Origin of the sequence: Morganella sp. TYF_1, from assembly GCF_043105645.1 — a bacterium.
GTDB classification, from domain to species: Bacteria; Pseudomonadota; Gammaproteobacteria; order Enterobacterales; family Enterobacteriaceae; genus Morganella; species Morganella morganii_B.
Genome location: NZ_JBICLU010000017.1, coordinates 57,672 through 173,014 on the forward strand (window position 1 = coordinate 57,672; position 115,343 = coordinate 173,014).

The 115,343-nt window shown below is 51.4% G+C and carries 99 protein-coding genes and 5 pseudogenes (2 of these 104 cut by a window edge); 51 read left to right on the forward strand and 53 right to left on the reverse strand.

Annotated features, from left to right (window positions below):
* Positions 1-868, forward strand: the 3' portion of a protein-coding gene (trpS, locus tag ACF8OF_RS08485; protein ID WP_392496330.1) for a tryptophan--tRNA ligase. It extends 161 nt beyond the left edge of the window; only the last 868 of its 1,029 coding nucleotides appear in the window; the start codon falls outside the window, past its left edge; the stop codon is at positions 866-868.
* A gap of 55 nt (positions 869-923) precedes the next feature.
* Here the strand turns inward: trpS and ACF8OF_RS08490 are convergent, their stop codons facing one another.
* A complete protein-coding gene (locus ACF8OF_RS08490; RefSeq protein ID WP_392496331.1) occupies positions 924-1,769 on the reverse strand; it encodes a 4Fe-4S binding protein in 846 nt (281 codons plus the stop codon).
* A 350-nt stretch (positions 1,770-2,119) separates the two neighbouring features.
* Here ACF8OF_RS08490 and dmsA point away from each other — a divergent pair, with 350 nt between their 5' ends.
* The 4 genes from dmsA to dmsD are packed head-to-tail and all read left to right on the forward strand — an operon-like array spanning position 2,120 to position 6,709.
* Entirely contained in the window at positions 2,120-4,573 is a 2,454-nt protein-coding gene (gene dmsA, locus ACF8OF_RS08495) for a dimethylsulfoxide reductase subunit A (RefSeq protein ID WP_279797049.1), read from the forward strand.
* Between the two features lie 11 nt (positions 4,574-4,584).
* Positions 4,585-5,202, forward strand: coding sequence for a DMSO/selenate family reductase complex B subunit (locus tag ACF8OF_RS08500; protein ID WP_262882739.1), 618 nt, complete (start codon positions 4,585-4,587; stop codon positions 5,200-5,202).
* A 1-nt stretch (position 5,203) separates the two neighbouring features.
* Positions 5,204-6,064 (forward strand): DmsC/YnfH family molybdoenzyme membrane anchor subunit, encoded by an 861-nt coding sequence (locus tag ACF8OF_RS08505; RefSeq protein ID WP_025151600.1) that lies wholly within the window; start codon positions 5,204-5,206, stop codon positions 6,062-6,064.
* Between the two features lie 33 nt (positions 6,065-6,097).
* Positions 6,098-6,709, forward strand: a complete 612-nt coding sequence (gene dmsD / locus ACF8OF_RS08510; protein WP_392496332.1) for a Tat proofreading chaperone DmsD — start codon at positions 6,098-6,100, stop codon at positions 6,707-6,709.
* A 67-nt stretch (positions 6,710-6,776) separates the two neighbouring features.
* On the opposite strand, the gene ACF8OF_RS08515 is transcribed toward dmsD, so the two are convergent.
* The 3 genes from ACF8OF_RS08515 to sodA all read right to left on the reverse strand — a co-directional run bounded on the left by ACF8OF_RS08515 (position 6,777) and on the right by sodA (position 8,587).
* Entirely contained in the window at positions 6,777-7,067 is a 291-nt protein-coding gene (locus ACF8OF_RS08515) for a hypothetical protein (RefSeq protein WP_072872377.1), read from the reverse strand.
* Positions 7,068-7,194: 127 nt separating this feature from the next.
* Positions 7,195-7,878, reverse strand: a complete 684-nt coding sequence (yiiM, locus tag ACF8OF_RS08520; protein WP_262882736.1) for a 6-hydroxyaminopurine reductase — start codon at positions 7,876-7,878, stop codon at positions 7,195-7,197.
* Between the two features lie 88 nt (positions 7,879-7,966).
* Positions 7,967-8,587 (reverse strand): superoxide dismutase [Mn], encoded by a 621-nt coding sequence (gene sodA / locus ACF8OF_RS08525; protein ID WP_004237912.1) that lies wholly within the window; start codon positions 8,585-8,587, stop codon positions 7,967-7,969.
* A 369-nt stretch (positions 8,588-8,956) separates the two neighbouring features.
* On the opposite strand from sodA, the gene acs reads away from it, so the two are divergent.
* The 4 genes from acs to ACF8OF_RS08545 all read left to right on the forward strand — a co-directional run bounded on the left by acs (position 8,957) and on the right by ACF8OF_RS08545 (position 13,650).
* Positions 8,957-10,912, forward strand: a complete 1,956-nt coding sequence (acs, locus tag ACF8OF_RS08530) for an acetate--CoA ligase (protein WP_392496334.1) — start codon at positions 8,957-8,959, stop codon at positions 10,910-10,912.
* 73 nt (positions 10,913-10,985) lie between these two features.
* On the forward strand, positions 10,986-11,297 hold the full coding sequence (locus tag ACF8OF_RS08535; RefSeq protein ID WP_004237915.1) for a DUF485 domain-containing protein: 312 nt from the start codon (positions 10,986-10,988) through the stop codon (positions 11,295-11,297).
* Positions 11,294-12,949, forward strand: a complete 1,656-nt coding sequence (locus ACF8OF_RS08540) for a cation acetate symporter (RefSeq protein ID WP_262882734.1) — start codon at positions 11,294-11,296, stop codon at positions 12,947-12,949. The genes ACF8OF_RS08535 and ACF8OF_RS08540 overlap by 4 nt, the downstream gene beginning before the upstream one ends.
* A 122-nt stretch (positions 12,950-13,071) precedes the next feature.
* Positions 13,072-13,650, forward strand: a complete 579-nt coding sequence (locus tag ACF8OF_RS08545) for a hypothetical protein (protein WP_392496336.1) — start codon at positions 13,072-13,074, stop codon at positions 13,648-13,650.
* Between the two features lie 40 nt (positions 13,651-13,690).
* On the opposite strand, the gene ACF8OF_RS08550 is transcribed toward ACF8OF_RS08545, so the two are convergent.
* The 9 genes from ACF8OF_RS08550 to ACF8OF_RS08590 form a co-directional block, all read right to left on the reverse strand.
* A complete protein-coding gene (locus tag ACF8OF_RS08550) occupies positions 13,691-14,743 on the reverse strand; it encodes a fimbrial protein (protein WP_392496337.1) in 1,053 nt (350 codons plus the stop codon).
* A gap of 11 nt (positions 14,744-14,754) precedes the next feature.
* Entirely contained in the window at positions 14,755-17,277 is a 2,523-nt protein-coding gene (locus ACF8OF_RS08555; protein ID WP_392496338.1) for a fimbria/pilus outer membrane usher protein, read from the reverse strand.
* Positions 17,278-17,292: 15 nt separating this feature from the next.
* Positions 17,293-17,976 carry a molecular chaperone gene (locus tag ACF8OF_RS08560; protein WP_392496339.1) on the reverse strand — a complete coding sequence of 228 codons (684 nt, stop codon included), beginning with the start codon at positions 17,974-17,976 and terminating at the stop codon, positions 17,293-17,295.
* Between the two features lie 61 nt (positions 17,977-18,037).
* Positions 18,038-18,556: a fimbrial protein gene (locus tag ACF8OF_RS08565; protein WP_262860881.1), complete on the reverse strand. Its 519-nt coding sequence runs from the start codon at positions 18,554-18,556 to the stop codon at positions 18,038-18,040.
* Between the two features lie 753 nt (positions 18,557-19,309).
* The gene (locus ACF8OF_RS08570) at positions 19,310-20,329 is read right to left on the reverse strand and encodes a D-cysteine desulfhydrase (RefSeq protein ID WP_392496341.1); all 1,020 of its coding nucleotides are present in this window, start codon (positions 20,327-20,329) and stop codon (positions 19,310-19,312) included.
* A gap of 30 nt (positions 20,330-20,359) precedes the next feature.
* Positions 20,360-21,805, reverse strand: a complete 1,446-nt coding sequence (locus tag ACF8OF_RS08575; protein WP_262860879.1) for a Na+/H+ antiporter NhaC family protein — start codon at positions 21,803-21,805, stop codon at positions 20,360-20,362.
* Positions 21,806-21,842: 37 nt separating this feature from the next.
* Complete coding sequence (locus tag ACF8OF_RS08580; protein WP_392496343.1) at positions 21,843-22,988, reverse strand: trans-sulfuration enzyme family protein; 1,146 nt, start codon at positions 22,986-22,988, stop codon at positions 21,843-21,845.
* 295 nt (positions 22,989-23,283) lie between these two features.
* On the reverse strand, positions 23,284-24,048 hold the full coding sequence (locus ACF8OF_RS08585) for an FCD domain-containing protein (RefSeq protein WP_392496344.1): 765 nt from the start codon (positions 24,046-24,048) through the stop codon (positions 23,284-23,286).
* Between the two features lie 174 nt (positions 24,049-24,222).
* A complete protein-coding gene (locus ACF8OF_RS08590) occupies positions 24,223-25,521 on the reverse strand; it encodes an MFS transporter (protein ID WP_262860877.1) in 1,299 nt (432 codons plus the stop codon).
* 339 nt (positions 25,522-25,860) lie between these two features.
* Between ACF8OF_RS08590 and uxuA the strand changes: the two genes are divergently transcribed.
* The 12 genes from uxuA (at position 25,861) to ACF8OF_RS08650 (ending at position 40,061) form a co-directional block, all read left to right on the forward strand.
* Positions 25,861-27,045, forward strand: coding sequence for a mannonate dehydratase (uxuA, locus tag ACF8OF_RS08595; RefSeq protein WP_349467536.1), 1,185 nt, complete (start codon positions 25,861-25,863; stop codon positions 27,043-27,045).
* A 67-nt stretch (positions 27,046-27,112) separates the two neighbouring features.
* On the forward strand, positions 27,113-28,579 hold the full coding sequence (locus tag ACF8OF_RS08600; protein ID WP_262864152.1) for a fructuronate reductase: 1,467 nt from the start codon (positions 27,113-27,115) through the stop codon (positions 28,577-28,579).
* 13 nt (positions 28,580-28,592) lie between these two features.
* Positions 28,593-30,014 (forward strand): glucuronate isomerase, encoded by a 1,422-nt coding sequence (uxaC, locus tag ACF8OF_RS08605; protein ID WP_392496347.1) that lies wholly within the window; start codon positions 28,593-28,595, stop codon positions 30,012-30,014.
* A complete protein-coding gene (locus tag ACF8OF_RS08610) occupies positions 30,014-30,976 on the forward strand; it encodes a sugar kinase (RefSeq protein ID WP_392496348.1) in 963 nt (320 codons plus the stop codon). The genes uxaC and ACF8OF_RS08610 overlap by 1 nt, the downstream gene beginning before the upstream one ends.
* A gap of 20 nt (positions 30,977-30,996) precedes the next feature.
* The gene (locus tag ACF8OF_RS08615; RefSeq protein WP_004237933.1) at positions 30,997-31,632 is read left to right on the forward strand and encodes a bifunctional 4-hydroxy-2-oxoglutarate aldolase/2-dehydro-3-deoxy-phosphogluconate aldolase; all 636 of its coding nucleotides are present in this window, start codon (positions 30,997-30,999) and stop codon (positions 31,630-31,632) included.
* A gap of 196 nt (positions 31,633-31,828) precedes the next feature.
* On the forward strand, positions 31,829-33,649 hold the full coding sequence (gene atoS / locus ACF8OF_RS08620) for a two-component system sensor histidine kinase AtoS (RefSeq protein WP_392496414.1): 1,821 nt from the start codon (positions 31,829-31,831) through the stop codon (positions 33,647-33,649).
* On the forward strand, positions 33,636-35,021 hold the full coding sequence (gene atoC, locus ACF8OF_RS08625) for an acetoacetate metabolism transcriptional regulator AtoC (RefSeq protein WP_392496350.1): 1,386 nt from the start codon (positions 33,636-33,638) through the stop codon (positions 35,019-35,021). Before atoS ends, atoC begins: the two co-directional genes overlap by 14 nt.
* Before the next feature lie 295 nt (positions 35,022-35,316).
* Positions 35,317-35,967, forward strand: coding sequence for an acetate CoA-transferase subunit alpha (atoD, locus tag ACF8OF_RS08630; protein WP_262860871.1), 651 nt, complete (start codon positions 35,317-35,319; stop codon positions 35,965-35,967).
* Positions 35,968-35,977: 10 nt separating this feature from the next.
* The gene (locus ACF8OF_RS08635) at positions 35,978-36,643 is read left to right on the forward strand and encodes a 3-oxoacid CoA-transferase subunit B (RefSeq protein WP_262860870.1); all 666 of its coding nucleotides are present in this window, start codon (positions 35,978-35,980) and stop codon (positions 36,641-36,643) included.
* Positions 36,640-37,962 carry a TIGR00366 family protein gene (locus ACF8OF_RS08640; RefSeq protein WP_046895044.1) on the forward strand — a complete coding sequence of 441 codons (1,323 nt, stop codon included), beginning with the start codon at positions 36,640-36,642 and terminating at the stop codon, positions 37,960-37,962. Before ACF8OF_RS08635 ends, ACF8OF_RS08640 begins: the two co-directional genes overlap by 4 nt.
* Before the next feature lie 27 nt (positions 37,963-37,989).
* Positions 37,990-39,171 (forward strand): acetyl-CoA C-acetyltransferase, encoded by a 1,182-nt coding sequence (locus ACF8OF_RS08645; RefSeq protein ID WP_392496351.1) that lies wholly within the window; start codon positions 37,990-37,992, stop codon positions 39,169-39,171.
* Between the two features lie 557 nt (positions 39,172-39,728).
* A complete protein-coding gene (locus tag ACF8OF_RS08650; protein WP_262861549.1) occupies positions 39,729-40,061 on the forward strand; it encodes a helix-turn-helix domain-containing protein in 333 nt (110 codons plus the stop codon).
* 353 nt (positions 40,062-40,414) lie between these two features.
* Here ACF8OF_RS08650 and ACF8OF_RS08655 read toward each other — a convergent pair whose 3' ends face one another.
* Positions 40,415-41,698 carry an amino acid permease gene (locus ACF8OF_RS08655; RefSeq protein ID WP_262861548.1) on the reverse strand — a complete coding sequence of 428 codons (1,284 nt, stop codon included), beginning with the start codon at positions 41,696-41,698 and terminating at the stop codon, positions 40,415-40,417.
* A gap of 242 nt (positions 41,699-41,940) precedes the next feature.
* Positions 41,941-43,137 carry a methionine gamma-lyase gene (megL, locus tag ACF8OF_RS08660; RefSeq protein ID WP_262883709.1) on the reverse strand — a complete coding sequence of 399 codons (1,197 nt, stop codon included), beginning with the start codon at positions 43,135-43,137 and terminating at the stop codon, positions 41,941-41,943.
* A gap of 704 nt (positions 43,138-43,841) precedes the next feature.
* Here megL and ACF8OF_RS08665 point away from each other — a divergent pair.
* The gene (locus tag ACF8OF_RS08665; RefSeq protein WP_262861547.1) at positions 43,842-45,488 is read left to right on the forward strand and encodes a sigma-54-dependent Fis family transcriptional regulator; all 1,647 of its coding nucleotides are present in this window, start codon (positions 43,842-43,844) and stop codon (positions 45,486-45,488) included.
* On the opposite strand, the gene phrB is transcribed toward ACF8OF_RS08665, so the two are convergent.
* Together phrB and proP are read right to left on the reverse strand one after the other, a co-directional pair.
* Positions 45,485-46,924 carry a deoxyribodipyrimidine photo-lyase gene (phrB, locus tag ACF8OF_RS08670; RefSeq protein WP_392496354.1) on the reverse strand — a complete coding sequence of 480 codons (1,440 nt, stop codon included), beginning with the start codon at positions 46,922-46,924 and terminating at the stop codon, positions 45,485-45,487. The two genes, ACF8OF_RS08665 and phrB, sit on opposite strands and share 4 nt — an antisense overlap.
* Before the next feature lie 64 nt (positions 46,925-46,988).
* The gene (gene proP / locus ACF8OF_RS08675; RefSeq protein WP_262883706.1) at positions 46,989-48,491 is read right to left on the reverse strand and encodes a glycine betaine/L-proline transporter ProP; all 1,503 of its coding nucleotides are present in this window, start codon (positions 48,489-48,491) and stop codon (positions 46,989-46,991) included.
* Positions 48,492-49,720: 1,229 nt separating this feature from the next.
* Between proP and ACF8OF_RS08680 the strand changes: the two genes are divergently transcribed.
* Together ACF8OF_RS08680 and ACF8OF_RS08685 are read left to right on the forward strand one after the other, a co-directional pair.
* Entirely contained in the window at positions 49,721-50,032 is a 312-nt protein-coding gene (locus ACF8OF_RS08680; RefSeq protein WP_262861544.1) for a helix-turn-helix domain-containing protein, read from the forward strand.
* Positions 50,033-50,242: 210 nt separating this feature from the next.
* Positions 50,243-51,220, forward strand: coding sequence for a LysR substrate-binding domain-containing protein (locus ACF8OF_RS08685; protein ID WP_025151566.1), 978 nt, complete (start codon positions 50,243-50,245; stop codon positions 51,218-51,220).
* Positions 51,221-51,296: 76 nt separating this feature from the next.
* Here ACF8OF_RS08685 and ACF8OF_RS08690 read toward each other — a convergent pair whose 3' ends face one another.
* Complete coding sequence (locus ACF8OF_RS08690; RefSeq protein ID WP_262861543.1) at positions 51,297-52,475, reverse strand: M20 family metallopeptidase; 1,179 nt, start codon at positions 52,473-52,475, stop codon at positions 51,297-51,299.
* A gap of 676 nt (positions 52,476-53,151) precedes the next feature.
* Between ACF8OF_RS08690 and poxB the strand changes: the two genes are divergently transcribed.
* The gene (gene poxB, locus ACF8OF_RS08695) at positions 53,152-54,873 is read left to right on the forward strand and encodes a ubiquinone-dependent pyruvate dehydrogenase (RefSeq protein ID WP_392496357.1); all 1,722 of its coding nucleotides are present in this window, start codon (positions 53,152-53,154) and stop codon (positions 54,871-54,873) included.
* A 43-nt stretch (positions 54,874-54,916) separates the two neighbouring features.
* Here poxB and ACF8OF_RS08700 read toward each other — a convergent pair whose 3' ends face one another.
* Positions 54,917-55,828, reverse strand: a complete 912-nt coding sequence (locus ACF8OF_RS08700; protein ID WP_392496359.1) for a DNA-3-methyladenine glycosylase family protein — start codon at positions 55,826-55,828, stop codon at positions 54,917-54,919.
* Between the two features lie 298 nt (positions 55,829-56,126).
* Here ACF8OF_RS08700 and ACF8OF_RS08705 point away from each other — a divergent pair, with 298 nt between their 5' ends.
* Positions 56,127-57,605: a DUF4026 domain-containing protein gene (locus ACF8OF_RS08705; protein WP_392496360.1), complete on the forward strand. Its 1,479-nt coding sequence runs from the start codon at positions 56,127-56,129 to the stop codon at positions 57,603-57,605.
* Between the two features lie 191 nt (positions 57,606-57,796).
* On the opposite strand, the pseudogene ACF8OF_RS08710 reads toward ACF8OF_RS08705, so the two are convergent.
* A pseudogene (locus tag ACF8OF_RS08710) lies at positions 57,797-57,976 on the reverse strand (hypothetical protein); the annotation flags it as partial.
* On the opposite strand from ACF8OF_RS08710, the gene ACF8OF_RS08715 reads away from it, so the two are divergent.
* Positions 57,975-58,217 carry a SymE family type I addiction module toxin gene (locus ACF8OF_RS08715; RefSeq protein WP_392496415.1) on the forward strand — a complete coding sequence of 81 codons (243 nt, stop codon included), beginning with the start codon at positions 57,975-57,977 and terminating at the stop codon, positions 58,215-58,217. The pseudogene ACF8OF_RS08710 and the gene ACF8OF_RS08715 sit on opposite strands and share 2 nt — an antisense overlap.
* 51 nt (positions 58,218-58,268) lie before the next feature.
* Here the strand turns inward: ACF8OF_RS08715 and ACF8OF_RS08720 are convergent, their stop codons facing one another.
* The 3 genes and pseudogenes from ACF8OF_RS08720 to ACF8OF_RS08730 all read right to left on the reverse strand — a co-directional run.
* The gene (locus tag ACF8OF_RS08720) at positions 58,269-58,730 is read right to left on the reverse strand and encodes an SMI1/KNR4 family protein (protein ID WP_392496361.1); all 462 of its coding nucleotides are present in this window, start codon (positions 58,728-58,730) and stop codon (positions 58,269-58,271) included.
* Between the two features lie 14 nt (positions 58,731-58,744).
* Positions 58,745-58,834 (reverse strand): annotated as a pseudogene (locus tag ACF8OF_RS08725) (HNH endonuclease); the annotation flags it as partial.
* 282 nt (positions 58,835-59,116) lie between these two features.
* Positions 59,117-59,215, reverse strand: a pseudogene (locus ACF8OF_RS08730) (RHS repeat-associated core domain-containing protein); the annotation flags it as partial.
* Positions 59,216-59,276: 61 nt separating this feature from the next.
* Here ACF8OF_RS08730 and ACF8OF_RS08735 point away from each other — a divergent pair.
* Entirely contained in the window at positions 59,277-59,483 is a 207-nt protein-coding gene (locus tag ACF8OF_RS08735; protein WP_392496362.1) for a SymE family type I addiction module toxin, read from the forward strand.
* Between the two features lie 176 nt (positions 59,484-59,659).
* On the opposite strand, the gene ACF8OF_RS08740 is transcribed toward ACF8OF_RS08735, so the two are convergent.
* Together ACF8OF_RS08740 and ACF8OF_RS08745 are read right to left on the reverse strand one after the other, a co-directional pair.
* Complete coding sequence (locus ACF8OF_RS08740) at positions 59,660-60,028, reverse strand: hypothetical protein (RefSeq protein WP_392496363.1); 369 nt, start codon at positions 60,026-60,028, stop codon at positions 59,660-59,662.
* Positions 60,028-60,477 (reverse strand): annotated as a pseudogene (locus tag ACF8OF_RS08745) (type IV secretion protein Rhs); the annotation flags it as partial. The gene ACF8OF_RS08740 and the pseudogene ACF8OF_RS08745, both read right to left, overlap by 1 nt.
* A gap of 15 nt (positions 60,478-60,492) precedes the next feature.
* Here ACF8OF_RS08745 and ACF8OF_RS08750 point away from each other — a divergent pair.
* The gene (locus ACF8OF_RS08750) at positions 60,493-60,825 is read left to right on the forward strand and encodes a SymE family type I addiction module toxin (RefSeq protein WP_392505294.1); all 333 of its coding nucleotides are present in this window, start codon (positions 60,493-60,495) and stop codon (positions 60,823-60,825) included.
* Between the two features lie 72 nt (positions 60,826-60,897).
* On the opposite strand, the gene ACF8OF_RS08755 is transcribed toward ACF8OF_RS08750, so the two are convergent.
* From ACF8OF_RS08755 to glpE, 11 genes and pseudogenes are all read right to left on the reverse strand, one after another.
* Positions 60,898-61,233 carry a hypothetical protein gene (locus ACF8OF_RS08755; RefSeq protein WP_262863091.1) on the reverse strand — a complete coding sequence of 112 codons (336 nt, stop codon included), beginning with the start codon at positions 61,231-61,233 and terminating at the stop codon, positions 60,898-60,900.
* A gap of 30 nt (positions 61,234-61,263) precedes the next feature.
* A pseudogene (locus tag ACF8OF_RS08760) lies at positions 61,264-61,842 on the reverse strand (RHS repeat-associated core domain-containing protein); the annotation flags it as partial.
* Positions 61,843-62,030: 188 nt separating this feature from the next.
* On the reverse strand, positions 62,031-62,570 hold the full coding sequence (locus tag ACF8OF_RS08765; RefSeq protein ID WP_392496365.1) for a hypothetical protein: 540 nt from the start codon (positions 62,568-62,570) through the stop codon (positions 62,031-62,033).
* Between the two features lies 1 nt (position 62,571).
* Positions 62,572-67,278 carry an RHS repeat-associated core domain-containing protein gene (locus ACF8OF_RS08770; protein WP_392496367.1) on the reverse strand — a complete coding sequence of 1,569 codons (4,707 nt, stop codon included), beginning with the start codon at positions 67,276-67,278 and terminating at the stop codon, positions 62,572-62,574.
* 30 nt (positions 67,279-67,308) lie between these two features.
* Positions 67,309-67,731: a DcrB-related protein gene (locus ACF8OF_RS08775; protein ID WP_274371025.1), complete on the reverse strand. Its 423-nt coding sequence runs from the start codon at positions 67,729-67,731 to the stop codon at positions 67,309-67,311.
* Positions 67,732-67,740: 9 nt separating this feature from the next.
* Positions 67,741-69,918 (reverse strand): type VI secretion system Vgr family protein, encoded by a 2,178-nt coding sequence (locus ACF8OF_RS08780; RefSeq protein ID WP_392496369.1) that lies wholly within the window; start codon positions 69,916-69,918, stop codon positions 67,741-67,743.
* A 108-nt stretch (positions 69,919-70,026) separates the two neighbouring features.
* On the reverse strand, positions 70,027-70,545 hold the full coding sequence (locus ACF8OF_RS08785) for an Hcp family type VI secretion system effector (protein WP_262859621.1): 519 nt from the start codon (positions 70,543-70,545) through the stop codon (positions 70,027-70,029).
* A 757-nt stretch (positions 70,546-71,302) separates the two neighbouring features.
* Positions 71,303-72,790: a glycerol-3-phosphate dehydrogenase gene (gene glpD / locus ACF8OF_RS08790; protein WP_392496371.1), complete on the reverse strand. Its 1,488-nt coding sequence runs from the start codon at positions 72,788-72,790 to the stop codon at positions 71,303-71,305.
* A gap of 213 nt (positions 72,791-73,003) precedes the next feature.
* Complete coding sequence (locus tag ACF8OF_RS08795; protein WP_274371029.1) at positions 73,004-73,762, reverse strand: DeoR/GlpR family transcriptional regulator; 759 nt, start codon at positions 73,760-73,762, stop codon at positions 73,004-73,006.
* 84 nt (positions 73,763-73,846) lie between these two features.
* On the reverse strand, positions 73,847-74,680 hold the full coding sequence (gene glpG / locus ACF8OF_RS08800) for a rhomboid family intramembrane serine protease GlpG (protein ID WP_262859619.1): 834 nt from the start codon (positions 74,678-74,680) through the stop codon (positions 73,847-73,849).
* A gap of 14 nt (positions 74,681-74,694) precedes the next feature.
* Entirely contained in the window at positions 74,695-75,021 is a 327-nt protein-coding gene (gene glpE, locus ACF8OF_RS08805) for a thiosulfate sulfurtransferase GlpE (protein WP_004237957.1), read from the reverse strand.
* A gap of 1 nt (position 75,022) precedes the next feature.
* On the opposite strand from glpE, the gene ACF8OF_RS08810 reads away from it, so the two are divergent.
* Positions 75,023-75,163 carry a hypothetical protein gene (locus ACF8OF_RS08810; protein ID WP_392496373.1) on the forward strand — a complete coding sequence of 47 codons (141 nt, stop codon included), beginning with the start codon at positions 75,023-75,025 and terminating at the stop codon, positions 75,161-75,163.
* Here the strand turns inward: ACF8OF_RS08810 and nfuA are convergent.
* Together nfuA and ACF8OF_RS08820 are read right to left on the reverse strand one after the other, a co-directional pair.
* The gene (gene nfuA, locus ACF8OF_RS08815) at positions 75,157-75,735 is read right to left on the reverse strand and encodes a Fe-S biogenesis protein NfuA (protein WP_004237958.1); all 579 of its coding nucleotides are present in this window, start codon (positions 75,733-75,735) and stop codon (positions 75,157-75,159) included. The two genes, ACF8OF_RS08810 and nfuA, sit on opposite strands and share 7 nt — an antisense overlap.
* A 61-nt stretch (positions 75,736-75,796) precedes the next feature.
* Positions 75,797-76,480 carry a DNA utilization protein GntX gene (locus tag ACF8OF_RS08820; protein WP_392496374.1) on the reverse strand — a complete coding sequence of 228 codons (684 nt, stop codon included), beginning with the start codon at positions 76,478-76,480 and terminating at the stop codon, positions 75,797-75,799.
* Between the two features lie 36 nt (positions 76,481-76,516).
* On the opposite strand from ACF8OF_RS08820, the gene bioH reads away from it, so the two are divergent.
* Positions 76,517-77,290 carry a pimeloyl-ACP methyl ester esterase BioH gene (gene bioH / locus ACF8OF_RS08825; protein ID WP_392496375.1) on the forward strand — a complete coding sequence of 258 codons (774 nt, stop codon included), beginning with the start codon at positions 76,517-76,519 and terminating at the stop codon, positions 77,288-77,290.
* Between the two features lie 66 nt (positions 77,291-77,356).
* Here the strand turns inward: bioH and ACF8OF_RS08830 are convergent, their stop codons facing one another.
* The 5 genes from ACF8OF_RS08830 to ACF8OF_RS08850 form a co-directional block, all read right to left on the reverse strand.
* Entirely contained in the window at positions 77,357-77,485 is a 129-nt protein-coding gene (locus ACF8OF_RS08830) for a hypothetical protein (protein WP_262875648.1), read from the reverse strand.
* Positions 77,486-77,559: 74 nt separating this feature from the next.
* The gene (locus ACF8OF_RS08835) at positions 77,560-77,793 is read right to left on the reverse strand and encodes a FeoC-like transcriptional regulator (RefSeq protein ID WP_262859613.1); all 234 of its coding nucleotides are present in this window, start codon (positions 77,791-77,793) and stop codon (positions 77,560-77,562) included.
* A 15-nt stretch (positions 77,794-77,808) separates the two neighbouring features.
* A complete protein-coding gene (gene feoB / locus ACF8OF_RS08840) occupies positions 77,809-80,127 on the reverse strand; it encodes a Fe(2+) transporter permease subunit FeoB (protein ID WP_392496376.1) in 2,319 nt (772 codons plus the stop codon).
* A gap of 84 nt (positions 80,128-80,211) precedes the next feature.
* Positions 80,212-80,439 (reverse strand): ferrous iron transporter A, encoded by a 228-nt coding sequence (gene feoA / locus ACF8OF_RS08845; protein WP_392496377.1) that lies wholly within the window; start codon positions 80,437-80,439, stop codon positions 80,212-80,214.
* A 325-nt stretch (positions 80,440-80,764) separates the two neighbouring features.
* Positions 80,765-83,095 carry a Tex family protein gene (locus tag ACF8OF_RS08850; protein WP_392496378.1) on the reverse strand — a complete coding sequence of 777 codons (2,331 nt, stop codon included), beginning with the start codon at positions 83,093-83,095 and terminating at the stop codon, positions 80,765-80,767.
* 185 nt (positions 83,096-83,280) lie between these two features.
* Between ACF8OF_RS08850 and greB the strand changes: the two genes are divergently transcribed.
* From greB to ACF8OF_RS08895, 9 genes are all read left to right on the forward strand, one after another.
* Positions 83,281-83,766: a transcription elongation factor GreB gene (gene greB, locus ACF8OF_RS08855; RefSeq protein ID WP_262859610.1), complete on the forward strand. Its 486-nt coding sequence runs from the start codon at positions 83,281-83,283 to the stop codon at positions 83,764-83,766.
* A 50-nt stretch (positions 83,767-83,816) separates the two neighbouring features.
* On the forward strand, positions 83,817-84,536 hold the full coding sequence (ompR, locus tag ACF8OF_RS08860) for a two-component system response regulator OmpR (protein ID WP_025151548.1): 720 nt from the start codon (positions 83,817-83,819) through the stop codon (positions 84,534-84,536).
* Entirely contained in the window at positions 84,533-85,867 is a 1,335-nt protein-coding gene (gene envZ, locus ACF8OF_RS08865; protein WP_262859609.1) for a two-component system sensor histidine kinase EnvZ, read from the forward strand. Before ompR ends, envZ begins: the two co-directional genes overlap by 4 nt.
* Before the next feature lie 295 nt (positions 85,868-86,162).
* Positions 86,163-87,203 carry a phosphate ABC transporter substrate-binding protein PstS gene (gene pstS, locus ACF8OF_RS08870; protein WP_349467564.1) on the forward strand — a complete coding sequence of 347 codons (1,041 nt, stop codon included), beginning with the start codon at positions 86,163-86,165 and terminating at the stop codon, positions 87,201-87,203.
* Between the two features lie 80 nt (positions 87,204-87,283).
* Positions 87,284-88,240: a phosphate ABC transporter permease PstC gene (pstC, locus tag ACF8OF_RS08875; RefSeq protein WP_025151545.1), complete on the forward strand. Its 957-nt coding sequence runs from the start codon at positions 87,284-87,286 to the stop codon at positions 88,238-88,240.
* A 1-nt stretch (position 88,241) separates the two neighbouring features.
* Positions 88,242-89,129, forward strand: a complete 888-nt coding sequence (gene pstA / locus ACF8OF_RS08880; RefSeq protein WP_262859607.1) for a phosphate ABC transporter permease PstA — start codon at positions 88,242-88,244, stop codon at positions 89,127-89,129.
* Positions 89,130-89,160: 31 nt separating this feature from the next.
* On the forward strand, positions 89,161-89,937 hold the full coding sequence (gene pstB, locus ACF8OF_RS08885; RefSeq protein WP_004237979.1) for a phosphate ABC transporter ATP-binding protein PstB: 777 nt from the start codon (positions 89,161-89,163) through the stop codon (positions 89,935-89,937).
* A 13-nt stretch (positions 89,938-89,950) separates the two neighbouring features.
* Complete coding sequence (gene phoU, locus ACF8OF_RS08890; RefSeq protein ID WP_025151543.1) at positions 89,951-90,721, forward strand: phosphate signaling complex protein PhoU; 771 nt, start codon at positions 89,951-89,953, stop codon at positions 90,719-90,721.
* A gap of 124 nt (positions 90,722-90,845) precedes the next feature.
* Positions 90,846-91,091, forward strand: a complete 246-nt coding sequence (locus tag ACF8OF_RS08895) for a zinc-ribbon domain-containing protein (RefSeq protein WP_392496381.1) — start codon at positions 90,846-90,848, stop codon at positions 91,089-91,091.
* A 32-nt stretch (positions 91,092-91,123) separates the two neighbouring features.
* On the opposite strand, the gene ACF8OF_RS08900 is transcribed toward ACF8OF_RS08895, so the two are convergent.
* The 5 genes from ACF8OF_RS08900 to ACF8OF_RS08920 are packed head-to-tail and all read right to left on the reverse strand — an operon-like array spanning position 91,124 to position 96,779.
* On the reverse strand, positions 91,124-91,813 hold the full coding sequence (locus ACF8OF_RS08900) for a molecular chaperone (RefSeq protein ID WP_279797147.1): 690 nt from the start codon (positions 91,811-91,813) through the stop codon (positions 91,124-91,126).
* A gap of 16 nt (positions 91,814-91,829) precedes the next feature.
* On the reverse strand, positions 91,830-92,909 hold the full coding sequence (locus ACF8OF_RS08905; protein WP_279797148.1) for a fimbrial protein: 1,080 nt from the start codon (positions 92,907-92,909) through the stop codon (positions 91,830-91,832).
* Between the two features lie 9 nt (positions 92,910-92,918).
* On the reverse strand, positions 92,919-95,429 hold the full coding sequence (locus ACF8OF_RS08910; RefSeq protein WP_392496382.1) for a fimbria/pilus outer membrane usher protein: 2,511 nt from the start codon (positions 95,427-95,429) through the stop codon (positions 92,919-92,921).
* A 14-nt stretch (positions 95,430-95,443) separates the two neighbouring features.
* Entirely contained in the window at positions 95,444-96,136 is a 693-nt protein-coding gene (locus tag ACF8OF_RS08915; protein WP_392496383.1) for a molecular chaperone, read from the reverse strand.
* Positions 96,137-96,191: 55 nt separating this feature from the next.
* Positions 96,192-96,779, reverse strand: a complete 588-nt coding sequence (locus tag ACF8OF_RS08920; RefSeq protein WP_004237987.1) for a fimbrial protein — start codon at positions 96,777-96,779, stop codon at positions 96,192-96,194.
* Positions 96,780-97,408: 629 nt separating this feature from the next.
* Between ACF8OF_RS08920 and ACF8OF_RS08925 the strand changes: the two genes are divergently transcribed.
* The 4 genes from ACF8OF_RS08925 to ACF8OF_RS08940 all read left to right on the forward strand — a co-directional run bounded on the left by ACF8OF_RS08925 (position 97,409) and on the right by ACF8OF_RS08940 (position 101,296).
* Positions 97,409-98,242: an ABC transporter substrate-binding protein gene (locus ACF8OF_RS08925; protein ID WP_392496384.1), complete on the forward strand. Its 834-nt coding sequence runs from the start codon at positions 97,409-97,411 to the stop codon at positions 98,240-98,242.
* A 77-nt stretch (positions 98,243-98,319) separates the two neighbouring features.
* Positions 98,320-99,057, forward strand: coding sequence for an amino acid ABC transporter permease (locus ACF8OF_RS08930; protein ID WP_279797154.1), 738 nt, complete (start codon positions 98,320-98,322; stop codon positions 99,055-99,057).
* Between the two features lies 1 nt (position 99,058).
* Entirely contained in the window at positions 99,059-99,832 is a 774-nt protein-coding gene (locus tag ACF8OF_RS08935) for an amino acid ABC transporter permease (protein ID WP_004237990.1), read from the forward strand.
* A 129-nt stretch (positions 99,833-99,961) separates the two neighbouring features.
* Positions 99,962-101,296: an NCS2 family permease gene (locus ACF8OF_RS08940; RefSeq protein ID WP_025151534.1), complete on the forward strand. Its 1,335-nt coding sequence runs from the start codon at positions 99,962-99,964 to the stop codon at positions 101,294-101,296.
* A 68-nt stretch (positions 101,297-101,364) separates the two neighbouring features.
* Here the strand turns inward: ACF8OF_RS08940 and ACF8OF_RS08945 are convergent, their stop codons facing one another.
* Positions 101,365-102,837 (reverse strand): glycosyltransferase family 39 protein, encoded by a 1,473-nt coding sequence (locus ACF8OF_RS08945; RefSeq protein WP_392496385.1) that lies wholly within the window; start codon positions 102,835-102,837, stop codon positions 101,365-101,367.
* 214 nt (positions 102,838-103,051) lie between these two features.
* Between ACF8OF_RS08945 and yihI the strand changes: the two genes are divergently transcribed.
* The 3 genes from yihI to hemN all read left to right on the forward strand — a co-directional run bounded on the left by yihI (position 103,052) and on the right by hemN (position 105,599).
* Positions 103,052-103,555, forward strand: coding sequence for a Der GTPase-activating protein YihI (gene yihI, locus ACF8OF_RS08950; protein WP_262859598.1), 504 nt, complete (start codon positions 103,052-103,054; stop codon positions 103,553-103,555).
* Between the two features lie 262 nt (positions 103,556-103,817).
* Positions 103,818-104,096, forward strand: a complete 279-nt coding sequence (locus tag ACF8OF_RS08955; RefSeq protein ID WP_025151531.1) for a SemiSWEET family transporter — start codon at positions 103,818-103,820, stop codon at positions 104,094-104,096.
* 132 nt (positions 104,097-104,228) lie between these two features.
* Positions 104,229-105,599, forward strand: coding sequence for an oxygen-independent coproporphyrinogen III oxidase (gene hemN / locus ACF8OF_RS08960; RefSeq protein ID WP_392496386.1), 1,371 nt, complete (start codon positions 104,229-104,231; stop codon positions 105,597-105,599).
* On the opposite strand, the gene glnG is transcribed toward hemN, so the two are convergent.
* The 3 genes from glnG to glnA form a co-directional block, all read right to left on the reverse strand.
* Positions 105,596-107,050, reverse strand: coding sequence for a nitrogen regulation protein NR(I) (gene glnG / locus ACF8OF_RS08965; RefSeq protein WP_392496387.1), 1,455 nt, complete (start codon positions 107,048-107,050; stop codon positions 105,596-105,598). The two genes, hemN and glnG, sit on opposite strands and share 4 nt — an antisense overlap.
* An 18-nt stretch (positions 107,051-107,068) precedes the next feature.
* Positions 107,069-108,118 carry a nitrogen regulation protein NR(II) gene (gene glnL / locus ACF8OF_RS08970; RefSeq protein ID WP_262862830.1) on the reverse strand — a complete coding sequence of 350 codons (1,050 nt, stop codon included), beginning with the start codon at positions 108,116-108,118 and terminating at the stop codon, positions 107,069-107,071.
* Positions 108,119-108,272: 154 nt separating this feature from the next.
* Positions 108,273-109,682, reverse strand: coding sequence for a glutamate--ammonia ligase (glnA, locus tag ACF8OF_RS08975; protein ID WP_279799520.1), 1,410 nt, complete (start codon positions 109,680-109,682; stop codon positions 108,273-108,275).
* A 561-nt stretch (positions 109,683-110,243) separates the two neighbouring features.
* Here glnA and typA point away from each other — a divergent pair.
* From typA to fabY, 4 genes are all read left to right on the forward strand, one after another.
* The gene (typA, locus tag ACF8OF_RS08980; protein ID WP_025151526.1) at positions 110,244-112,064 is read left to right on the forward strand and encodes a ribosome-dependent GTPase TypA; all 1,821 of its coding nucleotides are present in this window, start codon (positions 110,244-110,246) and stop codon (positions 112,062-112,064) included.
* A 221-nt stretch (positions 112,065-112,285) separates the two neighbouring features.
* Positions 112,286-112,903 carry a glucose-1-phosphatase gene (yihX, locus tag ACF8OF_RS08985; RefSeq protein WP_279799517.1) on the forward strand — a complete coding sequence of 206 codons (618 nt, stop codon included), beginning with the start codon at positions 112,286-112,288 and terminating at the stop codon, positions 112,901-112,903.
* Positions 112,904-112,936: 33 nt separating this feature from the next.
* Positions 112,937-113,374 carry a D-aminoacyl-tRNA deacylase gene (gene dtd / locus ACF8OF_RS08990; RefSeq protein ID WP_004236576.1) on the forward strand — a complete coding sequence of 146 codons (438 nt, stop codon included), beginning with the start codon at positions 112,937-112,939 and terminating at the stop codon, positions 113,372-113,374.
* Between the two features lie 50 nt (positions 113,375-113,424).
* Positions 113,425-114,342 carry a fatty acid biosynthesis protein FabY gene (gene fabY / locus ACF8OF_RS08995; RefSeq protein ID WP_392496390.1) on the forward strand — a complete coding sequence of 306 codons (918 nt, stop codon included), beginning with the start codon at positions 113,425-113,427 and terminating at the stop codon, positions 114,340-114,342.
* A gap of 228 nt (positions 114,343-114,570) precedes the next feature.
* On the opposite strand, the gene ACF8OF_RS09000 is transcribed toward fabY, so the two are convergent.
* On the reverse strand, positions 114,571-115,343 hold the end of the coding sequence (locus ACF8OF_RS09000; RefSeq protein WP_392496391.1) for a hypothetical protein. 991 nt of this gene lie beyond the right edge of the window; 773 of the gene's 1,764 nt are visible here — the last part of the coding sequence; its start codon lies beyond the right edge, outside the window; its stop codon occupies positions 114,571-114,573.

Below are 115,343 nucleotides of genomic sequence, written 5' to 3' on the forward strand. Positions count from 1 at the left end.
CACGGTCCGTCAGGATCCGGCGGAGCTGCGCAAACGCACACTGGATACACTGTCGCTCTATATGGCCTGTGGTCTGGAACCGGCAAAAAATACGCTGTTTGTACAGTCCCATGTGCCGCAGCATGCACAGCTGGGCTGGGCGCTGAACTGCTACACCTATTTCGGCGAACTGAGCCGCATGACACAGTTTAAAGATAAATCTGCCCGTCATGCCGAAAACATCAACGCCGGTCTGTTTGACTATCCGGTGCTGATGGCCGCCGATATTCTGCTGTATCAGACTAACCAGGTGCCGGTCGGTATCGACCAGAAACAGCATCTGGAGCTGAGCCGCGATATCGCGCAGCGCTTCAATGCCATTTACGGTGATGTGTTTGTGGTGCCGGATCCGTTTATCCCGGCGGGCGGCTCCCGTGTGATGGCGTTGCAGGATCCGGCGAAAAAAATGTCGAAGTCTGATGACAACCGTAACAACCTGATCGCCCTGCTGGAAGATCCGAAATCAGCAGCGAAGAAAATCAAACGCGCGGTAACAGACTCCGAAGAGCCGCCACGCGTGATTTATGATTTGGAAAACAAACCGGGTGTTTCCAACCTGCTGGATATTCTCTCCGGTGTGACCGGTAAACCGGTTGCTGCGCTGGAAGCGGAATTTGAAGGCCAGATGTACGGTCACCTGAAAGGTGCGGTGGCGGATGCGGTTTCCGGTATGCTGACAGAGTTACAGACCCGTTATCACGAAATCCGTAACAATGATGTGTTACTGAACCGTGTAATGAAAGAAGGTGCTGAGAAAGCCTCTGCCCGCGCACAGGTCACCCTGGATAAAGTACACGACGCCATCGGTTTTGTGCGCCGTCCGCTGTAATCATATGATATACAGATAAAAATAGCGCCTTTTGGCGCTTTTTTTATCTCTGTCGTTACAGCCAGCCTTTTTCCTTCCGTGAACGGCATACCGGACATAATGTTTGTCCCGGCTGCCAGCTCATAAAAGGCAGATGACAACTGCTGCAGTGAGCATCGAAATACGCATAGCGGACCGGCTGACTGTTTTTTTCTGCCCGCGTTATGACATCGATCGCTTTCGGGAAACAGACATCGCGGCAGCTCATACAGCCGCTGCATTTTGTCTTATCCACGGTAAACTGATTATCCGCAATGGTGATCGCCCCTTCCTGACACACTGCCGCGCAGGCGGTACATAAAATACACTTTTCCGTATCCGGCAGCACATCGAACCAGCTGTCATCCGGCCAGAGTTTTTTGCGCTCATTCAGGCCGGTTTTGGCGCGACCGGTATTCAGCCCCGTACTGACGGTTTTCTGCCGGAACAATGCAAAACGTTTTCCGGTATCCACCGGCGGCGGCGGAATAATGGCCAGCTGCCAGATGGGTTCCCCGAGGGCTTTCAGGCGCAGATTGAGCTCTACCAGTACCGGCAGCCAGTTATCAACTTCCGGTTCGGCGATCTGCATCCCGCGGATATGGTATTGCCGGTGCCAGACCAGTAACTCTTCCGCGCTGGCCGGGGTTTCTTTCTTCTCAATCACCAGTTGCCCGTTATTGTTGTAACTGCGCTCACGGACAGGGATGTGTTCAATGGCATCAGACGGGCAGACAAACAGGCAGTTTCCGCACTGAAAACAGCGGTCATTATCAATATTGACGTCGAGATAGCCGAACGTTACCGCATCTGCCGGGCAGCAGGCGGCGCAGTTATCACACTGACTGTTTTTGAGTTTCTTCCTGACACAGTGATCATTCACTGACGGCGGTGTGGTTTTTTCGCCGTTTATCAGGTAGTTGAATGCGCTGCGTCTGATAACGTTAACCCCTTTTCCTGATCATAATATTGAGCTGGTCACTATTTTCCCATGAGCCGATGCCGTCTGCCACTGACGGGATCAATAATCTGCTTTTCATACACTCATTTTTTGATGCAAAACAACCCGGCTGAATCGTAAAACCGTAAAATAACGACAGGTTAATATCCGCAGGTTATTGTATTACAAATAATTTATTGCGAATGGTTACCAGTCGCAATCTGACAATAAGCCGTTATCCGGCAACAACAATAATAATAACGATTACAAAATTAATTAAGCGAGCAATGTATATGACAAAGATGAAAGAAACGGCGTTGTTCACTGCGCCGCTGACGCGGCGCGGGTTTGTCAAAGCCTCCGGTGCGGCTGGCGGACTGGCAGTTGCAGCGGGCGGGTTATCCCTCCCGTTCAGCCATGCGGCGTCTGCCGCTGAAACTACCCCGGCACCTGCGGCGGCTTCTGATGAGAAAGTGGTCTGGAGCGCCTGTACGGTTAACTGCGGCAGCCGCTGTCCGTTACGGATGCATGTGGTTGACGGCGAAATCAGATATGTTGAAACCGACAATACCGGTGATGATGTCTACGAAGACCTGCATCAGGTTCGCGCCTGTCTGCGCGGCCGTTCCATGCGCCGCCGGGTGTACAACCCGGATCGCCTGAAATACCCGATGAAACGTGTGGGTAAACGTGGTGAGAACAAATTCGAGCGCATCACCTGGGAAGAGGCGTTTGATACTATCGCCGGTACCATGAAGCGCCTGATCCGCGATTACGGCAACGAATCTATCTATCTTAACTACGGCACCGGCACCCTCGGCGGCACCATGACCAAATCCTGGCCGCCGGGAGCAACACTGATTGCCCGTCTGATGAACTGCTGCGGCGGTTATCTGAATCATTACGGTGACTACAGTACCGCACAGATTGCAGCCGGTCTGAATTACACCTACGGCGGCTGGGCGGACGGTAACAGCCCGTCAGATATTGAAAACAGCAAGCTGGTGGTGCTGTTCGGCAACAACCCGGGCGAAACCCGCATGAGCGGCGGCGGCGTGACCTATTATGTTGAGCAGGCACGCGAGAAATCAAATGCCCGTATGATTATCATCGATCCGCGTTATACCGATACCGGGGCAGGGCGTGAGGATGAATGGATCCCGATCCGTCCGGGAACAGATGCCGCACTGGTCAGCGCGCTGGCGTATGTGATGATCAACGAAGACCTGGTGGATAAGCCGTTCCTCGACAAATATTGCGTCGGTTATGACGAAACCACCCTGCCTGCCGGCGCCCCGGCCAACGGTCACTATAAAGCGTATATTTTAGGTGAGGGGCCGGACGGTGTGGCGAAAACCCCGGAATGGGCAGCCAAAATTACCGGTATTCCTGCCGCGCGGATTGTGAAACTGGCGCGGGAAATCGGTACTGCCAAACCGGCGTATATCACCCAGGGTTGGGGCCCGCAGCGCCGCTCAAACGGCGAAACCGCATCCCGTGCCATTGCCATGCTCTCAATTCTGACCGGAAACGTGGGGATTAACGGCGGTAACACCGGTGCGCGTGAAGGCTCTTACGCAATCCCGTTTGTCCGCATGCCGACCCTGACCAACCCGGTGCAAACCAGTATCTCCATGTTTATGTGGACCGATGCCATTCTGCGCGGCGAAGAGATGACCGCCACCCGTGATGGTGTGCGTGGTAAAGATAAGCTGGATGTGCCGATCAAAATGGTCTGGAACTATGCCGGTAACTGCCTGGTGAACCAGCATTCCGAAATTAACCGCACTCATGACATCCTTCAGGATGAGAGCAAGTGCGAAATGATTGTGGTGATCGATAACCACCTGACCTCCTCCGCCAAATATGCGGATATCCTGCTGCCGGACTGCACCGCTTCCGAACAGATGGATTTCTGCATGGATGCCTCTGCGGGCAACATGGGGTACGTGATTTTTGCCGATCAGGCAATCGAACCGCGCTTTGAAAGCCGCAATATTTATGACATGACCAGCGAAATCGCCAAACGGATGGGTGTCGGTGATCAGTTTACCGAAGGCCGTACCCAGGAAGAGTGGCTGCGTCACCTGTATGAACAGTCCCGCGCCGCGCTGCCGGAACTGCCGGAGTTTGATGAATTCCGCAAACAGGGTATTTTCAAAAAACGTGACCCGCAGGGACACCATGTGGCGTACCGCGATTTCCGCAACGACCCGCAGGCAAACCCGCTGACCACGCCGTCAGGTAAAATCGAGATCTATTCCGCACAGCTGGCGGAACTCCGTGACACCTGGGAACTGAATGAAGGGGATGAAATCCATCCGCTGCCGGTGTATTCCGCAGGCTTTGAGCATGCCGGTGACCCGCTTCAGGAAAAATACCCGTTACAGATGACCGGTTTCCACTACAAATCCCGGACTCACTCCACTTACGGCAACGTTGATGTGCTGAAAGCCGCCTGTCCGCAGGAACTGTGGATTAACCCTGTTGATGCCGCGAAACGCGGGATTGCGCACGGTGATAACGTGAAGGTCTTCAACGACCGCGGGGAAGTGCGCGTCAATGTGAAAGTCACACCGCGTATTCTGCCGGGCGTTGTCGGTCTGGGTGAAGGTGCATGGTACAGCCCGGACGGCGATCGTATCGATCACGCTGGCAGCATTAACGTGTTAACCACTCAGCGCCCGTCGCCGCTGGCGAAAGGGAATCCGTCCCATTCCAACCTGGTTGAAGTCGTTAAGGCCTGAGGAAGCGATTTATGTCAACGCAATATGGTTTCTACATTGATTCAAGTCGCTGCACCGGCTGCAAAACCTGCGAGCTGGCCTGTAAAGACTTTAAAAACTTATCTCCGGACGTGAATTTCCGCCGTATTTATGAATATGCGGGCGGCGACTGGACAGAGCAGGATGGTGTGTATCAGCAGAATGTGTTTGCTTACTACCTCTCCATCTCCTGTAACCACTGTGATGACCCGGCCTGTGCCAAAGTCTGCCCGAGTGGTGCAATGCACAAGCGGGAAGACGGTTTTGTGGTGGTGAATGAAGAAGTGTGTATCGGCTGCCGCTACTGTCATATGGCGTGCCCGTACGGCGCACCGCAGTTTGATGAGGTCAAAGGCCATATGACCAAATGTGACGGTTGCTATGAGCGCGTCGCGGAAGGCAAAAAGCCGATCTGTGTTGAATCCTGTCCGCTGCGGGCACTGGATTTGGGGCCGATTGAGGAGCTGCGGGCCAAATATGGCACACTGGCGGAGATCGCGCCGCTGCCGTCTGCGGAATACACACACCCGAATATCGTTTTAAAACTGAATGCCAACAGCCGTCCTGTCGGGGATACCACAGGCCATCTGGCGAACCCGGAGGAGGTATAACATGGGATCGGGAATTCATGAATGGCCGCTGATGTTTTTTACCACCATCGGGCAGAGTGTGGCAGGGGCATTTATTGTCATGGCGGCAGTCCTGCTGTCCGGAAAACTGTCACCGGAAATGAACCGTAAAGTGCATTACAGCATGTTCGGCCTGTGGGTACTGATGGGGGTGGGTTTCCTGCTCTCTATGATGCACATGGGTACACCGCTGCGTGCGTTTAACGCTTTTAACCGTCTCGGCAGTTCGTCGCTCAGTAATGAAATTGCGGCCGGTTCGGTCTTCTTCGCTGCCGGTGGTTTTTACTGGCTGCTGGCGGTGCTGAACAAAATGCCGGCGGCGCTTGGTAAGCTCTGGCTGCTGGTGGTCATGGTGCTGGCGGTGGTCTTTATTTACGCTATCCCGCAGGTTTACCAGATTGCCACGGTACCGACCTGGTATACCCCGTACACGACAGTTCACTTTGTGCTGACAGCCCTGCTGGGCGGGCCGGTGCTGGCTGCTCTGCTGCTGCGGATTGCCGGGTTTGACCTGCGCTGCATCAGCTGGCTGCCGCTGGTCAGTATCGTTGCGCTGGTGGCGAGTGCGGTCGCAGTGACGTCTCAGGCGTTTGATCTGGCCTTTATCCGCAGTTCCGTACAGAGCGCTTCCGCGCTGGTACCGGAGTTCGGTCTGTATATGGGCTGGCGTCTGGTTCTGCTGGTGCTGGGTCTGACCTGCTGGATCCTGCCGCTGGTGAAACGGGCGAATCCGCCGGTGATTATGATGCTGATCGGTTTTGTCCTGGTGCTGTCCGGGGAGATCATCGGCCGCGGTATTTTCTACGGGCTGCATATGACAGTGGGTATGGCCTATCTGTCCTGATACGCGGGTATTTTATGGCGGGGATCCTGAGTGATGAGTGAGCAAGCTGTCAGTGATGTTGCTTTAACGGCCCGTATTCTCGGGGCGGCATTTTACTATCCGCCGTCAGAGATCGTGCAGATAACAGAACTGCTCTCTTCCGGGGAGTGGGTGGCGGAATGGCCGTACGGCGATGATGCACAAAAGCAGACTGCCGCGCAGAAGCTGAATCTGATGGTCGCCGGTGAGGAAACCTTAGCGCAGGCTTATCAGCGGCTGTTTATCGGGCCGCAGGCGCTGCCCGCGTCACCGTGGGGTTCTGTCTGGCTGGATAAAGAGCAGGTGCTGTTCGGAGATTCCACGGTTGCCCTGCGTGAGTGGATGCGTGTGCATGAGGTGGATATTGCGCTGTCGCAGAATGAGCCGGAAGATCACATCGGTCTGTTACTGATGATGGCGGCCTGGACGGCGGAAAATCGTCCGGATGCCCTGAATTCACTGCTGGCGGAACACCTTCTGCCGTGGGCCCGCTTCTATCTGGCGCGGATGCAGGAAAAATGCGGCAGTCCGTTCTATGAAGGGTTATCTGCCCTGACGGCTCTGACACTCAGGGGCTGGCAGGATGCACTGCCGGTGATCCCGGCAGAGAAAACGATTTTCGCCTGAGGCATCACACTATCAGATCAAAAAGCCCTTCCGGTGCAGACCGGAAGGGCTTTTTTTACGGCGGATGTTACTGACCGAGGTCAAATTCATTAATTTTTGCGAGCATGTCCGGGTCATTGCGGTACTTTTCGCGCAAGACTTTTTGCTGCTCTTTGGCCGGAGGACAGGTTTCATCCAGTGCTTTTTTGATATCTTTTTTCTGATCTGCCGGCAGGGACACATCCCATTCACCGGCAAAATGGATACAGTTTTCGGCATTATCCGTAAAGATTTCCAGTTCATCCGCACTGTTCTGATCTGCTGCAGCGGCAGGCAGTGAAAGCGCTGCCAGGCTCAGCAGCATTATCAGGTATTTCATCCGTGTCTCCTGTTTAGAAGGTCGTCTGTGTGTATTGCCGCGTCAGCAGCGGTCATCGTGAAACGGGTATGATAATCACACATTCCGGAACCGGTTTAAAGCAGGGAGAACCCGGGATTACATATTCTTACACGGCGGCGGAACCGAATAACCGGCGGTTAAAATCCTCGATTTTTCCGGTTATCAGGCGGCGCTGCATGGTCAGTGTCCAGCTGGCGGAAAGCCCGGATGCCTGTAATAAATAACGGTATTCGGTTTCATCAAACGGCAGATGAAACGCGATGGCGGCGGCTTCCCTGACAGACACCGCGCTGGTGCGGGTCAGCAGTTTCAGCGGCTGATCACTGCTGACATCGCCTTTCCCGACGACACGATACAGCCAGCCGGTACGGCCGCAGTCCTGCATCACCTGTGCAAAATCAGACACATCCGTCAGCGGATTCAGTTTGTAACACGGTGAGCGCGGCTGGGTGACCTGAATCACGGCGCTGCCCCACTGGTAAATATCCCCGATGAATACGGTGTCTTCTGTCATACCGAGGGTGGATATATTTTCCCCGAAGAACGGCGCGACAAAGCGATCCTCAATCTCCGGATACATCATTTTCCAGTAGTCGTAGTGTTCGCGGGGATAGTGACACAACGCACGGTCAGGGCCGCCGTGAAAGGCTTTTTCCGCCTGTTCATCACCGGCGAGTCCGGTGGCACTGAGGGCAATCACGCCGTCGGTCTGACGCTTTTCAATCGCACTGCGCCCGCAGCGGACGGTATCCCTGACGGGACCGGTGAAAACTAAAGGTATGTATGCCATGCCGCCTCCGTATTGAGTGAGACGGATATCATAATCGAAAGCGGGGAAGAAGAATATGTGCGGACAGCGCCCGCACATAGTTCAGGGCTTATTTTGCAGAAGCGAAACGCGCTGCTGCCTCATCCCAGTTCACCACAGACCAGAATGCTTTGATGTAATCCGGACGGCGGTTCTGGAACTTCAGGTAATAGGCGTGTTCCCACACATCCAGGCCGATGATCGGATAGCCGGAGGTGCCGGAAATCGCTTCACCCATCAGCGGGCTGTCCTGGTTGGCGGTGGAGACCACAGCCAGTTTGCCGTCTTTCAGTACCAGCCACGCCCAGCCGGAACCGAAACGGGTTGCGGCGGCTTTTTCAAACTCAGCCTGAAACGCCTCAACGCTGCCGAAATCGCGCTCAATCGCCGCTTTCAGGTCGCCCTGTAATGTGGTGCCGGTTTTCAGGCCTTTCCAGAACATGCTGTGGTTGGAATGACCACCGGCGTTGTTACGGATAAAGGTACGTTTGTCCGCCGGGAATTTATCGAGCTGTGCGATCAGATCGTCGATATCCAGATTTGCCATCTCAGGGAAGGCTTCCAGCGCGGTGTTGGTGTTATTTACATACGTCTGATGATGTTTGGTATGGTGAATTTCCATTGTCATTTTATCGAAATGCGGTTCTAACGCATCATAAGCGTACGGTAATGCAGGTAATACATAGCTCATAATTATAACTCCAGTAATTGACCGAACCGCTCACACCGGGTGTGAACAGGAGAAACATTATAATGAAACAGATGATAATGAAAATGATTATCAGATCTGTGCGATCTGTGCGGATTCTTTTTATTTGTTAGTTTACTGTCTTATTTTGGTTAAATATTTTAGCTGGTGTTTATCGGGTGATGTTATGCACTGTTTTTTATGTAAAAGGTGATGTTTTGTGTTGCCATGGCTTTTTGCATCAAATGATAACGCTGTGAATACCCCCTTTTTCAATCCGTGATCTTTAGCGCAAAAAAGAAACAAAGGCGGAAAGGTAACTTTATTTAACGTGATTTTGACATAGCATTAACAATTGAAAGGAGATGCATCATGACAAAAATAACGAAATATCCTGTACCCGAAGCAATTGCAGAAAACGCGCTAATCAATCATCAGCAGTATCTGGACGAGTATCAGCGGTCTGTTGAAGATCCCGACAGCTACTGGCGTGAGAAAGGCCAGATTGTAGACTGGATAAAGCCCTATACGCGGGTGAAAAACACCTCCTTTGATCCGGGCCATATCAGTATTAAATGGTTTGAGGACGGCACACTGAACCTCAGTGCCAACTGTCTTGACCGGCATCTGGCGGAGCGTGGTGATAAACCGGCGGTGATCTGGGAAGGTGACAGCCCGGATGAGTCCCGCACACTCACTTACCGTGAACTGCATCATGATGTCTGCCAGTTTGCCAATGTCCTGAAACAGCAGGGGATCCGCAAAGGAGATGTGGTTGCGATTTATATGCCGATGGTACCGGAAGCGATGGTTGCCATGCTGGCCTGTGCCCGTATCGGTGCGGTACATTCGGTGATTTTTGCCGGGTTCTCGCCGGAGGCGGTCTCCGGCCGTGTCATTGATTCCGGGGCAAAAATGGTGATCACCGCAGATGAAGGTCTGCGCGCCGGGCGTACTATCCCGCTGAAGAAAAATGTGGATGACGGCCTGAAAAACCCGGGCGTGACCACAGTCAGCAGTGTGATTGTTTTCCGCCGTACCGGCAATCCGGTGGAGTGGCAGGAAGGGCGTGATATCTGGTGGCATGATGCTGTCAGCAGTGTCAGCGCTGACTGCCCGCCGGAAGAAATGAATGCGGAAGATCCGCTGTTTATCCTCTATACCTCCGGATCGACCGGTAAACCGAAAGGGGTGCTGCACACGACCGGCGGTTATCTGGTTTATGCCACGCTGACATTTAAATATATCTTTGATTATCATGGTGATGAGGTGTTCTGGTGTACAGCGGATGTCGGCTGGGTAACCGGACACACCTACCTGGTTTACGGCCCGCTCTCCAACGGGGCTGTCACGCTGATGTTTGAAGGCGTACCGAACCATCCGAAGGTCAACCGGATGTGTCAGATTGTCGATAAACATCAGGTCAATATCCTGTATACCGCGCCGACCGCTATCCGCGCCCTGATGGCGGAAGGTCTCAGTGCGATTGAGGGCACCTCCCGCAAATCACTGCGTATTATGGGGTCGGTCGGCGAGCCGATTAACCCGGAAGCCTGGGAGTGGTATTACAAAACCATCGGTGACAGCCGCTGCCCGATTGTTGATACCTGGTGGCAGACCGAAACCGGTGCCTGCATGATCGGCGCAATGCCGGGGGCGATTGAACTGAAACCGGGGTCCGCGACCGTGCCGTTCTTTGGTGTTCAGCCAGCGCTGGTGGATAACCAGGGCGAAATCCTGGACGGTGAAACCGAGGGGAATCTGGTGATCCTCGATTCCTGGCCGGGTCAGGCCCGCACCCTGTTCGGTGATCATGAACGCTTTGAACAGACGTATTTTTCCGCCTTTAAAGGTATGTATTTTGCCGGGGACGGTACCCGCCGTGATGAAGACGGCTACTACTGGATCACCGGCCGGGTGGATGATGTGCTGAATATCTCCGGGCACCGCCTCGGCACTGCCGAAGTGGAATCCGCGCTGGTTTCACACCCGAAAATTGCCGAAGCGGCAGTGGTCGGGATCCCGCACAGTATCAAAGGGCAGGCTATTTATGCCTATGTCACACTCAATCACGGCGAGGAGCCGACTCCGGAACTGTATGCGGAAGTGAGGAACTGGGTCCGTAAAGAAATCGGCCCGATTGCCACTCCGGATATTCTTCACTGGACCGATTCTCTGCCGAAAACGCGATCCGGTAAAATTATGCGCCGTATCCTCCGTAAAATCGCCACCGGTGATACCGGTAATCTGGGTGATGTATCAACATTAGCTGACCCGGGTGTGGTCGAAAAACTGCTCGAAGAAAAGCAGGCCATCAACATGAACTAGCACGCTAACCTCAGTCAGTGCCGTGTTATGCGGCACTGACACTCCGGATAACAAAAACAGAGGAGTATCCTCAATGAGCGCATCCATTTATCAACAGGTGGAGAATGACCCTCGCTTTCAGGAACTGGTCAGAAAGCGCAGCCGGTTCTCATGGACATTGTCCGCGATTACACTTGTGCTGTATGTCAGCTTTATTATTCTGATTGCCTTTGACCCGCAATGGCTGGGCACACCACTCGGCGAAGGTCTGACGATTACCCGCGGGATCCCTGTCGGGGTCGGACTGATTGTCAGTGCGTTTGTCCTGACCGGTATTTATACCATCCGTGCCAACGGGGAATTTGATCGTCTGACCGCCGAAATCATCAGCGGGGTGAAACAATGAAAACGCGCCTTTCTGCTCTTCTGTTATCCCTGCTGTGTCCGCTGTTCAGCCACGCCGATGCCATCAGCGGGCCGGTGGAGCGCCAGCCGGTAAACTATCAGGCCATTATTATGTTCCTGATTTTTGTCGGCCTGACACTGTACATCACTTACTGGGCGGCAAAACGGACACGTTCCCGCGCGGAATACTACACCGCAGGGGGGAAAATTACCGGGTTTCAGAACGGGCTGGCGATCGCCGGTGACTTTATGTCCGCCGCATCCTTCCTCGGGATCTCCGCGCTGGTTTACACCTCCGGTTATGACGGCCTGATTTACTCTATCGGCTTCCTGATCGGCTGGCCGGTGATCCTGTTCCTGATTGCGGAGCGTCTGCGCAATCTCGGGCGCTACACCTTTGCGGATGTGGTCTCTTACCGTCTGAAAGCCAGGCCGATTCGTGTGCTGTCTGCCAGTGGCTCGCTGGTGGTGGTGGCGCTGTATCTGATAGCCCAGATGGTGGGAGCCGGTAAACTGATTGAGCTGTTATTCGGACTCAACTATATCGTGGCGGTTGTGCTGGTCGGCATCCTGATGGTGTTTTATGTCCTGTTCGGCGGCATGCTGGCAACGACCTGGGTGCAGATTATCAAGGCGGTTCTGTTACTTGCCGGTGCCAGCTTTATGGCACTGATGGTGATGAAAGCCGTGGATTTCAACTTTAACACCCTGTTTAAAGACGCGGTTGCGGTACATAAAAACGGGTTGGCGATTATGAGCCCGGGCGGGCTGGTATCGGATCCGATTTCTGCATTATCGCTGGGGCTGGCGCTGATGTTCGGTACTGCCGGGTTGCCGCATATTATCATGCGTTTTTTCACGGTCAGTGATGCCAAAGAGGCGCGTAAGAGTGTGTTCTATGCCACCGGATTCATTGGCTATTTCTATATCCTGACTTTTATTATCGGCTTCGGTGCCATTCTGCTGGTCAGCCCGAACCCGGTATTTAAAGATGCGGCCGGGGCACTGATCGGCGGCACCAACATGGCGGCGGTGCATCTGGCGGATGCGGTCGGCGGTAATCTGTTCCTCGGCTTTATTTCTGCTGTGGCATTCGCGACTATTCTGGCGGTTGTTGCCGGGCTGACCCTGGCGGGCGCTTCTGCGGTTTCCCACGACCTGTACGCCTGTGCTATCAAAGACGGCAAAGCCAACGAGCGGGATGAATTAAAAGTCTCCAAAATCACCGTAATTATTCTCGGGATTGTTGCCATCGGGCTGGGGGTTCTGTTTGAAAAACAAAACATTGCTTTTATGGTGGGGCTGGCTTTCTCTATCGCGGCGAGCTGTAACTTCCCGATCATTTTGCTCTCCATGTACTGGAAACGCCTGACCACACGGGGCGCACTGGCCGGGGGCTGGCTGGGATTGTTAACCGCCGTGATCCTGATGATCCTGGGGCCGACTATCTGGGTCAGTATTCTCGGGCATGAAAAAGCGATTTATCCGTATGAATATCCGGCGCTTTTCTCGATGTTTGCCGCCTTTATTGCGGCCTGGCTGGTGTCTGTGACGGATAACTCCGCACAGGGTCAGGAAGAACGCAGCCGCTTTGAGGCGCAGTTTATCCGCTCTCAGATTGGGCTGGGAATTGAAGAGGGCAAATCTCACTGACAGATGTCACAGCGCGGTCTCCGTTCCGGAGGCCGCGTTTTTCTTTCTCTCCGCCACTTGTTTTATCAGGTTGTTAATGGTTTACTGCAGCCCGATCGTTTATGTTACTCAAAAGTTAATTTATGCGTCTTTTTTCTTCTGTTTTACTGATTGTACCGGTTGCTCTGGCACCGGCGGTGTTAGCCGGCGGGCCGGGGGCGGAGTACAATGTAAAAATTACGGTGATGGGGACATTACTGCTGCTGGCAAATGTGTATCTCTTCCGCTATACCGCAGGCAAAGTTGTTGTCGCCCTGCTGACAGTTTTATGGGGGCTGAACTTATCCGCATCTGCTTTTTTCTGCCACGGAGCGGGGGCTGAGTACCGGACAATGCTTCCTGATCTGCTTCATCAGAAAGGCGCGTTATCAGCGGGTGATTCCCCGGCTGAAAACAGTGGTATCGTACTGTTTTTTATCGTGGTTTCCGGGGGATATTTTACGGTGGTTCACCTGCTGAGCCGCGCACTGCCGCGCCGTGCTGTCCGGAATGCCGGTATCTCGCTGTTATTACTGTCGTTTATTCTGCCTGTTGAATATTACGCGATGGAAAAAAACAAAACACCGGGGCTGACGGTGTATGACCATTATCTGCTGGGTACGCCATTTTATCATCTTGCTGCTGTACCGATGGCATGGCGGGGATGCACCGGCATCAGCTGAGTGCCGGCAGCCGCCCGGAGCAACCCGGACGGCTCTGACATCAGTTAAACTGTAAAACAAACTGAGCGGTGGCTTCTGCTTTGCCCGCTGATACATCATTTCCGTAGCGGTAATAGTGTGCTTTCAGCGGGACTGTCGTGGTGCCTTCATTCAGATCGGCCAGTTTGACAAACTCCTGACTGATCAGCGGTGTTTCATCGCTGAGAGGAGACGTGACCACAAAGCCGATACCGAATGAATTATTATTTCTGCCTTCATTATCCACCCTGACCACCGACGGTTTCCCGTTGTAATCGGCTGTATTATCAGAGAGTAATTTGATTTTTGCTGAGACATCGCCGGTACAGGTCAGTGTCAGATTATCTTCTGCGCTGTATTCCGCGTCAGGAAATCCTTTTTCACGGAATGCAGAAACCGGCGCACGGGGCAGACGAAATTCCAGATTGGTACTCTCTGCATTGCAGGAAACCGGTGCCTGCTGGAGTGTTCCTCTCAGCAGATAGGAATAGGTGTACCGGGTTGTTCCGCCGTTCTTATCAAACGGCGAGAGCAGGATGGCACCGATAGTCATATCATGCAGTGACAGTGTCGGAGGATTATCAACCGCCGCATAGATTTCAATTTTCAGTTTCAGCGGTTCCAGCCGGCCCTCAGGGACAGTAATACGGGCGCCGGGCTGGGTACGGAGTACGGTGCCTGTACTGGTATCAGTCAGCACATAAACATAGCTGGGTCTTTGCACACCGGAAGGGGAAACGTGATAGGCGGGATTGCCGTCAATATCGCCGTAGTATTTTGCGATAATACCGCTGCCTTCGCCATAGGTGGCATAGCCATAGACCTCGGAATCCGGGCTGCAGTTGGCAATATGTGTTCCGTAACCCGGCCCGTTAAAAAGAAATTCTCCGACTTTGTCATTCTTCTTAACCGTTCCGCTCAGGGAAAGATCAACCCGGGCCGTCATCGGCATATGTGCATTGGAGCCGCCGGGGGTGCATTCCTGTGCAGCCTGCGCCGGAAATACACTCAGATACCCGGCAGCCAGTAAGGCGGATACAGCCGCCATTTTTCTTATTTTTTTTGACATTATCATGATGTTATTTCTCATTGTGAGCCTGTGCGGCAGTCTGCATCTGCAATATAGAGTCCGTTTACTGGTACAGTGTGTGCGGTATCATAATGAAGACTGCATGTGTGTGCGGCACCATCCTGTTTCCAGTTAATCCGGATTTCACCTGCCGGTTGTTCGGTCAGAAAATAGAGGTTGTTAAATCCGGAGACTAACTGTGTTTCCGCACCGGTCATGACCGCCTCTGCACCCAGCGGAATTTCCCGGTCGTCTGCTGTTTTCAGGCGCAGCAGCAGCTTATAGCCTTTTTTGGTATTAAAATCGGCCAGAATTAATGCCCCTTTGGTCGGGATCATATTGCCGGAAATATTATTTTCGATTTCCACATCATCCGGCAGTGTCCGGGTATCAATACTGATATTGTTTTTCCGGTACGGTGTCATGCCGGATACCAGTGCCAGACCGGCATGATTGGTCTTTATTGCCCGGCCGTTGATCACACCGACACCGGCGGCATCTTTGGTCAGAACAAGGGCATTGGTTTCCTGTAAGTCCGGTGCCGCGAGCATGCCGTACTGTGTGGCGACCAGTGCGCCGCTGATGCCGTAACTCAGGTTTTTATTATCCTGACTGTAAGAGTAACCGGCATTCATCACCGCATACGATGACTGATATGAGGAGCTGATACCGCCGGAATAGCCGGAACCCTGATTGGTATACCCCTGATAAACATCCCAGCTGCCCTGACTATGTTCACCGAAATTACCGTTCAGGCGGGCGGTCTGCTGGGTTTGGTGATTGTTGTCAGTTGACAGGTTGTAAGCCGCGCGTACCGGATAATCACCGAAGCTCAGAGGTACGGACAGGTTAATGCTCAGGCTCTGATTGTTTTTTGTCTGTTCCTGAAACTGATTACCCTGTGAATAGGTGTAATACACACCGTAACTGATACCGCTGAAATCACTGTTAAAACCGGCGTTATAGGAGCGGCTGGTCTGCCCGTTACCGTACTGATAAATCACTGACGTCAGGTTGAGTGTGGCACGGTCAGAAAATACCGGCTGGTTCAGTGTCAGTGTGTACTCATTTTTTAATTTCAGTTGCGGATCCGGCTGATATTCCTTACGGGCGGCGGCATCCTCAAACCGGTAGAAACCGGTATCAAAGTGACGATAACCTGCCAGCGTCAGGCTGGTATTGGTGGATTCAATCCGTTTGGCGTAATTGATACGAAATGCATTACCGCTGATGGTTTTTTCATCATTCAGCCGGGTGCGGGCATGCAGGATATCCGTGGTGACAGCACCTGCGGTTCCCATATTCAGCGCGGTCCCGAGTCCGGCAGAATGATAGTCAGCAGCAATAAATGTTCCGCCGTACAGAGTGATGTAATCGGTCGCGCCATAAAAGGCTTCAGCCTGGCTGAGGAATTTCCCGTCACCGTCATTACTGCTGTCGTATTGCCCGGCAGAAACGGCATAACGGAAACCGCCTTTGCGCTCAAGGTTGGCGATTGTCGAGAAAGGCACAATAAACTGGTTTTCCGCCCCGTCAGTTTCTTTGACGGTGACATAGAGGTTACCGCCGTTACTCATCGGGTAATATTGTGTAATGGAAAACGGGCCTGCCGGTACCGTCTGGCGGAAAATGGTTTCGCCATTCTGGACAATGGACACTACCGCTTCTGAATTTGCCATACCGCTGATGACCGGCACATAGCTGCGGTTGTCGGCAGGCTCCATAATGCGATCGGTTTTCAGATTAACGCCGCGGATTTTCACGCCGTCAAACAATTGTGATGAGGTATACAGATTACCGGCCGCAATCTCACTTTTTATCGGATTAATATTGCGTGAGATTGTATTACTGATGGTATTCCATTTATCACCGCCGCTTTGGTTATGTGTCCAGACGGTATAATTTTTATAGCGCCAGGCGCCGATATTCACCCGGGTCCGGATATTTCCGTAATAACTGTCCTGCGTGTTGCCACGATTACGCTGATTAAATGCGGAAAAATTGTAATTCACAAACGCGGCCGGAATGCCGTTATCCCAGTTTTTTTCTTCCAGGCTGCGGATTTTGTCCTGATTAAGCTGAGACTGCGGCACTGTCAGGGAGTAAATCTGGTTGTTTAAGTCCAGATCGCCGCTGATAAAATCCATTCCGCTGAGATTAACGCATCCGTCCTGTGTGGTCTGAACAGCAGTGTTATCCGGAAAAATAATGCCGAACGCATGCCACTGTGCTTCAGTAAAACAGGGCTGCAGGGTTTCTTTATCCTCTTTGCCGGTCATCAGCACAAACGGAACAGCCATCCGGGTAATTTTTACTTTATTGATAAACAGGGTGACATCGTAGTTTCCTTCCGCCACATCGTTGTCACGGAATACACTCAGCTCTTCATTTGTCACCGTTTGTCCGCTGCCGGCAATATTCAGCAGGCCGGGCGGATAATAGTCAGCGGCTGTCACATGACGGGGAAGTACCGCCGCGCATACCGGGATCATCAGAAGCGGCAGCAGATGTGTGCGGATTTCAGCGCGGTTATTTTTCATGATATTGACCGTCACTTATTGGAGTAAAAATTGTTTTTCGATGCTTTTTCCGTAGTCGTTGATATACATTACCGAAACAGGCGCGTTCCGGACTGCCGGTGACGGCAGTGCAACCGCGGTATCAGAAAACGGGGCAAAATAACCCTGTGTGAACGGCACATCACGCTGGTTAATGCTGATACCGGAAATATTGATGTAATACGGTGTCGGGTTTTTCACCGTGACAGTCCGGCCACCGGCTTTCCAGGCCAGTTTTTCTGCCGCAGGATCGAGGTTTTTACCCGGCAGAGAGTCAGGACGATATATCACTTTGATTTTATTGGTCATGGAATAACGAAGAACGTTTTCCTGGTCTTCACTACTGGGAGCGACAAATTTCACATTCAGCCAGTAAAGTGTTTCTCTGTCTGCCGGCATTCCGGTGACTTTTGTGACCTGCAAGGTGTTTTTTTGTTCAGCCCGGAGCTTCAGTAAAGGTGGCGTGGTGACAAAGTCAGGGCTGACATTGCCGTTTGCATCTTCAATCCAGGATTGCAGTAAATAATTCCGGTTCTTATCAGTATTAAAAGCAACAACACCTTCGCTTTTATTTTTTTCGTTATAAACCAGCCGTGTTGTTTCCAGACCAAATCCGGCATAGCTGTTAACGGTGAATAAAAAAAACAGAGAAGCAGAGAGAATATTTTTTTTAGCGAACATAGTATCTCCGGAAAATAACCGAAAAAAGGGTGCGCAGATTAAATAATCTGCGCAATGAATATTAGTTATATGTCAGGGTGTAGTTTAATGTTGCATTTGCCTGACCAGCTTCAACATCATCAGCCATGCTGATATATTTTGCGACATAGCTGGCTTCCCAGCTGGCGCTGTTTTCAACGTGATATTCTTTTTCAAATGAACCATCGATATCAATACCGTCACCACTATGGTCACCATCACGGTCATAGATAATAATACCGATATTTTTTGCGGTACTGTCATCTCCCGGATTATCCAGTTCTAAAATATCACTTTCGCCATTTTTTGGTTTTCCGTTAAGTTTTAATGTCACATTCCCCTGATCCGGGCAATCGATTAAGGAAATATCGATTTTACCGTAGATACCTTCACCGCCTGCGGTATCATATTTTTTACCGAAGGCACTTGTCGGGTAACGGCCCATCTGGACATGTGCATCCGGTGAATTATCACCATTCAGGTCGATAGTACAGGTTGAGTTGTAAATAAACCCGGAGAATGTAATGGTGCCATCCTGTGTTTCTTCTGCAGATGCACTCATTACTGAACCAGCTAATAAGAGTGATAATAATGCCTTGCCCGTTAATACATTTTTCATTTAAAAACCTTGTGTAAATTAATACTATTCAATATATTGAATATGCGAAATATCCGTTATTTCCGGATGGGATATTATTCGGTTATAAAACAGAATGAGAATAATTCTGTCTTTGTTTCCGAAGCGTGATGCTATGGCGTAATTCCGGGTATGTATATGTTCATTATTAAGTATGATTGACGAAATAGATAAATAATACAATTTTCATCTGAATGATGTTCCCCGGTGACTAATCCATAATCCAGTTAATAATAAAAAGTGAATCGTTATCCACGGAAATAATTATATCCGTAATATTTCGCTGGGATATGAATCGATGTGTCAGAATGTTTCCCCGGATGACATAATAATTCAGCATTAATTTTTTTCTTATTTATTGATTTTATTAAGTTTTTTAATACAACCAATGGGAGTAATAGTCATTTTATGATGACGTGAAAAATAAGAGAAAACAAAAAATCATTTATTATCAGTATATTGAGTTTATTAAATGGAAATAAAACGCATATGGTGAGTATTATTTTTTTACATATCATCGGCAGATTACCGGACAAAAAAGGCGTTAATTCTATTTTTTTCCGGGAGAAAGGCGGGATTTGTCGTCATAAAATGACAAATGAAAGGCGTTAAAACAGAGGATAATATGAATAATCCAGGCGGATATGGGAATGTGTGTCCCGTATCCGCCCGGTTTTGTTACAGAGAACGGCTCACTTCCTGATAGGCGAACAGCCCGGCAGCACCGCCGGTATGTACAAACAGCAGCGGTGACGTATCTTCCGGATGGCTGCGAACCTGGTCAATCAGCCCGGCCATGGCTTTACCGGTGTAAACCGGATCCAGCAAAATGCCTTCGTGACGCGCCAGCAGTTCAATGGCTTCCAGCCCGCCGGCATTCGGCATGCCGTATTCCGGAGCAAAATAACTGTCCCACAGTGCGACCGGCGCAGGGGTTTCAATATTAAACAGGTGTACCAGTTCGTTTTGCAGTTTAACCACTTTCGGTGCCTGATCGGCATATACCCGCGATACGGTGACTCCGATAACCGGAGTCTGCGGCATCACCAGCTGTAATCCGGCAGACAGCCCGGCGTGTGTCCCGGCGCTGCCGGAAGCGACGACAACGGCACCGAATTCTGTGCCTTCCGGTATCTGCTGTGCGATTTCCAGGGCGCACTGCACATAGCCGAGCGAGCCGAGCATATTGGAGCCGCCGACCGGCACGATATAGGCATCACTGAGCTGCATATGGTTGATCAGCGCCTGCATCTGCGCATCCGGGTCAGTCAGTGCATCACACATCACACAGTGCGCACCGAATAAATCCGTCAGCAGCTTGTTACCGTTATTCAGGAAATCCGCATTCTGACTGCCGATCGGGTTTTCCAGCAGTGCCACGCATTTCAGGCCGTACATTGCCGCGACAGCTGCTGTCTGACGGACGTGGTTAGACTGAATAGCCCCGGCGGTGACAATAAACTGTGCGCCTTTTTCCAGGGCATCCGCCATCAGGAATTCCAGCTTGCGCAGCTTGTTGCCGCCCGCTGCCAGCGGTGTCAGATCATCACGCTTGATGTAAATCTCCCGTCCCAGCAGGCGGGAGAGATTATTCAGTTTATTCAGCGGTGTAACACCGCTGAGCAGATTAAGCTTACTGAACTGCGCCAGTGTCTGTTGCAGCCGGGTTGCCCCGGCGGTGTTTACAGAAGAAGACATATCATTTCCTTATTGAATTCGCGGTCATACTCAGTAGGTGAATCCTAACCAGAGGTAGACGGCCAGCGCAAAACTTGCGGTTAATACCGCATACGGCATCTGGGTACGGATATGCTCAATATGGTCACAGTCTGTCGCCATCGATGCCACGATCGCATCACTGGAGATAGGGGAGGTCATATCACCAAAGATAGACCCGGCGATAGCGGCACCAATCATATATTCCGGCGGCATACCAACGGACAGACCTAACTGCACACCAATCGGGATCATGATAGCGAATGTGCCCCAGGAGGTGCCGGTCGCCAGTGACATAATGGCACTGATCAGGAAGATAAAGCCGACAGAGAAGCCCGGCGCGATAACCCCGGATGTCACCTGGGCAATATAGGCACCGGTATTGAGGTCAGAAGAGACAGAGCCCATCAGGAAGGCGAGGATCATCACCGAACTGATTTTAATCATATTGGCATAGCCGATATAGAGCTCTTTAAAGAAGGTATCGACATTCATCACGCGGCGCGCCAGGAACCAGACAAATGACACCGCCGTCCCGAACATTACGCCCCAGTAAACCGAGGTGGAGCCGCTGCCTTTGCTGAACTCGCCGTCACCGGTGATATACAGCGCGACCGGCACCATCAGAATGGTGGAGAGGATCGGGATAAAGAAGTTCAGTGAGGTGTGGCAGTTCGGATGATCGATAATGTCTTTATCATCTTCCGGCTCGTCGTGTGTTTCTTCCGGCGTAGCGGTGATCACATCCGCAGAGCTGATGAGTGCCTGCGCACGCATTTCTGCTTTGCGCATCGGTCCCCAAGAGACATTACTGAAGATATAGAACAGAATGCTGGCGAGTGAGAACCAGGCCATGATGTTGTAAACCATGGAATGTGCCAGGATATCAAACGGCTCGCCGGTGATCAGCCCCTGAGAGATCTGCACACCGATAACGCCCATCATTGCCGCACCCCAGCCGTTGATCATGGCGGAAGAACAGACAGACACACAGGCGGTCTGAATGATGTAAGACATTTTCTCCGGCGGCACGCCGTATTTTTTCGCCAGCGCTTTGGTGGAAGCACCGGAGACCAGCTGGTTAATCGAGCTTTCGATAAAAATCAGCGACGTGATAATCACCGCCAGCAGTTGCACACCTTTGCGGCCTTTGATGATCTGCGTTTTGTTGGTCAGCAGACGGACAAGTGCCCGCACGCCGCCGGTCACCACGACCAGCCGCATAATCCCGCCAATCATCAGCATAAAGATGATAGTTTTGGCGTTGCCTGATGATTTAAAGACATCAATAATCCCTTCGAGGGTCGCGCGGATACCCAGTAAGAGGTTGTGATCATGAATAACAGTAAAGCCGACCAGTATCCCGATCAGCAGTGATAAAATCACCTGACGGGTACAGATGGCCAGAATAATTGTGACGACCGGGGTAATGACCGTCCAGATACCATAGTCCTGCATACGCTTTCTCTTTTATTATTGTGGTAGTGATGCTGTGTCAGGCCAGAGCCTGCTGTAAATCAGCCAGTAAATCGCTGATATCTTCGATGCCGACAGACAAACGCAGCGTGCTGTCAAAAACACCGATGGATTCGCGCTCTTCGCGGGTCATGGAGCCATGGGACATGGTCGCGGAGTGATTTACCATGCTTTCCACGCCGCCCAGCGATTCCGCGAGCACAAAATAGCGCAGTTTTTTCACAAAGGCTTCGGTTTCTGCGAGGCCGCCTTTCAGCTGAATAGTGACCACAGCACCGCCGGTGCGCATCTGTTTTTTACATAACGCATAGTGCGGATGATCTTTCAGGCCCGGATAAAACACCTTCTCAATTTTGTCGTGACCGGACAGGAATTCCGCCACGGCCTGCGCATTGCTGCATTGTGCCGCCATCCGCAGTGCCAGGGTTTTCAGGCCGCGCAGGGCGAGATAAGCATCAAAGGGTGAGGCAATCGCGCCGGTGGTGGTTTTCAGGAAATTCAGTCTTTCCGCGAGATCGTCACGGTTGGTGATCACCGCACCGCCGATTAAATCAGAGTGACCGCCGATATATTTGCTGGAGGAGACCATGATCAGATCCGCACCCATCGTCAGAGGCTTCTGGTTCCACGGTGTCGCGAAGGTGTTATCGATACAGGTTACGATATTGTGTTCTTTCGCCAGTCCGCAGATGGCTTCAATATCAACCAGTTCCAGTAACGGGTTGGTCGGGCTTTCTATCCAGATCATGCGGGTATTGTCTTTGATTTTGCTGCGCACTGCGGCTAAATCATTAAGGTCAACATAATCGAATTCGTGGCCGCAGTTCTCTTTTGCCACGCGTTCAAACAGACGGAATGTCCCGCCGTACACGCCTTTCATCGCAATAATATGGGAGCCCTGCGGGAAGATATTCAGCACCAGTGCCGCAGCCGCCACACCGGAAGCCGTTGCGGTGGCGTAAGTGCCTTCCTCGACATCGGCCAGCAGTGTTTCATAGGCGTGACGGGTCGGGTTACTGACGCGGGAATAGGCGTATTCGCCGTGTTCGCTCAGGCTGGTCTGTACAAACGTACTGGCGGTGGTGATCGCCGGGAAAATAGCATGGTTGACGTTATCCTGCTGCTGTCCGCCATGGATCAGCACAGTGGCAATTTTCTTACTCATAGTTGGTGTCCTGTAAAATATGCGATGAATATTTAATAGTTATTGTAATGGCCGGATAGTGGCACAGGTAGTCAGAAAAAATTTTCTAAAAAAATTCCGCAGCCGCAGACGGCAGAGAATAAATTTCTCTGTTATAAAATAAGTGTTATATATCAGTAAATTGAATCATTTTTATGAATGAGAGATGAATCACACTATGAATAATAAGGGTATTATTTTTATTTTACGGTCAAAAAAACCGGGCTGATTTTGCCCGGTTTTTGGTGTCTGAGAGTAAAAAAGGTGCGCGGGGGGATCAGTTCCGTACCAGGTCAACAGGGTAGGAATTGAACAGATAACCATCAAAATTCGGGTCATCGACATCCGACAGCTCCAGCAGACGCTGTTTCACATTTTCCAGATGCTGCCACATGGCTTCTTTGGCCGCTGCCGGATCTTTTTTAATCATTGCCGCGAGGATAGCCTGGTGATCGGTCATCCACTCTTTACGGTAATCTTTATTGGTAATCCGCGTGTGCAGCTTCAGCCACATCGGGTTATTCTCCCGCCATGCCCAGGATTGCTTCAGTAATTCCACCAGCATGCTGTTATGTGTCGCCTGCGCGATGGCCAGGTGAAATTCGCGGTCACCGGTTTCATCTTCCCCGGTTTTCAGTTCGTCACGTTCCCGCTGGAGAGCGTTGCGCATATTCGCAATATCCACCGGCGTGGCCTGCGTGGCGGCAAATTCCGCAATATTGCTTTCCAGCAGCTGCCGCGCCTGTAACAGCTCAAACGGACCGGCGGCATTGAGCGCACACGGGTCAGTTACCGCACTTTCTCTCAGGTGAGGGAGGGCAACAACATAGATACCGGAACCTTTGCGGACTTCAATCAGGTTTTCCAGTTCCAGCATAATCAGTGCCTCGCGGACAACTGCCCGGGAGACATCCAGCATTTCAGCGATTTCGCGTTCAGGCGGCAGTTTGTCACCGATGACATAATCCATATTGGTGATCATCTGGCGCAACGCATGGCCGACTTCCTGATAAGGGCGTTTGGGTTCAGTCAACTGTGTCATTATCATGGCCGTAAAATGGGAATTCTTACCCGGAGAGTTTATCAGAAATTGGTCGACCAAAAATGATTTTACGCCGGTGTTTGTCAAAAAAGCGGCGGAATCCGGGAGACAGCGCAAAAAAAAGAGATACACAGCGGGTTCCCTGTGTATCTCTCCGGTACGGATTTCAGCGGATCAGTGAGAGACGATTAACGTTTCATCACTATCCTGTGCGGGATCCTGCGGTTCTTTTTTCTCTTTGATCAGAATCCACAGCGCGGCAGCACCGATAAGGTCGAAGACAGCCAGCGCAATAAAGAACGGACCGAAGCCGATGATACCGACGAACGCACCGATAAATAAGTTAAAGATTAACTGACCGGACCATGCACATGCACCGGCCATACCCACAGCGGTTGCCACTTCGTCTTTCTTGAACAGATCCCCGCCGAGGGTGGCGGCAACAGTGGATAACAGCTGGTGAGAGAAGCCACCGATACTGATTAACAGCACTGCGACATACGGGTTCTCAATAATACTGACCAGACCGATAGTGGTCATCAGAACCGCACCGATGGTGAAGGTGATACGGCGTGAGTTAATCAGGGAAACACCGCGGTCGTTAAAGTATTTCGCCACAAATCCGCTGGCCAGACAGCCCAGGTCAGCCATCAGGAACGGCAGCCAGACAAACATTGCGATTTCTTTCAGGCTGAAGTGCAGGGTTTCCACGAAGAAAATCGGCACCCAGAAGTTAATGGTTCCCCATGCCGGGTCCGCGAGGAAACGGGAGAGGCCGATACCCCAGAAGTTACGCTGCTTCAGAATATTGATAACTGAGGTTTTCTCTTTCTTTGCGGATTTGAGATGTTTTTCCTGACCGTTTTCAATATAGGCACGTTCTTCATCAGACAGACGTTTTGCATCTTTCGGATCTTTATAGAAGAAGAACCAGACGAAGGCGGCGATAATCGCCAGCGCACCGGCGACAATAAAGGCGAACTGCCAGCTGTGGAACATGATACACCAGGCGATCAGCGGCGGAGCCAGCATTGCACCGAAAGAGGTTCCCATATTAAACACACCGGTGGCTATCCCGCGCTCTTTTGCCGGGAACCAGGTGGTGGCGGTTTTCACACCGGCCGGAATGGCGGAAGCTTCACTGAAACCCATGATCCCGCGCATAAAGGCCAGCCCCTGCCAGGAGCCGGTCAGGGCATGAGCCATAGTGGCAAGACCCCAGATGATGGCACAGATAAAGAAGCCGAGTTTCAGGCCAATCGTATCAATAAAGAAGCCCATGATTGGCTGACCGATGGTATATGCCAGCTGAAATGCGCTGACAACCCAGGAATACTGCTCTTTGGTGATCCCCAGGTCATTCATAATGGTCGGTGCTGCGACACCTAATGCGGTACGGTCAAGGTAGTTAATGATGGTTATGAAGCATACCAGCAGAATCATATGCCATCTGTAATGTTTAATTGTTTTCATAGTCAGCCTTTTGAATTTTATGCTGTTTTTCTGTCAACCCTGTCTTTCGGAATGGTTAAACCGGCATGTGGTATTGGTTAACCAAATAGAGGGGCAATCCGTTGCTGTTCACTTATTTTCTTACTGATTCAACGGGATTCTGCATAAAAGGTAGGCATTATTATGTGATCAAACTCGTGGTTTTATATTGGTCGCCCAAAATGATCACCTTATTGTGATCTGGTTAACCAAATTGGTTGACCAGAATGGTTTGCTATGATGTTGTATGTCACTATACCGTTCCGGAAACCTGCTGATGCGTTTTCCGGTTATCTTTACGGAGCATAAACGAGGTTTAGTATGAAACAAACTTGGCGTTGGTACGGACCGGCAGATCCGGTTACTTTATCTGATATTCGTCAGGCGGGCGCTACCGGTATCGTGACAGCGCTGCACCATATCCCGAACGGTGAAATCTGGACCACCGATGAAATTCAGAAGCGCAAGGCGCTGATTGAAGCCAATCATCTGGAATGGACCGTGGTTGAGAGTGTGCCTATCCACGAAGATATCAAAACACAGACCGGTGACTATGAAAAATGGATTGCCAACTATCAGCAATCGCTGCGTAACCTCGCCGCCTGCGGGATTTATACGGTCTGCTACAACTTCATGCCGGTTCTCGACTGGACCCGTACTGACCTGGAATATGAGCTGCCGGACGGCTCAAAAGCATTACGTTTTGATCAGATTGAATTTGCGGTGTTCGAAATTTACCTCTTACAGCGCGAAGGGGCTGAGCAGGACTACACTGCAGAAGAACTGGCGCAGGCCAAAACCCGCTTTGAAACGATGCGGGATGACGAAAAACAAAAACTGATAAACAATATTATTGCCGGTCTTCCGGGTGCGGAAGAAGGCTATACACTTGAACAATTCCGCCAACACCTGAAACGTTACGCCGGTATCGATAAAGCGACATTACGTGAGCACTTTGCGTATTTCCTGAATAAAATCATTCCGGTGGCTGAAGAGTGCGGCCTGAAAATGGCTGTGCATCCTGATGATCCTCCGCGTCCTATCCTCGGCCTGCCGCGCATTGTCTCCACGATTGAAGATATGCAGTGGATGGCGGATACCGTCAACAGTGATGCCAACGGTTACACCATGTGTACCGGCTCTTACGGCGTGCGTGCTGATAACGACCTGGTCAATATGATTAAGACCTTTGGTCCGCGGATTTACTTCCTGCATCTGCGTTCAACGATGCGTGAAGAAAATCCGAATACCTTCCACGAAGCGGCACATCTGGCCGGTGATGTGGATATGTATAATGTGATCAGCGCGGTTGCCGCCGAAGAGAACCGCCGCCGTGAGAGCGGGTCTGAGTCCCTGATCCCGATGCGTCCGGATCACGGCCATCAGATGCTGGATGATCTGAAGAAGAAAACCAATCCGGGCTATTCCGCCATCGGTCGTCTGAAAGGGCTGGCTGAAATCCGCGGTCTGGAAATGGGTATTCACCGCGCATTCTATACAAAATAATATCTCATACCTTTGTACCTGCCGGGCTGCGGGATCTCTCCCGCAGCCTGCTCCCCGGGAGCCTGTAATGGAAAAGAATCTTGTCACTGCGGACATCACCGCAACGCGTCCTGACTGGACGACTGATCGTCTCACCACCCGTATTGTTCACCTCGGCTGCGGCGCGTTTCACCGCGCACATCAGGCGCTGTACACCCATCACGTATTAGAAAAAACAGACAGCGACTGGGGTTACTGTGAAGTTAACCTGATGTCGGCACAGGATGCGGCACTGATTGAAGGGCTGAAAGCCCAGTCCATGCTGTATACCGTGGCGGAGAAAGGGGCGGATAACACAGAGCTGAAAATTATCGGCTCGATGAAAGAAGCGATGCACCCGCTGATCGACGGTATTGATGCGGTGATTGAGAAAATGGCTTCTCCGGATGTCAGTATTGTTTCCCTGACCGTGACGGAAAAAGGCTATTGCACCGATCCGGCGACCGGGCAGCTCGACCCGGAAAATGCGCTGATTAAACAGGATCTGGCGACACCGGAGACCCCGCGCTCTGCTATCGGCTATATCACAGCGGCACTGAAACGCCGTCATGAGCGCGGTCTGCCGCCGTTTACGGTGCTCTCCTGTGACAACGTTCGTGAGAATGGTCATGTTGCCCGTGAAGCCGTACTCGGCCTGGCGCGGTTACAGGATCCGGCGCTGGCGGCGTGGATTGAAGCCAATGTGACGTTCCCGTGTACCATGGTTGACCGCATTGTCCCGGCCGCCACCCCGGAAACGCTGGCGGAAATCGCACAACTGCTGGGAACGGAAGATCACTGTGCTATCGCCTGTGAGCCATTCCGTCAGTGGGTGATTGAAGACAATTTTGTGAACGGTCGTCCTGAATGGGACTGTGCCGGTGCGCAGTTTGTGCAGGATGTGGTGCCGTTTGAATTAATGAAGCTGCGGATGCTCAACGGCAGCCACTCCTTCCTGGCGTATCTCGGCTATCTCGGCGGTTATGCGCATATTTCCGATACCATGACCAACCCGGATTACCGCAAAGCTGCCCGCGCGCTGATGCTGGATGAGCAGGCGCCGACTCTCACCATGCCGGAAGAAACCGACCTGGTTGCCTATGCGGATAACCTGATTGACCGCTTTACTAACCCGTCCCTGAAACACCAGACATGGCAGATTGCGATGGACGGCAGCCAGAAGCTCCCGCAGCGTCTGCTGGACCCGGTCGCACAGCATATTGCAGACGGCAGCGATTATCGTCATTTGGTGCTGGGTGTGGCGGGCTGGATGCGTTATGTCAGCGGCACCGATGAACAGGGTAACAAAATCGATGTGCGTGACCCGCTGGCAGAAACCTTCGCGGCAATCTATGCAAAACACGGTTTGTCCGTTGCGGTGGTGGATGAGCTGCTGGCGATTGAATCTATTTTCGGTAACGACCTGCCGAAACAGCAGGGCTTTGTTGATGCGGTGAAACGCGCGTATCAGCAGTTACTTGATGTCGGTGCCCGTCAGGCCGTTGCCGCACTGTAATCCCGGAGAGTTTATGAAACAGTTTCTTTGCGAAGACTTTTTACTGCACAGCGACATTGCCCGCCGTCTTTATCATGACTACGCGGCGGACATGCCAATCTATGACTATCACTGTCACCTGAACCCGCGTGAAATCGCGGAAAACCGTCGTTTTGATAACCTCGGGCAGATCTGGCTGGAAGGGGATCACTACAAATGGCGCGGCATGCGTTCGGCAGGAATTCCGGAATCGCTTATCACCGGGCGCGACAGCAGTGATTATGAAAAATATCAGGCGTGGGCAAAAACCGTGCCGATGACCCTCGGTAACCCGCTTTATCACTGGACGCATCTGGAACTGCGCCGCCCGTTCGGTATCACCGGTAAGGTGTTCGGGCCGGAAACGGCACAGAGCATCTGGGATGAGGCCAATGAAAAACTGGCGCAGCCTGAATTTTCCGCGCGCGGCATTATGCAGCAGATGAATGTGCATATGGTCGGCACCACCGATGACCCGGCAGATTCGCTGGAATACCACCGGCAGATTGCGCAGGATGACAGCTTTGATATTGAGGTGCGTCCGAGCTGGCGTCCGGATCGTGCGTTTAAAATTGAACTGGACGGCTTCACGGACTATATCGCGAAGCTCGGACAGAGTGCTGATGTGGAGATCCGCCGTTTCAGTGACCTGCTGACCGCACTGGATCGCCGTCTGGTACACTTTGCGCAGCACGGTTGTGTCGCGTCTGACCACGGTATTGAAATTCTGCGCTATGCACCGGTGCCGGATGAATCGGTGCTGGATGCGATTCTGCAGAAACGTCTTGCCGGGGAAATCCCGGATGAAACCGCCACCGCGCAGTTTGCAACGGCGGTGCTGGTCTGGCTCGGAAAGCAGTATGCGAAACGCGGCTGGGTGATGCAGTTGCACATCGGCGCGCTGCGCAACAACAATACGCGCATGTTTAAGCTGCTCGGTGCCGACAGCGGTTTTGATTCCATCGGTGACGCGCCGGTGGCGTATCCGCTGTCACGTCTGCTTGATGAAATGGATAAAACCGATGAGTTGCCGCGCACTATCCTTTACTGCCTGAACCCGCGTGATAACGAAGTGCTGGCGACCATGATCGGCAACTTCCAGGGCGGTGGTATTGCGGGCAAAATTCAGTTCGGTTCCGGCTGGTGGTTCAACGACCAGAAAGACGGCATGCAGCGTCAGCTCGAGCAGTTGTCACAGCTGGGGCTGTTAAGCCAGTTTGTCGGCATGCTGACAGATTCCCGCAGTTTCCTGTCCTATACTCGTCATGAATACTTCCGCCGCATTCTGTGTAATATGCTTGGCACACTGGCGGTAAACGGCGAAATTCCGGCAGATGAAACCATGCTGGGGCAGATGGTACGTGATATCTGTTTCAATAATGCACAGCGTTATTTTTCCGCTGCAAAAGGTGAATAATGACAGTGAAACGCATTGGTCTGATCGGCGAGTGCATGATAGAACTCAACGGTGCGCCGTTCGGGGAAATGGTTCAGCGCTACGGCGGTGATGCCCTGAACAGTGCGGTTTATCTGGCCCGCGCGGCCGGAGACGCTGTTGAGGTGAATTTCATCTCCGCCATGGGAACCGATCCGCTCAGTAAAGGGATGATCAGCCGCTGGCAGGCGGAAGGGGTCAGCACCGCGCATGTGCTGATCGATCCGCATCATCAGCCGGGGTTATACCTTATCCAGCTGGATGAGCAGGGCGAGCGCACGTTCCTTTACTGGCGCAATGATTCCGCAGCGCGTTATCTTGTCCGTCATCCGGAATACCCGGCGCTGTTGGCACAGATGGCGCAGATGGATGCCATCTATCTCAGCGGGATCAGCCTCGCCATTCTGCCGCCGCAAGACCGTCTGCAGCTGCTGGATGACCTGAAAGCACTGTCACAGCAGGGCAAAACTATCCTGTTTGACAGCAACTACCGCCCGGCACTGTGGGCGAATGAAAATGAAACCCGTGACTGTTATCAGGCAATGTATGCACTGACCGACATGGCGCTGGTCACTGATGATGACGAAGCGCGTCTGTGGGGCGACAGCGACCGTAACGCCACCTTTGCCCGTCTGGCAAAAGCCGGGGTGAAGCAGGCGATCATCAAAGCGGGGGCTCAGGGGTGTGACTACCGTGATCTGCGCACTGATGCACCGGCTATCAATATTGCCACCATTCCGGCGGAACAGGTGGTTGATACCACGTCAGCCGGTGATGCCTTTAACGCCGGTTTCCTGGCGGGCTGGCTGACCGGTGCGGATATTGAACGCGCTGCCCGGATGGGCCACCGGCTCGCGGGAGTGGTGATTCAGCACAAAGGGGCGATTATCCCGCAGGCGGCAACCCGCCCGGTCACTGATACTTTACTGAATAACACGTTTTAACGGGAAAAGAGGAGAACGAGATGTCCGAATTACAGGCAATGATTACCCGTTTCCGGCAGCTGAAAATTGTGCCGGTGATCGCCGTGGATAACGCGGAAGATATTATCCCGTTAGGCAATGCGCTGGCGGACAACGGTCTGCCGGTGGCGGAAATCACTTTCCGTACTGAGTGTGCGGCGGAAGCGATCAAACTGCTGCGCGAAGCCCGCCCGGATATGCTGGTGGGGGCAGGAACCGTGATTAACCGCGAGCAGGTGCGCCAGGCGAAAGCCGCCGGGGCACAGTTTGTCGTCTCTCCCGGTCTGAACCCGAACACTGTCCAGGCGTGTCAGCAGATTGATATCCCGATTGTGCCGGGGATCAACAACCCCAGCGCGGTTGAGCAGGCACTGGAGCTGGGCATCGATTTCGTAAAATTCTTTCCGGCAGAGCCGTCAGGCGGCATTCCGATGATCAAAGCCATGCTGGCACCGTATCACCAGTTACAGGTGATGCCGACCGGCGGTATCGGGCTGAACAATATCCGCGACTATCTGGCTATCCCGCAGATTGTGGCCTGCGGCGGATCGTGGATGGTGCCGGCTTCGCTAATCAAAGCAAAAGATTGGGCCGCCATCGGCAAACTGGCGCGTGAAGCCAGTGAGTTTGTGAAGTAAGGTTTTTTTACCGTTCCGGCAGCAGACCCCCTCTCTGCTGCCGTATTACCGGTTTTCTCCTGCCTGTAACATTCTGAATCATCAATTATCCTGTTGTTTTTACAGAGATTCCGGAACTATGACCGTTCGCAAAGATATTTTTTAATCCGTCGTATATGCTGGTGAATCATACTGCTTTTCAGACGGGCCTTCTGTGTTGCATAAATATTATCCCTTCAGTCTGCGTGACAAACTCATATTGATGGCCATTCTGCTGGTCACCGTGCCGACACTTATCATCGGTTATTTTGTGGAAACAGAGGGGCGTTCCGCACTGTTGCAGGAGAAACGAAACAAACTCTATTCCGTTGCCGGTCTGCTGGAACAGGCACTGAATGATGAATATGACCTTGCCGCATCCCTGCCGCGTGACCAGCGCCTGGCGCTGATCAGCGAAAAGCTGTATCCGGCGGCGGAGATTATCACTTCCACCTTCCCGGGGGTCGGTGCCGGGTATTACCACCGCGAACTTGACGGTATTGTGACCTATTCCCCGCGCGCCCGTTACGGCAACAAAACCGGCACCCGTATCAGTGAGGATCACCCCGGTCGTCATGTGATGGCAACGGGAGAGCCGGAAGTCGGCTGGGGAACCCAGGTGCGCGGCAATATTATGAACGCCATGATTCCGGTCAGACGAAATGGTGAGGTGATCGGTTATATTTGGGCGAACGAACTGACGGATGATATTGACCGTCAGGCGCTGGCGATGGATATCAAAATTATCGCGGTTATTGCACTCGGGATCCTGTTCAGTCTGCTGATTATTATCGTCTTCTCCCGTCATTTCAGCCGGGATATCGGGGCGATTAAAAGCGGCCTCAGTGATCTCTCTCATGACCTCAATACCCATCTGCCGATGATGAAAGGGGAAATGGGGGAGATCAGTGACAGCGTCAACGCGCTGGCACAGGCACTGCGGGAGATGAAAACCCTCAACGAACTGATTATTGAAAGTGCGGCGGACGGCGTGATCGCGGTGGATATCAACGGCTGCGTCACCATGATTAACCCGGCGGCGGAAGAGATAACCGGCTATCTGGAGCGGGATCTGCATGGCAAATATTACGGTGATGTTTTTGAGGGGCGGAGTTTCTCCAGCCCGGTTCTTGATACCCTGAAGCGCGGTATTGAGCACGTCAGCCTCGAAATTGAATATCCCGCCCGTGACCGCACCATTCAGATAAACGTCAGCACCAGCCGCATCCGTAATGCGGGCGGGGAGCTTATCGGCGCGCTGGTGATATTTAAAGATCTCACTGCGCAGAAAGAGGTTCAGCGCCGTATGCAGCAGGCGGAAAAACTCGCGACACTCGGCGAGCTGATGGCAGGTGTGGCCCATGAGGTGCGCAACCCGCTGACGGCGATCAGCGGTTTCGTGCAGATCCTCAAAGAACTGGAACATCACCCGGATAAACTGGAATACATCAGTATTATTCTCAAGGAAGTGGATTCCATTGACCGGATCATCCGCCAGCTGCTTGATTTCTCCCGGCCGCAGACCGGCACATTCCGCCCGATCAGCGTCAACCGGCTGATTGAAGAGGCGCTGGTGCTGGTCAAAACCAAAGGGGTGGAAGCGCGGGTCACCTTTACCTGGGAGCCGGATGACACACTGCCGCTGATTGAGGCCAACAGCGAACTGCTGCGTCAGGTGCTGCTCAATATCATGATAAACGCGGTGCAGTCGATTCCGGCCAGAGGCAATCTATTTATCTCCACCTGTTACATGGAGGAGCAGCGGGTCATGATGGTGATCCGTGATGACGGCACCGGTATCCCTGCCGCGCTGCAAAAGAAAATTTTTGACCCGTTCTTTACCACCAAAGCCTCGGGAACCGGGCTGGGACTGGCTATCAGCCAGCGGATCATTGCCGGTCACGGCGGTGATATTTTCCTTGAAAGTCAGGAACATCACGGAACGACGTTCACCATAACGTTGCCGATAACGCAGGGTAAGAAAAATGATTACACATAAACCGTACCGGCTTCTGATCGTTGATGATGAAAAAAATCTCAGCCGGATGCTACAGACCGCCTTTTCTATTGATGGTCATGAAACCCAGGTGGCGGAGGACGGGGAAGCCGCGCTGATAAGCTTTGTGCAGGACAAACCGGATGTGGTGCTGATGGATATCCGCATGCCGAAACTGGACGGCATTGAGGCCCTCAAACGGATGCGGGAGCTGAACCCGGAAGTCCCGGTCATTCTGATGACTGCTTATGCCGCGGTGGAAACTGCCGTGGACGCGCTGCGTCTCGGGGCGTTTGATTATGTCATCAAGCCCTTCGACCTGACGGAGCTGAAACTGCTTATCTCCCGTGCATTACAGCTGCAGGAGATGAAACAGGAAATCAATCTGCTGCACCGTGAACTGAGCGACAGCTACCAGTGGGGACGGGTGCTGACCCGTAACCCGAAAATGATGGAAATCTGCCGTGATATCGCCAAAGTCTCACGCAGCCAGGCGACGGTGCTTATCACCGGAGAAAGCGGCACCGGGAAGGAAGTGGTGGCACGGGCGATCCATTACAACAGCGAAAGAGCCAACGGCCCCTTTATTAAAGTGAACTGCGGGGCGCTGCCCGGCTCGCTGCTGGAAAGTGAGCTGTTCGGTCATGAAAAGGGCGCATTTACCGGGGCGCAGGTACAGCGTCAGGGATTGTTTGAACGTGCCGGCGGCGGCACTCTGCTGCTCGATGAGGTTGGTGAAATGCCGGCGGATTTACAGGTGAAACTGCTGCGGGTGGTGCAGGAAAAAGAATTCGAGCGGGTCGGCGGCAGTAAAACCATCCGCGTGGATATCCGCATTATTGCCGCGACCAACCGCGACATGCATGAACGGGTGCGGGAAGGGCATTTTCGTCAGGATCTGTTTTACCGCCTCAATGTGATTCACCTGAATTTGCCGCCGCTGCGTGAGCGACCGGAGGATGTGGGTTTGCTGGCCTCCCATTTTCTGCAGAAATTCAGTCAGGAAAATAACCGCGATATTGTCGAACTGGCACCGGAAACCCTGGCATTGCTGATGAATTATCCGTGGCCGGGCAATGTGCGGGAGATTTCCAACGTGATTGAACGGGCAGTGATTATGAGCACCGGTTATGTGATTTTCCCGGAAGATCTGCCGGAGCCGCTATTGGCTCAGGTCCGCAGCCAGCCGGTGGCACTGATTCCGGTCACGCAGGAGCCGGGACTGAACCTGAAAGAGAATATTAAAGCTTACGAGAAAGAGCTGATTATTTCCGCCCTGGCGGAATTTCAGAATAACAAAACCCATACCGCCTCTGCGCTGGGGATCAGCCGCCGGGCATTAATGTATAAATTGCAGGAATACGATATTGAATAATCGGTATCAATAATAATTTTATATCAATAATTAAAAATTATTATGAAAAGCACAGTGAAAATAAATTCACCGTGCTTTTTTTGTTGTGAATAATTTTTCACACTGTGCATTTTATTTCACTGTTATAAATGAATAATTTATTTATTATATGTTAATGGATTTATTTTCATTTCAATCAAGTCAATAAATATCAGTAAGTTAAAATGATATCAATATAATAAAAAACAGGTTTTATTATTGGCATAGCGCTTGCTATTACCCTTGTGTCTATATTTTTTTATAAAAGGGAAGTGCTATGAAGAATAAACAAATAACGGTGAAAAAAGCCGGTGAATTTTTTCGTGACGGCATGACAATTATGGTCGGCGGATTTATGGGTGTCGGTACGCCGCCGCGTTTAATGACTGAATTATTAGAATCCGGCGTCAAAGAGTTAACCATTATCGCCAACGACACGGCATTTGTGGATACCGGCCTTGGCCCGCTGATTGTCAACGGCCGGGTAAAAAAAGTGATTGCTTCCCACATCGGGACAAACCCGGAAACCGGGCGGCGGATGATCGCCGGTGAAATGGATGTACAACTGATCCCGCAGGGCACGCTGGCAGAGCAAATCCGCTGCGGCGGTGCCGGGCTGGGCGGATTCCTCACCCCCACCGGTGTCGGTACGGTCGTGGAAGAAGGCAAACAAAAAATTACCCTTGATGGTCGCGATTATCTCCTCGAACTCCCCCTGCGCGCTGACCTGGCGCTGATTCAGGCACAAAAAGCTGACCCGCTCGGCAACCTCACGTATGACCTCAGTGCCCGCAACTTTAACCCGCTGATGGCGCTGGCGGCGGATATCACCCTTGCCGAGCCGGACGAAATAGTCGCGGTGGGGGATATCGACCCGGATTGTGTTGCCACACCCGGGGCAATTATTGACTGGCTGATTGCAGAATAAGGAAAACATCATGAATGCAAAAGAATTAATCGCCCGCCGTGTGGCACTGGAACTGAATGACGGTGATGTGGTGAATCTCGGGATCGGACTGCCGACGCAGGTGGCGAACTATCTGCCGGAAGGCGTGCATATCACCCTGCAGTCAGAAAACGGTTTTCTCGGCCTCGGGCCGGTAACCACGCCGGATAAGAATCTGGTGAACGCAGGCGGTCAGCCGTGCGGCATCCTGCCGGGGGCGTCGATGTTTGACAGCGCCTTCTCATTCGCCCTGATCCGTGGCGGTCATGTGGATGCCAGCGTACTGGGCGGCTTACAGGTGGATGAACAGGCCAACCTCGCCAACTGGGTGGTACCGGGCAAAATGGTGCCGGGTATGGGCGGCGCAATGGATCTTGTGACCGGCGCACGCAAAGTGATCATTGCCATGGAACACTGTGCAAAAGACGGTTCCGCCAAAATCCTGCCGGAATGCACCATGCCGCTGACCGCCGTGAAAGCGGTGGATGTGCTGGTAACGGAACTGGCGTTATTCCGCTTTGAAAACGATCAGATGGTGTTGTGTGAATACGCGCCGGGGACGGATATCGATACTATCCGCGAAAAAACCGCTGCGCATTTTATTGTGTCACCGGCTGTCTGTGAAATGCCGCTGGTGACGGCGGGGGAAACCGTATGATAGGACGCATCTCACGAGTCATGACCCGTGTGGTGAGCCGCTATCTGCCGGATCCGCTGATCTTCGCAATGCTGCTGACCATGCTGACGTTTGTTATCGCGCTGGCACTCACACCAAGCACACCGATGGATCTGGTGAATTTATGGGGGAATGGATTCTGGAATCTGCTGGCGTTCGGGATGCAGATGGCGCTGATCATCGTGACCGGTCACGCGCTGGCCAGCTCCCCGCCGGTTAAACGCATTCTGCGGCTGACCGCCTCACTGGCAAAAACCCCGGTTCAGGGGGTGATGCTGGTGACGTTTTTCGGCTCGGTGGCCTGTGTGATTAACTGGGGTTTCGGGCTGGTGGTCGGGGCGATGTTTGCCCGCGAAGTGGCCCGCCGTGTGCCGGGCTCTGACTACCCGCTGCTGATCGCCTGTGCCTATATCGGGTTTATGACCTGGGGCGGCGGCTTCTCCGGCTCCATGCCGTTACTGGCCGCCACACCGGGTAACCCTGTCGAGCATATCGCCGGGCTTATCCCTGTCAGCCAGACCATGTTCACCGGGTATAACCTGTTTATCACCCTGACACTGATTCTGGTGATGCCGTTTGTCACCCGCATGATGATGCCGCGCAAAGACGACATCATGATGATTGACCCGGCGCTGCTCGAAGAAGAGCCGGATTTCCAGAAAAAATTACCGGAAGACGCGCCGGTTTCTCTCCGGATGGAAGAGAGCCGCCTTATCGCGTGGATTATCGGGATTCTGGGCTTCACGTTCCTCGGCATGTACTTCATCAAAAACGGTTTCAATATCACCATTAACACCGTGAATATGATTTTCCTGCTGACCGGCCTGCTGCTGCATAAAACCCCGATGGCGTACATGCGTGCCGTCAGTGCCGCCGCCCGCAGTACCGCCGGGATCCTCGTGCAGTTCCCGTTCTATGCCGGTATCCAGCTCATGATGGAAGGCTCCGGACTGGGCGGGCTTATCACTGAATTCTTTATCAATGTCGCCAACAAAGAAACCTTCCCGCTGATGACGTTCTTCAGCTCTGCGCTGATCAACTTTGCCGTGCCGTCAGGCGGCGGTCACTGGGTGATTCAGGGGCCGTTTGTTATTCCGGCGGCCCAGGCGCTGGGGGCTGATCTCGGTAAATCCGTAATGGCGATTGCCTACGGAGAGCAGTGGATGAACATGGCACAGCCGTTCTGGGCGCTTCCGGCACTGGCGATCGCCGGGCTGGGGGTCAGGGACATTATGGGGTACTGCATCACCGCCCTGCTGCTCTCGGCACCGATTTTCATTCTTGGCCTCGTTTTCTTCTGACAGATACTAAACAGTAAGGATTTCGCAATGGAAAATATCGTTATTGTCAGTGCCGTGCGTACCGCAATCGGCAACTTTAACGGCGCACTGGCGGGTGTCAGTGCCGTGGAACTCGGCTCGGCAGTGGTCAGCGCATTACTGAAAAAAACGCAGCTGGAACCGGGGCTGGTGGATGAAGTGATTATGGGGAACGTATTACAGGCGGGGCTCGGACAGAACCCGGCGCGCCAGATCCTGCTGCGCAGCGGCATACCTGAAAGCGCCTGTGCCTTCACTGTCAATAAAGTATGCGGCTCCGGCCTGAAGAGTGTCGCACTGGGCGCACAGGCGATCAGCAGCGGTAACGCGGACATTATTATCGCGGGCGGCACGGAAAATATGAGTCAGGCGCCGTATCTGCTCGACAGCCGTGCCCGCCGGGGTTACCGGCTGGGTGACGGTGTGGTGCATGATGTGATCCTGCGTGACGGCCTGCTGTGTGCTGAAAATAATTATCATATGGGGATCACTGCGGAGAACATCGCCAACGCTTATCATCTGACCCGCGAAGAGCAGGATGCACTGGCACTGTCCTCACAGCAGAAAGCCGTCAGCGCGATTGAGCGTGGTGCCTTTAAGGCGGAAATCGTGCCGGTGACGGTGAAAAGCCGTAAAGGGGATATCGTGGTGGATACCGATGAGTTCCCGAAAGCCGGATCAACGGCAGAAGGGCTGGCGAAACTGCGTCCGGCTTTTGATAAAGCGGGAACCGTCACTGCCGGTAATGCCTCCGGTATCAATGACGGTGCGGCAGCACTGATGCTGATGACAGAAACCCGTGCCAAATCACTGGGACTGACACCGCTTGCCCGTATCCGCGGTTATGCTTCCGGCGGGGTTTCGCCGTCAATGATGGGTCTGGGGCCGGTTCCGGCCACGCGGAAAGTGCTGGAAAAAACGGGGCTGTCACTGAAGGATATCGATCTTATCGAAGCCAACGAAGCATTTGCCTCCCAGTTCCTCGCGGTCGGCCGTGACCTGGGGTTTGATCCTGAAAAAGTAAACATCAACGGCGGGGCGATTGCCCTGGGTCACCCGATTGGTTCAAGTGGTGCCCGTATCCTGGTGACACTGCTGCATGCATTACAGGCTCAGAATAAAACCACCGGACTGGCGACACTGTGTATCGGTGGCGGGCAGGGGATTGCGATGGTGATTGAACGTCTGTAATCCGGTGGCATAAAAGCTGTCTGTTCAGCCGGTGGCAGGATAACGGTCACCGGCTTTTTTTGCGCCGTTTTCGGTCTTTTTGACAAAATCTGAAGTAAGTTAATTTCCCGGGTAAAATATTTACATTAATTTAATTTATTAAATGTGGTTTGATAGTCATATTAGGATGAGTTTTCATTCTGTTATGCTGAAATCCGAGGTGTGGGATCAAACACACCTTTTCACATCCTGTAAAAGCTCGGAATTTTTATTCGAATGAAGTGAAAACATGTTTTTTTTATAATTATTTGGTATATAACACTTATTTTACTAATTCATTGTTCTTTCGATCGATTTATATTTTGTAATATTATCTCGTTACACTATGATTTTAAAGGTGAAACATATAGAAACATCCGGTCTCATTTTCCCTTTCATGTACTCACAAACAGTATAACCTTTGGTTTTTCAAAAATGCCCCTATCTGCGATAAACTACTTATAGTTTTAAGTGTTTTCTCCGGGATCAGTGAGCTAAACAAGGAATTTTAGTGATGGTCTTTATAGGGTTATTGATTAATGATGAAGAAATATGCAGTATCCGAAGCTATCGGACAGGTTATCAGACAATACCGGACCAATGCAGGTCTGACCACAAAGCAGCTGGCACACAGAATAGGGATCAGCCAGCAGCAGCTTTCGCGTTATGAGCGGGGGGTAAACCGTATCGATGTGGACACGTTGTTACGTATCAGTCTGGCGTTCAGACTCACTCCGGGGCGTTTTTTTGAGGAAATGAATGCAACCGGCACCGGGCTGGATGACATTATTTATGAAAATGAAGACGGGGATATTCAGGAAATCCGGATGAGCCTTATTGCGGACAGCATTATTTCGCCGCGTGATTTTTAATTACGATTATTTCCGCTTTTAAATAAAAAAGACAGACCGGTACAGTTTATTTACGGATTACTGTACGGGTTTGCCGTGCCTGCCATCCGGCAGAAATAAGACAGTAATACCGATGACAGGGTGGCACCGGGAGCGATTTCAGGCGAAAAAAAGCGGGAGAGGGTATCTCCCGCAATATGCTGACCAATTAAGGAACATAATAATATTGTGGTCAGAAGGACAGAGGTTTTTTTATTCAGACTGCGGTGCTGAGTTTTTTAACTTTCCGGAACCGGTGCTGTGACCGGTTCCGGGGTGTTACTTTATTTCAGTCAGTGCGGGGCACCGACGGATGGCCTGTTTTCTCTTACCCGTCACTCAAGGTATTTGAAGAACGGTGCGATGAGCAGCAGGATACCGAAGCCCATAACACACCAGGCTTTCCAGTCTTTGAATTTTTTCAGTTTCGCGACACGGAATACCAGGTAAACAGGAATTAAGCAGGAAACGATAGCGTATAACGGGCTGCCAATCTGGAAGAAGACAACCACGGAGAACCCTGTTGACACCCATGCAGTCAGTAATGCAACGATGAAGACAGAGATACAGATGTTTAATACCGTATGGTTGATTTTCTCTTTATCTATGAAGCGGGAAAGGATGTTAACCGCAAGCCCTTTCACGGATTCCTGGAAGCCCAGATAGATACCGAAGAATGCTGTCAGAACCGCAAAGATGTTCAGAACGGTGGTCATCACACTCACGACCGCGCCGGGGATAACCTGAGCAGCAATAGCCAGTGCAGAGATGTTCTGTTCAAACGCGGATACGGCCTGCTCATGACTGATAGAGAACGTAAAGGAGAATGAGAAGAACAGGATGATAGTTACCAGGGTGATATAGGCCACGCGGTGGGCGCGGATAGCACGGTAGGTGGCAACACGTTTGTCTGATTCCAGTTTGCGGTATGCGATGTTCATCGGGTTCAGGATCTGAACGAAGACCGCAGAGAAGAACGCAAACGGTACAGTCAGCAGCACGTCACGGGTAAAGTCACCAATCGGCGGGAACGCAGTGATGTTATTGAAATCCCAGTGAGGGATCATCACCAGACCCAGCGATACAATGATACCGACTTTCACGATAACCATCGGACCGGAGATTTTAAACAGCAGCTTCTCGCCCTTGGAGGCAATGAAAATCAGTGCGGCAAAGACAGCCACACGATAGATCAGTGAGCTTGAAAGCACACCCTCTGTCACACCGAACGTATGGAGATAAGAGGCACTGTCGAAAATAACAGAGAGAGAGTAAATAAAGATACCGTGGATAAGCATCAGGAAGTAAATAACCCCCAGAGCCACACCCCAGTTACTGCCCAGATACTGTGTGATTATGTTTGTGTAGTCTTCACATTCTTCACTTTCAGACAGCGTATTCATGTACAGCTTCTGCAACATATAGGTTGCCGGATACGCAATCATGAAAGCTAAAATAAATACCCAAATACCTTTCAGACCGATCTGAATCGGCATTACAACGGTACCGGCACCGATCGCCATACCAATACAAAGCACTACCCAGCCGGCGTCGTACATTGTAAATGGTATTTTGCCCAGCGCTTTCGCGGAATTCTCGGTTGAGGTCATGTCCGCCATACTAAGCCCCCTTGGTTTTCATAATAATTTATTGTGATTATGGTTTCTAAAAAATTTCAGCACTGCGTTGTTCTTTTTATTACCGCTAAAAATAACCTGTTAAATACTTAAAAAGCACGCCGGAGAGAATTCAGAGTGGCTCTCAATGAATTTTTCCGCGTGCTTCGTGTACTCACCCCGTCTGTGTGTTAACGGCAAATGAGGTGAGTACATACTGCAAGACTTAATTTTCCGCTCTGATCTTAAGCAACTGCTTTCGCAATAGCCTGTTCCAGGTCAGCAATGATGTCTTCAGGTGTTTCCAGACCGACAGAGATACGAATCAGACCATCGGTGATACCTGCTTTCAGACGCTCTTCAGCCGGAACCGGAGAGTGAGTCATTGATGCCGGGTGCTGAATCAGGGTTTCAGTATCGCCCAGGCTTACTGCCAGCATGCATAACTCAACAGCATCCATCACTTTACGGCCTGCTTCGATACCGCCTTTGATTTCAAAGCTGATCATACCGCCGAAGTTGCTCATCTGTTTTTTCGCTAACTCGTGCTGCGGGTGAGACGGCAGACCCGGGTAGAATACCGCTTCTACATTCGGGTTAGATTCCAGATACTTAGCAACTTTCATGGCGTTAGCGCAGTGACGTTCCATACGGACGTGCAGTGTTTTCAGACCGCGCAGGGTTAACCATGCGTTGAACGGGCTCATGACACCACCGGTGATGTCTTTAACACCGACCAGACGCGCCTGGGTCAGGAAGTCAGCAGGACCGACAATCACACCACCGATAACGTCGCCGTGACCGTTGATGTATTTGGTCACACTGTGAACCACGATGTCTGCACCTAATTCCAGAGGACGCTGGCAGTACGGAGACATGAAGGTGTTATCCACAACCAGCATTGCGCCGCCTTCGTGAGCAACATTTGCCGCTGCTTCGAGGTCGATCATTGCCAGAGTCGGGTTAGCCGGAGTTTCGACGTAAACCATTTTGGTGTTTGGTTTCATTGCCGCTTTGATGTTCGCAGGGTCATTTGCGCGAACGAAAGTGACTTCGATACCGAATTTAGGCAGGGTGTGAGACAGCAGAGCATAAGTACAGCCGTACAGCGTGTCAGAAGCAACGATATGGTCGCCCTGGCCGCACATAGTCAGGATAGTGGTAGAGATAGCGGCGATACCGGAAGACGTTGCCAGAGCGGCTTCGCCGTTTTCCAGTACACGCATTTTTTCTTCTAATGCTGCGTTAGTCGGGTTACCTAAACGTGAGTAGATATAACCTTCTTCTTCTAATGCGAAACGTGCTGCCCCTTGTGCTGCGCTGTCGAAGACGAATGTAGAGGTCTGATAGATTGGGGTTGATAACGCACCAGTCAGTGGATCAGCCTGCTGGCCGGCGTGAACAATCTTAGTGTCATAACCTTTATTCGTATAATCGTGCATAAATCCTCCAAAGAATAATTTTTTATTATGCCAACATGTGCTGTTGTTGCAGTAATAAAAGCAATAGCCGTGCCAACTCAGGAGTTATTTTTATAACACATTGAATTAAATGAGATAAATAATTTTAAGACATAGCTTAGATGAAGTAAGAACAAAAGAAGTGGAAAGCAGAGTGTAAGTAAAAATGACAAGGTGTAAAGAAAATTGACAGTGGGTTGCCACTTTCTGATAGTGAGGTTAATCACATTGGGGGATAAAACCGGACTTGCGTCACATTATAGCCCCAAAAGGGAAGAGTGATCCAGATCTCTTTTTAAATTTTTCCCTGAATCGATACGTCCGGCGGTTGATAATGATCAACGTCAGGAATAATCAATTCCATTAATGACTGCATTTTTAATGATTTACCACTCCAATAAAAGCAGGTGTAAACCTGATAACCTGCGGACTTTTTTTCATAGAATTGAGATATCTGGCGGGTACAAGGCAGCTGAACTTGTTTATAGTACAGAATGTAACAGAACCCAAAAATAACAATTATACTCTGTATGATAAGCCCGCTTATTATATGGTTTTTTTATTGCGCACTATTTTGTTGTGTTTCGCCCTTTGTTCACCTCTTCATGGGTACCTTAAATAGGTTAACTCTGGCAAGGTAGGTGAAGAATGAGCACTACATACACTAACCGGGAGTGACTAAACACATGTCTGCATATAGATGGTTAATTAATACCATTGACCGCGTCGCCATGGTGGAAGAAGTCATCAATGAGTTTTCGGCCTCCGGGATCAGCATTAATTCCATGGAAGTATTTCCGTGCAAAATTTATGTCAAATTCAATACGGAGTGCGAGCGGGATGTTAAGCTGCTGCTGAGCAAACTCCTGCTTAATCCTGATGTTATCAGTGTCACCCGTTCCAAATTACAGCCCTACGAGCGTAAAGAAAAAGAATTACAGGCAATTCTGGAATCCACCACGGATGGCATTATCGGTATCAATAATCAGGGTAATATCAACTACTTCAATAAAGTGGCGGAAGACTTTTTCTCGATCTCGCGGGAAAATATTGTCGGCGTCAATATCAGCAAAATTCTCAGCGGCAAAAACCAGACCGTGCTCACCAAACTGCTCGGCGGCAACAGTTTTGATCACTATCAGATGGTTACCGGTACCCCGAAAGGGGAGTTGTACTATATCTGCTCCGGTCGTCCGATTCTGAGTGAAGAGTCCCAGGTGATGGGCGCGGTGATCACCTTTAAAAGCCTGCGTTCAGTGCAGCAAATGGCATCGTCGGTGAATAAAAGCCTGCCGTTCAGCTTTGATGACATTATCTGTGAAAGCGAAGTCATGATGAACCTGATTGATTTTGCTAAAAAAATCGCAATAAGCCCGTATACCGTGCTGATCCGCGGTGAAACCGGCACCGGGAAAGAGCTGTTTGCCCGCGCCATTCATAACGCCAGCGACCGCAGTGCGCATCCGTTTGCACCGATTAACTGTGCGGCATTGCCGGAAAACCTGATTGAGAGTGAGCTGTTCGGTTATGAGGGTGGTGCGTTCAGCGGTGCCAGCAAGGGCGGAAAGATGGGGCTGTTTGAATCCGCCAACCACGGTACGGTGTTTCTGGATGAATTCGGCGAGCTTTCTCTTATCCTGCAAAGTAAATTATTGCGGGTATTACAGGAGGGGGTGATCCGCCGGGTCGGCGGGCATAAAGAGATCCCGGTGGATGTGCGGATCATTGTGGCGACCAACCGGAATCTGGAAGAGATGATCGAGAACAAATCGTTCCGTGAAGATCTCTATTACCGGATCAACGTGATCCCGATTAATATCCCGCCGCTGAAAGAGCGGAAAACCGATATCCCGCTGTTACTGCAGCGTTTTATCAGTAAATACACAACGGAACTGAATAAACAGCTCAGTCTGTCCCAGGATGCATATCACCAGTTAATGGCCTATTCCTGGCCGGGCAACGTGCGTGAGCTGCAAAACGTGATTCTGCGGGCTATTCACCTGGCGTCCGGCCGGGAAATTACCGTCGGCGACCTGTGGCTGCCCCATGAGGAAGTGATGGTTTCTCCGGTACAGCGGCCACATCCGGTACAGAGAGCCGATGTGTTGCCTGCGGTGCAGCCGGTACCGGAAGAGATTAACCTGAAAGAGTCCCTGGCGCGTCAGGAGAAAAATTTGCTTGAGGATTATCTGCGCCGCTATGGTTCGGCCCGTAAGGTGTCCCGCGAAATCGGGATGTCTCACACCACCGTACTGAATAAAGCCCGTTATTATAATCTGGAGCATCTGCTGACCTACAGCACGGTGCGCCGGTCAGCAGACAAAACCGATTAATACGGATCGTCATCCCCGCCGGCAGCGGTCCGGCGGGCGGTTTCGTAAGCATCGATGGCACGGATCCTCGCCATCCGGTGATCCACCACCGGTTTCGGATAATCAATCTCCCGCCGGTTTTTCTCCGCCCATTCATGGGGGGTGTGAATGTATTTCGCCGGCACGTCTGCCAGTTCCGGCAGCCAGCGGCGGATAAAACTGCCGTCCGGGTCAAACCGTTTACCCTGGGTGACCGGGTTGAAAATTCGGAAATACGGTACTGAATCATGACCGGTGGAGGCTGCCCACTGCCAGCCGCCGTTATTGGCGGCAAATTCACCGTCAATCAGTTGTGACATAAAGTAGTGCTCACCGCGCCGCCAGTCAGTCAGTAAATCCTTGACCAGAAAACTTGCCGTGATCATCCGCAGGCGGTTATGCATCCAGCCGGTTTCATTCAGCTGACGCATGGCGGCATCGACCAGCGGGAACCCGGTTTTTCCCTGCTGCCAGGCAAGCAGCCCGCTGTTATCCGGTGACCAGACAATGGCCTCTGTCCAGCGTTGCATCGGGCGGTGACGGCTGATATCCGGGTGCTGTGCCAGCTGATGCAGATAGAATTCCCGCCAGATCAGCTCACTTAGCCAGGTATAAGCGCCGCTTTCCGGCTCATCGGCGACCATCGGGAAATGCAGGCGCAGGCGGCTCAGACACTGGCGCGGGGACAATATTCCGGTGGCGAGATACGCGGAGATGCGGCTGGTGCCGTCAATCGCCGGGAAATCCCGCTCTGTTTTGTAATCCGCCGCGTGCTTCTGACAAAAATCCGCCAGCCGTTGCAGGGCAGCCTCTTCTCCGGAAGGAAAAAGAGTATGTTCCTGCTGCGGCAGATTAAGAGGCGCCGGGGAAACAGGCGATCCTTTGGCCTCCGGCACCGGCAGCACGCGGATGGTGGTTTGCATCAGTGCGGTGAGAAACGCGCGCCGGAACGGGGTGAACACTTTGTAGAGGCCGCCCTGTTGTGTGCTCACACTGCCCGGCGGCAGCAGAACACTGTCATCAAAGGCATAAAAACGGCAGGTATCCGGCAGACGGACAGCAAAGCGTGCATCACGGCGCTGTTCATTCAGCCCGTACTGTTTATTGACATACACGGCGGGAATGTGATGCTCACGGCACCACGCAGCCAGCCAGTCAGCGGCATCTTCAAACGTATCACACGGCTGTACGTGCAGGGTGATCCCGAGTGCGGCTGCGGATGTGTTCAGCGCGTGCAGCTGACAGAAAATCAGCGCCTGCTGTGACGGCGACATAGCGTGCTGCTCCCACTGTCCCGGCGTGAGGGTAAAAATCAGTTTTACCTGCCGGTGTGCCTGACAGGCGGCGTAAAGCGCCGTGTTATCTGTCAGCCGCAGATCGTGCCGCAGCCAGACAACGGCTGGTGCTGAATCTGTCATAACGTTACCTCCCGCATAAATAATAAAAAGGCCCGCGTCCGGAGAGGCGGGCCTGAGCAGGACATCAGTCCAGTTTAGGGTGCTGATCAATCAGTGACTGGCGGCGTTTCTGCAACGCGGTAATCTCCTCATCAATCGCCTCAATCTTGTGTTCGATATTATCGTAATGCTCAAGCAAAATCTCTTTGGCTTCCGCGCGGTCAGATGCCGCCGGTGTGGCTCCGCGTAACGGCTTATTGGCGGTTTCTTTCATCACAATCGCGGTAACGGCCCCGATAACGGCAATGACCATCAGATAATAGGCCGGCATATACAGGTTATTGGTTACCTCGACCAGCCAGGCGGCGGCTGTCGGGGTGGCACCGGCAATCAGCACGGAGATATTGAACGAGATAGCCAGCGCACTGTAGCGGATTTTTGTCGGGAAAATGGCCGGCAAAATAGAGGCCATCACACCGGTAAAGCAGTTCAGCAGCACCGCCAGGATCAGTAAGCCTAAGAAAATCAGGCCGATGACACCACTGTTAATCAGCATAAATGCCGGAATCGCCAGCACAAATAACCCGATACTACCGGCGAGAACAAACGGTTTACGGCCGATGCGGTCACTCATCATCCCAATCAGCGGCTGTACAAACAGCATACCAATCATAATCGCGATAATAATCAGCACACCGTGATCCGCACTGTAGTTCAGGTTATGCGACAGATAACTCGGCATGTAGGTCAGCAGCATGTAATAGGTGACGTTGGTGGCAATCACCAGCCCGACACAAATCATCAGACCCTTACCGTATTGTGAGGCAATGCTGCGCAGTGAAACGCGGGGCTTATCTTCGCCGGTTTCAGGGTTGGCATTTTTCATATCCTCAACATGCTGCTGGAAAGCCGGGGTTTCCTCCAGGGCATGACGCAGATACAGACCGATCACGCCCAGCGGCAGCGCCAGGAAGAACGGGATACGCCAGCCCCATTCGCGGAAGGTTTCTTCGCCGAGAATACTGGAGATCAGAACCACCACACCGGCACCACAGACGAAACCGGCGATGGAGCCGAAGTCCAGCCAGCTGCCCATAAATCCGCGTTTACGATCCGGTGAATATTCCGCTACAAAGATAGCTGCACCGGAATACTCACCGCCCACGGAGAAACCCTGAGCCAGTTTTGCCAGCAGTAACAGAACCGGTGCCCAGATCCCGATACTTGCATAAGATGGGATCAGACCGATACAGAAGGTACTGACGGCCATAATAATGATGGTGACGGAAAGGACTTTCTGACGGCCGAACTTATCGCCCATAATGCCGAAAAAGACCCCACCCAGCGGACGTACCAGAAACGGTACGGAGAACGTGGCTAACGCCGCGATCATCTGTATGCCCGGAGAGGCGGAAGGGAAGAAGACCTGACCCAGTACATACGCCAGGAAGCCGTAGACCCCGAAGTCAAACCACTCCATGGCATTACCCAGTGAGGCAGCGGTAATGGCTTTCTTTAATTTTCCATCATCAATAATAGTAATATCATTGATATTTAAAGGTTTTTGTTTTGTTTTCTTGCGTCTCATCGTTGTATCCTTTTGTTTTATGACGGGGATTCACGTGACTGAGATTCACTCAAACCCACAACGACTCTTTATATGATAGTGAATTCATCGGTAGCAGGAGATGTTTAATACTAAATTGGTAAGTATAAATACGTACTTTTTCCTGTATTCATGTTTCCCGTTAAATAGATTGATTATCGGATATAACGCCGCTAACGGCAGACGGTACAGGAAACCGCAGACAGGACAGGAAGAATAGGAAAGTAGTGTGTTGTAATAACCAAAAAAAGCCCCTTTCTTTTTAAATGAGGTCACCTAATTTAGCATAAATCATATTTTTTGTAAAACCAGTGGTCTTTTGTACTGATTAATACCCTGTATTTGGCATTTAACTCCCGTGAATACAATATGTTCAGTGCTGTTTTTTTTCTTAAAAATCAGTGAAAATACAGTCTGTTCTGAAAGCAGTATCGTTTTACTTGTTATTTTTACAGCGGTTTATTTCGTAAAATGGGGAATAATCAACGTTAAAATCGGATGTATTTTAAATTATAAGTGAAATTATCATGATAGTGATTGAACGGTGAGCGAAATATAGGGCTGTTCCGCAAAACTGACAATGTTATCAGTATGTTTCACCTGATTTCTCAATTTTCTGTATGCATTTTCCCGATAATTACGTCTATTGTAATTAATAGATAATCACTGACCTTAATGATTTCTTTACGTAATAATAAGATAAACTTTGGTGTTATATGCTGAATATACAAATTGCGCAGTGATATCTGTTAATAGCAATTTAAGAAATACATAAATGTTTCAAGATATATCGTTTTTTTTCCATTTAATTGGGGTTTCTTACTCCATTAAAGCCAAATAATCACTATTTTATACCACAAATATGTCATTTTATTTTTAGTGGTTTATACCTATCTCCGGGGCGGGAGAAAAGGTAAATATACTATAATACAGAGGGTTATCACTCTTTCGCACATCGAATAATTCTTTTTTTTACAATCCGTTAAGTGCAGGAACGGCAGGTTTCAATTTGGTAAATGAATATGTAATATGTGTTTCAACATGTGTACGGGGCTGGTTTGCATCAGTACATTCATGCGGAAGTTAAAACAACAACAAAGAGTAAAACTTTGTGAATATCAATTGGTCCACTTTCTTTAATAAACGCATATTTTGTTAGTTATCAGAGGGGAATCTGATAATTATCACAGCCATATGTGAGGGATAGCGACATGACCAAAGCAAAAAACTCGATAGCGCGTGCTGTCGGGCAAAAAATTCAGGTGTTACGGAAAGATCACGGTATTACTGCTGCAAGACTGGCTGAAATGATCGAAATCAGCCAGCAGCAGATGTCACGTTATGAACGTGGTGTAAACCGTGTTGATGTGGACTGTTTAGTCCGTATTGCGGATCTCTTTGAAGTACCGGTTGGCTGGTTCTTCACCGGGATTGAAGGCCGGAGTAAACGCGACAGCGGAAATGAACGGGAATCCTGGAAAGCAGAAACCGTTATTTTGCCGGTCGAATCTGAACTGATGTAATTTCGTGATCTTGAGTGATAATGAGTTTCATCTCAAAAATCCGTTATTAGTCCGCTAATAACGGATACCGTTTTTTACGGGACGTGTTTATTTCTTCATCACCCGCCTTGTGCTATCATTCTGACACACAGCATGTTGTATTACTCTTATAACCCTGTTTATTAATCATTTTAATATTTTGAATCCGTTTTATAACTGGATAAATAAGCAATGAACATTAATCAGCTCAAAAGTTTTGTTGAGGTGGTCAGGAGTGACTTTAATATCACGAATGCCGCCGAGAAGCTGTACACCTCGCAGCCGACAGTGAGCAAACAGCTTAAAATTCTTGAAGATGAACTGAACGTTTCTTTATTCAACCGGAAAAATAATAATTTATTATCACTCAGTCCGATTGGTGAAGAAGTTCATCGCGTTGCCTGCGATATTCTCGCGCAGTTTGATAAAATTAAAAGTCTGGTTTCACATGAAGATACCACGACAAAACAGAATCTCCGTATTGCCACCACCCACACGCAAATCCGTTATAAATTACCGAAAGTGATTGAACGCTTTAATGCGCGTTACCCGAATATTTCGCTGCATTTTCACCAGGGTGCCCCGGCACAGCTGGCGGAAATGGTGAAAAACGGGGATGTGGATTTTGCGATCGCCACCGAATCCCTGCATCTGTATGACGATTTACTGACCCTGCCGTGCTATCAGTGGTCGCGCAGTGCGATTGTGCCGCACGATCACCCGCTGGCACAGAATGAGCAGCTGACGATTCAGGAGCTGGCTCATTATCCGCTGATCACCTATGTATTCGGATTTACCGGCCGTTCCAAGCTGGATCAGGTTTTTTACCAGAACCACCTGACGCCGAATGTGGTATTAACCGCAGTTGATACGGAAATTATTAAATTCTATGTGAAGCGCGGAGCCGGTGTCGGTGTTATTTCCTCCGTGGCGTTTGATCCGGCGGAAGACAGTGATTCACTGCGCTGTATTAATATCGGGAATCTGGTGAAGCCGAGCTATACCCATATTTGTATCAGCCGTCATACACATCTGAAGGATTATATGTATGACTTTATTTCCTGTTATGCGCCGCATCTTGACCTGAATTATATTCACCAGCCGGAACAGTGGCTGCCGGTTGATCCGAAAGCCCGTGACCGGCTTTACCGCGCATTACCTGAGCTCTGATTCATCCGGTATTCCGGATAAAAAAAGCCCGGTAACGTCGGTTACCGGGCTTTGTGTTTGCTGTGTGTTATCTTTTTTATCGGGTGGCAATATTAATAAAGATTTGCGCACCAATCAGCAGGCAATCGTCATCAACAAAATACGGATTGGCATGCAGATAGTTATTAATTCCTTTGGCTTTGTTACCGCTGCCAAGGAAATACATGGCACCTAATCTGTCTTTGGTGGCATTAATCATATAGCTGAAATCTTCACTGCCGGTCATCGGCTTACCGTTTGAATCAATATTTTCAGCCGGTAAGAAGGCCGCTGCCGCGTTTTTAATCACCTCCGCAGCTTTCGGATGGTTAATCACCGCCGGGTAACCGCAGGCTTCCAGGGTGGTTTTGAAACCACCGGCTTCACTGCGGGCCACAATCTCTTTAAAGCTGGCTTTTAAGATCTTATCGGTTTCTTCATCCATAGAACGGATGGTACCGCGCGCCTGTACATAATCAGCCAGCGCATTCGGAATAGTACCGCCGTTGATCATACCGCAGCCGAAAACGGCCGGGCTGAAAGGATCGGTTTTCTTGGCGACGATATAATCCATGTAATCAATGATGCGGGTGGCTTCGCGGATAGCATCCAGCCCTTTGTGCGGGGTGGAACCGTGCGCGGAAACACCGTGTACGTCCAGCGTCCAGGCAGAGCCGTAAGAGGACATCACACCCGCGTTAAAACGGATGCAGCCGGTTTCAATCGCGGCATCGTTGTGGAGCCCGTAGACTTCATCCACGCCGTCCATGCAGCCCATTTCCACCATTTTATCCGCACCCGGCACGCGCATATCTTCTTCCGCCATCTGAAAGACAAAACGGACGTTATGTGTCAGTTCATCACGATGTTCGCTCAGGTATTTTGCCGCAGTCAATGCGATGGTCATATGGGTGTCGTGACCACAGTTGTGGGCGCAGCCTTCGTGTACCGAACTGTGCTCGTTGCAGGTCATGTCCGGCATTTCCAGGCCGTCGATGTCGGTACGGTAAGCAATCAGCCGGTATGCCGGATTGACGGTCAGTTCGGCAGTAAAGCCGGTGTATCCCTCAAATTGACGGAGGGTATAGCCGAAGCTTTCCATCAGTTCACGGCAGTATTTTGAGGTTTTATATTCTTCACCGGACAGCTCAGGGATTTTATGTAAATCCTGGCGCGTTTTTTTGCTGAACGCCTCAAGCGCAAAGAGTTTTTCACTGATATTGTATTTATTGGTCATTACATTTACCCCGTAACTGAAACCGGTTGGTGTGCTGATAAAGAATCCCTGATGTAAGCGCGGGTATGACCGGAAACCGGTCATACCACAGCGCCGGCGCAACATGAGTACATTTTATTTTTACGAAAAAAAGTCTGCTTTCCGGAACCGGCGGGTTTCTGTCAGCAGCTGTTTTCGTTATTATTTGCAGGAGGGATTTTAACGTCAGTATTAAAAAAGTGAGCGTGACAGAGATCGTGTTTATATCATATCAGTATTTCATGGTGCATGAATAATAAGGATGATCTCTGTGGTAAATAATATAAATGCGCCGATTTATATTATATTTATCTTTAATATCATTCAATTGAATAGATTTTCATTTTCTTGTTTTTTATGCTTATTTTGTGTGAAATATAAATCATCCTCCCGGAATGACGATAACATTAATATTATTAAACAGAAGTTAAGATAAGTGTATTTATATATCCTTGCAGCCATTTTTGTATTATTCAGCCGGTTCTCCGGAAATACCCTGAATTAGTGCTGTAAATTTCCCTTATTACTGGTGGTTTTATCTGCAGCGAGCCCGGGCTACACTGAATTGACAGGATAAACACACAGAGCAGACCGGTATTGTTCTGTGCGGCATCTTATTGCGAATCAGATTTATCACCAGTAAGAGGGAAGATTTACGATGAAGCAGACTGTAGCGGGTTATATCGCCAAAATGTTAGCGGATGCAGGAATCAACCGTATCTGGGGTGTCACCGGAGACTCACTGAACGGGTTGAGTGACAGTTTACGCAAACTGGGCAGCATTGAATGGATGGGTACCCGGCATGAGGAAGTGGCGGCGTTTGCCGCCGGAGCAGAGGCGCATCTGACCGGTAAACTGGCGGTGTGCGCCGGTTCCTGCGGGCCGGGTAACCTTCACCTGATCAACGGATTATTTGATTGTCAGCGCAACCGCGTGCCGGTACTGGCAATTGCCGCACATATTCCTTCCGGCGAAATCGGCAGCCACTATTTCCAGGAAACTCATCCGCAGGAGCTGTTCCGTGAATGCAGCGTCTATTGTGAACTGGTGTCCAACCCCGAACAGATCCAGCAGGTGCTGGGTATTGCCATGCGCAAGGCGATTCTGGAGCGCGGCGTGGCCGTGGTGGTCATTCCGGGGGATGTGGCATTAAGACCGGCACCGGAATCGGCCCGCAATGTCTGGTATGAGCCGTCTCTGCCGCTGGTCATGCCGCAGCGGGATGAGCTGGTGAAACTGGCGGATGCCCTTAACGGTGCGAAAAATATCACACTGATGTGCGGCGCCGGGTGCGCCGGGGCGCATGATGAAGTCATCAAACTGGCGGAAACCCTGAAAGCACCGGTGGTGCATGCGCTGCGCGGCAAAGAGCATATTGAGTATGATAACCCGTACAGTGTCGGGATGACCGGGCTTATCGGTTTCTCTTCCGGCTATTATGCCATGGAAAATGCAGATACTCTGGTGCTGCTCGGTACACACTTCCCGTACCGCGCGTTTTACCCGGCCAACGCAAAGATTATTCAGGTGGATATCAATCCGGGCAGCCTCGGCGCGCACTGCGCGGTGGATATGGCGGTCATCGGGGATATCAAAGCCACACTCAACGCCATTCAGCCACGCCTGCAGGCCAAAGAGGATCACACCCATCTCGATGCGGCGCTGAAGCATTATCAGACCGCCCGCAGTGACCTCGACGCGCTGGCAACCGCAAGCAAACGGGAGCTGATCCACCCGCAGTACCTGGCGAAGAAAATCAGTGAGCTGGCAGATGATGACACCGTGTTCACCTGTGATGTGGGCACCCCGACTGTCTGGGCGGCGCGTTATCTCACCATGAACGGCAAACGGCGGCTGGTAGGTTCCTTTAACCACGGCTCGATGGCAAACGCCATGGCGCAGGCTATCGGTGCTCAGGCACTCGACCGCAAACGCCAGGTGGTGGCGATGTGCGGTGACGGCGGGTTCAGTATGCTGATGGGGGACTTCATTTCCCTGGCGCAGATGCAGCTGCCGGTGAAAATCGTCATCTTTAACAACAGTGTGCTGGGCTTTGTGGCCATGGAGATGAAAGCGGGCGGTTATCTGACTGACGGCACTGATCTCCACAATCCGGATTTTGCCGCAATGGCCAATGCCATGGGAATTAAAGGGATCCGCGTTGAAGACAGCGAATCACTGGATGATGCACTGAAAACGGCATTTGCCCATGACGGTCCGGTTTTAGTGGATGTGGTGACCGCCAAACAGGAACTGGCCATGCCGCCGGAAATTAAGTTTGAGCAGGCCAAAGGCTTCAGTCTGTATATGCTGCGCGCGATTATCAACGGGCGTGGTGATGAGATTGTGGAGCTGGCAAAAACCAACTGGCTGCGCTGAATCCGCAGAGAGAAAAAATGCCGCAAATGCGGCATTTTTTTGCTCAGTACCCGGCGGCGGACTCCAGCCGCCACAGGTGGGCGGCCATCAGAGCCCGCCAGGGCGCGAAATCCGCCAGCCATTCCTGTGTTTCATCCGCTGTTATTTTTTCATCCCGCGCCAGCAGGCGCTGCAGATTACGCCGTACCGCAACATCGCCGTGCAGTGAGCCGTTCAGATAGTTAAAGCCGCGCAGCAGCGCATAGCTGACTGTCCAGGTACCGATACCCTTTATCGCCGTCAGTGAGGCGGAAACCGCATCCGCATTATCCGGTGTAACCACATCCGGCAGCACCAGCACCCCGCTTTCCAGTTGTTCGCTCAGCGCCAGCAGGGCATTCGCTTTACCGACGGAAAAACCGCAGCTGCGCAGACCGTCAAAATCGGTCTGTAAAATATGCGCTGCGTCCGGATAGCACCACAACCCGGAGGAGTGACGCAGGCCGATATGCTGAATCAGGCGGCGGCGGATAGAAATCGCCGCCTGAACACTGATCTGCTGCCCGATAATCGCCCAGTTAATGGCTTCAAACGGCGTAGCGGACTGGTAGATCCGTAATCCTTTCTGCTGCCTGATCAGCGGCCCGGCCAGCGGGTGATCCTGATATTGTTCTTCGAATGCCTCTACCGGCTGGATCAGGCCGAGCATATGCCGGGCGAGATGCTGCATACGGGCTTCGTCTTCCGGCAGGGGCCCGGGGCCGTCTGTCGTGAGGGTGACACAGGCTTCCCCGGCGCGGATTTCCAGGGTCAGCAGGGCGGGATGACCATGCAGACAAATCCCTTTCATCACCCGGTTCCCTGTGACGTCTTCAGCCACATGGTGATTATCACGTAAATGAAATGCGAGAAAATCCGCTGTATGATAAGGCTCGGGTAACGGAACGGCAATCGTCAGATTTTTGTTATTATTCAACTTTTCATACCTCAGTACAGGGCGGGTAACTGACCGGATTATAGTCGTTTTCATGTCCGGGTGTGTCATTTCGGCTGAAATGTTTATTTACATAATAATAGGTGGATTATTCTGAATGAACTCCGGATATAAAGTGTGGTACTTATACGTATGAACAAATGAGTTTTATTTCAGCATATTCATTTTTTGCCGTTGTCTGTGTGGCATAACCGGGACAAAAGCAGAGGTTATTGTTGTCACAATGCATATAATTGACGCCCGGTGTTTCATGTTCCCCGGAGGAAGAGTTCAGCCGGAGATGGTTACAGCACAGCAGCACAACTCAGAGCGGATAAAGGCATTACCGATGGATATAAAGCAATATTACCTTGAGGTTGCGGAAGGTAAAGGTAAGAGGATGACGTCGGAGGTAGTGGCATTCCCTCCCTCGCGGCTCAACCTGGCAGAGTTAGAAGAGCGTTTGGCATCACAAACCTTTTTCACACAGGGTGATATTGAATACGCGGAGCATGATGAGAACAGCTTTTATTACACCTGTCATTACGGTGATGAAGAGCTGCTGTTTCTGGTGTCACTGGCACCGCGGGCACCGGAACTGGAAATTAATCCTTATTATTCAACCGATCCGCTTTCCCCCGGATTACTGGCCGAAGTCAACCAGACCGGGCAGGACATTTATGTTGAATGTCTTCTGCAGAATGATGTACTGCGAAGTTACCGGTATCAGCTGAAAATGGTGCAGATTCTGGTGCCGGATTTGCTGCTGGGGATTGATATTTCGGCAGCCGGGCGCGGGTTTACCCGTGAGTGGCTTAATTTTCAGCTGGAAAATGACGTGCAGCTGAACATTGAATCCCTTTATACCATTCATGCAATTTATGACACGGAAAATTCCCCGCCGACCATGTATTGGTTCCACACACACGGCCTGCTGCGCTGCGGGATCCCGGAAGTGGAACTGCTGCTGCCGCATACCATTAATGCCTACTACGGCATTCCTGATCTGCTGCGCAGTTTTATCGGGCAGAGTCTTAATGAAGGCAAAGTGCTGTTCAATGAGCCGATGTTGTGCGGTCAGACTGAAAAACAGCTGGAATATATTGTGGCACTGCCGTATCAGGAAGGGATCCGTCAGATCAACAAAAACACCCCGATCGACCAGCTGAAGCCTCTGGAAGCGATCGATTACTCTCACGATAATATGCCGGAAAATGAATTTCTCGGTGATCGCGGTGATCGCGATGATCAGCATGACCATCCGTCCTGTATGCTGTTCCGGGTAAATGAAAGTTCGCCGGTGTTACAGACATTTTTCCGTGGTTTCGACGATGATGCGGCCATTATGTTTTACCGCCCGAACAGTGAAACTCATGAAATGGCCGTAAAAGCACGGCTGCGCTGGCACTATTTTGCCCAGATGTTTACGGAATACGGGCAGCCGGTGGTTAAAACGAAAAAAGGTCTGCTCGGGGGGGTATTCGGTAAAAAAGCCGGTGAGGAGGAGGGTGAGCATCCATGGGCGTTTATGGTCAAATGCGGCATTCCTTACGGGGATGATGATGACCTGGAACACATGTGGTTTATCCCGGAAACACTGGATAATGACGTGTTTACCGGCAAACTCATCAACCAGCCTTTTTATGTTGAAGAGATGCAGGAAGGCGGTATCTATCCGCTGAATACAGAAATGCTCACCGACTGGAATATCTATTTTTCCGGTGAAAAATACACCCCGGATACCATCTATCAGCTGCTCAGCCCGTCACAGGTTCACTGAGAACGGATTGTTCCGTAAAAAGCGCTGAAACGGAAGTCGCCCCCGATAGTCGGACACCCAATTATCGGGGGTTTTTTGTACCTATGAGCAGTCTGACAGCGAACGGGCTGATTATTTGCAACAAGGCCGTTAATAGCTAAAGCAGGTAATTACATGAGTCTGTAATTTAAATTATCAGTTCGCCAATATCGTTACGATAATTCTATTTCTACTGAAAAATCGAAAGCAGTTAAACCTGCATCTTCTACTCTTTGTTTAAATTTATCCGTCACAAAAATCCGGCTAATATCTTCATCAATAGTGAACAGATTTTTTCTGTCAAAACATTCTGAAAGCGGATTTGTTGGATAATAGCCAACAAATTTTTTCCTGGATACTTACACCCCCAAGGGCAAAAACAGCAGCCCGCCGCCCGCCATTACCCTAAAAGGACACTGGCTGAAAGCGGCAGGATTTGAGACCAGTTTCACATTTACGGTGAAGATTTTAAACGGCTGTTTGGTATTAATCCCGGACAGCGAAGATATCCGGACAATTAAGCAGCAAAATCAGCAGCAACAAGCCCAGATCGCCGCGTTTAAACTTAAGGTTAAGGCGCTGATCGGGGAGTGATAATCATTGTAAATGAGATAGGATATCTTTTAATAATATCCTATCTTTTATTTATATGATGACAAAATCATTTCGAAAAAAAACTTCAAATTTTTCACATATCTTATAAATATTAATTCTTCCATCTACACTATCAGAATGAATCTCAGCACGATCCCAATAATACACACCACTACTTGCACCTTCAGTCACCAAAAAATAGAAGTTATCCCCTGGGTCTGAACCAATTAAAAATGAATATTCTATGGACTCCAGCTCAGATAAATACTCATCATTTATATATTCCAAGCAATAGTTTTCATTTTCAGAACCCACACTAAAGAGTGAATCAAAAGAGATAAACCTATCATCAACATCTTTAAAAGGCAAATCACAGTAATTAGGAGATGTTACTCTACATCCATTATAATTAGATAAAAACAATCTATAATCCACAGGAAGCTTAAGGCCATATTTACCTTCAATAACAGTAAGTTCCTTATCACTCAAACCATCAAAATAAACTATAGCCATAATACCACCTATTGTTAGCAACCTTTCTTGATTATAGATGCACCACCTCGATGCGTGAACCTACTATTAATTTTCTTTGGTACTTCTTGCATAGTGACTGTATTTTCATGATGATGTCATGTATTAACATCATAGTTCGCCGGACTACTTGCCAATTTATCAGCCTTCCCAAAATCACCACTAGGAGATTTACTATGATTTCCTTTCAAATCTGTAACGTCGACACTCTGGACAACATAAGGCGAAAAATCCGGATATCCATTCGGATAGCGAACTTTATTTCCCTCCCAATCGACATAAACCCATACTTTAGAATTAATTTCCTGGTAAACGGTTCCACCTTTATTTGTCCAGTTAATAATATCAGGTGAGTTTAATGGTTTATTAGACCAACCCCATGGGTCAACCCACGTCAACGGATTCGGTGCATACTGATACAGATTCAGCCCGCCCATCAGCCCTATCGGGTCATAGGGCGCATTCCGGTGCGGTTGTACTGTCCGGTGCCCTGCAAGCCCCGCTGCGCCTCACTTTTTAAAGAGCGATTTGTCTGTTACGCCGCTTCCGGGAACCTGGTTTGCCCGACGTGCGTTTTGTCGGGTTTACCCGATCTTAATTTCAGCCATTACCTTAAAAGGACACTGGCTGAAAGCGGCAGGATTTGAGACCGGTTTCACATTTACGGTGAAGATTTTAAACGACTGTTTGGTATTAATCCCGGACAGCGAAGATATCCGGACAATTAAGCAGTAAAATCAGCAGCAGCAAGCTCAACTTCGTATGATAAAAAATACAATGAATGAGTTAATGGCAAAGTATGCCAACAACTAAAAACTGAACTAAATTATAAATGAGCCGGAAGGTTGAAAGATCTTTCGGCTTTTACTGATTAAATATGAGCATATTTCATCCAGCAAGTACTTATCATACTACCCTGGAAACTCACCTTTTAAATATCTATTTAATAAATAACTAAGAGGCCAACACTCAGAATCATTCAATAACAAGCACTTAGATATCATTTCAAAATCATCTGATATATAAGCGGAAACATCACTATCTCCACAAACTTTAAATGATAACTTAAATGAAGCTTCTCTTATCCTATTTATTATTTCGATACAATCGTCAGGGGAACATATATTTTTTATTTTATTAAAACTATTTAGCCACTGTTTTTCAAACTCATCGCCATCTCTTTTATCTAATGCATCATCAATATTTATATGTAATAAAAAATCAAAAAATTTAGGTTCGTTAATTATCATTAACAATTCATTTAATTTATCATTAGACATTACATTAACCCTTGCTTAGTTAGCCATTCTTCAATTAAATCAACTGCTTTTACTGGTGTTACATCTGTTCCTAAAGTATGTGTTCCATTCGGAGATTTCACATCAACCCGAATATCATCCAACTTAGCATAAGCTTTTCTATACGCATCAAATAATTGCTTATCTGTCCCAGCAAAATCACCTTGTCTTGGTCCTATTACATCCCTTTCCGCATCATGCATGCGCCAATGATCATGTTCTGGGTTTTTCCCTCGAGGGAATAATGTCGGCCTTGTTTTATCAGATCTAGACACTTCAAAAGGGCGCCCTTTCGATTTACGTACAGCAGGGACATGATGTCCAGAGTCACTAACTCCCATACATTTTTGCAGCCCCCAAGGATCAACCCATACCAGCGTATTCGGTGCATACTGATACAGGTTCAACCCGCCCATCAGCCCTATCGGGTCATAGGGCGCATCCCGGTGCGGTTGTACTGTCCGGTGCCCTGCAAGCCCCGCTGCGCCTCACTTTTTAAAGAGCTATTCTTCTGCTATACCGCTGCTGTGAACCCGGTTTTCCCGACGTGCGTTTTTCGGTTTTACCCGATCCTAATTTCAGCCATTACCCTAAAAGGGCACTGGCTGAAAGCGGCAGGATTTGAGACCGGTTTCACATTTACGGTGAAGATTTTAAACGGCTGTTTGGTATTAATCCCGGACAGCGAGGATATCTGGGCAATTAAGCAGCAAAATCAGCAACAACAAGCCCAGATCGCTGCATTTAAACTTAAGGTTAAGGCGCTGATCGGGGAGTGATACGATGTGATTTACCTGCTTTGGTGCGTTGCTGTAGCCAAAGCAGGTAATTATATAATTTAAATTTCGGGCTCAAAAATCAAGAAAATCATCATTATTAGAATAATAATTTAGAGCTTTCACAAAATCGTCAGGTGAAGCTGATGGTTTTTGTTCTATAACAGAATCAATGACATCAGCAAATTGTTGCCCTGAATATAAATAATTTAATTTTTTAGCTATAACTATCTGAGGATATATTTCCTTATCATCATCTACATCAGGATAATCTGATACATAGTAATTTCCATTTAATTCCAAATCATCGCTATTTTCACCATACAAACAAAAATTATCATCCCGAGAATCTGTTTTTTTCATATCGGAAATAATATCTACCAAGCTATATTGACTATCTTTATTTAACATGTGTCCGCCTATTTTAAAGTATATTCATATTCAACAAGCTTTACCTATAGCACCATTCAGCTTTCCGTGTCGTCCTGGCTTTCCTCCCCCCCATATATCCCGTCCACCTTTTCCTGTTGGGTGATATAATGCGTGGTTAGATTTATGATCGAGTCTATCAACCAAGACTAACCTATTAAGATCCTCATGATGGTGCCATGTAAACCCAGATGGACTACTACTTTTACTTCCATTTTTTATCCAATCCAGTAATTCTGGATGACGATTTAATATATCTTTTCTAAATACAGCACCGGTATCCAAGCGCGTAAGTAATGCATCGTTCGCCTTTCTGAACTGAACTGCATCACTTGAATATCTATTAGATGGATTAACAGAATGCTCAAAAAATATATGATACTCACCATTATTAGGACGGTTAGCCCAACCCCACGGATCAACCCACCCCACCGGATTCGGCGCATACTGATACAGATTCAGCCCACCGGCCAGCCCTATCGGGTCCTGCTGGGTAAAGCGTCCCGTATCCGGCGCGTAGTACCGGAAGGTATTATAGTGCAGTCCGGTTTCTCTGTCGAAATATTGACCCTGAAAACGTAAATTCTGATCCCGTTGCGGTGTCAGATAATGCAGGATTCTCAGTTTAACTTCTGCTCTTTACCATGTAGTAAACCAGCCTATATTATCTTACCGCCAAACCTTCCAGTGATATTGCTTCGCACTTTCTCTATAAGGATCACATTACTTTACAGTTTATAGTCTTTACGGATAGTTTATATTGTCATCAAAATGTACAGTTATAACTCCAGCCCTATTATATTATTCTCAATAAAAACTTCTCTCAGAGAGTCTGACATTACAATAAATGAGTTACATTCCAGAGATCTAGCTATGAAAAAGTCATTTTTCACATTTCTTTTCAGTACTACTTTGCTAAATTTACGAGGACCATCTGGTAAGTAACTTAATATCGGTTGACTTTCAGACTTCTCCATATCGATACATGGCAACGAACGAAGTATATTTAATACTTTGTAGCCATAATGGCTTGTCCCATTCATAGATAAACTAGCCTCAATAAGTTGTATATCACCCATTTCCTCACTGGGAGATAACAGTTCTGCAGCTTTCTGTGATACTACAATAGGCCCATCACTAAATAAAAAATCATAGGATAATATTTTTTTTTCACTAACCACTCCGTTTAAACCAAACTTCAGTTTATCATTAAAATTCACGTAATTACATCTCATAAAGTCGTCACTTGTAACTCCATTCTCCTCATATTTCAGCCAATATTTATTAGGATAATTATGTGATATTTTAAGCTCATGCATATTAACATTTTCCTTTTCTGACAGAATTTTTATTTAATACTGTTTTCCCACTATGCAAGCCGGATCTCTCATTTTTTATAATATTATTTAAAGCCTTTTTATAGTCTGCCTGTGTCCATTTATTATCCTGCCCATACTTAAATAAATCATCCATTTGAGCTTTAATATTATTTGTATATGTGGGATGAGAACCTCTATGAATAGTTCTGGTTTTATGGTAATCCTCAGATCTAGGAAGATAAATAACATTTCTAATGTTATGAATATTCATCCCTGCTGCTTTCACTAAGCTATGCCCTCTTAACTGCTGGGGAATAATATGATGCTTTTGGAAACCAAAAATACTCGGCATCGTGTTATACGTCCATAATCCCCACGGATCAACCCACGTCACCGGATTCGGCGCATATTGATACAGATTTAACCCGCCTGCCAGGCCGATAGGATCCTGCTGGGTGAATCTTCCCGTGTCAGCCGAATAAAATCTGAAGGTATTATAGTGCAGTCCGGTTTCTCTGTCGAAATATTGACCCTGAAAACGTAAATTCTGCTGACCCCGGAATCCCGGTACCGGGCGGGTTTCACGCCGTAATTTTCCCCACAGGCTGTAGTCGCCGTGCCAGATTATGCGCCCCTGACTGTCCGTCAGTTCTTCCGGCAGGCCGTTCAGGGCAACGTGGTAATACGCAATATCCGTTGTCTGTTTTTCCGGATGATCAAAGCTTTCTATCCGTGCCAGCGGGTTATAGCTGCCGCTGTTATAAACGTAATGCAGAGTCAGATGTACGGATTTACTGCTCTTCTCCGCTGCCAGCCGCAGGCCGTTCCAGCAGAACTGCACCGTTTCTTCCGGCTCCCGGTTTTCCGGCGGCTGGTTCAGCCGCTGTGCCTGTACCGACTGCCAGACCCGTTTGGCGGTCCGGCGTCCGAGGATGTCGTAATCATATTCCGCCCGCTGGTTCCCTTGCGGGTCATGCGCAAAGGTCACTGCGGTGATGCGGTGCTCCGCGTCATAGTGATAATGCTGACACTCCGCACTGTCCCGCACCCGGCGCTGTGCCATGCGCCCGAAACCGTCATACGTGTAGTCGTACTCCTCACTGGTGGTGACCTGGTTATTAAACGCCACCTGCCGCTGATGCCCCAGTAAGTTCGCCGCTTCATCATACAGAAACAGCTCTTCACTGAACCCGTTCAGACGCCGGGTCAGCTGCCCCAGCGGGTCATAACGGTACGTTTCATACTGCCAGTGACCCTGTGTTAACGGCGAATCCGCCTGTCCGTAACTGACACTGCGCTCCGTCAGGTTATTGTGCTTATCCCAGGTATAACGTTTATCAATGGTGGCCGCCGTGACCCGCGAACTGTTCGCCCGCCGTGCTATCTGCGCGGTGATACGCCCGCTGCTGTCATACTCCGTCCGCTGATCAAGCCCGCCGGAGAGCCGGTTGCTTTCCCGGTGCAGCCGGTCGCGGCTGTATTCCGCCAGTACCGTCTGTTTTCCGCGCTCCCGCCAGTTCATCTGCTGAAGATGACCGGAGCCGTAATACAGATAACTCAGTGACTGCCCGTCCGGCAGTTCCGTGCTGCTGAGGTTGCCGTTGTCATCGTAACGGTGACGGTATACCCCGGCGCTGTTCCGCTCGGACAGCATCTGTCCGTTCAGATCATACTCAAATTCCAGAATATCCTGCCACGGCACCGCCTCCCCGCTGAGCTGTGCTGCTGACCAGGCGGTCAGCGGCGCACGCCGCAGTGTCAGGGCCGTTTTGCCGTACTGATACTCGGTGCGGTAATCGCGGTTTTCCCGGGCGGTTAGACGGCCGGCCGGATCATAGTGATACTGTGTGATAACCGGCGCTTCATCCGGTTGTGCGGGGATCTCTTCCCGGCGGATCCGATTGCCGGCCGCATCATACTGATACTGTTTTTGCTGGCCGATCAGATCCTGCTCACGGGTCAGGCGGTGCAGCGCGTCATACTCAAAGCGGTAGGATTCCTCTTTTTCATTGACCAGCGCTTTCAGCCGCCCGAAACGATCATAACGGAACCCGAGGCGGTGTCCCGCCGGGTCGGTACGCTCAGTGATTTGCCCGAAAATATTACGGGCGACGGTGATTTTTTTGCCGCCGCTGTCGGTAAAGCCGGTGACGCGCCCGGCATCGTCATAGGAATAGCGGTTATCCCTGCCGTCAGGTAATTCCTCACGCAGCAGTTGTCCGCTCTCCGACCAGTGATAGCGGGTGGTCTGGCTCAGTGCATCGGTGATGGTGAGCAGCTGCCCGCGATCATCATAGGCCAGCGAGGTGTGATAACCGGAGCAGTCAGTGTAGCGGGTCAGTTGCCCGCGGGCATTGTAGCGGTAACGGGTGACACTGCCGCCCGGGTCAGTCTGCTGAAGACAATCCCCCTGTTCATCCCACACCCGCCGGGTAGTATGCCCCAGCGGATCCATATACAGATGGATATCCCCTCTGGCGGTGTAAAACCAGTGATGCGCCGCGCCATCCGGCATTACCTGAATCAGCGGAAACGCAAAGTCTTTATCCCACTCAATGGTGATACAGTCGCCGTTCGGATCCGTTTCAGCGGTCAGATTACCGCGTTCATCATAAGTGTACTGCGAGGTATGACCGAGAGGATCGGTGGCTTTTTTCAGTTTACGGTGCTGATCCCAGTCAAAAAGCCAGGTGGCACCGCTTTCATCGGTAAATTCAGTGATCTGATGCTGTTCATTCCAGCGGCGGAAGGTTTCACCCAGTCCGATCAGCTCAGTACGCAGTGATCTCTCTTCCGGGAAATAATGCAGCAGGGTATGTTCAGGCCGCCCGCCATCCGGGGTTTGTAACCAGTGCTCCGCCACGCGGTATACCGGCTGTCCGTTATCTCCGGTTTCATTATCAAACTGTGCCCAGCGGTAATGGCTCTGTAACCCGGCAGCATTGATATGCATGTTCATCAGCCCGGTCTCTTCATCACGGGCAAAACGGCGGGTCACGCTGCCGTCAGCACCGGTGACAACAACAAGACACTGATGGTCATCATACTGATAGCTGACCAGCGTTCGCTCACCATCAGGATCAGATTGTGATACCGAGCGCAGGCGCTGCCCGTCATCCGTATAATGCAGCTGAACGTTAATCAGCCCGCTGTTATCCTGAATGGTGCAGAGCAGCCCTTCCGGACTGTAACGGTAAAACAGGGTGTTTCCGTGACGGTCGTGTGACTGTGCAAGGCGTAACCAGCCGTTGCGTTGCGGGTCAGTCTCAAACAGCTGATAATCGCCGGTATCAGACTCGAGCAAAAAGATATTCTGCAGGCTGCGGTAGACCCGGAAACCCTCATCCACATAGAACGCATCCTGCCCGGGAGCCAGTTCCCCCAGGGACAGACGGCGGCCGGACATATCATGGTAATACAGCGGTGCATCCCCGATGGGGCCGCCGGTGTAAGCGATTTCAATACTGACATCAAACGGCAGCGACCAGCCTGCGCCCAGACGGCTTTCACGGGTATTACTGCTGACATAGATACGCTGCCAGGCAAGCGGGTAACGGCCTTCCAGCACAAAATCCAGTTCGTCCTCACCACTGAGGATTTTACTGCCGGTGGCGGCATGGACCGGGTTCATCACGGCACTGAACGCTTTAGCCAGTGCCCCCCCGACAACCGCACCGGTGGCCGCCCCGATCGTTTCACTGACAAGCCGGCACCCGACCTTATTCAGACAATTTCTCAGTGTCCTGAACCCGGCATTCACCGTGGTTTTTACGCCGTTTTTTGCAAAATTTTTGATAACGGCCGCAGCGACACCGGCAAATAATCCGCCCAGCACCTCACCGCCAAATTTCGCAAACGGGTTACGCCCGCTGATAATATCCCGCACAACAACAGTGCCGCCACCGATCCTGACGGCCGGGGCGGTCTGTTCATGGTCAATTTTTGCCTCGCAGGTGCTTCGGTCACCATTCCGGCAGGCAGGCTGGCTGTTTATCTGTACTTTTTTTGAACCTTCCGCCAGATAATAAGGATCTGAAGCGATATGCCATTTCTGACAGGAAATTTCATCATGAGGCATCGGTTCGGCATAGATATTTTTCTCCGCGACTGCCGGTGAGGCTATCCCTTCCCAGAACCCTCTTTCGGGTGACGGGTATGTCGGGTAAGGATCTTCCGCCACCGGTGCCGCCGGATTAAATTGTGCGGACACAAAATCACTGACCGCTATCCCCATCCCCTGCGGGGTAAGCATAAACGCCTTCTTCAGCGTCTCTCCGGCAATCTGTCTGCCTTTACTTTCCGGCGGATTTTTTGTGTCAGCCAGGATGAGTTCAGTTAATTTTTCCCCCGGAATTTTTCCGGCGGCTCTGGCCGCCGGTTTTCCTTTGATGTTCACATTACCGGAACCGTGTATGATCATTCCGTCCGGATCACCGCGCATGCCGAAGAAATCAAGAACCGCATCCACGCCGTCAGCAACGCCCTCAGAGACAAAATCGATCATTCCGCCCAGCGCAAAACCGGTCGCGGCTCCGACCACCGCACCGGCGGCCAGTGCCGCCCCGCCGGTGGCACCGATGACCGCAACGGCCGCAATCCCGATACCGGCATAAATCGCCCCGGACACCACCCCGCAGACAATATCGGCAAACAGGGAGGAATGGACCAGCGGGTCACCTTCTTTAGCGGCCAGAAATTCATTTCCCATAATGCAATATCCTTATAAACGCCGGTGAAATCATGCCGGTGATGACGGTGTAAAACCCAGTTTGATATGTTGCCAGTCCTGCAGGTCTGCCTCACTGAACGGACGGGTCAGGCAGTACGTGATCACAAAAATATGGCCGCCGAGATCGTACGCGGCAATATACTGCCGAAGGTGATGCCCCTGCCGGTCCGACTCACAATAGAACTCCGTTCCCGTTGTTCCGGCATGTGTTTCAAATACGGCAGGCTCCGTGATCGTGTATATTTTCATTCCTTTCTGCAGCATGGCGGTTTGTGCCGCCAGATACTGCCCCGCACTTTGCCCTTCAGCCAGGCGATCCCGGGTCAGGGTCATACTGGCGCCGTGCTCCGGAAATTTCAGGATATTGATGCTGCTGTCCTCATACTGCGCTGACGGTAAAATGACAGCCCCTTCCTGACAGAGATACTTCATGGTAATTCCTTATTTTCCGGGAAATAACTGACGTTTATCATTGGCAATATCACCGGGAGACGGCGACATATCCGTACCGGCCTTACCACCGCCATCCATATTCAGATCCAGCATCTGCCCGGTATTAATCTGTCCGGCTCCGGACGCGGAAAAATTGAAATTTTCACAGGTGATATTGATAGCGCCGTCAGACGTCATTTCTATCGCGGATTTTCCGGTGACAAATTTGATACCGGCAGCGGATGCCAGAATACTGACACCGGCCACTTCCGTCAGATGGCTGCCGAAAATATAATTCAGCTGATCCATCTGAACCGCCGTCATCTGTGCACCGCCGACGGTCACGTTCTGGTTCTGCCCGATCGTTTCAGTGTGACTGGCCGCCACCGCTGTACTGCGATCATTCAGCACCACGGTGTTCATGTCTTTCTGGGCGTGCATAAAGACTTCCTGCTTCCCGTTTTCATCCTCAAAGCGCAGCTCGTTGAATCCCTCACCCTTGTGGGTTTGTGTGCGGAATGCGGTCTGGGTTTTACTGCCGGGGAATGCCGACGGCGGGCCGTTGCGGCCGTTATAGGTACAGCCGGTGACAATCGGGCGGTCGATATCCCCGTTAAGGTAAGAGACGATAATTTCCTGCCCGATTCTCGGCACAGCGGAAAAACCATAACCGCTGCCGTTCCAGCCCATTGCCACCCGCACCCAGCAGGAAGCGCTGTGATCCGGTTTGCCGTAACGATCCCAGTGAAAATAGACTTTCACCGCGCCCTGTTCGTTGGTGTAGATTTCTTCCCCGTCCGGGCCGACCACCGTTGCCAGCTCGTCGCCGTCCGCCTGGGGGCGGAAACGGAACGGCGGCCGCCATTCGCGGGTGCCGGGGATAAACTGCACGGTATTACTGAACGTTGTCCCTTCACCGCCGCTGTTATCCGCCAGCGGCTGGGTGCCGCGGTGATTAACCGTAATCACCTGCCACGGTTGATTCATCACTGCCGAAGGGTGGTTGCTCAGGGTGAAGATTTTGCCCGGCATCAGGGCAAAACAGTTGGTGCCCGCCGTGCCGGTCTGACGCTCATTCTGTGACTGTTCGTAACGCAGCCGGGTGAACGGTTTACCGGTTGCATCATCACGGTAACGACCGTAACTTTCATACACCGGATGCTGTTTATGCACATCACCGGTAACTTCATGCTGAAACGGGTAGGAGGGGCTGTCCGGGTTGTAATCTTTCTGGATAATGACATCACTGCATAATTTTTCGGTGTAGCGCCAGGAGAATGCGGTGCTGTCACGGGTATCGGTATCTGCCTGCGGGTTATAGGTCAGATGAATACCGGCAGTCATACCAAGGTGATTGTCACTGTAAAACAGTTTCGGGCCTTCCTCGAACCAGAAGTTAATCCCCTCTTCTGCCGCCAGACGGCACCAGAAATCATAGGCAGATTCCCGTTTCTGAGTGATGTAATCCCGTTTCTGATGCAGTTCGTCCTGATAGAATTTCAGGTCATTTTTGACATGGGCTTCTTTAAGTAATGTCGCCAGCACTTCCGGTACCGATTGTTTCTGGAAGATGCGGCTGTCCTGGCTGAGCGTCATGATCCACATTTCCGGGCGGATCAGAAAGTGATACCAGGTTTTGTTGCCATCGGTATTGCCCTGTTCCGCGGAGGCCAGCAGTCCCTGAACGGTGCGGACTTTGACGCCGTCACGGGTCACAGTCAGAGAAGACGCTTTGCCCAGATGTTCATCAAATGTGATTGACGGCAGCACGCTGACGGCACTGACTGACAGCGAAAACAGGGAAGAAAGCCCTTCGCTGAGTGAGAATTCGGTGACCTGAAACGTCTGCTCCGGCAATCCGCCGATTTTACAGGTAAAAACAAGACCGGATGGTGAACGCCCGGTCAGTGCGTCTGCCAGAGTGCCTGCCGCGCCGGGAAGTGTTGCGCCGCTGCTGAGGCCGCCACTGAGACCACCGGCAATACCGCCACCGGGAATAAGGTCAGCCGCAGCAGGGATCTGCGCTGCTATTTTTTGTGCCTGTTGTGCGGCGGAGACAGCGTTTTGCGCTGGTTCTGACATTTTTTTGCTGATTTCGGATACCGCAGCATCCTCAGCGTATTTCGCGGCACTGTCTTTCAGCGCCGCCGGGTCGATGACCTTTTTTTGGGGATCTTCAGCAAACATACCGGCTCCGGAACTGATCAGGCAGGTGACCCGCCGTGAAACGGGGGGCACCACGGTCAGGCAGGAACACCACACATTCCGGGGGAATGTGTGGTGTCAGTGAGCACATTACGCTTCGATTGGCGCGCGCCAGTCATCAGCACCGGAGGTGCCTGCAACCGTGTGATCCCAGCTGATTTTGCGGTAGGACATTGAGACTTCAATCAGCTGCGTGTAATCCGTTTTTTGCGGATCCTGACAGTGCGGCATTTTGCAGTCGATATTGACGATAGTGGCATCTTCCAGCGAGGTGGTGAAGAAGTGCTCCTGCTTACCTTCAACGGAGGTGCGGTACCATTTCAGTTGTACCTTAGGCAGCATTTCACCGGCTGCCAGGGCGTTGTACAGAAGCGGAACCGCTTTGTTCAGCGCGACCGTGAATTTAAACGGACGATGTGCACGCTGGCCGGACGGCTGACCGGACTGCGGATCAGTCGGGACCGTCACAACATGGTCAAACTGCTGCACCAGCATTTCATCTTCATGACCCTGCACGTAGATATTGCCGACAGATTCAGCGGTAAAGGCGCCGGCAGTGATATTGCCCTGAGTTTTGCCTTCGATGGAGATATAACATGGAGTTGGCATGATCAAATTCCTTATTTATTAGCGGGTAACAGGTGATTACCTGACGAGTAACTTCGTCATCAGCCAGTGCGCATGGTGATAATGCTGAATCATAAGTTTCACTTACCACTCTGTAAAGACCGGAGAAAGGTCTGCATCTCTCAGGATCAGTCACTTAAGTTAAAATCGTTGCAAAAGCAGGATAATTGACTGCTAAAGAAGGTCGGTTGAGAGTGGTGTGGCGGAATAATTCAGATCATAAAAGAAACAAACCACTATGTTTTTTAACAAAATAGTCTAACTTGTTGTAAACAATAAGAAAAAAGGCATTTTTTTTCAGATCACAAAATAAAATATGTAACAAAGTACAAAAGTAATGTAACTAAATGAATAATAACAATAAAAATTCCAATCAAAACTGAAACGGTAAAATCTGCTTAACTTCCTCTCTGAGTGGGGGGGCATAAATAGACGAAATCAGAATATTTCACTGATTTGTGTTATCGGTGTGTTACGCAGCCATGTATAAACGGGTTCAGTTTTGTACAAAAAATGGGGTCACTCTGAATTACATTCCGCCTGAGCTTTACCGGAAACAACCGGAAACGCTAATCAGGTACGCACTGTAATCTTTCGATACCGTAGCCGTGATTCGGAGGCAGTGCCGGCTTCAGTGTTTATCATCAACTCAATTTTTGCAGCACGCCAGATTATTCGGATGGCAGGAGCGGTTTCTGTCTTTATGACCGGCCTTGCGAGCCGGTCTGTGCGGGTATTGTTACTGCGCTTCCCGGCGGAGCCACTGCTCCACCTGCAGCTGTTCTTCCTGTGTGAGCCACATTCCCAGCTTGGTTCTGCGCCAGAGCGCATCTTCTGCGGTGATCACCCACTCGTGCTGTACCAGATAGCGCAACTCGGCCTCATAGAGGTTATGGCCGAATAACTGCCCGAGGTCGCTGAGGGATTGCGCGTCACCGATAATTTTTTCTGTCTGACTGCCGTAGGTGCGGGCCAGGCGCAGCGCCAGTCCGTTCGGCAGCCATGACCAGCGTTCTGTCAGCACGCGGGCATAGCCGTCACGGCTCCGGCCGTTCAGCTCACCGCCGGTCAGTACCGCCTGTTTTGTCCATGCTTTCCCGGCGTGCGGATAGTAGGCCGCCAGTTTATCCAGCGCGTGCTCACCCAGTTTGCGGTAAGTGGTGAGTTTGCCGCCGAAGACTGACAACAGCGGTGCCTGTCCGTTATCATCATGCAAATCAAGTGTGTAATCGCGGGTGATGGCTTGTGGCGAGTCCGATTCATCATCACACAGCGGACGCACACCGGAGTATGTCCAGCGGATATCGTCGCGGGTCAGGGTTTTACGGAAGTGGTCGTTATACACATCCAGCAGATAATTAATTTCGTTATCATCGATTTTAACGTCTGCCGGATCGCCGTGATATTCCACATCTGTCGTGCCGATAATCGAAAATTCATCCATCCACGGGATGACAAACACAATACGGTGATCTTCATTTTGCAGGATATAGGCCTGCGGCTCGTCGTGGGCACGCGGTACCACAATATGGCTGCCTTTGATCAGGCGGATACCGTAAGGGGATTTGAGCTGTAATCCGTCATCAAAGAAGGTTTTCACCCACGGTCCGGCGGCATTGACCAGCCCCTTTGCCTGCCAGCGCTGGGTTTCGCCGGTCAGGGTATTTTCCGCTTCCACCTGCCATAAGCCGTTTTCGCGCCATGCGCGGGTGACTTTTGTCCGTGTGCGGACTTCGCCGCCCTGCCGTACGACTTCCTGTGCATTCAGTACCACCAGGCGGGCATCGTCCACCCAGCAGTCGGAATATTCAAAGCCTTTTTTAAACTCCGCTTTCAGCGGGGAAGCGCTGCTGAAGGTCAGGCCGCGGCTGCCCGGCAGTGTGGTGCGTTTACCGAGATGGTCATACAGAAACAGCCCCGCGCGGATCATCCACGCCGGGCGCAGGTGCGGCTGATGCGGCAGACGGAAACGCATCGGGAACGCGATATGCGGAGCCATTTTTAATAATACTTCGCGTTCTGCCAGCGCTTCGCTCACCAAACGAAACTCATAATGTTCGAGATAGCGCAAGCCGCCGTGGATCAGTTTTGAGCTGGCCGATGAGGTGGCACAGGCGAGATCCCGGGCTTCCAGCATCAGCACAGACAACCCGCGTCCGGCGGCATCAGCGGCAATACCCGCGCCGTTGATTCCGCCTCCGATAACGATCAAATCTTTTGTTTCCATCCTCACTCCCGCATGACCACATTTGTTCTTTAATGTTCGTTATCGCTCATAATAGTGCAATGTGAATGATATTCCAACATTCCGGACATAAAAAAACGTTCTCCGTGACATGGATAACAATTTGTTAGCATATCCACACAAAGAATAGTGAATTAAAAGAGGGGAAAAAAGCAAAGCAGCCGCGCCACCGGACGGTGACGCGGGCAGAGAGAATCAGCAGACTTCGAGCTGAACCTGTTGTTCATCCAGGATTTTGATGATGTTTTCCGGCGGGCGTTTGTCGGTAAACAGGCAATTAATCAGCCCCATATTACCGAGATTGACCATGGCATTGCGACCGAACTTTGAATGGTCGGTAACGAGCATCACACAGCGTGAGTTTTCAATAATCGCCCGTTTGGTGCGGACTTCATGATAATCAAATTCCAGCAGGGAGCCGTCATTATCAATGCCGCTGATCCCGAGAATACCGAAATCCAGACGAAACTGAGAGATGAAATCGAGAGTGGCCTCGCCGACAATCCCGCCGTCACGGGAACGGACTTCTCCACCGGCCAGGATCAGCCGGAAATCGTCTTTCGCCATCAGCAGGGTGGCGACATTGAGGTTATTGGTGACGATGCGCAGATTTTTGTGCTCCAGCAGTTCATGCGCGACAGCTTCCGGTGTGGTGCCGATATCGATAAACAGTGTGGCACCGTCCGGGATCAGCGCCGCAACACGGCGGGCGATCCGGCGTTTTTCATCCGACCACATGCTTTTACGTTCATGATAGGCGGCATTCACTGAGCTGGACGGCTGTGCCGCCCCGCCGTGGTGACGGTGGATTTTATTCTGTTCCGCCAGTTCATTGAGATCACGGCGGATAGTCTGCGGACTGACCTTAAAGTGCTCGACCAGCTCTTCTGTGCTGACATAGCCCTGTTTACTGACTAATTCAACGATAGCATCATGACGCTGTGTTTGTTTCACAAAATCTCCCGGTCAGATCAGTACCGCCGCATAGTCAGAATGGTGCCGTGATATGCAGCGGTGGTGTCATATTTTCATTACTATTCAGGCCGTCCGGCGGCGGTTATCCCATACCGCCATCAGCAGGCCGGTCGCGAGACCGGATGCATGGGCCATGTTTGCAATCGGCATTGTACCAAATAAATCAAAGTAACCGATAACCAGCCATAATACCGAGAACACCATCATGGCGGCAGGCAGGTAAATACCGGCTGACGGATTGCGCGCGCCGGTGTACCAGACATAACTGATCAGCGCGAACACCACGCCGGACAGGCCGCCGAAGGAGGATCCGCTGAAAAAGGATTGTGACCAGCAACTGACCAGGGCAGAGATAATGGTGATGACCAGCAGCCGTCCGCTGCCGAGTTGTTTTTCCACCTGACCGCCGAGATACCACCACAGCGCCAGGTTCATCAGAATATGGGTCAGACCGAAATGCAGGAAAACCGGGCTTACCCACCGCCATAATTCGCCCTGCTGATCAGGCTGCGGCCATGCCAGGTATGCCATGACCTCATCAGTACCGCTTATCTGCATCCAGATATAGACCAGAACACACAGCACGGTGATGGTGATGGTCAGCGGCCCGGCAGGGGTCACCAGATTACTGAAAACATGAGAGGCCGGATAGCGGAACGGAGAATCGGTTTCGCCGGATTCCCAGCTGGCCGCGAGATAGCGTTTGTTCATCGGATCACGCATAAAGGTGTCCAGCTCAGCCTGTGTCTGTGCCAGCTTGCTTTCGTCATCGAGCCACAATTCCGCGCCGCGCCCTTCGCGGGTGGCACGCATGGTGAGCTCAATATCCCGTGAGGCCATATAATCAATAAATGACTGGGCAATGCGCGGGTTGGCGATGGTGATCAGATAAACCATATAGCTGTCCGTTGTTAAGCGAGTGACCTGACTGTGTCCGGGTAGTTACGCAACCAGGCTTCAAAGCCGCCGTTGATGCTGTATACCGTTTCATAGCCGACATTAAGCAGATACTGAGCCGCGCCCTGACTGCTGTGTCCATGGTAACACATGACCATAACCGGCTGCTCATAATCTGTCTGATCCATGAAGGTATTCACGGTGTCGTTTGTCAGATGAAATGCACCGTCAGTGTGACCGGCACGGAAGCTTTGCGGATCACGGATATCAACCAGGACAGCCCCGTTCTGCTGCCAGAGTTCATACGCCGTATCCGGTGTGATTAAGCGGATTTGTTCCATAATGATTTTTCGTATGCAGATGAATATCAGCGGTGACAGAGCACCGCCGGAAACCCGCCCGGCAGTACACCGGGCGGTGTATTATCATGGCCGTGCGATAGCCGGCCGCTGCAGCACTGTCAGTAAACAGCGCTGTCAGTAATAAGAGTGTTCACCGCGCTGATGTTCAGTCAGGTCTTTAACGCCTTTCAGTTCACCGGCAAACATATTCAGTAACTCTTTTTCGATCCCTTCTTTCAGGGTGACATCCACCATGGAGCAGCCGTTACAGCCGCCGCCGAACTGGAGGATGGCATAGCCTTCATCCGTGATTTCCATCAGGGAAACACGGCCGCCGTGTCCGGCCAGCTGCGGGTTGATCTGGGATTGCAGAACATACTCGACACGCTCGATCAGCGGGGCATCATCCGCCACTTTGCGCATTTTGGCGTTTGGGGCTTTTAAGGTGAGCTGAGAGCCGAGCTGATCGGTTACGAAGTCGATCACGGCTTCGTCAAGGAACGGCGCGCTCAGTTCATCAACATAGGCGGTCAGCTGCTCAAACGGCAGCGCGGTATCGGTCGCTTCCACAGCATCAGGCGGACAATAAGAGACTCCGCATTCTGCATTGGGAGTGCCCGGGTTAATAACAAAAACACGGATTTGTGTGCCGGGTTCCTGGTTGGCAAGCAGTTTGGAAAAATGTGCCTGCGCAGCGTCAGTAATAGTAATCATAACATTGCCCAAAAATAGTTGACTGTTCCGGTTGGTTATAATACGCCCATTTGCGGGTTCACTACAAGGTGCGGCAAAGGCACCACACCCGGACTGCCACCGCACCCGCACGAATGAGCAATTCAGACAGCGCTGTCATGGTCGCCCCTGTTGTGATGACATCATCGGTCAGCGCAATATGCAGTCCGCGGACATCACGGGTGACGGCAAATGCAGAGGACAGGTTTGTCAGGCGCTGCGTGCGGGACAGCATCCGCTGGCTCAGTGTAGCACGGGTGCGGATAAGGCCGGAACTGTCATAAGGACAGCGCAGCCATTTTGCCAGCGGGCGGGTGATAAGTTCGCTCTGATTAAACCCGCGCTGCCATTGCCGGTAACGGTAAAGCGGCACACTGAGCAGCAAATCCGGCTTCGGATATTCCCCCGCGCGGTAAGCTGCGAGCACCCGGAGCAGCAGCAGTCGTGCCAGCGCACGGGCAATGTGGGTCTGCCCGCTGTATTTGAGGCGGTGAACCAGAGCGGCCAGCGGCGGCTGATAACCGGTCACCGCCAGCAGGCTCTGCCACGGCGGCGGTGTTTGCAAACAACAGCCGCATTCCGGCTCCGGGGTTACCAGCGGCAGGCCGCATCTCCGGCAGACCGGCGGCATCTCCGGCAACCCCCGTTCGCAGAATCCGCAGATACCGTGTGCGGCAATGGCCAGCGGCTGATTGCACAGCAGGCAGTAATTCTCAATAATAACCATCCGTCTTCCCTCCGGATAAATAAGGAAACAATAACGATGGCTACGCTTTTTTGGCAGCAGAGCGGACAGGGTTCGCGCGATCTTGTGCTGTTACACGGCTGGGGACTGAACAGCGAAGTGTGGAACAGCATTGAATTGCGGCTCGCACCGCATTTCCGTATTCATAAGGTTGACTTACCGGGTTACGGGCGCAGTCAGGAATTTGGTGAAATGTCACTGACGGAGATGTCGGATACCGTTTTCGCGCAGATGCCGGAAAATGCGGTGCTGGCGGGCTGGTCACTGGGCGGACTGGTGGCTGCGGATATTGCACTGCGTTACCCGCAGGCGGTGAGTCATCTGGTGACAATCTGTTCGTCGCCCTGTTTTAGTGCGCAGGAAGAAGAGGGCTGGCCGGGGATCAAACCGACAGTGCTGAGTGGCTTTCAGCATCAGCTGGCGACTGATTTTCAGCGCACTGTCGAGCGTTTTCTGGCATTGCAGACACTGGGAACCGCCAGTGCCCGTCAGGATGCCCGCATACTGAAATCAGTGGTACTGGAACAGCCGATGCCGGATGTGGCGGTACTGAATGCCGGGCTGGAGATTCTGAGAACCGCCGATCTGCGCAGCGGGCTGCCATTCCTGACAATGCCGTTCCTGCGAATCTACGGTTATCTCGACGGCTTGGTGCCGCGTAAAGTGGCCTCACTGCTGGATGAGCAACTGCCGTCCTCTCCGTCCGTAATTATGCGAAACAGCGCCCATGCGCCGTTTATTTCACATCCGGATGCGTTTTGTGAGGTACTGACGGGGTTTGCAGGCCGATAATCAGAAAAAAGCCGGTCGGTTTAATCACCAACCGGCTTTTGCCGAATTCTGATTCAGATGAAGGACTCAGCTGCGGCCTTCTGCTTTACGCTGCGCCAGGCGTGCTTTAAGTGATGCGGCACTGAAGACTTTGCCCTCAGAAGAGCCTGATGTTTTAACGGCGACTCCCGGTGTTGTATTGGCGGTTTGATTCATGGAGTATCTTCCTTTGGCAGCCTGATTGTTTTTTGCACTATAGCGCGGGGCAGAATTATCGTCAAAAATAATCATTATGAACGGATCTGATACACCTTCGTGTCACAGCCCTGACTTTCCGGGCACTGTTTGCAGCTGCTGCTCAGGCAGCTGCTGACATCCACCGCTTCGATTTTGCCCATGGCAGCCAGCTTTTCCATCATGGCCTGTACCAGGGCTTCCGGGGCTTTCAGCTGGTGGCTGAGCAGCCGGGCGTCTGCCCGGCCATTCAGTGCAATGGCGTCACGTACTGCGATCAGGCTGATCATGTCCGTGTCCTTTTATCAGTGACACTCATTGCCGGAGCAACCACCGCAGCGGCTGTGTGCATCACGGCGGAAGCTGAGATTCACCCGGCTGCGTGTGCGGCGCAGCAATGCAAACAGGATCAGGTTGAACATCACCACCACGCCGATAATCACTGAACTGCTGCCCGGATGCGCACTGAATGTGGCGGCCTGGTAGAACAGGGCCGCCAGTGAGTAAGCCACGTTCAGACCCCACAGGATGGAGAAGGTCATCCAGCCGCGGCTGGTTTCACGGGCGATAGCCCCCATTACTGACACACACGGTACATACAGCAGCACAAAGATCAGATAGCTGTAAGCCGCAACATCAGAGCCGAATTTCGCGGCCATAGTGCCCATGGTACCGCCGTCCATCTCGCCGTCGCCCTTACTGGCTTCAATCGGGTTGGATAAGGCTGCGAACGTGAAGGTCTCTGCCAGGGAATCCAGGGTTTCATTGACCGCATCACCCAGTTCACCCCATAAATCAAAGGCTTCCGGATCAAACGGTTCGTTGGTGATACTTTCGGCGGTATAGAGCGTGTTCAGTGTCCCGACCACCACTTCTTTCGCCATGGCACCGGTGATCAGACCGACAGTCGCCTGCCAGTTATCATTGGTGACACCAATCGGGCTGAGCAGCGGCGTGACCACTTTACTGACTGAGGCCAGTGCAGAATCATTAATGCTGTCCGCCGGTTTGCCGGAGAAGCTGAAGCTGTTCAGTGCGCCGATTACCATACTGGCGACAATAATCACTTTACCCGCACGTACCACAAAGCCTTTCAGACGCTGCCAGGTCTGCATAAACAGGGTTTTCATATGCGGTACGTGATACACCGGCAGTTCCATCACAAACGGTGAGGCTTCACCGCGCATAATGGTGTGTTTGAGCAGCAGGCCGGTGAGGATAGCCACCACAATCCCGAGGATATACAGGGAGAAGACAATGCTTGCGCCGTTTTTGCCGAAGAAGGCGGCAGCGAAAACCGCGAAGATAGCCAGCCGCGCCCCGCAGGACATAAACGGTGCCATCAGGACGGTGATCAGTCGCTCGCGCGGCGCATCCAGGGTTCTGGCACCCATAATGGACGGCACGTTACAGCCGAAACCGACAATCAGCGGCACAAAGGATTTGCCCGGCAGTCCGAGTGCCTGCATCAGTCTGTCCATCACGAATGCAGCACGGGCCATATAACCGGAATCCTCCAGGAAGGAGAGGAACAGGTACATCATCCCGATTTGCGGCACCAGCGGCAGCACGGTGTTGATACCGCCGCCGACCCCCTGGGCGAGGAAAATGGTCAGCCAGTCCGGGAAGCCGAGCGTCATTCCCAGCCATTGTGTTCCGTTAATGAAAATGGCTTCCGAACCGCCTTCAAACAGCGGCTGTAATGCCCCGCCGATATTGATGGCGAGTACGAACATCAGGTACATCACAAACAGGAATACCGGCACGCCCAGCCAGCGGTTGAGGACAATGCTGTCCATCGCGGCGGTCAGCTTATTCGGCTCGGAATGGCTGTTATCAATCGTTGTTTCGCAGATATCCGCGATAGTCTGATAACGGGCATCCGCAATCACCAGTTCCGGCTCTTCCTGCTGCTGTGCCTGCATGGCGTCACGGACAGACTGCACATGCTCCGGGGTGAAACCGGCGCGCGCCTGGCTGTAGATATCCCCTTCCAGGCTTTGCAGTGCCAGCCAGCGGCGCTGTGTGGCGCTGAATTCTTCCGCAGGAATCGACTGCGCAAGCGTGTTCATGCTGTCGAGCAGAGCCGCCGGATAGTTCACCAGCACGTCATGCGGTGTCATTGTGTGTTTGTCGATCGCGGCTTTCAGCTCACAGATACCGGACGCGCGGGTGGAAACCAGCGGGATCACCGGGCAGCCGAGGCGCTCTGACAGGGCGTTGACATCAATATTGATGTTCGCTTTATCGGCGATATCCAGCATATTGAGGGCGATAATGCAGGGAACACCCAGTTCCAGCAGTTGCAGCGTCAGATAGAGGTTGCGTTCCAGATTGGATGCATCGACAACGTTAATCAGCATGTCCGCTTCACCGCTGAGGATAAAGTGGCAGGCAATCTGTTCGTCTAAGGAAGTCTGTTCGGAGATGGTGGTCAGTGAGTAGGTGCCGGGTAAATCCACCAGCTCAATTTTGTGTTCCGGTGTGGTGAAATAACCGATTTTCCGTTCCACGGTCACACCGGCCCAGTTGCCGACGCGTTGTTTGGATCCGGTTAACTGGTTAAACAGCGTGGTCTTCCCTGAATTGGGATTACCGATGAGTCCCAGGGTGAGTGCTTTCATAGTGTCTTATGCCAATCAATAAATACAACCCCCTCTGCCGGCGGCAGAGGGAAAAGAGTGAGTCAGCGCGGGAGGTGCGGCGGATTACGCCTGCACGTCATCAAGCATCAGCAGCGCCAGGTCTTTTTTTCTGAGCATCAGGTTGACGTGCCGGGTTTCGATTTGGATCGGATCGCCCAGCGGAGCGTTGCGGATCACCCGGAAAACAGAGCCGGGCAGCATGCCCAGAGACAATAATTTCTGACGGTATGCCGGGCTGATTTCCCCGGAAAAGCCCAGAATTTTATAACTGTGTTGTGGCTGAAGTGTCATAAAGGCTCCGGTTAACCATGCAAACAGGAATGATATTGCAAATGATTATCGCACGAACAGTTTGGCAGAAAAATATCCCTTACAAATTTAATTGATACTGTAAATGCAAATCATAACCAACAATATTTTACCTATTTAGCCCGAAAATTAACCAGCAAAGTTTGATGTGCGTCAAGATATCCGGCGTATAAAACAATTGAGAGCAGATATTTCACGTCTTGATTTACGTTAATAACAATTTTTACGACTGGTTAACGCAATATGCGACTGACAGGAGGGAAATGTACGGGCAGCCAGGGCTGCCGCGTACATGGTAGCAGGGGTATTACTTGCGCTTGCCGAATGCCGCGGCGAGGGCATCACCCATCGCGCTGTTGCCGGCAGAGGTGTCACTATTACCGTTACGGGCAGGGCGGCTGTTCTGACGTTTTTCCGCCCGTGGTTTATCGCTGCCGCCACCACCACGGCGGGCCGCCGTTTCCGGTTCTTCGTCCATTCGCATGGTCAGCGCGATACGCTTACGGGCGATATCCACATCCAGCACTTTGACGCTGACAATATCCCCGGCTTTGACCACAGTATGCGGATCTTCCACATAGCGGTTGGCCAGCGAGGAGATATGCACCAGTCCGTCCTGATGAACACCAATATCGACAAAAGCACCGAAATTGGTGACGTTGGTGACCGCACCTTCCAGCACCATGCCCGGACGCAGATCATTCATGGTTTCAATACCATCGGCAAAGGTGGCGGTTTTAAACTCCGGACGCGGGTCACGGCCGGGTTTTTGCAGCTCTTTGAGGATATCGGAAACCGTCGGCACACCGAATTGTTCAGTGACAAAATCCTGTGCTTTCAGATTGCGCAGCACATCACCGTTACCCATCAGATCACTGAGGGTTTTTTGTGTGGCCTGCAGGATTTTTTCCACCACCGGATAGGCTTCCGGGTGAACGGTGGAGGCATCCAGCGCATTTTTACCGCCTGCGATACGCAGGAACCCGGCGCACTGCTCAAAGGCTTTCGGGCCGAGACGCGCGACTTTCAGCAGTTGTTTGCGGTCAGCAAAACGCCCGTTCTCATCACGCCAGTCAACGATATTCTGCGCAATGACTTTGCTTAGTCCGGCAACACGGGTCAGCAGGGCAACAGACGCGGTGTTGAGGTCAACACCAACGGCGTTGACGCAGTCTTCCACCACCGCATCCAGTTTACGGGCAAGCTGTGTCTGGCTGACATCATGCTGATACTGGCCGACACCGATGGATTTCGGGTCGATTTTCACCAGTTCGGCCAGCGGATCCTGTAACCGGCGGGCGATAGAAACCGCACCGCGCAGCGAGACATCCAGATCCGGAAACTCTGCCGCCGCCAGTTCCGAGGCAGAATAAACCGAAGCACCGGCTTCGCTGACAATCACTTTCTGGGCTTTGATATCCGGGAACTGTTTCTGCACATCGGCAAAGAAACGTTCGGTTTCGCGGGACGCCGTTCCGTTACCGATCGCCACCAGTTCAACATGGTATTTCAGGCAGAGTGCCGCAACGGATGCCGCTGCTTTGGCGGTCTGACCGGTGTGCGGATAAATGGTATCCGTCGCCAGCACTTTACCGGTGGCATCCACCACCGCGACTTTCACCCCGGTCCGCAGACCCGGATCCAGTCCCATGGTGGCGCGCATCCCGGCTGGTGCCGCCATCAGCAAATCACTGAGGTTGCGGGCGAAGACATTGATAGCTTCATCTTCCGCTTTTTCACGCAGCGCAGCCATCAGCTCAGTTTCCAGGTGCAGCAGCACCTTGACCCGCCATGTCCAGCTCACCACCGCTTTGCGCCAGCTGTCCGCCGGGGCATTGTTAAAGCGGACGCCGAGATAATCGCGGATTAATTCTTCACAATAGCTCTCTTTCGGCGGCTCCTCACACTGCGGATCAGCATTGAGGGAGAGTTGCAGAATGCCTTCATTGCGACCGCGGAACATGGCCAGAGCACGGTGTGACGGGACATTGGCAATCGGTTCATGGTGATCGAAATAATCACTGAATTTTGCGCCTTCGGCTTCTTTGCCGCTGACCACAACGGAAACCAGGTGCGCATTACGCCACAGATAATCACGGACTTTCCCCAGCAGACCGGCATCTTCCGCAAAACGTTCCATCAGGATATAGCGGGCACCGTCGAGGGCGGCTTTGGTGTCGGCAACCCCTTTTTCGCTGTCAGTATAGGTGGCGGCGAGGGTTTCCGGATCCTGTGACGGGTCCTGCCACAGCGTGTCTGCCAGCGGTTCCAGACCGGCTTCCGCCGCAATCTGTCCGCGTGTGCGGCGCTTGGGTTTGTAAGGCAGGTAGAGGTCTTCCAGCTCCGTTTTGCTGAGCGTCCCGTTAATCGCCCCCGCCAGTTCCGGGGTCAGTTTGCCCTGATCCTCAATGGATTTGAGGATGGTCTGACGGCGGTCGTTCAGTTCGCGCAGGTAGCTGAGGCGGGTTTCCAGCTGACGCAGCTGAGTATCATCCAGGCCGCCGGTGACTTCTTTCCGGTAGCGGGCGATAAAAGGGACCGTATTTCCCTCATCCAGCAGGGTAATCGCGGCGGTGACCTGGCGGGTTTGCGCCTTCAGTTCACCGGCAATAATCTGGCTCAGAGATTCATTCATCATGATATTCTTTCCGGCTGCGATAAATTGATGTAAAAAAATTTCAGGGGACAGTTATACGTGTTCAAAACGGGAATTACCAGCCGGGATAAAGTAATATAAATGAATTATTCATAGCTGTTATCTTCCGGAAAATGCATTTAGTATTACAATTTATTTAAATAATTTATTTTTTGTTTAGGTAACATATGGCAAAAAGTAACCTGATTACCCGTGAAGGGTGGGATGCGCTGGATCAGGAGTTAAAATATCTCTGGAAAACAGAGCGTCCTCAGGTCACTCAGGCAGTGTCAGAAGCCGCTGCACAGGGAGATCGCTCGGAAAATGCCGAGTATATATACGGGAAGAAACGTCTGCGTGAAATAGACCGGCGTGTCCGGTTTCTTTCAAAACGTCTGGATGACGTAAAGATAGTTGAGCCGGATCCCCGCCAGGAAGGAAAAGTATTTTTCGGGGCGTGGGTGGAACTGGAAAATGACGATGAAGAAATTCAGACTTTTCGCATCGTCGGACCTGATGAGTTTTCCCCGGCAAAGAAATGGATTTCAGTCGATTCCCCTGTGGCCCGGGCATTAATCGGAAAACAGGCGGATGATGAAGTAATGGTAATAACACCTAACGGTGAAGTGAATTATGTCATTTTGTCTATCCGCTATCATCCGATTGCTGAGTAGGCACCATTAATCTGAAGAGTTGCATGAAAAAATGAACCCGGGAGTCAAACATGCAGGAAAGTTATAAGGTCCTTGTCGTTGATGATGACATGCGTCTGCGTGCGCTGCTTGAGCGCTATCTGAGTGAGCAGGGTTTCCAGGTCCGTACCGCCGCGAATGCGGAACAAATGGATCGCCTGCTGACGCGTGAATCAATTCATCTTATTGTCCTGGATCTGATGTTACCGGGCGAGGACGGGCTGTCTATCTGCCGCCGTCTGAGAAGTCAGAATAACCCGATTCCGATCATTATGGTGACGGCGAAAGGGGAAGAAGTGGATCGCATTGTCGGGCTGGAAATCGGTGCGGATGATTATATTCCGAAGCCGTTTAACCCGCGTGAACTGCTGGCACGTATCCGCGCGGTGCTGCGCCGTCAGGCGAATGAACTGCCGGGTGCGCCGTCTCAGGATGATGCGGTGATTCAGTTCGGTAAATTCAGACTGAACCTCGGCACCCGTGAGATGTTCCACGAAGATGAAAATATGCCGCTGACCAGCGGTGAGTTCGCGGTACTGAAAGTGCTGGTGTCTCACCCGCGTGAACCGCTGTCCCGCGATAAGCTGATGAGTCTGGCACGCGGTCGTGAGTACAGCGCAATGGAACGTTCAATCGACGTGCAGATTTCCCGTCTGCGCCGCATGATTGAGGAAGATCCGACACATCCGCGTTATATCCAGACCGTCTGGGGACTGGGTTACGTCTTCGTTCCGGACGGCAACAAGGCATGAAGCGGCTGCGGTTCTCGCCGAGGAGCACCTTTTCACGCTCGTTATTTCTGGTCATTTTCCTGTTGTTTGCAACCATAACAACAAGTTATCTGGCCGTTGTGAACTTTATTGTCATGCCCAGCCTGCAGCAGTTTAACCGGGTGCTGGCCTATGAAGTACGCACACTGATGAGTGAAGAGATGGTGCTGAAGGACGGAACCGCAGTGCGTGTTTCGCCGGCGCTGCGTAAGAAAATTTATGAAGAGCTGGGGATTACCTTTTTTACCGAAAAAACAGCCGATGAGGGCGGATTGCGCTGGGCGCGTCATTTTGAGTCCCTCAGTAAACAGATGAGTCATTATCTGGAAGGTTATGCGGATGTCCGGCTGGAAGTCGGCCGTGATTATCCCGTGCTGTGGCTGAACTCCTATATCGCCCCGGATGTCTGGGTGAGAGTGCCGCTGACCGAAATCGGTCAGGATCAGTTCTCCCCGATCTTCCGTTATATTTTTGCTTTTCTGCTGATTGTCTTTGCCGGGGTCTGGGTGTTTATCCGCTATCAGAACCGTCCGCTGACCGAGCTGGAATCCGCAGCCCGGCAAATCGGTACCGGCGGCCCGCTGGTCCCGGTACGGGAAGCCGGGGCGGCAGAAGTGCGTTCGGTTATCCGTTCGTTTAACCAGATGTCCAGAGATATCAAAACGCTGGAGCAGGATCGCACCGTGCTGATGGCTGGTGTCAGCCATGATCTGCGTACACCGCTGACCCGAATCCGTCTGGCAACAGAAATGATGAACCCGGACGATGACTATCTGGCGGAATCCATCAACAATGATATTGAAGAGTGTGACGGCATCATTGAGCAGTTTATGGCGTATCTGCGCACCGGCCGTGAGATGGAGATGGTGCATCTGGAACTGACATCTGTCCTCAATGAGGTGATTGAAGCGCACATCCACTCGGATGTCACACTTCAGAATGATGTTATTCAGGCACCGGTTTATCTCACCGGTAACCCGATTGCGATTAAACGTGCGCTGGGCAACATGCTGGTCAATGCCACCCGCTACGGTAACGGCTGGATCCGTGTCAGCAGCGGCGAAGACGGGCATTTCGCCTGGTTTCAGGTGGAAGATGACGGCAACGGTATTGATGAGGCGGATATTCCGGACCTGTTCCAGCCGTTTGTGCAGGGTGAAAAAGCGCGCAGTAATAAAGGCACCGGGCTGGGGCTGGCGATTCTGCGCCGGATTGTGGATGCGCATGACGGTAAAATCGAGGTCGGCCGCAGTCAGCGCGGCGGGTTCCGTATCCGCGTGATGCTGCCGCTGCCGGATGACAGAGACGATTAATAATTATGACAGCCGCATGTCATCGTCATATGGCTGTCATAATTCCCCGCAGGACGTCCTGCTCTCCGGGATTTTGCGTTTAATAACAATTAAATCAACGAATTAAATTTATTCCCCGGTGTTGTTTCTTTCCGCTATTTTTCCGGTTTTGTGTCCCCGCGCACCTGCAATGTCATAAAACTGTCATATAACCTACATATTATTGTCACCAGATTGTCCTATTTTCCCTCATGTTCCGACATTAACCAGATACAACGTTTATCGTCATTATCTATAAATCCCGTCAGGAGGGATCATGAAACCGATGCGTACCGCAGTAGCCACTGTTATGGCAGCGACACTTTCTCTCTCTGCATTTTCTGCATTTGCCGCGACCAGTCTGACCGGGGCGGGTGCAACATTCCCTGCGCCGGTATATGCGCAGTGGGCTGATACTTACCAGAAAGAAACCGGCAACAAAGTTAACTACCAGGGGATTGGTTCCTCCGGTGGTGTGAAGCAGATTGTCGCCAATACCGTTGATTTCGGGGCGTCAGATGCACCGCTGTCCGAAGATAAACTGGCTGCAGATAATTTATTCCAGTTCCCGACCGTGATCGGCGGTGTGGTACTGGCCGTCAACCTGCCGGGCCTGAAGTCCGGTGAACTGGTACTCGACGGTAAAACCCTGGGTGATATCTATCTGGGTAACATCAAAAAATGGAATGACCCTGCAATTACCAAACTGAACCCGTCAGTGAAACTGCCGGATCAGGATATCGCCGTTGTCCGCCGTGCGGATGGTTCCGGTACCTCGTTCGTCTTCACCAGCTACCTGTCAAAAGTCAGCCCTGACTGGAAAGAAAAAGTCGGTGCAGGCTCTACTGTTAACTGGCCGGTAGGTCTCGGCGGTAAAGGTAACGACGGTATCGCCGCATTTGTTCAGCGTCTGCCGGGCTCTATCGGTTACGTGGAATACGCCTACGCCAAACAGAACAAACTGGCTTACACCAAGCTGATTTCTGCGGACGGTGATGCGGTTTCCCCGACCGGCGAAAGCTTCAGTAACGCAGCGCGTAAAGCCGAGTGGTCAAAAAGTTTCGCTCAGGATCTGACTAACCAGCCGGGTCCGAATGCATGGCCGATTACCTCCACCACCTTCATCCTGGTTCACACCAATCAAAAAGATGCTGCCAAAGGGCAGGAAGTTCTGAAATTCTTTGACTGGGCATACAAGAACGGCGGTGAGCAGGCAGAAAAACTGGATTACGCGGTACTGCCGAAAGAAGTGATTGAACAGGTCCGTGCATCATGGAAAACCAGTGTCAAAGACAGCAGCGGTAAGCCGCTGTACTGATACGGCAGATGATGAAGTAACGATTTATCAGTAATTGCTCCCCTCGTGCCGGGGGGAGCTGTGTAAAGACGGAAGCGACTATGGCCGAACTGAAAACGGCAATGAAACCACCAAGCAAACGCGGCGACCAACTTTTCAGTGCCCTGGTAAAACTGGCGGCGCTGATTACGCTATTGTTGCTTGGCGGAATTATTATTTCACTGATTATTGCGTCATGGCCGAGCATTGAAAAATTCGGCTTAGGTTTCTTATGGAATAAAGAGTGGAACCCGCCGGCAGAAGAGTACGGGGCACTGGTACCGATTTACGGCACCATCGTAACCTCGGTTATCGCCCTGCTGATTGCGGTCCCGGTGAGTTTCGGGATTGCGCTGTTCCTGACCGAACTGGCACCGAACTGGCTGCGCCGTCCGCTGGGTATCGCGATCGAGCTGTTAGCCGCTATTCCGAGTATCGTCTACGGCATGTGGGGACTGTTTGTCTTTGCCCCGCTGTTTGCCACCTATTTCCAGCAGCCGGTCGGCGAGGTGATGTCCAGCATCCCGATTGTCGGCGAGCTGTTCTCCGGTCCGGCCTTCGGGATCGGTATCCTGGCAGCGGGCGTTATCCTTGCCATCATGATCATTCCGTATATTGCCTCGGTGATGCGTGATGTGTTCGAGCAGACGCCGGTGATGATGAAAGAATCCGCTTACGGCATCGGCTGTACCACCTGGGAGGTGATCTGGCGGATTGTGCTGCCGTACACCAAGAACGGGGTGATCGGCGGCGTGATGCTGGGTCTGGGCCGCGCCCTGGGGGAGACCATGGCGGTGACCTTTATCATCGGTAACACCTATCAGCTGGACAGCTTCTCGCTGTACATGCCGGGCAACAGTATTACCTCGGCGCTGGCAAACGAGTTCGCGGAAGCGGAATCCGGGCTGCATACCGCGGCATTGATGGAGCTGGGGCTGATTCTGTTTGTCATCACCTTTATCGTTCTTGCTATCTCCAAATTTATGGTGATGCGCCTGAATAAGAAAGAGGGACGCTGAGATGACTGACATGAATATTCAGCAACCGAAAGTGGATATCAGCGCACGGCAGAAACGCCAGTTCTGGCGTCGCCAGAAAAACCGCGTTGCCCTGTTTTTATCCATGTCCACTATGGCATTCGGGCTGTTCTGGTTAATCTGGATCCTGTTCTCGACTGTCACCAAAGGGATGGACGGCATGTCGCTGGCGCTGTTCACCGAAATGACACCGCCGCCGAATACCGAAGGCGGGGGTCTGGCGAACGCCATTGTCGGTTCCGGCCTGCTGATCTTGTGGGCGACCGTTATCGGAACCCCGCTCGGCATTCTTGCCGGGATTTATCTGGCGGAATACGGCCGCAAATCCTGGCTGGCGGAAGTCACCCGGTTTATTAATGACATTTTGTTATCCGCACCGTCGATTGTGGTCGGGCTGTTTGTTTACACCATCGTGGTGATGCAAATGCAGCACTTCTCCGGCTGGGCGGGGGTGATTGCTCTGGCACTGTTACAGATCCCGATTGTTATCCGCACCACGGAAAACATGCTGCGTCTGGTGCCGGACAGTCTGCGCGAAGCGGCGTATGCCCTCGGCACACCAAAATGGAAAATGATTTCAGCGATTACCCTGAAAGCCTCGGTCTCCGGGATTATCACCGGGGTGCTGCTGGCGATTGCCCGTATTGCCGGAGAAACGGCGCCGCTGCTCTTTACCTCCCTCTCCAACCAGTTCTGGAGTACGGATCTGATGCAGCCGATTGCCAACCTGCCGGTCACCATCTTCAAGTTTGCCATGAGTCCGTTTGCGGAATGGCAGAGTCTGGCCTGGGCGGGTGTCCTGCTGATCACACTGTGTGTGCTGTTAATTAATATCGTGGCGCGTGTGCTGTTTGCGAAGAAAAAGCACTGATTAAATGACTGCGGATGAATGAGAGAGAGTCATGAGTAAAATTCAAAACGTAACTGAAAGCAAAATTCAGGTTCGTGATCTGAACTTCTATTACGGTCAGTTCCACGCGCTGAAAAATATCTCGCTGGATATCGCCAAAAATAAAGTCACGGCTTTTATCGGCCCGTCCGGTTGCGGGAAATCGACCCTGCTGCGCACCTTCAACAAAATGTACGCGCTGTATAATGAACAGCGTGCGGAAGGGGAAATCCTGCTGGATGGTACCAATATTCTGACAGATACCCAGGATATCGCGTTATTACGCGCCAAAGTCGGCATGGTGTTCCAGAAACCGACGCCGTTCCCGATGTCCATCTATGACAACATTGCCTTTGGTGTCCGTCTGTTTGAAAAACTGCCGCGCGCCGAGATGGATGAGCGGGTGCAGTGGGCGCTGACCAAAGCGGCGCTGTGGAACGAAACCAAAGATAAACTGCATCAGAGTGGCTACAGCCTCTCCGGCGGTCAGCAGCAGCGTCTGTGTATTGCCCGCGGTATTGCTATCCGCCCTGAGGTTCTGCTGCTGGATGAGCCGTGCTCGGCGCTGGATCCAATTTCCACCGGGCGTATTGAAGAGCTTATCAGCGAGCTGAAATCGGAATATACCGTGGTGATCGTCACCCATAACATGCAGCAGGCGGCACGCTGTTCTGACCATACTGCGTTTATGTATCTGGGCGAACTGATTGAATTCAGTGATACTGATACCTTGTTTACCACCCCGGGCAAGAAACAAACCGAAGATTACATCACCGGTCGTTATGGCTGATGCGGAGACAATCATGGAAAATCTGAATCACAATAAACATATTTCCGGGCAGTTTAATGCTGAATTAGAGCATATCCGCACAGAAATGATGACGATGGGCGGGCTGGTGGAAGAGCAGCTCAGCAAAGCGATCACTGCTATGCATAACCAGGATGAAGACCTGGCGCGTGAGGTTATCGCCGGTGACAAGCAGGTCAACATCATGGAAGTGATGATTGATGAAGCCTGTGTCCGTATTATTGCCAAACGCCAGCCGACGGCGAGCGACCTGCGCCTGATTATGGCGATCTCCAAAACCATTGCCGAGCTGGAACGCATCGGGGATGTGGCGGACAAAATTGCCAAAACTGCGCTGGAAAAATTTTCACATCAGCATCAGCCGCTGCTGGTCAGTCTGGAATCTCTCGGCCGCCATGCCATTCAGATGCTGCATGATGTGCTGGATGCCTTTGCGCGGATGGATATTCAGGAAGCTATCCGCATCTACCGCGAAGATCAGAAAGTGGATCAGGAATATGAAGGGATTGTCCGTCAGTTAATGACCTATATGATGGAAGATCCGCGCACTATCCCGAGTGTCCTGACCGCACTGTTCTGTGCCCGCTCTATCGAGCGTATCGGTGACCGCTGCCAGAATATCTGTGAATTTATCTTCTATTACGTGAAGGGGCAGGATTTCCGTCATGTGAAAGGGGATGATGTGGAACGTATCCTGCTCGGTGAGCATGTGATTGAAGTTTCCGCGCATAGTAATAACGGCGAAAAAGGGAATGATCCGGCATAACAGGATTGCTTCTCCGGCGATATTGTCTGTTTTTGTAAAAGTCCCTGTCCTGATTTGACCCTGGAGTTAACTCCGGGGTTTATACTTTCTGAAACAGACAAAACAGTGTTTCCGGAGGTGTACGATGGGTTTATTCAGCCGGTTTTTTAACAGCGGGGGCGGATCCGGTCACGGGAACCGCAGCAGCGGTCATGGCCGCAAGCACGGTAATACGGGTTACAATAAGCATGGTCGTGACAATAATGGTTACCCGGAGCAGTTAAGCAATAACGCTGCGCAGACTATCACCGGATATTGTCAGAAATGCGGTACCGGCTATCCGCCGGACAGCCGTTTCTGCGGGCGGTGCGGTAATGCCCTCAATCCGTAAGGCAAATGCCGGTCATCACCTGACCGGCATGTTCAATTCAGTTTTTTCTCTGTCCGCACATTGCGTCCTTTATCATTAATGCTGATCAGCGTGACGGACTCTCCTGCAGATAATTGCCCTGTATATGCCACCCGGCTCTCTGAATAAGGGGCGAGCATCACGGTGCTGATATGTGACGGTGTATTATCTCCGCCGGAGACGAGCGCGGATAATGTGAAATAGTAAGGTGCCGGATTTTTCAGAATCAGCGTTTCTCCAGATAAAGAGGCAGAAATCTGTTCCGGAACCGCATCCGGCGGCAGCGAAAGGTCATCCGGCCGGTAAAACAGCTTTATCCGTGTCCGCAGGGCAAATTGCAGGGTATTACCGGTGGTGGTTGTCTTCGCCGGAATATCCACCACATTGAGATAAAAAACCGATTCCCGGTCGCGGGGCAGGCTGTTTGCCAGAACACGGATTTTCAGTTGCTGCCCGCCGCCTCCGGCGATCCGCGTCACCGGCGGCACCACCATAAACGGGGCGCTGCTGGTTTCCGGCGAGGAATTGATATCCCCCTCATCCACCCAGCTCTGCACCAGTGATGGCATGTCTCCGCTGTTGGTCAGCTGGATCTCTGCATTTTCCTGATTGCCCGGGTAAATCACCCGTGTGGTATTGATGACAACACCGGCGTATCCCGCCTGCATGCACAGGAGCAGAATGATAAGAATGCCTGTCCGCATCGTGTCCTCCGGCGGTTCAGTTGTAGGAGAAAACCAGGGTCGCGGAACTGCTCATTTTTCCCTGTGTCACCGTACCCGGACTGTAGGGATAGTAATACGCGCCGAGATCGACAGAGAAAGCCGGTGAGACTGCGCTGCCTTTGGCGGCAGTGAAAATACTGGTGGCACTGCCCTGAGCATTGGCACTGTCAGAAAACTGCACCGGGCTGCTGAGGTTACCGGCTTTCACCACGCGGAAGCCGACACCACCGGCACCGCCGGAAACGGTATTGGTCAGCACGGTTTTGTCGGACGGCTGTAAATTGGACGACGACAGGAACATGGCAATATCCCGGGACGCAGTGTTACCCGTGAGGAGGCCGTCACAGGTAAAATTGAGGCGGAACGGGGTGTATCCGGCTTTATCGGTGGTTTTAACGGCATTGATACTCATCAGCGGCAGACTGACAGTCAGCCCGGCATTGGTAAAGGTACAGGTGGTCACCGGTGGATTGTAAGTAACCTGCACCGGCTGCAAAAACATATCATTCGGATCAGCCGGCCATTGCAGCGTCAGTAAAAACTGCAAAATCTTACTGACAAGCGCAGCCAGCCAGCCCACCAGCCCCAGCGTGGTGGCATCAGAGGCAAAAATGACTGGTGTAATCGTCACTGTATCACCCGGGACTTTGGTGTAGTTACCGGTTGGTGTAGTGACGAGATCAAAACGCAGTGTGAAACCGGTATTGAGTTCTGTCCCGTTGTGAGTACCTGCTGCCAGGCCGGAAACACTCTTTTTTGTCTGAGCCGTCAGGGTGATATTGACGAGTTGTGCGCCGTTATTAAATCCGATTGTTGCTGTCCGGCCATTAAAAGGGGAGTCGATTCCGATGGTATTCGGAAACAGCACCACTGCTGTCGTACAGGTAAACTGGCCGCTGAAGTTGGTCTGAGATACTTTCGATACGGTTGTGGTGGCGCCGATCAAATCAGCCGAAAGATCCAGCACCACGGCCGGTGCTGTCTGGGTGGATGTTACCGAACAGGTGGCATAAGCGGCCCTGCTGCTTATCACCGTCAGGAATAAAAGTAATACAGCGGCGGATGTTTTCATCATTGTTTCCTTTTACCGGCAGATGTTGTGATTTTTATCCGGCGTGACCACCGGATTGCGGATAACACACTGCTGTTTCCCGTCTGCCGTCAGTTTTATAATCAGTGAGGACGGCAACTGCCCGCTTTTCAGATAGAGCAACCCGGACTGCCCGACATACCCCAGCGGCTGATGCTGTTCATCGGTCACTTCTGTGCCGAACGGCAGTGTGCCGCCGTTTTCCCGGGCCGCCCGCAGAATGAAAGTCTGGCGCGGATCGGTTTCCATGCGGATATAACTGACCGCGCCTTTATACGGGCTGACCTGACCGATATTACCGGTCACTTCGGCACCGGAACTTTTTTCTGTGTCTGACAGGGTGTAAGAGTTGGCGCGGTAAGGGACGGATTGTGTCATCAGTACCACACCCTCACTGTTTGTCAGGGATGCTTTATCGGAATTCACCATCCGGTTACCGGCCTGCGGGGCATCAATAATGGTATAGGTATTGCCGGTGTCACCGGACATGGCGATATGGCCAGGGATCGCGACGATAGTTCCTTTGGCCCCGGCACCCGCCTGACGGTAATCGTTACCCTCACTGAATGAGCCGGACAGGGTGCTGTACGGGTTGCGGTAAGTAAGGTTCGCGCCCGCCAGGTTACTGCCGCCGTTCTGGTTTGAGCCGGTCAGCGTGTAGTTAACCAAATCATCTTTACCGGCGGTTCCGCTCAGGCTGACCGTTGTTTGCTGATAACGGGAATCGGTGGCGTAAATACCGCTGCTGAGAGAGGCATTTTTGCCGAAAACAGAAATTGGCACGCTGACATTCAGGTAAAACCGGGTTTCATTTTTATCATCAAAATTGCGGGTGCGTGATGCAGACACGGTATAACTGATATCGTTATAACTGTTTGAATATCCAAGCTGATATTCCCGGTTGCTGCCGCCGGAATTCCAGTAATCCCGGTGTGTGCCGGAGATATAAATCACCCCCCGGTTCTCGCCCAGATACTGATTTAAATTCACGGTGAAGGTATTTTTAGCCCGCGCACCGCGCATGGCATCCATCGTCATCAGATCCGGTATTTGACGCGGCGTGTTATCGGTGAGGTTTTCCTGTTCATTACGGTAAGCATCCCACGCCCGGTAGTTATCCTGCTGATAGATAGCGTCGGTGAAACTGTAAAAATTCCCGGTGGAGTAGCGGTATGTCGCGAGAGTCAGGTTTGTTGAGGTGGTGCTGACAAACTTACTGTAGGCAATACGATAGCTCTGGCCGCTTTTGCGGCCGGTTTTAAAGTCCGCATCCGCCTGTGTCACATCAACAGAAAGCGCACCAAACGGCAGATTCCAGGCGCTTCCCGCCAGAAGAGAGCGGTAATCTTTTCCGGCAATCCCGCCGGTATACAGTGTCACGGTATTATTCAGCCCGTAACGGAATTCCCCCTGCACAAACGCCGGGCGGTAGTGTGTATTATCCAGCCGGGCCTGACCGGCGGTCAGACTGTAATTATAAATTCCCTCTTTCAGCATATCGGGCACAGCGGAGAAGGGGACGGTAAATGATTCTTTCCGTCCGTCCGCTTCCTGAATAATGACAGAAAAATCGCCGCTGCCGCCGGTCGGCTGAATATCACGGAACATAAACTCACCCGGCGGCACGTTTTCCTGAAAAATAAGATTTCCGTTCTGGTAAATACTGACGAGGGCATTCGTCTGAGCAACACCCCGGATGATTGGTGCGAATCCCTGACCGGATGGCGGCAGCATATTCATATCCGTTGCCAGTGATGCGCCTCTGAATTTAAAACTGCCGAACAGAGAAGGCGGTGTATAAAAATCCCCCAGCGTCAGCGCAGATAAAATACGGCTGATCGGACGGTAAAGGTAACGGCTGTTATTTTTCCAGCCTTTCTGTCCGCCGGAATAAGAGGTATAAACCGATTCATCGCGGAATTGCCAGACACCGAGGTTCAGCCCGGAATTTACCGTGGCAAAAAAGCTGTCATTACTCTGTTTGTTATTCTTTTTTTGTCTGGCGTTATAGTAATTGACGTTATAGCCGAGAATAACGGCAGGCTGCCCGTGATCCCATAATTCCGGGTCAATATAACCGGCATCGGCAGTCTTTACCCCGATTTGCGGCACGGACAAATCTAACCGCAATGTACTTTTATTCAGGTGATGAGTCAGTCCGGCAGTCAGCTCATCTGCCGGTACCGGTTGTTTCTCTGCGGATAATTTTTTCGCATCATCTGAAAGATTCAGTCCGAGCTTATTAATATCCGCCGGCTGAAAATTCAGGGTATTATTATGCTCTCCCACTTCAACGGTAAACTGGCCTTTCCAGGTGTTATTGACATAAACGTCCATCAGCTGATCGCCGGACGGTAGTGTATTTTCCTGATATAAACGTGAAATATCCCCTTTAGCGGATTCACCGGCCAGCAGGGTGGTATCGAATTCTTCCGTAACGCCTTCGCGGGGATAGCTCCATAATCCGGCAATAATCAGAATCGGCAGGCAGTGTTGTGTTTTCACGTTATTATCGTCCGTCAGAAGGTAATATTCTTCGACTTATACACACCGTAATCATCGACATAGGTTACTGAGGCATTACGGGCCGCGGGTTTATTTTTCAGTGGTAATTGTTTCTCAGAAAAGGGCGGGATCATGTCGGATGCCGCCAGCCATGTGCGGCTGCTGTCATTGGCATTGACTGCCGCAATAGTAAAATGGTACGGAGAATTATTGGTGACAGATAAATGATCACCATTAAGCTGCCACTGAATATTATCAATGACGGTTTCCGGGTTTGCGGTCAGCCCGGCAGGGCGGTAAAACAGCTTTATCCGTGACCGCAGGGCCACCTGTAACACACTTTTTCCTTTGGCATTGGCGGGTGTGGCCGGAATATCCAGCACACTGAGATAAAAGACACTTTCCCGGTCATCCGGCAGTTTTTCATTATTTTTCTTTATTTTAAGCTGCTGCCCCTGCATTCCGTCTATTTTGACAATCGGCGGATAAACATAAAACGGCGAACGGCTGTTTTCCGGTGTGGCATTAATATCACCGTCATCTGTCCAGCTCTGAGCTAATGATGATGTCTGGCTGTTGTTATTCAGCTGAACAGTAATGCTGTCATTTTCTTCATGATAAATAAGCCGCGTCCCGTTAATCACGATATTAGCGGCGGCATTACCGGATAAAATAAGTATCATCAGAAAAAAGAATCGGCGTTTCATTATATTCCCCTGTAAACAGTCAGGCTTTTTGACAAGCCTGACTGTCTGACAATGGTTATAAATAAGAGACTGTATAAATCACGTTGGAATGTACAGGCCCGACTTTTGCTGGAGAGGTATTGGTTTTGTAATAACTGGCAATTAATGTCACCTGATCCGATGCCGGAGCGGTTTTATCTCCCTTCACTCCGGTGTCATATGCTGCATTCAGTGAAAGTGCCACTGACGGTGCGGTTGTTGACGATAAACTGAACCCGACATTTTTCGCGACGGACGGATCCCCTTCATTAACAGTATCGTTAATCAGGTAATTTCCGGTTGACGATATATTGTTGGGGGATGCGAAATGTATTTTCAGGTTACTTCCGGGCGGTACTGATGCGGGCGCACAATCAGAGAATGTCATGGTAAAGGCTTTCTGATTTTTGGTAATGACGGTATTTGCGGTTACCCCGGCATCCGTTACGGTAATCGGATCTAATAATACGGCGAAGTCGGCGCTGTTGCCTCCGTTTATGGTACAGGTGGTATCACTGATAGCACCTGTGATGTTTATAATTCCGCCCGCAGCGGTGACCGCAGACGCTGAACCTGAAAAAAAGGCGGCAGAAACTAATGCCGTAATAAGCGTTTTCTTTAACATGGTTAACTCCGGTAAAAATAAGATACCAGACTGACAAAAATAAGAGGCTATTTTTGCGGATTTTCATTTAAAGAGACCAATAATAATCAGTCTCTTTAAATTTAGAATCATCAGGTATATTTACCAGTACTTAATTTTGAATTTTACAGATATGTGATTATTGTCAAAATTTATAAATTTACACGCTCAGAATGTGTATTTTTTTCATAAGTTCGAATTCATTTTTTATTTTGGTGGCAATGGAAAGATAAATATACAGATAATAAGATGTGATTATTTATTAACAGGTTGCTGATAAATAATTTCTTTTGGATATTAATTTTAATTAACGGCAGTATGGGTTGTTAAGTATCGCTTATCAGGATCATGTAATATTTCAGCGGGGAAAATAACGTATGATTTTATTTCAATAAATAATCATAAATTATGTAATTAGTTTTTTTAATAAGAATGGATGGATTACAAATAACAGGTGTTATTGAGGGAGGCAGTCTGTTCTGCGTTCATCTTAGAACAATCAGTTATGGAATTATTCTTTCTTAGTATTTCAGGAACTAAGCAGGAGTTGGTAGCGTGAGAGTGTGATTTACACAAATTGACGTTTTCCGTGACTGATTCCAGGGGTGTGTATGAAACCGACATTATTTGTTCCGGCTCTGCTTGCCGGTTTAGCGTTAGTAAGTGGTACCGCACAGGCTGATAAGCTTGATGATATTCAGAAGGCCGGTGTGATCCGTATTTCGGTTTTTGACAGCAACCCGCCGTTCGGCTTTATCGATCCGCAGACCAAAAAACTGGCCGGTTATGACGTGGATATTGCACAGGCCGTTGCTGATGACCTCGGTGTGAAGCTGGAACTGCGCCCGACCAACCCCGCAAACCGTATTCCGCTGCTGGTCTCCGGCAAAGTGGATTTAATCGGGGCGAACTTCACGATTACCGATGAGCGTGCCAAACAGGTGGATTTTTCCATTCCTGATTTTCAGACCGGACAAAAATTTATTGCCCGCAAAGGCGTGCTGAAAACCCCGGAAGATGTGGCAAAACTGCGCATCGGTGCGGATAAAGGCACCGTTCAGGAAGTGACGCTGCGCGAGAAATATGCGGGTACCAAAGTGATTTCTTATGATGATACCCCGCTGGCGTTCGCCGCGCTGCGTAATGGTAACGTTGATGCTATCACGCAGGATGATGCCAAACTGGTCGGGCTGCTGGGTAACCTGCCGGAGTCAGTAAAAGCGGAGTTTGAACTCTCGCCGTTCAGTCTGACCCGTGAATACCAGGCACTGGCGGCACCGAAAGGGGAAACCCGTCTGGTGGAAGCGGTAAACAAAACCCTGCTGAAACTCGAAAGTGAGGGCAAATCACAGCAGATTTATAACCAGTGGTTTGGTCCGGGCACCAAAGCCGAACAACCGCGCGGTGAATTTAAGTTTGCTCCGCTGGCTGATCAGCCGAAGTAATGTGAGTGTGTTTTCTGAATCAGGCCTCACTCCGGTGAGGCTTCCTGCATTTCTGCGGCAACAGACGGGATGAGCGGATGTTTGAGCAATTTATAAGTGCGCACTTACTTGCGCCGGAATATCTGGGGTGGCTGGGGCAGGGGTTTGTGATCACCCTGCTTATCTCATTCTGGACGATTCTCGCGGCGACACTGCTGGGTTTTCTGCTGGTGGCCGGGCGGGACAGTCAGTTCGCGCCGCTCCGCTGGTTAGTCAGTGCTTACACCAGTGTATTCCGGAATACGCCGCTGCTGGTGCAGCTGTTTTTCTGGTATTTCGCTTCCGGGGAAATTCTGCCGCAGGCGCTGAAAATCTGGCTGAATACGCCGCATGAAATTGAACTGGCGGGGCTGACACTCGCCTGGCCGTCATTTGAATTTATCGCCGGATGGTTCGGGCTGACACTCTATTCCGCGCCGTTTATTGCGGAAGAATTACGGGCGGGGATTGCCGGGGTCGGGCGTCAGCAAAAATCAGCCGCGCTGGCGCTCGGGCTGACACCGTGGCAGTCCATGTGTTATGTGGTGCTGCCGCAGGCGGTCAGAATCGCCATGCCGCCGCTGCTCGGGCAGTATATGAATGTAGTGAAAAACTCGTCCCTGACGATGGCAATCGGGGTGGCTGAACTCTCTTATGCATCACGTCAGGTGGAAAGTCAGTCCTTGCAAACCTTTGAAGCCTTCGGGGTTGCGACGATCCTCTATATCGCCATTATTGCGGTGATGGAAGCCTTCGGGCAGTGGCGGACACAACGGGCGCTGGCACAGGGGCATTAAGATGGATTTTTCCGTAATTCGTGATAACTGGGAATACCTGCTGTTCGGTACGTTCCCGGACGGCCCGCTTGAGGGCGCGGCACTGACACTGGTGATCAGCCTGATTGCCGGGGCCATTTCTGTCGTGCTCGGGACTATCGGCGGGGTGATGCTGGCAATGCTGCGTGGCTGGTGGGTAAACCTGTTCGCGGCATTTCTCGGGTTTTTCCGTGCGATTCCCATCATTATGCTGATATTTTGGGTCTATTTCCTGCTGCCGATCGCCTTTGGTGTGGATGTGCCGGAAATCACCACGGTAGTCTGTGCGCTGGCGCTGGTCACCTCTGCTTATATTGCCCACGGTGTGAAGGCCGGTATTCTGGCGATCGGCAAAGGGCAGTGGCAGGCGGGGATGTCCCTCGGTTTCAGCCGGTGGGAAGTGCTGTGGCATATTGTGTTGCCGCAGGCGCTGCGGATGATGATCCCGTCCTTTATTAATCAGTGGATTGCGCTGATTAAAGACACCTCGCTGGCCTATATCGTCGGTGTGGGGGAGTTGTCATTCCTCGCGTCTCAGGTCAATAACCGCAGTATGGTCTACCCGACAGAGATTTTCCTGTTTGTCGCTTTTATCTATTTTGTGATGTGTTCGGGGCTGGAGTTGGGGGCAAATGCCCTGATGCGCCGTTATTCATTACAGCGGCAGCCTCGTCAGTCATGGCTTGCCCGCCTGTTTGGCAGGGGAAGAGAGAAACCGGTGCGGCTGTCAGAAAAACCGGCATCCTGTTCATCATAAGTTTGATCAATAACAATCCCGGCATCGTTAATGGCCGGGATTTTCCCGCAATGAAACGCAAACGTTTTCTTTTTTAAAATGATGCGGTAGGATAAGCCGAAAAAAACAAATTTCCGGGACTCCTTATTCATGACTACTCCGACTTCCGGCACTGATCCTCATCAGGGCCTGCTCCAGCGCGTGTTTAAATTACAGGAACACGGCACCACTGTCCGCACAGAAGTTATTGCCGGGCTGACCACTTTCCTCACCATGGTGTATATCATCTTTGTAAACCCGCAGATCCTCTCGTTCGCCGGGATGGATATCAAAGCGGTGTTTGTCACCACCTGTCTGATTGCGGCCATCGGCAGTATCGGGATGGGGTTATTTGCTAACCTGCCGGTGGCGGTTGCGCCGGCAATGGGGCTGAATGCCTTTTTCGCCTTTGTGGTGGTGGGTGCAATGCACTACTCCTGGGAAGTGGCGATGGGCGCGATTTTCTGGGGCGCGGTCGGGTTGTTTATTCTGACCTTACTGCGCATCCGTTACTGGCTGATTGCTCATATCCCGCTGAGTCTGCGGGTCGGGATCACCAGCGGTATCGGGCTGTTTATCGCCATGATGGGACTGAAAAACGCCGGTATTATTGTGCCGAACCCGGATACCCTGGTGACTATCGGTAAGTTTACCGATCACAGTGTGGTGCTGGGGGCGCTGGGCTTCTTTATTATCGCCATTCTGGCGGCGCGTAATATTCACGCGGCGGTGCTGGTCTCGATTGTGGTGACAACCTCCATCGGGCTTTTCCTCGGGGATGTCACTTACAAGGGCGTGTTTGATGTACCGCCGGGAATTACCTCGGTTGTCGGCCATGTCGATATCATGGGTGCGCTGGATGTATCCCTCGCCGGGATTATCTTCTCGTTTATGCTGGTGAACCTGTTTGATTCCTCCGGCACGCTGATCGGCGTGACTGATAAGGCCGGGCTGGCGGATGAAAAAGGCCGTTTCCCGAACATGAAAAAAGCGCTGTATGTGGACAGTATCAGTTCCGTCGCCGGTTCTGCGATGGGGACATCCTCTGTGACCGCATTTATTGAAAGTACTTCCGGGGTTTCTGTCGGCGGCCGTACCGGCCTGACCGCCATTGTGGTCGGCCTGCTGTTCCTCGCGGCGATCTTTATTTCGCCGCTGGCAGCCATGGTACCGGCTTATGCGACTGCCGGGGCGCTGATTTATGTCGGCGTGCTGATGACCTCCAGCCTGGTGCGCGTGAACTGGAATGATCTGACCGAATCGGTTCCGGCGTTTGTGACTGCCGTGATGATGCCGTTCAGTTTCTCTATCACTGAAGGGATTGCATTAGGGTTTATCGCTTACTGTGCAATGAAGCTGGGTACCGGTCGCTGGCGTGAGCTGAACCTGTGTGTGGTGGTGGTATCACTGCTGTTTATTCTGAAAATGGTGTTTGTGGACGCTTGATTCAGGCCTGTCAGTAAGATGTGAAAAAACCGCGCGGTGAATACCGGCGCGGTTTTTTTGTCTCTGTTTTATTGCTCCGGATAAACAATTCCCAGGCAGACGGCTTCTTCTTTTGCGCCGGGCTGTGACTGATATATGACCTGTTTCCGTTTCCCGATAACCAGATCCGGCCAGTCTTCCAGTGCGCCGGTAAAGGATTCCTGCGCACAGGTACGATTCTCGTGTCCGATCAGCAGTGCGCCGTGACGGCGGATATCATCACGGGTGACATGCAGGTTATAAATATTGGTTACCCGGTAGCCATGACCAGATTCATTGATCCACGGCTGGAGTGTTTCCGGCTGGTGCTTACCGTAAAACGTCACCCATTCATGCAGATATTCCCCGCCGGTGTATATCAGCGGTTTTCCGGTTTCCTGCTCCCACCAGCTTTCTGCCTCAGCGGTGAAGGTTTTCAGCCCGGTATTTTTCTGGCCGGCGTCACGGATATTGAATCCCATCACTGCGGTATAGCCCGTGATAACGATAACGGCAAAAATGATCAGCCCGTTCATGACGTTTTTCAGCGGTTTGACCGGCGGGGTAACCACCGAGCAGATCAGTGCAGGAATACACAGCAGAACAAAGGGTTGCAGCCACTCGGTAATACGTCCGCCCTGATGAAACGTGAACCAGACATAAATCACCGCGAGTGGTGCCAGAATCATAATATTGATAAGCCGTTTTGCCTGCGCTTTCGGCCAGCCGAAACGACCGCCCTTCAGGCGGATAATGACGGCGATAATGATCAGCGGATAGAACACGGTAAACAGTGAACCGGTGGTTTTCAGGGTAAGGCCGGTTTTAATTTGTGAATCAACCCACTTAAAGGCGGCAAAATCATTATTGACCAGCCAGATAACATTCGGGACGATCAGTGCAAACCAGATGGCTATCGCAGCATAAAACCAGGGGGAACGGTAACTTTCCCGTGCTTTCGGCACAAACAGGGTGAAGAGAAAGACCATCCCGACCAGTGCGAGCGTGGAATATTTCCCCATGGTCGCCAATCCGGATGTCAGTGCAAAGCCCATCCACCAGGCAGGATTGTCATAAACGGCGCGGACAAAAAAGTACAGCATCCACGGCCAGAAGGTCACCAGGATATAGTTATCATTGTAAGGGATTAAATCGAAATTGATGATCCCCGACAGATTCAGCGACAACAGTGCCAGCCAGGCAAAATCAGTACGCTGTGTGAGGTGGTGTGTCAGATACCATACGCCCCCCATACCGATACCAATGCCGGTAAAGTGGATGAAGTACCAGTAGAAATCGGCGGCAATCAGATCAGGGAAGGCGATGACCGGATACATCAGCATACCGACCAGCCACGGATTTTTCGGCGCACCCCATTCACCGGTTTTGCCCCAGTTCAGGGCTTCCACGGCATCGTAGGGCACCGTCGGATCCAATCCGTAGCTGACAATAATCCAGAGCGTGACATAAGCTGTGACCCAAAACCAGACAGGGCGGTGCGACGTTTGTTGTGAAAAGTGCATAATTCTATATCTTGGTTAAAATAATGGCTGTGTTCATTATTCACCCGGAGGCGAAATGATGGATCGTTTTGACGGAAATCAGGGTAAACTAGCCGCCAGCGAATCATTGTCATGGCTGCGGGCGTCCGGAAGCCATGAATATAGTTTTGTACTGTTCATTTACACGGTAAATGTTAACACAAATTAATCAGTTATTTTTAAGCGAGTAAGGTATATGGCCGCTATTTCAAAAAAACCATCCCGGTCACGGACACCAAAGAAAAGCCGTGAGGAGCTCAACGCGGAAGGCCGTGAACGTAAACGGCAGAAAAAACACCGCGGCAATCCGTCCGGTGCCCGTCAGCAGGATGATGCCCGCAAGACCGGTCGTGGTGCGGATAATGCGGTTGCTGATCCGCGTATCGGCAGTAAAAAACCGGTTCCGCTGTTTGCGGAAGGTAAAACCTCCGTTAAACCGGCAGCAAAAAAACCGGCTCAGCCGGTCAAAGCCGGATTATCTCCTGAAGAGGAACTGGCAAAACTCGAGAACGACGAGCGCCTCGATGCATTACTGCTGCGCCTTGAGAACAACGAAACCCTGACCGCAGAAGAAAACACCTACGTTGATACCCTGCTGGAACGTATCGACGCACTGATGGAAAAACTCGGTATTTCTCTTGATGAAGATGATGATGAAGAGAAAACCGATGACATCATGCAACTGCTGAAAGGTCGCTGATCCTCCGTTATTTTACTGACACCGGCGGCACCGTATCAAAACCGGCGTAACGGGTGACTGTTATGCCGGTTTTCTTATTTTAAGCGTACGCGTTTGCCGTGTTATCTGCCTTAATGGAGGATTAAATACTGCCCGGTGGCGGCTATCTGTAATATTAATGCTGTTTTTCTGTGACAGTACTGGCAGATATATTATTGAAAATAATAAATAATTCCCAAGAATAATACAGGATTATGCTGATACTGTTCTCCGGGAGAAACCCATGGGTAATACCAAACGTCCGCCGCACGACCACAGCCGCTTTATCCGCTGCCTCGGCTGGGTGGCAACCTTTACGGCATTCTGTATGTATGTCTCCTATATTCCTCAGATCATGGATAACCTTGCGGGGCATAAAACATCACCGTTACAGCCGCTGGCTGCTGCATTTAACTGTACGCTCTGGGTGATTTACGGCATTAAAGTGAAAGATCTGCCGGTTGCGGTCGCCAATGCCCCCGGTGTTCTGTTCGGACTAGCGGCAATGCTGACCGCCTTATAGCGATCTGCCTGATTATCCGTCTGTGGCACGATCATATTAATCGGGCGGCAGATCCGATAAACTGTGCGGCACACAAAACCGTCAGAGAACGGAAATACATTAATTCTGCAAAGGTGAGGCAAAGGGGAGAGCATGTCTGACGCGATCATCTGGGATCTGGCATTGATCCGGAAATATAACTATTCCGGTCCGCGATACACGTCGTATCCGACCGCACTGGAATTTAATCAGCAGTACAGTGACAGTGATTTTATCGCCTCAGCAAACCGCTATCCGCAGCGCCCGCTGTCGTTATATGTGCATATCCCGTTCTGCCATAAGTTATGTTACTTCTGCGGTTGTAATAAATTAGTCACCCGGCAGAAGCATAAGGCGGATGAATATCTGGCCGTGCTGGAGAAAGAAATCGCCGCCCGTGCCCCGCTGTTTGCCGGACGTGAAGTGCATCAGATGCACTGGGGCGGTGGTACGCCGACCTATCTCGATAAAGCGCAGATCAGCCGTCTGACCGGCATGCTGCGTCAGTATTTCCGCTTTGCGCCGGATGCTGAGCTTTCCATTGAAATCGATCCGCGTGAAATCGAGCTCGATGTTATCGACCATCTGCGGGCGGAAGGATTTAACCGCCTGAGTATGGGGGTTCAGGATTTCAACAAAGAAGTGCAGCGCCTGGTCAACCGCGAGCAGGATGAAGCGACGATTTTTGCCCTGGTGGAGCGTGCCCGCGCAACCGGGTTTGAATCCGTCAGTATCGACCTGATTTACGGGCTGCCGAAGCAGACGCCGGAAAGTTTTGCCTTTACCCTGAAACGGGTGGCGGAACTGTCACCGGATCGCCTGAGTGTCTTTAACTATGCGCATCTGCCGAACCTGTTTGCCGCCCAGCGGAAAATCAAAGATGAAGACCTGCCTTCTGCAGAGCAGAAACTGACGATTTTACAGCAGACAATTGAAAACCTGACCGGCAGCGGTTATCAGTTTATCGGGATGGATCACTTCGCCAAACCGGATGATGAGCTGGCGATCGCCCAGAACAACGGCATCCTGCACCGTAATTTCCAGGGGTACACCACCCATGAGGAGTGTGATTTGCTGGGCTTTGGTGTTTCCGCGATCAGCATGCTGGGTGACCACTATGCCCAGAACCAGAAAGACCTGAAAACCTGGTATGCACAGGTGGAAGAGCGCGGTAACGGGCTGTGCCGGGGTCTGGTGCTGACGGAGGAAGACTGCCTGCGCCGGGATGTGATTAAGGCGCTGATCTGCAACTTCCGGCTGGATTATGCACAGATTGAAAAACAGTATGACCTGGATTTTAAAACCCATTTTGCCGAAGATCTGCAATTATTGCAGCCGATGGCGGATGACGGGCTGGTTGAGATCCGCGACGATGCCCTGGTGGTCACGCCGCGCGGGCGGCTGCTTATCCGTAATATCTGTATGTGTTTTGATACCTATCTGCGCAATCAGATGCGTCAGCGTCAGTTCTCCCGCGTAATTTAATCTGTTTCCGGGGTTGATGCGGTGTCATCAATCCCGGCCTCTTTCAGTTTCCGCGTCAGCGTATTACGCCCCCAGCCCAGCAGACGGGCGGCATCCTGCTTGTGCCCGTTGCTGTAATTCAGTGCGCACTGCAGCAGGGTACGTTCAAACAGCGGCAGAGCATCCGCCAGCAGATCGGTTTTTCCGGCCCGTAACTGTGCATCCGCCCACTGCGCCAGTTGCTGATCCCAGTTGCCGGCTGCCGGATGATGGCTGTGCTCACTGCGGATATGTTCTCCGGCGGCAGTCATGGTCAGGTCGGCAGGCAGATCCTGCGGCAGTACTTCCTGGGTGGCAGACATCACGGTCAGCCAGCGGCAGACGTTTTCCAGCTGACGGACGTTACCGGACCACGGCAGCTGCATCAGCAGCGCTTCGGTATCCGGATGCAGGGATTTTGCTTCTGTTCCCAGCTCTTTTGCGGTTTTTTGCAGAAAATAGCGTGTCAGGCGCGGAATATCTCCCGGCCGTTCCCGCAGCGGCGGCAGCTGCATGCGGATAACATTCAGGCGGTGGAACAGGTCTTCACGGAATTTACCTTCCGTCACCAGCCGCTCCAGATCCTGATGGGTGGCGGCAATAATTCTCACATCCACCTTCACCGGTGCGTAACCGCCGACACGGTAAAACTGGCCTTCCGCCAGCACCCGCAGCAGCCGGGTCTGAATATCGAGCGGCATATCACCAATTTCGTCAAGAAACAGTGAGCCGCCGTCCGCCTGTTCAAAACGCCCCTGCCGTACCTGTGATGCCCCGGTAAACGCTCCTTTTTCATGACCGAAGAGTTCTGATTCAATTAAATCTTTCGGGATCGCCGCCATATTGAGGGCGATAAACGGCGCATCCGCCCGCGGGCTGTGATGGTGCAGGGCGTGCGCCACCAGCTCTTTCCCGGTCCCGGATTCGCCGTTAATCAGCACACTGATGGAGGAGCGCGATAACCGGCCTATCACCCGGTACACCTCCTGCATGGCGGCGGATTCACCGATAATGCCGGACACCGGATCGGCAGCCGCTTCCTGCCGTACCGGCAGATGCTGCTCGCGGTAATGTTCCAGGGCGCGGGCCACCAGCGTAACGGCATCATCAATATCAAAGGGTTTCGGCAGATAATCAAACGCGCCCTGCTGGTAAGCATTTACGGCAGCATCCAGGTCGGAGTGGGCGGTCATAATAATCACCGGCAGCAACGGGTTATGCTGTTTGACCGCCGCCAGTAGAGACAGGCCGTCCATGCCCGGCATCCGGATATCGGAGATCAGCACGTCCGGTTGTCCGCTGCCCAGCGCCGCAAGAGCATTCTCCGCACTGTCAAAACAGACACAGGTATAACCGGCGCTGCTCAGTGCGCGTTCAAGCACCCAGCGGATCGCGCTGTCATCATCAACGACCCAGATTTTTCCCGGCGGCATATGATCTCCTCAACAGGCTTACTGACGGATTGGCAGATAAAGTGAAAACAAGGTGTGGCCCGGCCAGCTGCTGAACTCAATCTTGCCGTTATGCTGATCGATAAGATTGCGGGCAATGGATAAACCGAGCCCGGAGCCGCCTTCACGACCGCTGACCATCGGGTAGAACAGGGTATCCAGGATATGTGGCGGGATACCCGGGCCGTTGTCCTCAATATCAATCCGGGCGGCCAGCCGGTAGCGTTCGCCGTGCAGCATCACCCGGAATGCGGTACGGGTGCGCAGAATAATGGTGCCGCCTGCGCTGTGCAGGGCTTCCAGGGCATTGCGCATGATATTGAGGATAACCTGCTCGATTTGGTCGGGATAATGCGATAACTCCGGCAAACTGGGATCGTAATCTTTGATCAGCGTGATATTGTCCGGTTTTTCCAGATTGATGAGCTGGAAGACCCGCTCCGCCACATGATGAATACTCTGCAGGCTTTTCTGCCCCGGATGCTGAGGACCGAGAAGGCGATCAACCAGTGCCCGCAGGCGATCGGCCTGCTCGATAATCACCTGTGTGTATTCCTGAAGTGCCGGATCCGGCAAAGCGCGGGATAACAGTTGTGCGGCACCACGCAGCCCGCCGAGCGGGTTTTTGATTTCGTGTGCCAGTCCGCGCACCAGGTCACGGGCAGCCGCCTGCTGTGCCTGCTGTAACTGTTCCTGGGTAATGCGCCGGTGACTGTCGAGCGGTGTCAGTTCCAGCAGAATAAAATCGCCGGATACCGGCTGGGCACTCAGCGAAAGCGCGTGCATCTGGTTATTCACCACCAGAGTTACATCGTTGTCAGTAAAGCTGTGACCTTCTGCCAGTGTGGCCTGTAATGTGGCAGTATCGAGGGAAAGGTAACTGTATAAAATAGGGAGCGGTGTGCCGGTGAGTTTACGGGCACTCTGGGCAAACAACTGCATAGCAGACTGGTTGGCGTAGCGGATAATTAAATCGTTATCCAGCAGCAGGACACTGTTAATCAGTGAATCAAGGAGCTGATCTGCCTGCGGTTTGTTATCCGGGTTCATTGTCATCCACCTTTTTGCACCAATTTGGTGCATTGTAGCGTATTTACCCCGCAGGAGAAAAGGACCCGCCCAACGGCGGGTCAAGTGCTTCACGGCAACAAAATAAACCGGAGCCTGTCACTCTGAGTGCCGCCGGGCAGCGGCACCATCAGAATCACACGCTGTAATACATATCAAACTCAACCGGATGCGGCGTCATATTCAGGCGCTGAACATCGGCGCGCAGCAGGTCGATATAGGTGTTAATCGCATCTTCGGTAAAGACACCGCCACGGGTTAAGAATTCGTGGTCAGCCGCGAGTGCATCCAGTGCATCACCCAGAGACGGTGCGACTGTCGGGATTTCTTTCGCTTCTTCCGGCGGCAGGTCATACAGGTTTTTATCCATGGCATCGCCGGGATGAATTTTATTGATGATGCCGTCGAGACCGGCCATTAACTGTGCGGCAAAGGCCAGATACGGGTTAGCCGCCGGGTCCGGGAAGCGGACTTCAATACGGCGGGCTTTCGCGCTGGACACAATCGGAATACGGATTGAGGCCGAACGGTTGCGTGCGGAGTAAGCCAGCATCACCGGTGCTTCGTAGCCCGGCACCAGACGTTTGTAAGAGTTGGTGGTCGGGTTGGTAAAGGCATTCAGGGCACGGGCGTGTTTGATGATCCCGCCGATGTAATAGAGCGCCATTTCTGACAGACCGGCATATTTATCCCCGGAGAACAGGTTAACGCCGTCTTTTGACAGAGACATATGGCAGTGCATACCGGAGCCGTTATCGCCGACCAGCGGTTTTGGCATAAAGGTTGCGGTTTTGCCGTAGCGGTGCGCCACATTCTGCACCACATATTTGTACATCTGGGTTTCGTCCGCTTTCAGCGTCATGGTATTGAAGCGGGTAGCGATTTCGTTCTGGCCGGCAGTACCGACTTCGTGGTGATGCGCTTCAACGACCAGCCCCATCTCTTCCATAACCAGACACATTTCAGAACGCAGATCCTGTGAGGAATCGACCGGCGGCAGCGGGAAGTAACCGCCTTTCACACGCGGACGGTGGCCTTTGTTGCCTTCCGGATAGGCGGTACCGGTGTTCCAGGCGGCTTCAATATCATTGATATGATAGTAAGCACCGGAGATATCCGCACCGAAACGGATGTCATCAAACAGGAAAAACTCAGGTTCAGGCCCGAACAGGACGGTATCCGCAATACCGCAGGTGCGCAGAAAATCTTCGGCACGTTTGGCGATAGAGCGCGGGTCACGGTCATAACCCTGCATGGTGTTCGGCTCTAACACATCACAGCGCAGAACCAGTGTCGGAACGTCAAAGAACGGGTCGATCAGGGCGGATTCCGCAATCGGCATCAGTACCATGTCAGATTCGTTGATGCCTTTCCAGCCGGCCATTGAGGAACCGTCAAACATTTTTCCGTCTTCGAAGAAATCTTCATCTACCTGATGAGCAGGGATCGACACATGCTGTTCCTTGCCTTTGGTATCGGTAAAGCGTAAGTCCACGAATTTAACGTTGTACTCTTCCATCATGGTCAATACATGTTCAACAGACATATTCAGATCTCCTGGTTTGGGATGTTCCGTCAATCCTCTGGTGGTCACCCGGAGGGACACTGATTGCGGTTCTCACATTGCTTGACAGATATAAAGCGAAAAGCGTGCCAACTTTTTTAAAAGGGGCAAACCGCGTTACAGCAGCGGGTTACTTAAATAAGGATAGTGGAAATGGGGTAAATTGCACCATATTGGTGCATTCCTGCGTTGACTTGCCGATCCAGGATGCACTGTTACGGTGCAATTAGATCAGTGTGCTTCTTTACCGGTCACAAACGCAAAAAAAGTATCTCTTTTATCCTGAATAGGTTTATGATATGCCCCTCTGAATTCGTCGCTGAGCGTGGTATGCGCCGCTGATTTTGTAAAAAAATGGCAGGATGAATTTTATCTCTATGTTTTATAATCATTTATTTTTTAAGTGAGATGTATCACACTTCTTTCACTTGCCTCAGAGAACGTGTAAAATACCACCAAACATCTACACCATAGATGGGCGTTGTTGAAAAGAATGCTATCTGTGACGTAATTCCCATCCATTAACGAAAACGGTACAAGTCTTTGTCTATCGAGAAATTAAGAAATATTGCCATCATCGCTCACGTTGACCATGGCAAGACCACGCTGGTCGATAAATTATTACAGCAGTCCGGTACGTTTGATGAGCGTTCAAAACCGGAAGAGCGTGTAATGGACTCCGGCGATCTGGAAAGAGAGCGCGGCATTACTATTCTTGCTAAAAATACCGCGATTACGTGGAACGACTATCACATCAACATCGTTGACACCCCGGGGCACGCCGATTTCGGTGGTGAAGTAGAACGTGTGATGTCCATGGTTGACAGCGTGCTGCTGCTGGTGGATGCGATGGACGGTCCGATGCCGCAGACCCGCTTTGTAACGCAGAAAGCGTTCGCAAACGGCCTGAAACCTATCGTCGTTATCAACAAAATTGACCGTCCGGGCGCACGTCCTGACTGGGTTATCGACCAGGTATTTGACCTGTTCGACAACCTCGGCGCAACTGACGAGCAGCTCGACTTCCCGATCATTTACGCATCTGCGCTGAATGGTATCGCGGGCACCGATTATAACGATATGGCGGATGACATGACCCCGCTGTACGAAGCTATCGTTAAGTATGTTGAGCCGCCTCAGGTTGACCTCGACGGTCCGTTCCAGATGCAGATCTCCCAGCTCGATTACAACAACTATTTAGGTGTTATCGGGATTGGCCGTATCAAGCGCGGTAAAGTCAAACCAAACCAGCAGGTCACTGTTATCGATGCGGAAGGTAAAACCCGTAACGGTAAAATCGGTAAGGTTCTCGGACATTTAGGTCTGGATCGTATCGAAGCTGAAATCGCGGAAGCCGGTGATATCATCGCGCTGACCGGTCTGGGCGAACTGAATATCTCAGATACTATCTGTGACACCGGTTGTGTTGAAGCATTAAAACCACTGGCCGTTGATGAACCGACCGTCAGCATGTATTTCTGCGTTAACACCTCGCCATTCTGCGGTAAAGAAGGGAAATATGTTACTTCCCGTCAGATCCTTGACCGCCTGAAGAAAGAACTGGTTCACAACGTGGCACTGCGCGTTGAAGAGACTGAAGACCCGGATGCATTCCGTGTGTCAGGCCGTGGTGAGCTGCACTTATCAGTTCTGATCGAAAACATGCGCCGTGAAGGTTTTGAGCTGGCGGTATCCCGTCCGCGCGTTATCTTCCGCGACATCGACGGTCGTAAACAGGAGCCGTTCGAGCAGGTGACTCTGGATATCGAAGAGCAGCACCAGGGTGATGTGATGAAGGCACTGGGTGAGCGTAAAGGCGAACTGCGTGACATGATGCCGGATGGCAAAGGTCGCGTGCGTCTGGATTACAGCATCCCGAGCCGTGGTCTGATCGGTTTCCGTACTGAATTCATGACCATGACATCCGGTACCGGTTTACTGTATGCCACATTCAGTCACTATGATGATGTTAAACAGGGTGAAATCGGCCGCCGTCAGAACGGTGTGATGATTTCCAATGGTCAGGGTAAAGCGGTTGCTTACGCACTGTACAGCCTGCAGGATCGCGGTAAGCTGTTTGTCGGTCACGGTACTGAAGTGTATGAAGGCCAGCTGATCGGGATTCACTCACGTTCAAACGACCTGACAGTGAACTGCCTGACCGGTAAGAAACTGACCAACATGCGTGCGTCCGGTACTGATGAAGCGACCACACTGACTCCGTTTATCGAGAAAACCCTGGAACAGGCGTTAGAATTTATCGATGACGACGAATTAGTGGAAGTCACGCCGAAGTCTATCCGTCTGCGTAAACGCCACCTGACTGAAAACGACCGCAAACGCGCACACCGCAGCAAAGATTAATCTCTGCCGGTTGTTTTGATTCATACCACTCAGGGCGCCTCCGGGCGCCCTGAGCTTTTTCTGCGTACTGATCACATACCGGTCACAGACTGATAACCGCACGGAAATACGGGCGGGATCGCAGACCCGGATATTTTTTCTCTCCGAAAACGGTTTTCACTCTGTTCAGGAAGGGAGTCTGCGGGTAGAGTAAAAATAATTCATCAACCCGGAGGGATGGTATGCTTTATATTTTTGACATGGGTAATGTCATTATTGATATTGATTTTAAACGTGTTTTATCAGTCTGGAGTCATCTGAGCGGTAAGCCGCTGTCCGAACTGAGCAGTGATTTTATTCACGGCGAAACCTTTAAACAGCATGAATGCGGCAAAATTTCCGATGTTGAATTTGCCGAAGCCATTAATGATCAGCTGGATATGTCGCTGAGTTTCGATGAGTTTGCCGAAGGCTGGCAGGCTATCTTTATCTCTGTCCGCCCTGATGTGATTGATATCATGAACAGGCTGCGTGAGCAGGGACACCGCGTGGTGGTTCTCTCTAATACGAATCGTCTGCATCAGGACTACTGGCCGCAGCACTATCCGGAAATCGCCGCTTCTGCCGATTACCTGTATCTCTCCCAGGATCTGGGGCTGCGCAAGCCGGACCCGGATATCTATCAGTATGTGCTGGAAACCGAAGAATTTGAGCCGCAGGATGCGGTGTTCTTTGATGATGTCCGCGAAAACGTGGATGCGGCAGTGGCGCTCGGTATCAACGGCGTGTTGGTCGCCGATCGTGACACTGTTTCCCGTTATTTTGCAGAGTATGATTTTTCAGCAGACGTGACTGAGTAATTCAGGTGTGATTGTTTTTTAAACGGATATGACATGATTGCATTAATACAGCGTGTGACCCGCGCGGATGTCCGGATCGCCGGGGAAATTGCCGGTGAAATCGGGCCCGGATTGCTGGTTCTTCTGGGTGTTGAGCGGGATGATGACGAACAAAAATCAAAACGCCTGAGTGAAAAAGTGATGGGTTACCGCATTTTCAGTGATGCGGACGGAAAAATGAACCTGAATGTGGCGCAGTCCGGCGGTCAGCTGCTGGTGGTGTCACAGTTCACCTTAGCAGCGGAAACACAAAAAGGAATGCGTCCGGGATTTTCAAACGGCGCGGCACCGGAAAAAGCCAATGCCTTATATGAGCACTTTGTAGCGCAGTGCCGGGCAGCAGGAATGGTGACGGAAACAGGCCGGTTTGCGGCAGACATGCAGGTCAGTCTGACAAACGATGGTCCGGTCACTTTCTGGCTGCAGGTATGATACAACAGTCTCAGGCCGGTCACCGGTTACCACTGACAGGAGAAAGTGAGATGTATCATTTACGTGTACCAAAAACCGATAAGGAGCTGGAAAGCTATTTTCATTTCCGCTGGGCGATGCTGCGCAAGCCGCTGAATCAGCCGCAGGGATCGGAAAAGGACGGTTATGATACCTATGCACATCATCAGATGGTGGTGGATGAAACCGGGCAGCCTGTGGCTGTCGGCCGCTTGTATATCAATGCAGAAAATGAAGGCGCGATCCGCTTTCTGGCAGTTGATCCGCAGATGCAGGGACGAGGGCTGGGCACACTGATTGCACGCGCACTGGAGTCCGTGGCGCGTCAGGAAGGTGTTAAGCGGATTGTCTGCAGTGCCCGTGAGGAAGCGGTCGCATTTTTTGAAAAATCAGGTTTTGAAAACAGAGGACCGATTACAGGCCCGCAAACGACGCCTGTTCGTCATTTTTTTATGATTAAATCCGTTGAAACTCTCGATGCGATTCTGCATCGTCCCGACTGGTGTGCCGAATTACAGAAAGCATGGTATGAAACCATTCCCCTGAGTGAAAAAATGGGGATCCGCATTACGCAGTATACCGGTCAGGAATTTATGACCACCATGCCGGAAGGCCCGAACCAGAACCTGCATCAGACTATTTTTGCCGGCAGCCAGTTCTCGATGGCGACACTGACCGGCTGGGGGCTTATCTGGCTGCTGTTACAGGAAAATTCCCTGGATGGCGATATTGTGCTGGTGGATGCCAATATCCGTTACCGTAAGGCAGTGGCAGGCAGACCGGAGGCGATTGCTTCCCGCGATAAACTCAGCGGTGACCTGGATCGTCTGGCGCGCGGCAGCAAAGCACGGATTAAGCTGGAAGTGACTGTCGGGCAGGGTGATGAGGTCGGGGCGGTCTTTACCGGCACTTATATGGTGCTGCCCGGCCAGAAACACAGCGCGGAGTAACGGGTAAAACAGTGCCTTACGGCGCTGTTAACAGAATCTGTAAGATCCGGGATGCTCTGATAACAGGCAAAACGAAAAGACGCTGTAAACACATCCCTGTGCGCTCGGATCGCGCCATCCCTGGCGCTTACGCTTTTCGTTCGCTTGCCTGTTATCATCACGGCACATAATCCGCAGTGTTACCGATAAAAGAAAAACAGCGCTCTGAGGCGCTGTTTCTGTATCAGGTTACAGGATTTCCCCGGTTTCGCTGTTATCCGGGATCACCCGCTGTGCGGGCGGGGCTGAAGGCACCGGCTCTGCGGAAACCGGGGTGCTGCTCATCTGTCCTTGTGTGATAGCCCGGTTTATCTGATTTCCCTGTTTATCCTGCCCGGAGAGTATACCGCTCAGTGTGCTGCGGATATCCTCTGCCCGTAATTGCCCGTTCAGGCGCAGCGTGTAATTGGCGCTGCCGGTCAGCGGAGCTGGCTGCCAGCCCCATTGTGACAGGATCTGACTGTCCGCCCCGGTTGCCTGCAGTGTGAAACTGAAAGGTGCGGTGCCGGATGGTGTGGTCTGAAACTGCATTTTCAGCAACCCTTCCCCGGCGGAGGCGGCAAATTGTGTGGTAGCAACGCTGTCAGTACCGGCAGTCAGTGTCAGATACGGGCGGTGCAGTTCGACCCGGTTAAAGGTGGCATTACCGGCACTGACAGAAAGTTCGCCATCCCATAAACCCCACTGACCGGATTTCAGGATCTGCATAGTTTTGATGTAGCCGTTCACATTGGTGAGCTGGAACGGGAAAACAGGCTGTGTATCAATCAGCAGGGCATTAGAGACTTTAATATCCTGTAAGCGGATAGCATCAATTCCCTGCGGGGCGGCTTCCTGTAATGCGGCGAACCACTGTTCCGGCAAACTGTACAGCAGGTTGTCGGCAACACCGCTGGTGATATCCAGTGTCCGGGTGGCACGGTTCCACTCCCCGGTAAAGCGCAGAATACTCTTGTCATAAC

What these genes read in the sequence shown, in the direction of transcription:
- ompR (WP_025151548.1), top strand. Translation starts at nt 83,817, where the DNA reads ATGCAGGAAAGTTATAAGGTCCTTGTCGTTGATGATGACATGCGTCTG.
- dmsD (WP_392496332.1), top strand. Translation starts at nt 6,098, where the DNA reads ATGAGTGAGCAAGCTGTCAGTGATGTTGCTTTAACGGCCCGTATTCTC.
- glnA (WP_279799520.1), bottom strand. Translation starts at nt 109,682, where the DNA reads ATGTCTGTTGAACATGTATTGACCATGATGGAAGAGTACAACGTTAAA.
- ACF8OF_RS08685 (WP_025151566.1), top strand. Translation starts at nt 50,243, where the DNA reads ATGAACATTAATCAGCTCAAAAGTTTTGTTGAGGTGGTCAGGAGTGAC.
- ACF8OF_RS08565 (WP_262860881.1), bottom strand. Translation starts at nt 18,556, where the DNA reads ATGAGTGCATCTGCAGAAGAAACACAGGATGGCACCATTACATTCTCC.
- ACF8OF_RS08955 (WP_025151531.1), top strand. Translation starts at nt 103,818, where the DNA reads ATGGGTAATACCAAACGTCCGCCGCACGACCACAGCCGCTTTATCCGC.
- yihI (WP_262859598.1), top strand. Translation starts at nt 103,052, where the DNA reads ATGGCCGCTATTTCAAAAAAACCATCCCGGTCACGGACACCAAAGAAA.
- glnG (WP_392496387.1), bottom strand. Translation starts at nt 107,050, where the DNA reads ATGCCGCCGGGAAAAATCTGGGTCGTTGATGATGACAGCGCGATCCGC.
- nfuA (WP_004237958.1), bottom strand. Translation starts at nt 75,735, where the DNA reads ATGATTACTATTACTGACGCTGCGCAGGCACATTTTTCCAAACTGCTT.
- ACF8OF_RS08600 (WP_262864152.1), top strand. Translation starts at nt 27,113, where the DNA reads ATGGAAAAGAATCTTGTCACTGCGGACATCACCGCAACGCGTCCTGAC.
- greB (WP_262859610.1), top strand. Translation starts at nt 83,281, where the DNA reads ATGGCAAAAAGTAACCTGATTACCCGTGAAGGGTGGGATGCGCTGGAT.
- ACF8OF_RS08810 (WP_392496373.1), top strand. Translation starts at nt 75,023, where the DNA reads ATGATTTTTCGTATGCAGATGAATATCAGCGGTGACAGAGCACCGCCG.
- ACF8OF_RS08705 (WP_392496360.1), top strand. Translation starts at nt 56,127, where the DNA reads ATGGTTACAGCACAGCAGCACAACTCAGAGCGGATAAAGGCATTACCG.
- ACF8OF_RS08500 (WP_262882739.1), top strand. Translation starts at nt 4,585, where the DNA reads ATGTCAACGCAATATGGTTTCTACATTGATTCAAGTCGCTGCACCGGC.
- fabY (WP_392496390.1), top strand. Translation starts at nt 113,425, where the DNA reads ATGTATCATTTACGTGTACCAAAAACCGATAAGGAGCTGGAAAGCTAT.
- ACF8OF_RS08615 (WP_004237933.1), top strand. Translation starts at nt 30,997, where the DNA reads ATGTCCGAATTACAGGCAATGATTACCCGTTTCCGGCAGCTGAAAATT.
- dtd (WP_004236576.1), top strand. Translation starts at nt 112,937, where the DNA reads ATGATTGCATTAATACAGCGTGTGACCCGCGCGGATGTCCGGATCGCC.
- ACF8OF_RS08610 (WP_392496348.1), top strand. Translation starts at nt 30,014, where the DNA reads ATGACAGTGAAACGCATTGGTCTGATCGGCGAGTGCATGATAGAACTC.
- ACF8OF_RS08820 (WP_392496374.1), bottom strand. Translation starts at nt 76,480, where the DNA reads ATGGTTATTATTGAGAATTACTGCCTGCTGTGCAATCAGCCGCTGGCC.
- atoD (WP_262860871.1), top strand. Translation starts at nt 35,317, where the DNA reads ATGAAGAATAAACAAATAACGGTGAAAAAAGCCGGTGAATTTTTTCGT.
- glpE (WP_004237957.1), bottom strand. Translation starts at nt 75,021, where the DNA reads ATGGAACAAATCCGCTTAATCACACCGGATACGGCGTATGAACTCTGG.
- ACF8OF_RS08645 (WP_392496351.1), top strand. Translation starts at nt 37,990, where the DNA reads ATGGAAAATATCGTTATTGTCAGTGCCGTGCGTACCGCAATCGGCAAC.
- yihX (WP_279799517.1), top strand. Translation starts at nt 112,286, where the DNA reads ATGCTTTATATTTTTGACATGGGTAATGTCATTATTGATATTGATTTT.
- ACF8OF_RS08515 (WP_072872377.1), bottom strand. Translation starts at nt 7,067, where the DNA reads ATGAAATACCTGATAATGCTGCTGAGCCTGGCAGCGCTTTCACTGCCT.
- ACF8OF_RS08775 (WP_274371025.1), bottom strand. Translation starts at nt 67,731, where the DNA reads ATGAAGTATCTCTGTCAGGAAGGGGCTGTCATTTTACCGTCAGCGCAG.
- ACF8OF_RS08540 (WP_262882734.1), top strand. Translation starts at nt 11,294, where the DNA reads ATGAAAACGCGCCTTTCTGCTCTTCTGTTATCCCTGCTGTGTCCGCTG.
- ACF8OF_RS08920 (WP_004237987.1), bottom strand. Translation starts at nt 96,779, where the DNA reads ATGTTAAAGAAAACGCTTATTACGGCATTAGTTTCTGCCGCCTTTTTT.
- ACF8OF_RS08665 (WP_262861547.1), top strand. Translation starts at nt 43,842, where the DNA reads ATGTCTGCATATAGATGGTTAATTAATACCATTGACCGCGTCGCCATG.
- glnL (WP_262862830.1), bottom strand. Translation starts at nt 108,118, where the DNA reads ATGAACCCGGATAACAAACCGCAGGCAGATCAGCTCCTTGATTCACTG.
- poxB (WP_392496357.1), top strand. Translation starts at nt 53,152, where the DNA reads ATGAAGCAGACTGTAGCGGGTTATATCGCCAAAATGTTAGCGGATGCA.
- megL (WP_262883709.1), bottom strand. Translation starts at nt 43,137, where the DNA reads ATGCACGATTATACGAATAAAGGTTATGACACTAAGATTGTTCACGCC.
- glpD (WP_392496371.1), bottom strand. Translation starts at nt 72,790, where the DNA reads ATGGAAACAAAAGATTTGATCGTTATCGGAGGCGGAATCAACGGCGCG.
- pstB (WP_004237979.1), top strand. Translation starts at nt 89,161, where the DNA reads ATGAGTAAAATTCAAAACGTAACTGAAAGCAAAATTCAGGTTCGTGAT.
- ACF8OF_RS08780 (WP_392496369.1), bottom strand. Translation starts at nt 69,918, where the DNA reads ATGTTTGCTGAAGATCCCCAAAAAAAGGTCATCGACCCGGCGGCGCTG.
- ACF8OF_RS08940 (WP_025151534.1), top strand. Translation starts at nt 99,962, where the DNA reads ATGACTACTCCGACTTCCGGCACTGATCCTCATCAGGGCCTGCTCCAG.
- ACF8OF_RS08740 (WP_392496363.1), bottom strand. Translation starts at nt 60,028, where the DNA reads ATGTCTAATGATAAATTAAATGAATTGTTAATGATAATTAACGAACCT.
- ACF8OF_RS08555 (WP_392496338.1), bottom strand. Translation starts at nt 17,277, where the DNA reads ATGAAAAATAACCGCGCTGAAATCCGCACACATCTGCTGCCGCTTCTG.
- phrB (WP_392496354.1), bottom strand. Translation starts at nt 46,924, where the DNA reads ATGACAGATTCAGCACCAGCCGTTGTCTGGCTGCGGCACGATCTGCGG.
- feoB (WP_392496376.1), bottom strand. Translation starts at nt 80,127, where the DNA reads ATGAAAGCACTCACCCTGGGACTCATCGGTAATCCCAATTCAGGGAAG.
- ACF8OF_RS08585 (WP_392496344.1), bottom strand. Translation starts at nt 24,048, where the DNA reads ATGACACAGTTGACTGAACCCAAACGCCCTTATCAGGAAGTCGGCCAT.
- ACF8OF_RS08720 (WP_392496361.1), bottom strand. Translation starts at nt 58,730, where the DNA reads ATGGCTATAGTTTATTTTGATGGTTTGAGTGATAAGGAACTTACTGTT.
- ACF8OF_RS08905 (WP_279797148.1), bottom strand. Translation starts at nt 92,909, where the DNA reads ATGATGAAAACATCCGCCGCTGTATTACTTTTATTCCTGACGGTGATA.
- ACF8OF_RS08590 (WP_262860877.1), bottom strand. Translation starts at nt 25,521, where the DNA reads ATGAAAACAATTAAACATTACAGATGGCATATGATTCTGCTGGTATGC.
- feoA (WP_392496377.1), bottom strand. Translation starts at nt 80,439, where the DNA reads ATGACACTTCAGCCACAACACAGTTATAAAATTCTGGGCTTTTCCGGG.
- yiiM (WP_262882736.1), bottom strand. Translation starts at nt 7,878, where the DNA reads ATGGCATACATACCTTTAGTTTTCACCGGTCCCGTCAGGGATACCGTC.
- ACF8OF_RS08545 (WP_392496336.1), top strand. Translation starts at nt 13,072, where the DNA reads ATGCGTCTTTTTTCTTCTGTTTTACTGATTGTACCGGTTGCTCTGGCA.
- uxuA (WP_349467536.1), top strand. Translation starts at nt 25,861, where the DNA reads ATGAAACAAACTTGGCGTTGGTACGGACCGGCAGATCCGGTTACTTTA.
- ACF8OF_RS08535 (WP_004237915.1), top strand. Translation starts at nt 10,986, where the DNA reads ATGAGCGCATCCATTTATCAACAGGTGGAGAATGACCCTCGCTTTCAG.
- ACF8OF_RS08690 (WP_262861543.1), bottom strand. Translation starts at nt 52,475, where the DNA reads ATGACCAATAAATACAATATCAGTGAAAAACTCTTTGCGCTTGAGGCG.
- glpG (WP_262859619.1), bottom strand. Translation starts at nt 74,680, where the DNA reads ATGGTTTATCTGATCACCATCGCCAACCCGCGCATTGCCCAGTCATTT.
- envZ (WP_262859609.1), top strand. Translation starts at nt 84,533, where the DNA reads ATGAAGCGGCTGCGGTTCTCGCCGAGGAGCACCTTTTCACGCTCGTTA.
- hemN (WP_392496386.1), top strand. Translation starts at nt 104,229, where the DNA reads ATGTCTGACGCGATCATCTGGGATCTGGCATTGATCCGGAAATATAAC.
- proP (WP_262883706.1), bottom strand. Translation starts at nt 48,491, where the DNA reads ATGAGACGCAAGAAAACAAAACAAAAACCTTTAAATATCAATGATATT.
- ACF8OF_RS08765 (WP_392496365.1), bottom strand. Translation starts at nt 62,570, where the DNA reads ATGCATGAGCTTAAAATATCACATAATTATCCTAATAAATATTGGCTG.
- ACF8OF_RS08640 (WP_046895044.1), top strand. Translation starts at nt 36,640, where the DNA reads ATGATAGGACGCATCTCACGAGTCATGACCCGTGTGGTGAGCCGCTAT.
- ACF8OF_RS08650 (WP_262861549.1), top strand. Translation starts at nt 39,729, where the DNA reads ATGATGAAGAAATATGCAGTATCCGAAGCTATCGGACAGGTTATCAGA.
- ACF8OF_RS08935 (WP_004237990.1), top strand. Translation starts at nt 99,059, where the DNA reads ATGGATTTTTCCGTAATTCGTGATAACTGGGAATACCTGCTGTTCGGT.
- ACF8OF_RS08580 (WP_392496343.1), bottom strand. Translation starts at nt 22,988, where the DNA reads ATGAGTAAGAAAATTGCCACTGTGCTGATCCATGGCGGACAGCAGCAG.
- dmsA (WP_279797049.1), top strand. Translation starts at nt 2,120, where the DNA reads ATGACAAAGATGAAAGAAACGGCGTTGTTCACTGCGCCGCTGACGCGG.
- uxaC (WP_392496347.1), top strand. Translation starts at nt 28,593, where the DNA reads ATGAAACAGTTTCTTTGCGAAGACTTTTTACTGCACAGCGACATTGCC.
- ACF8OF_RS08635 (WP_262860870.1), top strand. Translation starts at nt 35,978, where the DNA reads ATGAATGCAAAAGAATTAATCGCCCGCCGTGTGGCACTGGAACTGAAT.
- ACF8OF_RS08850 (WP_392496378.1), bottom strand. Translation starts at nt 83,095, where the DNA reads ATGATGAATGAATCTCTGAGCCAGATTATTGCCGGTGAACTGAAGGCG.
- phoU (WP_025151543.1), top strand. Translation starts at nt 89,951, where the DNA reads ATGGAAAATCTGAATCACAATAAACATATTTCCGGGCAGTTTAATGCT.
- ACF8OF_RS08830 (WP_262875648.1), bottom strand. Translation starts at nt 77,485, where the DNA reads ATGAATCAAACCGCCAATACAACACCGGGAGTCGCCGTTAAAACATCA.
- ACF8OF_RS08785 (WP_262859621.1), bottom strand. Translation starts at nt 70,545, where the DNA reads ATGCCAACTCCATGTTATATCTCCATCGAAGGCAAAACTCAGGGCAAT.
- acs (WP_392496334.1), top strand. Translation starts at nt 8,957, where the DNA reads ATGACAAAAATAACGAAATATCCTGTACCCGAAGCAATTGCAGAAAAC.
- ACF8OF_RS08755 (WP_262863091.1), bottom strand. Translation starts at nt 61,233, where the DNA reads ATGTTAAATAAAGATAGTCAATATAGCTTGGTAGATATTATTTCCGAT.
- ACF8OF_RS08560 (WP_392496339.1), bottom strand. Translation starts at nt 17,976, where the DNA reads ATGTTCGCTAAAAAAAATATTCTCTCTGCTTCTCTGTTTTTTTTATTC.
- ACF8OF_RS08550 (WP_392496337.1), bottom strand. Translation starts at nt 14,743, where the DNA reads ATGATAATGTCAAAAAAAATAAGAAAAATGGCGGCTGTATCCGCCTTA.
- ACF8OF_RS08925 (WP_392496384.1), top strand. Translation starts at nt 97,409, where the DNA reads ATGAAACCGACATTATTTGTTCCGGCTCTGCTTGCCGGTTTAGCGTTA.
- pstA (WP_262859607.1), top strand. Translation starts at nt 88,242, where the DNA reads ATGACTGACATGAATATTCAGCAACCGAAAGTGGATATCAGCGCACGG.
- ACF8OF_RS08680 (WP_262861544.1), top strand. Translation starts at nt 49,721, where the DNA reads ATGACCAAAGCAAAAAACTCGATAGCGCGTGCTGTCGGGCAAAAAATT.
- ACF8OF_RS08900 (WP_279797147.1), bottom strand. Translation starts at nt 91,813, where the DNA reads ATGCGGACAGGCATTCTTATCATTCTGCTCCTGTGCATGCAGGCGGGA.
- ACF8OF_RS08915 (WP_392496383.1), bottom strand. Translation starts at nt 96,136, where the DNA reads ATGAAACGCCGATTCTTTTTTCTGATGATACTTATTTTATCCGGTAAT.
- pstS (WP_349467564.1), top strand. Translation starts at nt 86,163, where the DNA reads ATGAAACCGATGCGTACCGCAGTAGCCACTGTTATGGCAGCGACACTT.
- ACF8OF_RS08930 (WP_279797154.1), top strand. Translation starts at nt 98,320, where the DNA reads ATGTTTGAGCAATTTATAAGTGCGCACTTACTTGCGCCGGAATATCTG.
- ACF8OF_RS08895 (WP_392496381.1), top strand. Translation starts at nt 90,846, where the DNA reads ATGGGTTTATTCAGCCGGTTTTTTAACAGCGGGGGCGGATCCGGTCAC.
- ACF8OF_RS08945 (WP_392496385.1), bottom strand. Translation starts at nt 102,837, where the DNA reads ATGCACTTTTCACAACAAACGTCGCACCGCCCTGTCTGGTTTTGGGTC.
- sodA (WP_004237912.1), bottom strand. Translation starts at nt 8,587, where the DNA reads ATGAGCTATGTATTACCTGCATTACCGTACGCTTATGATGCGTTAGAA.
- ACF8OF_RS08835 (WP_262859613.1), bottom strand. Translation starts at nt 77,793, where the DNA reads ATGATCAGCCTGATCGCAGTACGTGACGCCATTGCACTGAATGGCCGG.
- ACF8OF_RS08655 (WP_262861548.1), bottom strand. Translation starts at nt 41,698, where the DNA reads ATGGCGGACATGACCTCAACCGAGAATTCCGCGAAAGCGCTGGGCAAA.
- pstC (WP_025151545.1), top strand. Translation starts at nt 87,284, where the DNA reads ATGGCCGAACTGAAAACGGCAATGAAACCACCAAGCAAACGCGGCGAC.
- atoC (WP_392496350.1), top strand. Translation starts at nt 33,636, where the DNA reads ATGATTACACATAAACCGTACCGGCTTCTGATCGTTGATGATGAAAAA.
- ACF8OF_RS08570 (WP_392496341.1), bottom strand. Translation starts at nt 20,329, where the DNA reads ATGTCTTCTTCTGTAAACACCGCCGGGGCAACCCGGCTGCAACAGACA.
- ACF8OF_RS08575 (WP_262860879.1), bottom strand. Translation starts at nt 21,805, where the DNA reads ATGCAGGACTATGGTATCTGGACGGTCATTACCCCGGTCGTCACAATT.
- ACF8OF_RS08770 (WP_392496367.1), bottom strand. Translation starts at nt 67,278, where the DNA reads ATGGGAAATGAATTTCTGGCCGCTAAAGAAGGTGACCCGCTGGTCCAT.
- bioH (WP_392496375.1), top strand. Translation starts at nt 76,517, where the DNA reads ATGGCTACGCTTTTTTGGCAGCAGAGCGGACAGGGTTCGCGCGATCTT.
- ACF8OF_RS08505 (WP_025151600.1), top strand. Translation starts at nt 5,204, where the DNA reads ATGGGATCGGGAATTCATGAATGGCCGCTGATGTTTTTTACCACCATC.